The following is a 98,901-nucleotide window of genomic DNA, read 5'->3' on the forward strand; positions in this document are numbered from 1 at the left end:
GTGCTTGTACTACGGTTGAATATGTATAAAAATATGATCTTAAAACTGGTAACACCCAGTAGAGAAAGATGAAGCTGAAAGGGAGTCGTATCCCGCGCTAAGAGAAGTCAGTTTCAGGAGAAAAAGAGAAAAGCCAGTCCTATAGCTCAGTTGGTTAGAGCGCTACACTGATAATGTAGAGGTCGGCAGTTCAACTCTGCCTGGGACTACACGAAACCCCGAAAAGGGAAATCCAGAAGGGGGATTAGCGCAGCTGGCTAGAGCATCTGCCTTGCACGCAGAGGGGCAACGGTTCGAATCGGGTATTCTCCACAAAAACCTGAAAAAGATAAAAAAGATCTTTGACGTATTGGACAACTTCAAAAAAGATAAGTAACGAATAAAAAGAGCAAGCTGAAGATATATCAATCCAAGAGATACGGGCTTTTGAAAAAAAGCCGGTGTCGTTGATAAGGAAAGTAAGCAAGGGCAGACGGTGGATGCCTTGGCTCTCGGAGGCGACGAAGGACGTGATAAGCTGCGATAAGCCCGGTGTAGGTGCAAATAACCTTTGATACCGGGATTTCCGAATGGGGCAACCCGGCAGGTAGAAGGCCTGTCATCCCGTAAGGGAGGCGAACGTGGGGAACTGAAACATCTAAGTACCCATAGGAGAAGAAAACAAAAGTGATTCCGCAAGTAGTGGCGAGCGAACGCGGAACAGCCCAAACCAATGCTGTCTAGGCAGTATTGGGGTAGTAGGACCACGATGTGGCAAGACATCAGTGAAGTAGAACGTTTTGGAAAGAACGGCAATATAAGGTGACAGCCCTGTATACGAAACACTGACGAAGCCTAGTGGTATCCTGAGTAGCGCGGAGCACGAGAAATTCTGCGTGAAACAGCGGGGCCCATCCCGTAAGGCTAAATACTCCCGAGAGACCGATAGCGAACCAGTACCGTGAGGGAAAGGTGAAAAGAACCTCGAACAGAGGAGTGAAATAGACCCTGAACCCGTCTGCCTACAAGCGGTCGGAGCACATAAAAGTGTGACGGCGTGCCTTTTGCATAATGAACCTACGAGTTACTTTCAGTGGCAAGGTTAAATACTTCAGGTATGGAGCCGAAGCGAAAGCGAGTCTTAAAAGGGCGGCTTAGTCACTGTGAGTAGACGCGAAACCAAGTGATCTACCCTTGGTCAGGATGAAGGTTGGGTAACACCACCTGGAGGTCCGAATGGGTATACGTTGAAAAGTGTTCCAATGAACTGAGGGTAGGGGTGAAAGGCTAATCAAACTTGGAGATAGCTCGTACTCCCCGAAATGCATTTAGGTGCAGCCTGCGGCTAGTATAGTATGAGGTAGAGCGACTGATTGGATGCGAGGGCTTCACCGCCTATCAAGTCCAGATAAACTCCGAATGCGTACTATATATTACCGTGGAGTGAGGGCGCGGGTGCTAAGGTCCGCGTCCGAGAGGAGAAGAATCCAGACCATCAGCTAAGGTCCCCAAATAACAGTTAAGTTGAACTAACGAAGTCCGACTGCAAAGACAGCTAGGATGTTGGCTTGGAAGCAGCCATTCATTTAAAGAGTGCGTAACAGCTCACTAGTCGAGGAGTCAGGCGTGGATAATACTCGGGCATAAACTGTTTACCGAAGCTATGGATGTGTAAACACATGGTAGGGGAGCATTCCATAGGCGTCGAAGGTGAGGGATAACCCTTGCTGGAGCGTATGGAAAAGCAAATGTAGGTATAAGTAACGATAAAGGAAGTGAGAAACTTCCTCGCCGAAAGACTAAGGTTTCCTGATCAACGCTAATCGGATCAGGGTAAGTCGGGACCTAAGGCTAAGCCGAACGGCGATGCCGATGGAAGAATGGTTTAATATTCCCATACTACTTTATGGAGCGATGTGGAGACGGAGAAGTGACAGTCCTGCCATCTGACGGAATAGGTGGTTAAAGGGTGTAGGCGTTGATGATTGTAGGCAAATCCGCAATCAGAGCCGAACCTGACAGTATGCCGCGTGCTTGCACAAGGCAAAATGGACGTAAACAGGCTCCCAAGAAAATCCGCTAAGCATATTCATAAAGTACCCGTACCGTAAACGGACACACGTAGTTGGGTTGAAAATACTGAGGCGCTCGAGTGATTCACGGTTAAGGAACTAGGCAAATTGACCCTGTAACTTCGGGATAAAGGGTCCCAGCTGAAAGGCTGGGCGCAGAGAATAGGTCCAGGCAACTGTTTAACAAAAACACATGGCTGTGCGAAATAGAAATATGAAGTATACAGCCTGACACCTGCCCGGTGCTGGAAGGTTAAGAGGAGGACTCATCGCAAGAGAAGGTCTGAATTGAAGCCCCAGTAAACGGCGGCCGTAACTATAACGGTCCTAAGGTAGCGAAATTCCTTGTCGGGTAAGTTCCGACCTGCACGAATGGTGTAATGATCTGGACACTGTCTCAACCGTGAGCTCGGTGAAATTGTAGTATCGGTGAAGATGCCGATTACCCGCGATGGGACGAAAAGACCCCGTGAACCTTTACTATAGCTTTACATTGAATTTGGGCAATTGATGTGTAGGATAGGCCGGAGACCGTGAAGCAGGTACGCCAGTATTTGTGGAGTCACCGTTGAAATACGGCCCTTTGATTGTTTGAGTTCTAACTCGTGGAAATGAGGACACTGTATGGTGGGTAGTTTGACTGGGGTGGTCGCCTCCAAAAGCGTAACGGAGGCTTCTAAAGGTACCCTCAGACCGATTGGTAACCGGTCGTAGAGTGTAATGGCATAAGGGTGCTTGACTGGGAGAGAGACAACTCGATCAGGTAGGAAACTAGAGCATAGTGATCCGGTGGTTCCGCATGGAAGGGCCATCGCTCAAAGGATAAAAGGTACTCCGGGGATAACAGGCTGATCGCTCCCAAGAGCTCATATCGACGGAGCGGTTTGGCACCTCGATGTCGGCTCGTCACATCCTGGGGCTGGAGAAGGTCCCAAGGGTTGGGCTGTTCGCCCATTAAAGTGGCACGCGAGCTGGGTTCAGAACGTCGTGAGACAGTTCGGTCTCTATCTATCGTGGGCGTAGGATATTTGAGGGGCTCTGACACTAGTACGAGAGGACCGTGTTGGACAGACCACTGGTTTACCGGTTGTTCCGCCAGGAGCACCGCCGGGTATCTAAGTCTGGATTGGATAAGTGCTGAAAGCATCTAAGTACGAAGCCAGCCCCAAGATTAGATATCCCTCAAGGGTCGTCGTAGACTACGACGTCGATAGGCTACAGGTGTAAGGGCAGTAATGTCGAAGCCGAGTAGTACTAATAGCCCGAGACTTTCCAATCAAAGGAAGGATTGATACGTCTTAAGGATTGATGGTGCGAGTCATCAATCAGCTCTAAAGAGTCGTTACGAGACGAACTCTGGAGTTGTCCGGTCAAAAATCTTGAAATAAAAAGAAATTCAGGTGGTTATAGCGTTGGGGTTCCACCTCTTCCCATTCCGAACAGAGAAGTTAAGCCCAACCACGTCGATGGTACTGCGTAAAAGTGGGAGAGTAGATAGCCGCCGTCTTAAAAAAGCGAAAGCGAAGACAAGAAAAGAGAGGAGTTGGTCGAAGGGCTGACTCCTTTTCTGATTCTAAAATATATTGTTACTTTTGTAGGATATAAGAAAATGAAGCCATGAGAAAATTTTATTTATTGTTATGTTGTCAGTTCCTATTTATAGCAGCATTTGCTCAGGGAAAACAAAATTATCAAACGATTCAAGATATTTCGTATAGAACGACAGGTGATGAGTATGCTCTACAACGTTGTAAACTTGATATTTATTATCCGGAAAATACGAAGGATTTTGCTACAGTTGTTTGGTTTCATGGAGGTGGACTATCCGGCGGAAGCAAATTTATTCCGGTAGAATTGCAAAATAGCGGACTAGCTGTTGTTGCAGTGAATTATCGTTTACTCCCAAAATGTGATTTTACTGCTTGTATCGATGATGCAGCTGCTGCTGTCGCTTGGACTTTCCGTGAAATAGAAAAATATGGAGGGAGCCGGCATAAGATTTTTGTATCAGGCCATTCTGCAGGAGGATATTTGACTAATATGATAGGATTGGACAAAAAATGGTTACAAGCATATTCTGTAGATGCAGATTCTATCGCAGGGCTTATTCCATTTAGTGGACATGCGATTAGCCATTTTGCTTATCGCCAATCAAAAGGAATGAAAGATACGCAACCCAGCATCGATGAATTTGCACCACTTTATTATGTTCGTCCGGATGCACCGCCTTTAGTTATTGTGTCGGGTGACCGAGAAATGGAAATGCTAGGTCGCTATGAAGAAAATGCTTATTTCTGGAGAATGATGAAAGTGGCTGGTCATTCATATACTTATTTGTATGAATTGGATGGATATGATCATGGGTCAATGGCTGCCCCGGCTTTTCATATATTAAAAAATCATGTAAAAGACATATTGGAAAAGCGTTGAATATAAATAAAAACTACAGGTTCGAACATCCGATACCTGTAGTTTTTTTATTTACATCAAATTGTGAATGGGCTTACTCCTTGATAAGCCTGATGCCATTTGTTTCCAGACTAATCAAATGCTGTTTGTATAAAGCGCCAATAGCTTGTTTAAACGCTTTCTTACTGCATCGAAATAAAGAATAGATAACATCTGGTTCGCTTTTGTCATGAACGGCGATAAAACCACCTTGTGCTTTCAGTGATTCTAAAATGGCCCCGGCTATGCCATCTATTTTTTGATAGCCTAACGGGGTAAGACTGACATCAATTTTATCATCATCCCGAACCTCTTTTATGTATCCCTTTATGCGTTCCCCTTTTTCCAAGCGGCAGAACACTTCATTGTGATAGACTAATCCCCAGTGTCGGTTATTAATAATGACTTTATAGCCAATTTCTGTTTCGTCCGTAACGAGTAAGTCGACTTCTTGGTTAAATGTGTAATCAGGAATCACATTGTCCAGATATTTATCTATTCTGGCAGAAGCAACAATACGGCCGGTTACATGATCTACATGCACGTAGACTAAATACCATTTACCTTCCCGCATAGGCATTTTTTGTTCTTTAAACGGAACAAGTAAATCTTTCATTAATCCCCATTCCAGAAAAGCTCCGGTATTATTTACGGATTTAACTTCCATATACTGGAATTCTTCGGCTTGAGCCAACGGCTTGGCAGTTGTAGCAATCAATCTACCTTCATTATCATGGTAAATAAAGACTTCAATTTCATCCCCCGGCTTTACATTTTTTGGAACGTAACGTGCCGGCAATAATATTTCCAATCCATCTCCACCATCCAAGTAGACTCCGAAATCAAGGTCTTTGACGATTTTCAGTGTATTATATTTCCCAATTTTTATCATAGCACTTTATTTTGTACAAAAGTACAGGAAAATGCTAGAATATCCTATATTTTTTGTTGTCCAAGCAGCAATATCTTAAAAAATGCATCGTTATAACAGTAACAGTTTTTATAAGGTGCTTTTTAGTGGCAGGTTGGTATGAAAATTGTATCTTTGCAATTCTAAATTTTGAAATACTTAATAATAGCATGAAATTGAAATTTTGTTTGTTTGTCCTTTTCTGTGGATTAATGTGTGCTTGTAGAGCACCTAAAGATGTTGTTTACTTTCAGGGCATTGACGAGGTGACACCGGAGAGGCTTGCAGAAATGAGCCAAACTTATACAACTAAAATTACAAATGACGATTTATTATCAATAAATGTGACAGCCTGGGATCCTGCCGCAGTGACTCCTTTTAATCCTCCTGTCTTTGCTTATTCTACTGTTCCACAGGGGGAACAACCTATAACTGCCTCCCAGAATTTATATACCTATTTAGTGGACCAAGAAGGATATATAAATTTCCCGGTTTTGGGTAAAGTACATGCTTCCGGACTGACAAGGCAGGAATTAGCAAACAAAATGGAGGAGATGATATCGAAATACGTTGAAAATCCGTTGGTAAATGTTCAATTGCTTAACTTTAAAATAACCATGATGGGAGAAGTTTCCCGCCCGGGTACATTATCAATAAAAAATGATAGAGTGTCTATCTTAGATGCGATAGGAATGGCCGGAGATTTACAATTGACCGCCAACCGAAAAAACATTTTGGTAATACGTGATAACAATGGAACGAAAGAAACACATCGGCTGGACATAACGGACCCTGCAATATTTGCATCGCCATATTATTATTTGAAGCAGAATGATATTGTTTATGTGGAACCTGTAAAAACCAAGCAACGTACTCGTACAAGCTCAGACCGTTCATTTACAATGTCTGTATTAACATCCTTAATTAGCTCGGTTTCAATTATAACGAGTATGGTAATCACAATTGTTAATTTAAATAGAAAGTAATTGAACATATGGAATCTATTCAACAAGATAACGAAACAATTAGCTTGAAAAAGATTATAATCGACTATATTCTTCATTGGAAGGTTTTTTTGGTTGCCGGTATAATTTCATTAATTCTGGCTATATTATATTTGGTTTTGGTGCCCCGTACCTATGAAATGAAGACAAGAATCCAATTATTGGAAGATAAAGGAACTACCGGTGCGGGACTTAATGTTGGGGATGCCGTTGGATTGATGAAAAGTTTTGGTTTAGGAGGAATAAGCGGTTCAGGTTTAGTGTTGGATGATGAATTAGCCAAATTGATGTCCACAACGACTTTGAAAGAAGTGGTTCTAAAATTAGGAATGAATGTATCCTATTATAAACCGTATGCGTATGATTATAAAATGTATGAGAATGCTCCCTTGTTATTGACAACCGATTCTTCAACGCAAGAAACGTTAGGAAATACCGTCACATTTTATGTTGATATAAATGATGCAGGAGGAGTGAAGGTGAAAACAAAAACAGAAGAAGAAAAACATACTTTTGAATTTAAATCTTTGCCTGCAGAAATAAAAATAAAAGAAGGTTCTTTTGTGTTGTCATATCGAAAAGAAGCGATAAAGCCTTTATCATTTAAACTTGAAATATCTCCAGCTATAGCGGTTGCGGAAGAGTTATCGGAAACATTACTTTTCGATGACTTTTCAAAAGGAGCTAATGTTGTGGATATTTCATGTACTGATTATGAAAGGAAAAGAGGAGTTGATTTATTACGTACCTTAATAGATGTTTATAATAACCAAGAAGATTCTGTAAAGAGAACGGAGAGTGAAAAGAGCATTCGATTCTTGGATGAGCGTTTGGAAACAGTCATATCGGATTTGTCGGAGGTTGAGATGAAAATTGAAAAATACAAGCTTCAGAATAAGATGACTGATATTGAATATGATGTTCAATTCTATGTAGAGCAAATGAAAGATTTGCAAGTGAAGATTATAGAATTGGAAGCCCAAACCCGTTTAATAGATTTGTTGGATGCTTATATTAAAGATCCTCAAAATAAATATAATCTGGTTCCTGCCATGATGGCTTCCGGTGATGGCGAAAGCACATCCAGTCCGGTTGTAACTTATAATGAAGCTTTATTGGAAAGAGCGAAGCTTTTGCAAAGTACAAAAGGAGATAATCCTTTAATTGCACAAATCAATAAGCAGGTAGATCAACTACGTGAAAGTGTTTTCCTGTCAATAGGTAACGCTAAAAAAAGTATGACTTTAACGCTAGATGATTTAAAAGGCAAGGAAAAGATGATTCTTGATAAAATGGGTACAGTTCCGACATTGGAAAGGGAATATATAAATTATAGACGTCAACAGGAAATATATCAAGCGATGTATCTGATTCTTTTACAAAAACGTGAAGATTTGGTGCTTTCTGTCGGTGAAAGTAAAGATAGGGCAAGAGTAATTGAAACAGCTTATGTTAAGAAGAAACCGGTAGGACCCAGAAAGTTATATGCAGTTATTGGAATGCTTCTTTTTATTTTAGTTGTTCCTGTTGTTTGGTTGGAAACTTGTAAAATATATTCAACTTTGTTTGATGAGTATAGAAGAGTGAAAAAACTGAAGAAGTAAGATGGATATATTGATTCTTAATTCAATATTGTATACGGCAGAGAATAATCAAATACCGAGGGTGAATAGTATAAAAGATACGATGATATACAATTTCGCTTTGGGGTTCGTTAAATTAGGGCATAATGTTACATTAGTTGCGGCAGAGGAGTATAAGCCTATAGAAGATGAGACTTATGATTTCGAGCTTATATTTTTGAAATCTTCATGTACTTTGATTTTTAAGGTCGGTCTTTTGCCTCTTCATCTTTCTTTATATGGTTTTTTAAAAAAAAGGAAACTTTGCTACGATTTGGTTATATCAAGTGAAGCATTTTCGATTAATACTTTTATAGCTTCATTGATTATTCCTGAAAAACTTATTATATGGCAAGAGCTGGGAAAACATAATCGGTTATTATGCAAAATCCCATCTTTGTTTTGGTACAATATAATAGTTCCTGTTTTTTATAGGAAGACATGTGTTATTCCACGCTCAAAACAAGCTTTGACTTTTATTTCAAAATATGCAAAGCTTGTTGTCTCTGAATTTGTTGAACATGGTATTAATTTGGATAAGTTTGTAGCATCTGCAAATAAGAAAAAACAATTTGTGGTTGTTGCTCAATTAGTAAAACGAAAGAGAATTGATAGGATAATATTGAATTTTAAATCTTTTATAGCTGATGAACGGTATCAGAGTTATAAATTGTTGATTATAGGTAGAGGGGAACAGGAATGTTTTTTGCAACAGCTTGTAAATAATGAAGGATTGAATGGAAATGTATTGTTTTTGGGCTTTTTATCGCATAGTCAATTGTCTGTTCATGTATCGGAATCTCTTGGATTATTGATTGATACAGAAAGAGATTTGAATATGGTTTCAATACCTGAATCTATCGCTGCCGGTACTCCTGTATTGACAAATACCGTTCCTGCTAGTAGTTTTTATGTGAAAATGAACAAATTAGGGATTGTTAAAGATGGTTGGACTTCTAACGATTTGGAGGATTTGGTTATTAATAATGAATTTTATGTAGCAAATTGTCTGCGATATAAGGATAAGCTATCAAATACCTATGTGGCAAATAGGATGATAGAATTATTTAATGTAAATAAATGATATAACTGTTAATGGAAGTCCAGGTTAAAGGGCTTCCATTTTAATTTCTTTCTTCCTTACCGGTGGTATTCATGATTTTCAGATATAATTCCTTGCAAGTTTTGATAAAACAACGTTCGTGAAGTTTTTCGGCGTATGTGAAATCCAAAGACCGAGGCTCTTCAATTACTCTTTCTATGGTTTTCGCCAAACTTTTAGCATCTTCTTGGTCGAAGCAGATACCTACATTGTAGGATTTTGCGATGGCACCTAAGTTACTTTGCTCCGGTACAATTGATGGAATATGGTTTACGATGGCTTCGGTCATTGGTCCACTGTTGCCTGTCATATTTTTCCGGTAAGGCATGACCAAATAGTCTGAGATACACACGTTTTCCATGAATTCTTCTTCTGATAAGGGGCGGATGGTTAAATGGGAACGGATACCGTGTTTATCGCAGACGGCCCTGATATCACTTTCTTGGAGAAATGTGTCATAGGTTTTTCCTGCAACATTCAGCAATATCTTATTCTTAACGGATAATTTGCAATATCTGAATGCTTCCAATAGAATATCGAGTCCTTTGTCTTGCCGTATGGTTCCGAGGGCAGTCAATACTATATCGTCGGGCTTGATGCCGTATTTTGCCCTAAGTTCATCCTTTGGAGACAATTGGCTATAGTCGTAAAATGACGGATAGTCCACGTATGATACATTGTGGATACCGATAGCATTCATTTGTTTTTGGATATATTCGGAATGGACAATTACCCTTTCAACTCTTTTGCAGAAATTTTTCATCAACCAATTTTTAAGCTTTCCTTTGGGGAAAGAGTGCATCGTAGCAATGGTTTTGTTGCGGTGCAGCAATCTTGAACAGACGAACGGTATTTTATAGTAAATGTCAGCATACAGCAGGTGAGCGACATTCCCCTTTGGGACGGCTTTCAGTTGTTTTCGTAACGCTATGTAATATTTAAAAATCATAAGTTTCTTGTGTCCCGGGATTACTGTTAAATCCACATCCTTGCATAAATGCTGCGTCCCTTTGATTTTAAGTAGGCTGTTCAAATATATAATGGAGTGCCCGGTAGGGTCTTTACAAGGTTCTATCAAGTAAATCATGTTTGATATGTAATTTTATGTTGAAACGCAAAAGTAGTTTATTTTTGACTTTAACAATCTAGTTTTTTAATAAAAATGTATTGGACGGTATCGGAACGGAGGAGGAAAGCTTCTTCCCTGCAACATGGCCGATGTGTGTCTATTGTCTGCCTCCTTTTTTGCGGAATTCACGTCTTAAATGTTTTATGAATAGCACTGACCGGGCAATAATGATGGGAGCTGTGCGATAAAGTAAATATCTTATCTTTTGTTTGATGGTCGGAAATTTGGCCAGTGAGGTATATTCGCGGCTATAATGGTCGTGTATACCTTCCGACCGACTGTCCAAACCGGAGAATTGGGGAGTTTCAAGAAATGCATCCATACATGATGCTAACCCTTTCCGGGAATCTGTAAACTCGAATCCTCCTATGGCTTCCATGATTTTTGAATTATCGAAGCAACGGTCGTACAAACGGTCATAGATTACCTGGTATCGTTCCGTCTCGGTATATAATTGAGGACAGTGGCTGATTATCTTTACTTTGGGGCGGAAACCTTTTTTCTTTTCGAATGCGGAAATGTAAATCTCCAGTACATCCATCCATTTTATTGCTTTATTTGTGGTTATGTGGAATGTATTTCCCATGGCTTTCGAGTTTCCTATCAATCGGGCCATACAGCTTGCTACGTCTGCACCGTAAGTCAGCGTTGTAGTATGTTGCATGATGTCTCGCGGCACAACTATGGATTGCCCGTTTAAAGCGCGTTGGACGAATGTATCTTTGTCCAAAACTCCTAACTGGAGGCGGTATCGGCTGTATGTTATGTACGGGCGGATGATAGTGTAGTTTCTCCTTTCCGATTGGTTGAGAATATTCTCTTGCCTGGCCTTAGCTATGGCATATTCGTCGGTGTTCAGATATTCGATATCATTTACAGTATCAAGTAAACGCGGGGTCGTCTCTTGGATAATGGCAACATCTGCATAGACACGCGATGTACTCAAGAAGAAGTATTGCTCTGTATTGTCGAGGAACATTCGATACCTTTCCCTGAATTCTGATGTTGTGTATATCATGAAGTCAAAGATGGCAGCATAATGTTTATTTCTTAAAATATCTTTTATGAACTCTACATCATGTGCATCTCCTTGGAAGTAACGGATAGACTCCTCGTTTTCGTGTTTTTTACGTGAAGTAACGTCTATGTTGTGACCGGCTTTTGCAAGGGTTGCTATGAGATGGTTTCCTATGGCTCCCGTTCCACCTAAAATTAGAATGTCCATGTTTTATCCCGTTATAGAATTTTGTAAATAAGCGATACAATCTTTTCTGTCACGTTCTACTATATCTGTTATCTCGGTATAATTTATCGGATTATACAGGGATGCTTCTTGTGAGTCGTATAGGCGAGCAGTCAGGTTGTAATGCTCGAGTAAGTCATATATGCGTGAATTTTGTGATTGCCGGTTTTCATCCTTGAATCGTTTAAATTCGATGAAATCCTTTTGCATATTGATGGATATAGTTGTTGCGTGGAAAGAATCAGTACAAACACAAGTTGCATGTGAAAGGATATATACGAACTCGTGCGGCCCTGCGTCCGGATAAATAAAAGTTTCCGGAATGCTAATCTTTTCGTTTTCTTTAGCCGGGATTACGATTACGTTCGATATGCCAAGTTTTTGTTTGATAGTTTCCAATTGCTCTATGGTATAACTTTCGTTGCTCACGAAGTAGCAAAGGATATATTTCTCCGGCAAGTCGAATTCGAGTGTTGCTTTGCAGGCAAAATTCCGCCAATGTTTGTCGTCTAAAAGGAAAGTCGGGTCAGCCACTTGCCTGACGTCTACCTCGCAAATGAGGTCTTTTACTGCTTTTACGGCAGTCTCTTCTCTGACACCGATGTGGCTGAATTTCGAGAGTAAATACTTTATTTGGTCTTTTTTTTCTTCGGGAAAATCAGACGTACCTATGCTGGAGGCATAAGCAATCCGTTTCTTATCTCCGGCAAAAGAGAGGAAATAGAATGGGTTGAATGAATGATAACAATTCCAAATCTGGTCGCTCCCGGCGATAAACACGTCGCTTTCTTTCAATAGCTCTTCATATTGGGCCTGCGTTTTGATGAGCCTTATGTTGTAATTGGAATTGTTGAATTCACGTAGTTTGCGTTGGCTTTTGTTTTCGAAAAACAAGCGTTTCAGAAACAATTTTGCGTAATATTTTGGATAATAACGGACCACTTTCTTGATTTTGGCTGTTAGGGTAAAATCGGAAAGAGCGAAAAAGGGCAAGATACAAACATCGTATCCCATTTCCTGCAATTTTTTATGCAAAGCGTAGGATTGCAGGCCTGTGCCGTAATTTCCTGTACTAAGCCATGTTACTAGAACGATTTTCATTGTTTGGACCTGAATTTATTATTGATTGTTTGTCTTATGGATAAAAATACTTTATTCCGTTCTTGTGACGACATCCCTATAGACAGGACAGCGACGACGATGGAAACAGTACTTACAATTGTGACTAGCAATAACCGCCCAAAGTTCTCTTCCATTTGGAAATGGATGAATAGGGGGAGTGGAAATGAAATGACGGTTACCGGTAAAATGCGTCCGATTACTTGCGATAAAAAGCTTTTGATAGGAAATCCTATTTGCCGGTTCATCAAATACAAGCGCAGGTAAACCAAATAGGTATAAACTGCCACATACGCAATGTATGCAGAATATGGCGGATACCCCATTTCAAACAAAATATAAGATATGGGAAATACTAGACAGCCTAAAAGACCTATATAGATGTAAAATCTTTTTATGTTGCCGGTAGCTTGTGCCAATACGGTTAAAGGTGCTCCCGGCAAATCTACTAATGTTCCGAGCATAGTCAATTGCCAAAACAAGACAGCATGTTCCGGTACTTCTTTCAACCACAGGTGAAGTATAAAATCGGTCTCAATAACAAAAGGAATAAAAAATAGAAGCATTAAGAAATATGAATATTTGGCACCTTGTCGTACTGTGGAAAAACATGCTTCATAATTGTTTTCTGCGTATGTTTTGATAATTTGCGGGTTTATAGCTACCGAGAAATTGTTTACAAACTGTAACACAGCGTTACCTGCTTGTGAAGCCACTCCGCGAGCCGCATTTACGGTAACGTCAAAAAACATATTGGAAAGGATGTTTACTCCATGTGTATTGAACAAGTAAGCACTTGTTCCAAAGAAATTCCATCCGGCGAATTGAGCCATTTTTTTTAGAAGGGGACGCTCTAATACGAAATGATACCTGCATTCCGGAAATTGTCGTTTGCAATATTGACTATATATAAGCCGGATAATCATGGCTACAAGCATTAGTAAAAATCCATAAGTTATAAGCTTATCCATAGGTGAAAGCAATAGCAAAAATACAATACCCAACTTCAGAAAAGCCTCCAACAATCCGATATAAGCGAAAACTTTCATTCGTTCGTGTGCTACAATCGAAGCATTGTATGGCAAGCTAATCAAATTAATGACAAAAGTAATCAAAGAGAATTGCAATATCCAATTTGCTGCATACATACGGTCGGGAGGAATATTCATTTTGTTATTAAGAAACCACACTCCGGCTAGTTCCGCCAAAAAGACAATGGAAAGAGAAATGATGATTTGAATGTTTACACTTGTGGAAAACACCAGGCTCAGCCTCTTTTCATCATTGCTCCCTAACTGAAATGTTATAAAACGGGTAATAGCATTCGACAAGGATGCCGAAAAAACGGAAAACATTGTTATGAAGCCTCCTACGACATCGTAAACGCCATAATCTTTTATGCCCAATACATCCAGTATGACGCGGGATGTATAGAGGTTGACACACATTATGACAATGGTGCGTGTATAAAGAAACAAGGTATTTTTTGCTACTCTTTTATTGTTTGATGAAGTCTCTTCCATTAATAGTAAGCGTTTTAAACCAAGTCTTTTAATATTTTATATATTTTCCCCAGAAGGATTCGTACTCCCATTTTTCAAAAGCATGGCATCCAAAGGGTAATTTCTGACACTTCTCATAAAGAAATGAAGGGTGTACTTCGAATGAGAACTCTGATGCTTCTTCACAAGAAGGAATATTTGTTTTTATATTCCATGCATGTCCGGCCCAGCAACCGAAAATGTAATCTTCATTTATTTTTTCGGAGTCTATCATATATTTTAAAGTATTTCTATAGCCGAAAGTTTTTAGTATAACTTTAAATAGGATGATTAGAAAAGCTGAAATGTAATTGTGCTTTTTATATACTTTGAATTCTTCCGTAAAATACATTTTCCAAAGGAAAGAAGGCCTTAGATAGGGCATATTCCTGTTTATGGCTAATATATTTTTGCAGTATTGAATACTGCGCAAAGAAAAACCTCCATTGCCTACCTCATAGAATATCTTTGTATGTATATCTGCATGGATACGATAAAATTGAGGCGCCCCGATATAATCATATCCTTTATTACACCAATCTTGCAGTTCATCTCTGAAGACCCAAGCATCCAGCTGATAAATCAGCATGTAATCATAATTGGAGAAACAATCGTAGAACGAACGGGAAAGGCAGAGCTTATTATATTTTGCTACGGATGTGAAATAATCCTTGCTAAAGAATTTTAGCTTGTATGCTTTACCTACAGTCTCTGATATTTCTGCATAGACAGACATATCGAGTTCTTCAAATGTCACGATGTAGATGTCGTAATTCTTCAATATAGATAGGCACTGCTTGAAAGATGCTGTTTCCGACGGCTTGGGTACTGCCTTATATATAGGTATGACGACAACACATGTACTCATTTTAATAGTCTTTTTAATGTTGCTACCCCCTTTTCTCCGATGGCATTCTTTACACAGTCCTTTAGTTCTGCTTTTAAATCATTCGCCTTGCCTGTACTGGTAATCAGTTTAAGAGCTTCATTTTCGTCTATATCATGAGTGAATACTTCGAATATACAAGATTTTGTTATCTTGGCATCAATGAACTTATCCAGATGTTTTAGGAACTCTTCTTTCGTGTCGGCTGCCATATAGTCTATGTCCAAGCTTTGAGCATAGTTACGGACTAAGGTATGGGATTGGTTCCCGTTGTGGCCTGCGGCTGCTATATAAGGATTTACATTTTCTTCGAAAATATGACCCGGATTCAGGTGATGGGTAAATTCGCAACCTTTGCCGTTGTTCACAAGTAATATACGCAAATTGTTACCAAAATGTCTGTTTCCTAATACATTCATATCGTAGAAGAATGCAAGGTCACCCACTATACCGAAATATAGTTTCTGCGGGTGAACCAATGAGGCTCCCAATAAGGAAGACAACATACCATCGGTGCCAAAACCTCCCACATTGCAAGCAGAGTTGATGCTCTTGGATATTTCAAAGAAATTCCAGGAACGTAATGATGTGAGAATCCCAAAATGTATCACACTATTTTCAGGAAGGCGATGAGCTAATTGTTTAGCCATCCATATATTTGAAAGTGGAAATTCCGGCAATGAAGCATATAGCTCCTGATATTCTTTCTGACAAGCTAGTAAAAATGAAGTTCCGGGTTGGATGTTCACATGGGTATAGCTTTCGAAGAAATGTAAATCATCCATGTGGAACACATAGGACAATTTTCCATAGCGGTCACGAAGTTGTCCATCTTCGCAAACACGCCAGACTTCTTGTGCACGTGGCCCTACATTAAAATGATTACCGGAAATTTCACCTAAATGAATGAGTAGACGTATATTATGCAAGCATGAGGCATTTTTTGTATTAAGTAATGCATCTACCTGACGGAATTTCCCTTTATATCCACTTGTATGGTCGCAAAATACAACTGCATTGTGATTCTCACAAAACGCGTCGATACACATTGTAAGTTTTTCATTGAATGAATGATGGGAACCTATAAATATGGCAATTTTACCTTGTGGGAGTTCAGGCAATTTGTCGTTATAGTCTATGCGATGGATTGTTTTTACCGGAGGAAGCTCTTTTACAGACAAATCTTTACTATAGATGGTTTCTAGATTAATATGGGAAGGACCTCCGCCATTTAGTGTCAAAGCTGAAATGGCTTGGTTTATTTTCAAAGTTGCGCTTTCTGCATCTTTTTCATCACGTACGGTAGGTATATATGTACTAAAGGTTACAATATCCTTCGCTTGTATTGTGCGATCAATGACTTGGTCGTAAAGGTTTCCCAAACGGCGTATGTCTTGAGTTCCGGTCACCACTAAAATGGGGAGCTTACGGTAATATGCCTCTGTCAATCCCGGCATATAATTTCGTGAAGCAGTAGCACCTGTACATGTTATCATCACCGGTTCACCGGATTCTTCTGCCATACCACAAGCTATATAAGCAGCCGAACGTTCATCTACAGAGGAATATATCTCGAAACTGCCATCATACATTAAACTGGCATTTAGCATCATATTAGTACCCCCCGGAGATGTAATGACTTTTCTAATATTATGCATCTTGAGTAATGCTATGAGAATTTGAATATTTTTTTCACTTGAATAATAAGTACCCATTTTGTTTTTTAATTTGGAATTAATCTATTCATACATCACAGACAGGGATAATTAATTGTCATTTGTTTGTATTTCTTATAGACTTAGCGTGTCAGTTTCTTTAAAGAAGAGTTTGATAGCTTTTTTCTATATGGACTAATCCTAAGATACACTACAAAATTAACGATTTGTTTGAGATAATGAATAATTACTTAGATAAAAAGATGAATCATTTTAATTTTGCTGTTTCACTTGTTTGCAACGGATTGTCAAACAGTGTTTTCATATGAATCCAGTGAAGTCTTTTCCCCTTTTCCATACCATCCTTCTCCGGCTTCGTAAAGGGGGGATAACCTGGCTCCGATATTTATCAGTTTACCTTTTTCCCGAAGTACTTTAAGCCGACGGTTGGCAGTGGAGAGGGTATATCCGCAAAGGCGTTGGAAATCCAAACGTGTTAAATAGGGATGTACGGCAAAATATGAAGTCAGAAGTTCATCAATACGCGTATCTGATATTTCATTCGAATGATTCTTATAAGGGGAGCGTTCGAAACGAGTGTTTTTGAGCCGTTTTTTGAGTCCGGCTTCCGGGCGGAAAGCTACGGATTTGAAATGAATCGATTCTGAACGAATTTCTTTAGGAGATTGTATCGGCGGACATTGCAAAGTAATTTGCAAATATCCCAATCCTTCGATATAGACACGATTTCCTTTACTTAGCTCCTCTACGACTGTATCACATAGTGAACTGAGGACAGCTTTAACATCTGCAGGGGTAACCGTACATCGACTATGTATTAATTCGGCTAATGTTTGTGTGTCGGTTGTCCCATAAGGAACTACCCGCGCATGATAACGTATGCGTCTCTTACTGTTTTTGGGAGATGGATTTTTGTAGAAGTCGTATTGTGCCGGCATATTTGTTCGATTTTAATAGCCACTTATTCGTTAATAGCTATAGTATTTATATGCTCACAGTTGTGAATAGGTTGGCTCACAGTTATTAATCGAATAAATTACAGTTGTGAGCAGTGTTATTCACAGTAGTGATTTGATTATTGTCTACCTGCAAAGATACTTGTTTATTAGGACTTTTCCAATAATATCTTACTCTATTTCAATTAGATGATTATTTCTGCTAAATATTTGGAAATGGGTGGTTTATGGCCTTATCCTCGTCGTTATGGAAGATGAATATATTTTTTTGTATAGAATAATAATAAAAAATAGGTAAGTATGGGAACGGTATTAGAAGTTTGGAATGTTATTAAACATCTGTTATTTGTGTATAAGAAAACAGGAATAGATACTACTTTTATTTCTTCTGCGACAAAAGGAGGGATGAGAGCGCAAATGAAGCGAGGAATCGCTTGTTGGGACCGGGATGTGGCACGGAATTTTGGAGCTAAATTGGGGGAGATGGGAATCGAACGTGTGCATACTCGCTATGGCAACCAATATTTGGTCGTTCCGTTGGTTTAAGTCGGGCAGGGGGCTTACGTTCACAGTATCGTGAACAGAATCAACCTGTTGGAGGTGGTGAACCTTGTTTTGTAAAACAAATCTTGTTGTTTGTCTACTAACAAATATGGAAAGGTCTCTATAAATATAAAATGACGGTATAACAGATAATCCATCCGGCTAAGCATAATTGAATGAAATGGTCTTTCATCAATACTTTTGTCGGACTGCCGCTTTTGATATCTACAATGGTAAGTTGTAAATACCGGAACATACCTAAGAGCACGAACACAGATGTTATATACAAGTAAGGGGTTTTAAATCTGGCAATAACTTCCTCGGATACCGTATACATGAAATAACAAACTATTGTGATTGAGGCTAAGATAGAGATTGCTTGATTTAGAAATTCCAGATTATACCGGTTTACATTTTTCCGGGGCTTTATGCCGGTTTCGTTGTATATTACCACGTCATCCCGTCGTTTGGCAAAAGCCAAAAACAAAGCTAGCAAGAACGTCATTAGTACAATCCAGTGAGACAGTACAATTCCTGTAGCTACACTGCCCACAACGATGCGCAAAACAAATCCGACTGCTAAGATAAAAACATCAACGAGTGCAATTTGCTTAAGCCGTATACAATAAGCTATGTTCATGAATAAATAAAACCCGATAAGAGAAAAAAGAGTAGTCAGATGTTCTTTGTTAATGAATGTCGTTAATAGTGCTGATGCTATGATACAACAGAGCATTAACCAATAGGCTGTAGTTTTGGAAACGGCTCCCGAAGCAATGGGGCGTTTACATTTTTCCGGGTGTAATGAATCCGCTTCCACGTCACAAATATCATTGAAGCAGTATATGCTACTCGCTATCAGGCTGAAAGAAAAAAAGGCGATAATACAAGGTAGAAGACATGTCCAGTCGGTTAAACGTTGGCCAAAAAAGAGGGGAAGAAAAATAAATGTATTTTTCAGCCACTGTTGAGGACGAAGAAGAAATATTATATTTTTCATGATTTATTGATTTTTGAGAGTGAAGTCTCGATTCCATAAGCAGCCCATATGATAATGACAAAAAGAAAAGGATAGTGATAACGAGGACTTACTGAAAATATACAAGTGCTCAATGTCCCTAATAGCAGAATGAGAAGTAGAAATCCTTTCCAGCTTAAAAGTTCTTTTATATGTTTTGCTATTGCATAAACAAAGAAAAATAAGATAACATAATAAACTAAACTTTTTAGCCCCATTGAAAAGATACGACTGATAAAGCTACTTTTACTGACTTTATTATGCGCCGCCTTGTCTATGAATCCGTCGCCACCCAATATAGGACGATCTGGCCATGAATCTTCTATATATAAGCCTCCTAATTTCATTAAGTATAATTTGCCAAATTGTCCGGGATTTTCTTTTATCCATTTTATAGCTCTTTGTCTCCATATGGAATCTTTCTGAGCGAATGTATAAGCTTGGGCATTACGGATATAGCAAGTATTGGTGGTATCTCCCATAAGAGACGTGGCAACACCTCCATAGGCCTTATCATTGGCTGTCATTATAAGGTTAACTCCTGATGTGCTTGATTGAAAGACATAATATCCTATTTTACTTTGTGTCTGAGTCCCAATTAAAATGATTATGCTAAAGAATGGTATTAATAAGACCGGATAACTTTTCCAGTTATATTTCTTAAGGAACATATAAAACAAAGCAACCGGGAGAAAAATAATTGTTAACGGTCGTATCCAGTTGGCCAAAGCAAATAGAATCCCAGCAACAACCAGTTTCCAATATTTATTAGACAGGCACAAACAAAAAGAAGTTAAGGCCAAAAACAGAAAAGGAATTTCTGTTCCTGCCGGAAGAACAATCATACTATTAGAGTAAAGAATACAATAACATAGCACAGAAATATAAGCGGTACGAATGGAGAAAAATCTTTTGGCAAGCCACCAGACTTCATATAAAATAGCTATGTTCATCAATAAGTTGAAAAACATGTTCAGCTTAAGTGTTCCAAATATCTTCAGTTGGCATATAAAGAAGTTTATTAGTCCGGGAGCCCAAATAAACGCATCATAGATATGTTTTCTCATCGGATACCATTCTCCGCAATCGAAACAATCTTGAGCTATTTTTAAGTAAACTCCTTGATCGCTTCTTTGTGGTGTATCATAAAATACATAAATGAGTATCAGTTGTATGAATATCCATAACAAAACACCGATTATTGTAGTCTTCTTTAATAAGCCTGTTGAATTTAGGGTCTCTTTTTGTTTCATAAGTGTATTATATTTTGATAGATGTGTAATGTTTTCTGCGCAATGTTATCCCAGTTATATTCCTTCAAATTGTATTGAGGATGATATTCTGCTGTACTTAGTTTAGAGATTAATTTATCTTTTAAATCCTCCGGCTTATTGATGTCAAAGTAATGGTTTGGAGCTAATTTAACAGAAATATTCGCAGGGATATTGCTCACAAGTACATCTATATTATGACTCATCGCTTCTAGCAGTGTGATGGGTAATCCTTCATGGGAAGAGGGCAGTACAAATAATCTCGCATTTGAGTAAAGTTCCTGTAGTTTCTCTCCTTTTATCATCCCTGTCAGAATAATGCTGTTTTTCATCGCATTTTCTTTAAGCGTTTTGGAGTAATTTGTTTCGAAATCCGCATCACCGGCAATTACCAGTTTGTAATCGTTGTTGTTTAGAGAGATATATGCTTCAATCAATTTATCAAATCTTTTTTCTTGTACGAATCTTCCGACTGCAAGTATATATTTTCCGGGTTGGAGATTCAGGGACGATATATACGTTGTTGAATTACTTTGCGGGAGCATGGTTACTCCGTTATATATTAAATGTACATTTTTTGTCCGGCTATACTTCTTTTTAAGGATATCGGTGATAACCGTTGATATTGCAATTATCCCATCAGCTAATTTTGCAGCAAAATATTCGCCGAGCTTTAAAATAGATTTGGCAAAGAAACCCCATTTTTCCCGATTATAGTCGGGGCCATGATGAGTCATGACGACTTTAAGTCCCAACATTTTTGCAAAAGGAATGGTTATAGCCGGACCTATAGCATGAATGTGGACGATGTCTGCTTTCACTTTATAGGCATAAAATATGCCCAGAAAAGTATGAAAAGCCGCTTCCACCCCTATTATTTTAGGAGAAATGATGTCTTTGAATGAAACATTTTTATAGTTTTTGAGCGGAGGATTTTCCTGAATGTATCCTTTTCTTCGAACCACGATAATTTGACACCCCATCTTTGCTAGTCTGGGGTACAATTCTTCGCAATGAGTTTCAATACCTCCTTGAATATTCGGGAATCCTCTTAGGCCAACAACTACAACTTTCATTTTTATCTCTGTTTTAGATTCCCTTGCTCGGGGGATTGCCCTACGTCATACCACTTCTTTTCCAAACAAAGAGGACGGTTTAATAAGCTGTTCATTTTGTTTTTCAATACCCAACCTAAAGGATATTGAATATATTTTTTCATTACAGGTGAAGCGGTACCTACCATCCAACAGTTTTTAGGGCATGTTCTGACTTTCTCTCTGACTTTGTTTGCCTGTTCGCTTTCCCAGATTTCACTGAAGTTGCTCGCTTGTAAAATATTCCCCATACTTTCTTTCCAGTATCTTTCCTCCAGACCATTGCAAGGATATACTTCACCGTAAGGGTCGACAAAGAAATTAACCAATCCGGCCTCACAAGGTAATATTCTTCTGTTTCCTTCAATATAATTGATAAGTCCGTTATTAAAAAATGCCCTGAACCACGCTTTAGGAGAATGCTCTTTAAATTGGAGACGTATCAATTCTTCAAAGTCTTTGATGACTTTATCTTTATTGGTTATGCAATTGTCATACTTATGAAAGTAGTATGAATTGTGGAATGCAGCTGTTGCAAATTCCATATTTAGATTTTTGGAAAGTCTGTATAAAGAGAGCATATCCTCGGAATTATTGTTTGATACTGTAATACCGAAACCAATGTCTTTTATGCCCATGTCACGTAGCTCCAAGAGGGTCTTCAGCCCTTTGTCGAAACCTCCTTGTTGTCCCCGAAGTTCGTCGTTCTTCATAGAAAGTCCTTCAATGCTTATACGGATACCGATTTTAGGATATTGTTTAGCCAACGCTATAATCCTGTCGCTAAACCATCCGGATGTTGAAATTACTACACGGGGAGATTTTGAAAATAAAACATCTACAATCTCGTTTAAATCTTCTCGAACAAAGGGTTCTCCCCCCGTAATATTGACAAACTTGACATTCGGTAAAATCTCCAGGTCTTTTGCCTTGATTTCTTTACTTTTTTCTGTCGGATGTTGCCAAATATTACACATTTTGCAGCGCATAGGGCAACGATATGTTGTAATAATACACATATCTGTTGGCGCTAATATATTATTTTGTTTATTGTTCATATATTTGAATTAGGTTGTTGTAAAATGTTTCTGCGGAAAATTTGTCTTGTGCATTCTTTGCTATTGTAGCAAATGGATATGTATCGTTGTATAACTTGATACTATCTGTTATTTTTTCTTTCATTTCTTCTTTGCTGAGAGGAGTAAACAAATCACCGTTTTCTCCTGATTCTATTAATTCCGGAATACCTCCGATTCGAGAACCTATCACCGGAGTCCCAACGCATAAAGCTTCGATAATGCTGAAAGGGTTATTCTCATACCAGATGGATGGAACAACAGAAAAACGAGCTTTGCCTACAATCTCTAATACTTTTTCTCTAGGTTGTTGCCCTAAGAAATGAATGTGTTTATGGTTGTATTTTTGTTTTAAGTATCCGGAAAGCTCACCATCTCCTACTATTTTTAGTGTGTAAGGGATGTCTTGGGCTGCTTGTAATAATCGTTCCACTCCTTTTTCCGGAGATAATCTCCCTACATAACAGTAATAGTCCTCTTTTTGAAAGCTGTGAACTGTTGTTGACGGGCTTTCGATAAAATTATGAAGGACTTGTATTTTGTTGCTGTTGTAACCTGCTTTAACCATCATTCCCTTCAAAAAATGGCTGGGGCTAATAAAAGTATCCGTGTATTTTTCCAGGATATTTTTGTTCCACACACATGCCTCCAAGAAAGCGATGAAACTACCGGCAAAGCTGTTTTTCATACATTTATGTTGCAGTACGGCATATTTATTATGCAAGCAGAGCTCACATGTGCTATTATCCCTGAGACAGGTGTATACCGGACAGATAAGCTTGTAGTCATGTAATGTCCAAACAGTCTTTATCCCTTTAGATGCCGCAAGTTTTATTATGTAAGGGGACAGATAGGAATGAATATTATGTGCATGCAATATATCAGGATGAAAGGTTTCCAATAATTGATTAAACTTCTTTTTTACCTCATGTGAAAAGAATATTCTATCTGTCGCTTTGATTTTTGTATATAATCCTCCTTGCGTAAATTTAATTTCTGAAGGGAAATATTGATTCCATTCCCCTTGAATATTAAGCGGATGTTCAGTGCTGAATATGGCGACTTCATGCCCCTTTTGTCTCAGTAAACGCTCTAATGTAAGCGTTGCCGTACAATCTCCACCTCTTGGGTAATAAAATTTATTTACGAGAAGTATCTTAGCCATGAGACTTATTTATTGTGACTTTTGTTTGATAGTTATTTTGTGCTCGTTTGAGGTCTGATAAGATAAGGCCTAAAAGCATCATCATGAATAGTCCTCGATTATGAGTTATCGTTGAATCGGAGGTACACTCGATGAGAAAGAATATAATAATCATGAGTGCAAGTAGCGCATCTTTAGGTGATATGCGATATTTTTTTAGAGTCTGTATACCTAGATTTCCCCAGAATGTAAAAAATAGAATGACACCGACAATACCAAATTGGGCTAAGGCCGGATAGTAAGTGTCAGAAATAAAAGCAGCGTCCCCTTTGGTTAATCCATAGATGTTATCTAATCCATATATATTGTATATATCGGAGTAGTAAATACCGGATGCATACGTGGCGTAGGAAGCGAAACCGGACCCAAATGGGAAAAAATCTATAAATACATCTGTCGAATAAAAATATAAAGCAGCACGTGCTATAGTATCTTGTATTTTTTCATCATAACGTACGAAATCTCCGCCTCCTAGAAAATACAAATTTATTTTTTTATATGTAAATGCTATGACTAATAGGGCTGTTATTGATAACAATGTGATGGTCTTGAAATTAATTTTTATTTTGGACGAATGACTAGTAAATATAAGTAGTGCTACGCTGATAATGAAAAATCCATAGAATTTCGAGCGGGCAGAGAACATTCCTGTTAATAGTAAAAGAACAAAAATGATTTTATCTTTTTCCGTGAAGTTGCTGCAATAGAGATACAAAAGACTGACGATTGAAACTGCCGTAGCCAATCTGGAAGGATGCTTTAATGTGTACTTTATACTATCCGGGTACACTAAATACAGTATGCCGATACCTAATAAGTAGAAACCGAGTACAATACATATCTCACAAATTAGCTTTTTGTAAACGGGTGAAATTCTTGGTTTTATTGCATAGACACAAAAAAAACCGAGATAAGGTTTATATTGTATAACGAAATCAGTGATAATACCGGCCTTGGTGTTGCTGTTTATGTAAAAAGAATAAAACAGATAAAACAAAAAAACAGCAGTTGTTATTATAAACATTTTATTTATTTCCCATTTGGGAGTTGAAAATATATATTTGAGGTATAGAATAAACAGTATAAGTGAGCATATCTCATCTGTATAAGCGAATCCTATTGTGTCATAGAATATTACCCCAAAAATGAGAGTGAAAAGAAGTAATCTGTAAAAGTTTTTATCTATGAATTCTTGTAACATTTACTATTGATAGCTTTTGATGAATAACGTTTCTCCTTATCTTTTATTGTATCACTGAGGCATTGTTTTTCTACCGATGACGGGATTGTCATCTTTTGAGGTGCTTGCAGTATATACAATTGACAAAGATAGTAGTTTCTGTCAGGACCACAAAACGGAGTGATTTTAAAAATGAATTTTAAAGGGCGGAAAATGCAATGAAGTCTGTTAACGAGTTTTTTTCATTTCGTTTTTTAGTGCACATTTGCTACATCCGTGACAACAAGGCATATCCGTATTAGATGATTGAGTTAGAAAAGAATAGATTTTCCAACCGATGTATCCAATAGTGATGACACCTATAATAATGATTGCTATTTCTTGCCACATAATTGCTAACTGAATAAATGAATAAAAAAACTTCCCGTTTGGTAAACCACAAATGATACAATCCAAGCCAGAACACAGGTATAAACAATGACAAAGAAGCCCCATTTCCAAGAACCGGATTCGTTTACAATAGCCGATATCGTTGCAATACACGGAAAATAGATGAGAACGAATAACATCAGACTAAGTGCAACGAGAGGGGTGAAGATAAGTTGACCTTCCGCATTTCTATCTTGTTTCAAGCGTTCGGATAGAATTTGGTTATCATCGGTCTCTCCGGTGTAAAGAACGCTCAAGGTACTGACTACAACCTCTTTGGCGGCCATGCCGGTAAGCAGACTAACGCTCATTTTCCAGTCAAAACCTAAAGGGGCTAATACGGGTTGGATTGCTCGTCCGATGTGTCCGATATATGAATTTTGCTGATGTTCTATCGCCTTTAAGCGTTCCAATTCGGCTATAGTTTCGGATTTTTCTTTCGAATCGATTTCTGCTTGTTCGATTTCTGCAATTTGTTTATCGAAAACTTCTCCTTTTTCCGTATGACGGGGAAAATATCCTAAAAACCAAATAATGATAGAAGCAAATAAGATGACTCCTCCCATTTTGTGAAGGTATTGTTTGGCTTTTTCCCACATGTGTATCATAATGGATTTGCCGGTGGGCATTCTGTAGGGAGGGAGTTCCATGACAAAAGGAACGTCTTCTTCATTAAATAGGAAACGTTTGAATAAACGAGCCATTAAGACTGCCAATAGTATTCCTGTAACATATAAAGTGAGGAGTACAAAACTGGCATTATCCGGGAAAAAAGCTCCTGTCAATAAGACATATACCGGTAATCGCGCACTACAACTCATTAAGGGGTTTACCAACATGGTAATCATTCGGCTGTTCCGGCTCTCTATTGTACGGGAGGCCATGATAGCCGGAACATTACATCCAAAACCCATGACAAGCGGAATGAACGATTTTCCGTGTAATCCCATTTTGTGCATTATCTTATCCATAATGAAAGCGGCACGCGCCATATATCCGGAATCTTCCATGAAAGAGATAAAGGCATATAATATCAAGATGTTAGGCAAGAAAACGATAACGCCTCCTACACCTCCGATGATACCATCTACCAACAGGTCTTTCAAGGGACCTTCACTCATATTGTCTCGAACAAAGCCTCCGATAATTCCAACAAGCGATTCTATCCAAGCCATAGGATATTCTCCCACCCGGAAAGTCGCTTCAAACATAATCCACATGAATAGGATAAAAATCGGAAATCCCAATACTTTGTGGGTTACGAATAAATCGATGATTTGAGTACTGGTAGCTTCTTTTATTTTACTTTGTTCGAACGTTTCTCGTAAAGCTCCGGAAATAAAACCGTAACGTGCATTTGTGAATGCCGTTTCGCAGTCTTCTTTTAGTAGTTCTTCAATTTGAGTAATATTCCGATTACGTTCAAGTAGTATATTTTCAGAATTAGGCAACGCTTTTACAAAAGCCTCGACTTCCGGATCTCCTTCCAGTAATTTAATGGATAAGTATCGCTTAGAAAGACTTTTTGTGACATTCCCATTCAATTTTAATTCATGTCTTACATTATAAATTGCTTTTTCCAGCACATCACCATAGTTTATGTGGATGTGGCGAAGTACAGGATCTTCTTCTTCGTAGACTTTAATTACGCGATTGAATAAATTTTCTATTCCGAAGCCTGTTTTACTGATTGTCGGGATGATAGGTGTTCCAATCATGCGGGAAAGTGAATCATGGTCGAATTTATTCCCATGTCGTTCCAGTTCGTCATACATATTGAGTGCGATGACCATACGGACATCCATGTCAATTAGTTGACAAGTAAGGTATAAATTGCGTTCCAGATTGGAAGCGTCAACCACATTGATGACGACATCCGGCTGTTCCATATTCAGATGTTTCCGGACATAAAGTTCTTCCGGCGTATAAGCTGAAAGAGAATAAGTTCCCGGAAGGTCTACTATTTTGAATGTATATCCATTTTGGTGGAAGGTCCCGGCTTTGGCATCAACGGTAACACCACTGTAATTTCCAACGTGTTCATGTGCTCCGGAAGCAAAATTGAAAAGCGAAGTTTTACCACAATTCGGATTTCCAACCAAGGCGACATTAATTGTTTTTCCTTTATGTATGGCCATGGCCCGAAGGTCTTCACCGGAAGGGAGCGTATATGAAGTAACCGGGCGATTTTCATTGTCTTTGGAAGGGTGGGCATCCGCAAATTCAGTTGTGCTGACAACCTCAATCATGGCTGCATCATTACGTCTGAGGGATACATCATATCCCATTACACGATAATGAATGGGGTCTTTGAGCGGTGCATTTTGAATGACATCAACTTCTTTTCCCCGGATAAATCCCATTTCGATAATGCGCTTGCGAAAAGCTCCGCGTCCCATTACCTTAACAATAACCCCTTTTTCGCCTGTACGAAGTTCTGATAATCTCATTACTTTAAAATCTTGCGCAAAGGTAATATGAATACTTTGCAACATCAATACCAATAAGTAGGTATTTTTTTTTAGTTCAGGTGGGTGTTTCCTGTATTTTACGTATGTTTGTACAATATTTTTGCTATATGGAGGAGCGACAAAATAGAATTATATTGTGTTTGGGTTCTAATCTGGATAAAGAAAAGAATATAGAGTTTGCGGACAGAGAGTTGCGTGCCCGTTTTGATTTTATTATTTTTTCCGAGCCGGTTTATACGGAATCTATCGATTGCCCGATACCCTCTCTTTTCCTAAACCAGGTAGTATTTGCATATAGCCCGGATGGGATAGAAGATATCCAAAAGGATTTGAAAGAAATAGAACGTCTTTTAGGACGTAAATCTCAGGATAAGTTCTCCGGATATGTACCGGTCGATATTGATTTGCTTCAATGGAATGAACAAATCCTGAAACCGGAAGACTTAAATCGGCCGTATGTATTGACGGGTATTCAATCAATCCTTTCCGCCTTACCCCAACTTGGCTTAAAAGAGTAGTTATGATAAAATATCTATTAATTCTTGTATTTATTATATTAAAGTGTTTTACACTCGATAATTGTTTTTTCTGGGATGGAATTGCTGGTTGGTCTATGCCGGCGAATTATTTGTTGCAACATGGCTTTTTTTCATTTGTCTATCCTCCGGAATATGTGGCGGAACCACCTTTGGCGCATCTTTACCTGGCTATGCTTTGGTCGCTATTCGGACGAAATTTATTAGTAGCACATGTTGCCATTGCCGTTTTTTCTGTTGGTGTGATTTGGCAGACCTATAATTTAAGTAAGCGGATTGGTGGAGGTTATACTCCTTTTTTGTTTCTTCTGATTTTGCTGGATCCTACTCTTGTTACACAACTTTTTATTCTTTCACCAGATGTAATTATGCTCTTTTGGGCTTTGTTGAGTATTAATTTGATGTTGGATAATCGACGAAAACTTTTATCCGTATCTCTCCTCTGCTTGGGGCTGGTCAGTATCCGCGGATTTGTGACATGCGCGGGATTGGGCTTAGGATATTTGTTGATTTCCTATTTTTTACATAAAAGAGCATTGAAAGATTCATTTCTTTATGTATTTCTTCCTTTTATCCCTGTTTTGCTGGCTATTGGTGCTTGGTTTGCCTGGCGTAAAATAGTAACTGGTTATTTTCTGTATCAGCCGGGATTTGCTTATATGGATCACCGTCAATGGGTTGACGGAGTAACATTTATAAAAAATACATTTGCTTTTGCTTGGAGAATGATTGATTCCGGTCGATGGATTGTTTTTCTTTTCTTTTTCGTGGCAATTGTTAAAAATGGTTTGGGAAAATCACTGCATATTCTTATGAAATCTCCTTTATGTATGATTTACGTGGGTATTCTTTTGCTTATGATGTGTGTGACTATACCTGTTACGAATCCTTTTGGGAATCGATATTTTATGATTTTGTTTGTTTTATTCGCTTTGATTACCATGCAGTTATTGATAGAAATTTATTCTACTCGTAGAATAACAATGATTACAGTAATCATTGTTATGGTGTTATGTAGTTCTCATTTTTGGGTTTATCCGGAAAAAATGTCTCAAGCATGGGATAGTACATTGGCGCATCTTCCGTATTATTCTTTGCGTAGGGATATGATACATTATTTGGAAGAACAACAGATTGACATACAGGATGTGTCGGCTTCTTTTCCGATGTTACGCTCTTTTGCCGATACGGAGGCTAATCAAGACGAACGTTGTTTTTCTGATGCAGAGATAAAAGACAGCAAATACGTTCTATACTCCAATGTTTTTAATTGGAGCGATGAAGATATCGATGAGATTTATTTGCACTGGAAACCTCAAAAAGAATTTAAAAGAGGAACTGTATTCCTCAGATTGTATGTACCGGTAAATTAGCTTTTCTCATAAATTAACTGATAAAGACGTTCTCCCTGATTTTTATTCGAAAAAGCCGGAAATAGTAAATTCTCCCGTTGTTGGATAGAAGTTTCGTCTATCGGTTGTTTCATCAGTTGATTGCAAGTTCGGATGATTTCATCAGCTGTGTCGGCTATATGGCAGAACTGTTCCAGCCCGCTTCCGGCAGTCATCAGGTGGTTGGCTACAATATGGCGTCCGGCGAAAATGCTGTTTAGCAATTTAAGTTTCAATCCGGTAGCCTGAAAGGTTATCAAGACATGTATTTGAGCTTCTTGTGTCAGCTGGTTCATCCGTTCCTTCGAAGGGTTGGCTTCGAGGTGGATGTTCGGATGATAAGCAATCACTTTCTGCAATTCTGCGGGAGGGTTCATTCCGGCAATCATACATGTATAAGGCAATTGGCTAAATACATGTTTTACCAGAAAAAGTGCAGCCTGCGTATTTTCCGCCACCGACAATTTCCCGTGGTACAGAATAAAATCGGATTGTCCCGGTTGTGCTGTAATTTGGTCATTGGGGTGGAAAGAAGGCATATATTCGATTGATTTATCAGGAAAAGCCTTCTGTAAGTATTCTGTATCACTGGTTGAAACTGTCAACATCAGGTCGGCATGTTTCAGTACCTTTTGATATTTTTCGAATCGAAAAGCTTCGACTAAAAAGAAGGTTTTCTTAATAAGATTTTTTTCTGCTATAGCTAAATGACGGAAATAATCGTGTTCGATGTTTGATTCACGATATATTTTTTTTCTGTTTTTCAAACGTGGGTCATTGATATAGTAGCATGAATGTAATCCTTCAAACAGGATGGGATATTCATTTTTCAGTAAATTGGCAATCAATTCCGGACTTTTTCGGCTATATACGTTGTAAGGAAGTAAGGTCATATTAGCTACAATTCCCGTATGCCGTTTATAATAATAAACTTTTTCACACAAAGCCTCGAGTTCAGGAGCCTGCGGACGTTCGTATTCAAAGCAGTGCAAGATAATTTTTACACCAAGCTGATGCAATGCTTTTATTTTATAAAAAACATCGATAATACCACCGTAATTGGCAGGCCAAGGTATGTTGAATGATATGATATTTAGATATTTATCCATTGTTTTGTGTATTACTTAATTCTGTAAAAAGGTCCATGAATTGTTCTGCTTGTCTTTTGCGGGAGAACTTTTCGACGGCTTGCCTGTCTACTTCAATGGTGGTATATCCTTTTTCTTTCCACTCCGTATAATAATGAAGAAGGAAATCATATACCTCTTCAACTGTGCGAGCAGCAATGCCGGACTGGGTTTGTTTGATTGTTTTTTCCAAACAAGCTTCATCACTGCGTACACAAAGTAAAGGTTTTTCTACAGCCATTGCCTCAAACAATTTGGTCGTCATGAAACCTTTAGGACCTGTTTCTGTTGTTTTGTTCGCCAATTGTAATAATACGGCACTATGATTCAGTATTTTCGGTATTTCGGATGCCGGTACATAATCGAAATAATCAATATAAGACGCGATTTTAAAATCGGCGGCTATCTGTTCGATTAATTCTTTGGATGTTGAATCTATATACCATTGCAGACGGAAGGTTTCCGGTTGAATATGTTTTGCACGATCTAACTTAGCTATTGCTTCAAACAGTAACCGGGGGTCACGTGTTGCCTGGCTAATCAATCGTCCGGTATAAGTAATAATAAAGTGTTCCATCCGGTATCGTTCGGGAAAAAATATTTCCGGGTCATATCCATTGTAGATAAGTGTCGTATGCGGATTATATTTTTTTAAAATCGTTGCATGCCAAGGAGATATGGTGGTTACATAATCGGCCGATTTGAGTGCTTTGTTTCTGTATTTTAGTAGTTTATGGCGGAATATTCTGGTAATCAGCCTGTCTAAATATGAAAAGGAATGAAAAGAATGTGCGATATATTCGTCGGAAGCATATTGCTCCACGATATCCCGTAGGTCGGCTATGAAAGGAAGATGATATTTAGTTGCGACTTTTTGTGCTGCAGGAAGCGGAAATGTCCGGTAGGTACTGCAAAGAATACCGGCATAACCTCCTTTTTCCAATAGGGAGTTAGCCACTTTTTCCATCTTTTTATCTTTATAATGAAAAAAGAAATCAAATAAGAAGAGCAATACCCATTCGATTTTTCGGGTTAATTTGCCTGTTGCCCGGTAATATTTGATATATGTGACAGGAATTTCTCCCGTCAGAAAAGAAAATGTATTGTCGTTGATTTGTTCTGTTACGACAACCGGTTCCCATCCCGCCCGTTTCATGTACTTGCATAGATACCCCATCCTAGGTCCAAATGCCGGCGGAAATAAATCACATAATATGAGTATTTTCATACTTTTTTCAATTCTTCAATGATTGCTGCGAATAATTTATGATGCCAATCGACAGAAGTATTGGTCTTTATGCCGTTTGTAGCGACTATGTCATTATGCCAGAGTAAAATAAGTTCTCCATTGGCTGTCGCGACTCGTTCGCTTAGTTGCAGGACATAAGCTAATGCTTCTTCATATTGCAACCCCATATAATCCGACTCGTTTAAACTACAGTCCATAACCGTCAAGGGATGGAGCCGGAGAGGGGATATCCGTCTGTTTTCCGGATTTATCCATTGGACAGATCTGCAGGTTCCTAATCGAAAACCGGCGATGTCGGCATATCCCATTGTAAAATCATCCGTTATTCCTGTTTTTTCCAGCCAATCCAAATCTTCAGGTTCCCGTGAGGAGAGATAGTGATGGCGGTTATACATGATGGGTGTTCCCGTATGTTTTTCAAGCAATTCTTTTTCATGAGCAATAAGCGAAGGTGTTTTTCCTGCATCATAGCTACTGTGGAGTCCAATCGTTCCATTTTCTGTTTTGCATAAGAGGAATAATTCCTGCATGTCCCTTGAGTTCAGACGGTACTGCGGCTTATCCTTCATCGATGAACCGGATGATTTGAAAAAGAATAATGATTCGCATCGCTTTGAACCAACGCTGTTTATGAGGCTGTTGTCTAATTGCAGTAACTTGGGGAAAGTATAAAAAGGATCATCTGCTAACGGACCGTTATACATTTTCCACGCATTTCTCAATCCTGTGCCTTTTAATGTCTCTCGTAAAAGATTCCTGAATGTCCGGCAATAAAACGGAGCATCCACATCATGCGTAAGCCATATCTTTTGTATTTGGGGCTCAGGTTCTACAGCCGATTGTACGTGTGCCTGACGTAACCATCGACGTAGTAATCTGCCATATTCATCTACTATCGGGCGATGGATAAATCCGGCTTTATAGGGGAGCGATTCTTTTCCGGGAAAACGTCCGTGTTCGTCACGTATATTTCTTTTTCGAATTTCTTCATATCGTGTTAACAGGAAATAGGCACTTGCCAGTATATCAGCATGTACTACCCATATATCATCATACCATTCCATTTTGGGAGAACCGAACAATAGAGGAACGCCTTCTACCTCATTCAGCGGAAGTTGAGGCATGGAACGTTCGGTTCCATACACTTCATCGCGAAAAAAAGGAGAAGGAATAATAACTACCCGGTATCGTGAAAACTTATTTGCGTCATTGGTATATCCGACCAAGCTGCTAAGTTCACCGGCTTTATCTCCTCCAATCAGGAATTTTATCAAATAGGAAATAATGGCTCTCATGATGATTTACGGAATTTATAAAAATAAGCGGATTACTTCAAAAGCCTCTGCATAGGGGCAACCGGCTTGAACTCCTCTTGATTTTGCCAACGAATATAGAAATTCTTCGGATAAATAATCGCGTGCTCCCTGTGATTCATATTCCTTCAGTGCTTCCACTTTTGCTTTTATATGTTGTTTGTCCAATTGTACGAAACATTGTGCATTGAATGTCAGATTGTTCCAGATAAGTTCATAGCCTAATAAAGTCGTGTTTTTGAAAGCCCGTAGACCTTCCTGCGCAATTGTGGTATGATCTTGGTGAATATCATGCAAGCAAGGCATGAAAACCAAATCAAAACTATTGTCTTTCCGCAAACGTATTAATTCTTCCAATATTTCTTGACGTACATATCCTAATTTACGGACCTCATAGTCGTAAATAATAAGATTTTCCGGTAAGATACCCAGTTTGGCTGTCGCTCTTTTTACCTCTGTCTTCAGGATATCTTTCGGAAATCCATCCGGTACAGATTGTTGGGCTGTGGAAAAGGCAACATAAGTAACTTTCTTGCCTAATTCAATTAACTGGCTGATAGTTCCTCCTAATCCTAATTCACCGTCATCTGTATGCGGAGCCAATACGAGAATATTATTATAGTTGTTGATTGTCATAACTAGCGTCCTTTATTTATTATTTTCCCCCATTTTATCCGGGCTCTATCTAATAAACTTAATTTTCCTTTGGTTATTGTAAAGAAAGGTGTTTGAATGGCACTAAATTCTCTAAAAAAACGTTCGACGCCTGGTATCATGGAACCTTCAAAATCGAAAATGTCGGTGAACTGGGATACGTAATGTATACATTCCCAGAGGACAAGACTATGTGCACCTGATTTTCTCAGCTCCGGATTTCCTCCTCCCGCTAAGTACCAAGCGGAATTGTCTTGCCAAACAATAAATACCGCAGCGTGGAGTTGCCCTTTTTCGTCGTAACCGCCCCAAAGGTCTCCTTGGTTACGTTTACGGCAAGCATCAATCAGCTTTCTCAATGTTTCGGAATCTTCTTTCATTCGTATTTGCTGACGTTCGAAAGTTTGTGCTTGTATTTGTAGAAATTCTTCGACAGCAATACCTTTTTTTACTGTGATATGATATTTTTCCTGAGCCTTAATGATGTTCCTTCGGATGTTTGCACTCATATTTGCCCAAATAATATCTCGGTTTTTTATTTCTTTCAGCAGGTAGGTATAGCGGGTCGTTTGTTTGTATCCTTCCCAATAGAAGGGTAACCAATCTGTGATGCTGTAGTGAAAATTTTGCAGAAAGAAGGAATAGGAGTGAAGTTGTTCTATAAACTGTTTGCAAAACTCCTGACGTCTGCCTAAAGTCGTTGTATATTTAATGTCGGAGGCTTCCGGTGCAAACCACGGCCCCATTGTTTGTGTAAAAAAAGGCATTAAGATAATGTCATGTTTCGGGGTATAAAACGGCATGGTAGCCAGAATACGCCCTTTTTCTTCAACCGACAAAACATCCCAGTTCTCTTTTCCGCAAACGATATCCAGCCACCAGTCCCGGGAAAAGATTGGTATAGTCGGTTCGTATGAACAAAGTTGATGGTATTTGTCTTTTGAGGTCATTCTTCTTATGTATAGGGTAAATAATGATAAACCACTATTTACCCTATGTCTATTATTTCAATTTTTCGAATATCAATGTAGCCAATTCGTCGGCTAATTCTGGATTGTCGGCAACACATTGTTTGGCAGCATCGCGTCCTTGTCCCAGCTTGGTGTCGTTGTAGCTGTACCATGCACCGCTTTTTTTGATGATGTTCAGTTCTGCCGCCAAATCGATGATTTCGCCGGAGCGTGAGATACCTTCACCGAACATAATATCGAATTCAGCTTTCCGGAATGGAGGAGCAACTTTGTTTTTAACCACTTTTACGCGAACTTGGTTTCCTTTGATTTCATCGCCATCTTTCAGTTTTCCGATGGAACGGATATCCAGACGAACGGATGCGTAAAACTTCAGCGCATTACCTCCGGTTGTTGTTTCAGGATTACCGAACATAACACCGATTTTATCACGCAGCTGGTTGATAAAAATACAAGTCGTATTCGTTTTATTGATAGCAGCTGTTAGTTTACGAAGTGCTTGCGACATCAAGCGGGCTTGCAATCCCATTTTACTGTCACCCATGTCGCCTTCCAACTCGGCCTTGGGAGTCAGGGCTGCAACAGAGTCGATAACTACAATGTCTACAGCTGACGAACGAATCAACTGATCTGCGATTTCCAATGCCTGTTCGCCGCTGTCCGGCTGTGAAATCCATAAATTTTCAACATCGACTCCCAGTTTTTCAGCATAAAAACGGTCGAAAGCATGTTCCGCATCGATAAAAGCTGCAATACCTCCGGCTTTTTGAGCTTCGGCAATTGCATGGATTGCCAGTGTCGTTTTTCCGGATGATTCCGGACCATAGATTTCCACAATACGTCCTTTCGGATAACCGCCTACACCCAAGGCTGCATCCAGCCCGATGGAGCCGGTTTTGATAACTTCGATGTTCTCGATACTTTCATCGCCCAGTTTCATGATGGAACCTTTACCGAAATCTTTTTCGATTTTATCCATTGCTGCGCGTAGCGCTTTTAGTTTGTCTGCGTTAATCGCAGGTTTGGCAGCAGCCGGCTGCTTGCCTTCTTCAAATAAGTTGTCTTCTTTTGCCATTTCCTTTTATAGATTAAGGATTTGATTTGCATGGTCTTTAGTCTTCACCTCTTTCGGGCCGATGATGTTGGTAACGATACCTTCTTCATTGATTATAAAGGTGGTACGGAGAGTCCCCATGTATGAACGTCCGTACAATTTTTTTTCTGCCCATACCCCGAACTGTTGTTGCAGGGTTGTATCCGTATCAGCGATGAGGCTGAAAGGAAGTTCTTGTTTTGAGATGAAGCCCTGATGAGATTTAGCACTGTCCTTGCTTACTCCAACCACTTCGTAGCCGGCGGCCAGCAAGTCCCGATAACCGTCTCTTAGGCTGCAAGCTTCTGCCGTGCAACCGCTCGTGTTGTCTTTCGGATAGAAATATAAAGCCAGCTTTTTCCCTTTGAAATCGCTCAACTTTATCTCTTTTCCGTTCTGGTCCAGTCCTAATACTTCAGGTGCTTTGTCTCCTATTTGTATTGCCATAAACTTGTTTTACTTAATATTATAGTTCATTTTACGTGTCACGTCTACTTTCTGCCGTTTTGCTTTGCCGAAGGCTTTTCCCAATAATTGCCTCCCCAAATGACGGCGGGCGGCATACGATTCGAATGTCTCCGTCCGGTAATCGAAATCGTCTTTCCAGCATTCCCGTGGAGAAACATAGCAATATGTCGCCTTTTCGAAACTGTTGTCATCCACTTCATTCTCTTCCAGCATGATGATGTTCCGCTTATCCGGCGCTAAACAGATAATGTTTCTGCGGCGGCATTCTTCGATAAGCGGCTGCAGTACAGTATCATAGGAAGCATAAATACGCGTCAAGTCGAAATCATTGTATTCGCTGTCCCCGATTTTCTGTATGGGACGTAATTGCAAAATATCCAACTGGCTCCCGACTATATCCCAGATACAGCTAAGTTCTTCCAGATTGGCATTGTTGATGGTATAGTTAATCCGCAATTTGAATCTCGGATATTTTTTCTTGACATCTGCAACATCCGCCAGCAGCCTTTTAAAAAGGTCGAACTTCCCGTTTGCCATCAGATACTCATACGTTTCACGGGTAAAACCGTGAGCGGAAAGAGTCAGTTCGTCCAACCCGTTTTCCACAGCTGCGCTCAGTTGTTCCTTTGTCAGCAGATTCCCGTTTGTCGTAAGCGAAATATAGGGAACTTTGTATTTTTTTCCCAACCCGATGATTTTTATCAAATCCTTATGTAAAGTCGGTTCGGCTCCGCATCCCACCTGGAGTTTTAGTGCCCGGTGGAACAAACTGGCAGCAATTGCTTCTATCTCCTCATATCTCAGGCTACCTTTTAGTGTTTTCCGTTTTTCTTCATCGCTGAAATAGCACATCTTACAACGGAAATTACAAGCCATTACCGGATCCAGGAAGACTCCGATATATCGCCTGCCCAATACATGAAATAACCAGAGACCCAGCAATTTGAGTCTCCGGCTTTTTATCTGTGTACCGAGGCGTAGTATCCTGTAGATATTACCCATCTTTTTTACAGTTCCAAATCTACGTTAAATAATTCATGCCAAGGTAATCCCTGTTCGTTCAGCTCTTTCATGAAAGGATCCGGATCGAACTCTTCCACATTCCATACGCCCGGTTTTTTCCAAATACTTTTCATAAACAGTTTTGCACCAATCATGGCCGGAACGCCGGTTGTGTAGCTGACACCCTGTGCGCCTGTCTCCAGATAGGCGGCGTGGTGGCTGCAATTATTATATACGTAATATGTTATCTCTTTGCCGTCTTTCAATCCCCGGATACGGCAACCGATGGATGTTTCGCCAGTATAGTTTTCGCCCAAATCACCCGGGTTTGGCAATACGGCTTTCAGAAACTGGATAGGAACAATTTCTTGGCCATTATACAGAATCGGATCGATACGTGCCATACCGATATTTTGGATTACACGCAGATGGGTCAGATATTCTTGTCCGAATGTCATCCAGAAACGGGCACGTTTGATAGTCGGGAAGTTTTTTGTCAGGCTTTCCAACTCTTCGTGGTACATCAGGTATGATTCTTTAGGCCCTATATTCGGGTAATTCAACGGTTTATGAACAGAAAGAGGATCTGTGTCTTTCCATTGTCCGTCTTCGAAATATTTACCACGTTGAGTAATTTCACGAATGTTGATTTCCGGATTAAAGTTTGTTGCAAATGCTTTATGATGATCACCGGCATTACAATCTACAATATCCAGATACTGTATTTCGTCAAAATGGTGTTTAGCAGCATAAGCCGTGTACACCCCCGTTACTCCCGGGTCGAAACCACAACCTAAAATAGCGGTCAGGCCGGCTTTCTCAAAACGGTCTTTGTATGCCCACTGCCAACTGTATTCATATTTGGCTTCATCCAGTGGTTCGTAGTTGGCTGTATCCAGATAACTAACGCCATATGCCAGGCAGGCATCCATAATGGAGAGGTCCTGGTACGGCAAAGCCAAGTTTATAACCAAGTCCGGCTTGAAAGCATTGAACAAGGCCACAAGTTCGTCCACGTTGTCCGCGTCCACTTGTGCCGTCTGTACCTTTACATTTTTGATATCGTCAGCAATCTTGTCGCATTTGCTTTTCGTACGGCTTGCTACCATGATATCAGTAAAGACATCTGCGTTCATTGCGATTTTCTTAACGGCAACGGTACTAACGCCTCCGGCACCAATCACTAATACTCTTCCCATGTACAAATAGAATTAATATTGTTGTTAATATACAGTTTGCAAGGTTATGAACCTTTCGACAAAAATACGATTTATCTTTGAAATATGCTATAAGGCTTTCTGAAAAACCTTCCCGGTATTTAGAATCATTTTTTCGGGGACTTACTTTTTTGTGCTTTATTCCTGATCCTTCCGGGTACTACAGGGTAGGTTTCTAATTTTCCTGATTATCAAAATGTCACTACTATAGCGGCTAAATGGGGTTAATATGGCGGGTAAAATAAATTACCCGCACATGTAACTCTTTTTAACGTATTAATCCGGTTACAAAATACCCAAATAATAAACATTTTGTCATCCGTCGGGAATATGTGGACCGGGAAATTTTGTATGATGTGTTTGGGCTGTATGCTGTGCTGCAAGGCATAAAAAGAGAATCGATGCAGCGTTTCTTTTCGAAATAGCATCTTTGTTCATAGATTTATCCTGATATTTAAGAAGATTCGATGGTTAAAGTATCTATAAATGCTTGTTATCTATTGGGAAACTGCTATATTTGTAAATAAAATGGATAGTTTTATTGTTAAGATAAATCAGGGCGTTTAAACCCTGACGATGTATGGATAGTCTAAGTAGTAGAAATTATAAAGTAGAGGAGAAACGAATATGAAACCCATGAAATTAACATCTTTGATGGTGATGCTTCTGGTAGCTTTTAGCGCTGCCGCTCAAGAGGAGTTCTTTGATGATGTGTATTTCTCTTCCGGTAAAGATAAGAAAAAAGAAAAAAAAGAAGAGAAGGTAATACAGCCGAAAAAAGAAGAGGCAACAAGTACGACATTGTCATCCACTTACACCACGACCAGCAGAACTGCGCCGGCTAAGGCTAAGGGCGAACGTGATGTAGATGAATATAATCGTCGGTATGAATCTGCTGATGTAGAGGAAGCTTATGATGAATCAGCCGATATGGACAGTAGTGGCGAAGTTCTTGCCGAATATAATGATAATATGGCAGCTGATGACCAGAAAGTGACAGTGATAGCTGATAATAAACGCCGTTCGGATTTAGAGTATACCGAACGTATTATTCGTTATCATTCGCCAAGTAAGATAACGATAGCCGGTGCCGACCAGGTTGATTTATACTTGAGCGACGGTTATTACGGTTATGATTATGATACGAACTATTTGGATGGGAATACAAATGTGAGTTTTAATATAAATGTAGGAAATGGCTGGTATGATCCCTGGTATAGTTGGTATAACCCGTGGTATTACAATCCTTGGTGGAGCTATTCTTCCTGGTGGGGACCGAGTTGGGGCTTCAGCTGGGGCTGGGGTGGCTTCTATGGCGGTTGGTCAAGACCGTGGTACGGCGGTTACTGGGGACCGGGATATTATGGCGGCTATTGGGGTGGCGGTTACTGGGGCGGTGGCTATTGGGGCCATAGCCATTGGGCACATGCAACTCCTTACAGACATAGTTATGCCGGCGGGCGTACAACAGGTTCCGGAGGTAGGAGCGCATATCGTTCTTCCGGCTCTCGCAGTTCGGTTAGGAATACTTCATCACAGAGAAGTAGTAATCGTTCTTCCGCATCTTCTTTACGTTCTTCGTCCACTAATAATCGCGTAAGTTCCGATAGAAATAGTAGCGGGCGGGTGAATAGTAACAGCAGTCGTCCCGGATTGAGTACAAGCCGTGCCAATACAACGGAGAGAACGGGTATTAGCAGCGAACGTACTTCGACGAACACGAATAACCGGACACGAATAACCCGTGAAAATAATGTAGGAACATCCTCCTCTTCTTCACGTACATATAATCGTCAGAGTACTCCGTCAAGAAGCAGTAGCAATTCTTATCGCTCTTCTTCGTCCGGAAATAGTCGCAGTAATACTTATACCCCTTCAAGGAGTAGCAACAGTACGACACGTTCCAGTTCGATAGGTACTTCTTCCGGAGGTAGCGTTAGTCGTTCCAGCGGTGGCGGTTATAGTAATGGTGGCGGACGCTCCAGTGGTGGTGGCGGCGGACGTTCCGGCGGCGGTCGAAGCCGGTAATCCGGATAGGTAATAAATCTTAGGAATAGTAGAGATATGAAGAAGGTGATTGGTTTGTTAGTATCGGCATTTGTACTAAGTGCCGGTACCGTATTTGCACAAAGTGAGATTGATGCTTATAAATTCTCTCAGACAGATTTGAGCGGGACAGCCCGGTATATGGGGATGGGAGGCGCTTTCGGTGCTTTAGGTGGTGATATATCTTCAATGGAGACGAATCCTGCAGGGTTGGGTATTTATCGTAGTTCCGAAGTAGTGACAACATTGAGCCTGTCTTCCATTAGAGCGAAAACGGATTGGGTTGGAACGAAAATGAATGAAAATCGTACTAAACTCAATTTTGATAATATTGCTTATGTCGGTTATTTTCCAAGTGGTAATGACGAAGGCCTTGTCAGTTGGAATGTGGGTTTCTCTTATAATAGGGTTAAAAATTATAATCGCACCTACAGAATGGGGCGCGGAGCCGGAGGTAAATCCATCTCGGATTATATTGCGGAGTTGACAAGTCTTAACGGCTCTACTTCCGGCGGACTTTGGGGAACGGATAATTATGACCCTTATTTGAATCATAATTGGCTTTCGGTTTTGGGATATAATGCCGGACTGATAGATGGTGATAAGGGGGCGTTTTTTTCTACAATGGGAGAATGGAAAAATGGAAATCTTGTCCCTTTTAAAGTGCACTCTGCGGATTTGCATGTTACGGAGAAAGGAGCTGTAGATAAATATAATATTTCTCTTGCCACTAATATTTCGAATGTGTTTTTCGTTGGGGCGACAGTATCTGTTACCGATTTGAATTATGACGTACGAACATATTATGATGAGGATTTTGGCTCTAATAAAGCATCCAATAAAAGCGACCATCTCTATTTGGATAATTATTCTTCTTTGGATGGAACCGGATATGGCTTTAATCTTGGTGTAATTGTTCGCCCGGTTGATTTCCTGCGTTTCGGAGTCGCTTACAATTCACCGACTTGGTATAAGATGACAAATTATTATAATGCGGAAGCGGGAGCTTTTGTATATGATTATTATTCCAATAGGGTGAATCCGGAGGGGAATGACAAAAATATGGATAGGAAGGCCTGGACTCCGGACAATGTATATACCGAGTACAAGCTTCGTTCTGCCGATAAGTTTTTGTTTAGTGCCGCAGCTATTATTGGCCAGACGGCATTGATTAGTGTGGATTATGAATTGACGAATTATAAAGGTATGCGCTTAAGCGACCGGGATGGCTATGCACAGGATGATGATAATAGTCTTATTAAAGGGGATTATCGTTGGGCCGGTATGTTAAAAGCCGGTGCGGAAGTAAAGGTTACGCCTCAATTCGCTGTTCGTGTTGGTACTGCATGGCAAAATAGTCCGGTACAAGACCACATGAAGTACACTTCGGATGGTGTGATTTCGGAAGTTGCCGTATCTGGAACACGTACGGTTTATTCGGTAGACCATTCTGTAAATTATTATACGTTAGGTTTAGGGTATCGTTTTACTCCTAATTTCTATGTGGATTTGGCTGCGGTTTACCGGATGCAGAAAGAAGAAGTTTATCCATTCCCTCATCTTATTCAAAAAGGAGAAATTTTGGTAGAATCTGTTCCGTCTATATTAAAAACGAATACTACAAAAGTCGCTCTTACTTTTGGATATAAGTTCTGATTTTTCATAGTTAGTTCAAAAAAGCCCCCTTTTTGTACAAGAAACGTACGAAAAGGGGGCTTTTTTATTTAAAAATGGAAGAATAGTTTGTTTGTTTAAAATTCTTTTTGTTCTTTTGCCTTAAAATATAAATATATTATTGTCTAACATTTAAAACCGCATTGCCTATAGCATAACATTACTCAATAGAAACTAAAAAAATAGAAGTAATGAACACTTTAAGAATGATGACTGACGAAGAGTTGGTTGTTCTTTATGCACAAGGTAATAATGCTGCTTTCGATGTGTTGTTGAATCGTTACAAAAGCAGTATCCATTCCTACATTTACTTTATAGTTCGTAACAAGGATCTTACGGAAGATATTTTCCAAGAGACTTTTGTCAAGGTGATTATGACGATTAAACAAGGCCGTTATACCGAGAACGGTAAGTTTAAGGCTTGGATTACCCGTATTGCTCATAACCTGATTATCGATAATTTCCGTCAGGAACGGAGTGAAAATACGATTTCCAATGATGAAGTGGAAGTTGACTTATTTAACAATATCAAACTTTGTGACGGAACAATAGAAGATAACATTGTTCGTCATCAGGTATTGTCGGATGTGAAGAAGCTGGTTAAGCATCTGCCTGATAGTCAGCGGGAAGTGTTGGAAATGCGTTACTATCAGGACCTTAGTTTTAAAGAAATAGCCGATATTACAGGCGTAAGCATTAATACCGCTTTGGGACGCATGCGCTATGCTATCCTGAATATGCGTCGTATGGCTGAGGAAAACAGTATCGAGTTGTCGATGGTATAAATAAATTCTATTCATCATACAATAAGCAGGCAGCCTGCTCGTTTTATTATCAAACGAAAAATAAAAACAGAGTTGCCTATGAAGAGACTTTCTACTCGATGTATGAATGAATTTGAAAATAGAACCAACAGAAACCGGAATGAGAAGAAAAAGAGTATGCCACGCAGGCAGACATTGGATTTTCTTACTCAGTTTGCAAGAGTTTATCATTCAGAACCAGTTTTGCATCCGGAGCTTTGTGGCGTGGTAATGAACTAAAGTTGAAATAGAGAAACAGGGAAATGAGGAAGATATAACTTCGTTTCCCTGTTTCTCTGTTTTTTTTTCTATATTTGTAAAAAACATAAAGGATATGGAGCATAAAATAGCACCCTCTTTGCTGGCTGCAGATTTTCTGAATTTACAGAAAGAGGTTGAAATGATAAATAAGAGTGATGCGGATTGGTTGCATATGGATGTGATGGACGGAGTATTTGTCCCTAATATTTCATTTGGCTTTCCTGTCCTGGAAGCTGTCAAGCCGATTTGCCGGAAACCATTGGATGTACATTTGATGATTGTGGAGCCTCAGAAGTTTATTCCGGAAGTGGCAGCGGCAGGAGCGTATATGATGAATGTGCATTACGAAGCTTGCATCCATTTGCACCGTACGATTGCAGCCATTAAGGAAGCCGGTATGAAAGCTGCCGTTACTTTAAATCCGCATACCCCTATTTTGTTGTTGGAGGACATTCTTCAGGATGTGGATATGGTGTTGCTGATGTCCGTAAATCCGGGTTATGGAGGGCAAAAGTTTATTGAACATTCGGTGGAGAAAACGGCCCGTTTGAAAGATATGATTTTAGGTAAAGGCTTGAATACTTGGATTGAAGTGGACGGAGGTGTGAATATGGAAACGGGAAAGCGATTGCTGGATGCCGGCGCGGATGTGCTGGTGGCCGGGAGTTTTGTTTTCCGTTCTCCGAATCCGCTAAAGACAATCCGGGAACTGAAAGATTTGTAATAATATACCTGTGTCGATATATTATGATGCCGATTATTAAAGTATGGACGAAGTAATATATTGACACAATTTTTATATATTAAAACCTTGACTTATGATGATAGAAGAATTGCGTATGCGGCCTTTTGTACGGCCTTTATTTATTTGGATAACCGGAATCTTGTTGCAGGTTGTTTTTCCTTGTCGTATGTATGGCCTGTTGTTGATACTCTTCCCTTTATTCATTCTTGTTTGTTCCGGTTTTGTTCATGCAGGGCAGGGGAGTTCCTGTAGCTATGAAACTCGTTGGGTTTGGGGAGCAGTGTTCGCTTTATTGCTTTTGGCTCTTTCCATAGAGAAAACGGCTTATTCCCAGATTGAAATAGAGCATCCGCCTTTTGTATCCGGCCTTCAACGACTGGCGAGTGAAGAGCAGCAACGATTGTTAAAGCCATTTGACAGACTGCATTTGTCCGATTCCGAGAAAGGAATGCTGGCTACTATTACACTTGGGTATCGGGCAGGGATGGATAGAACTGTTCGGAAGCGATTTTCCATGGTAGGTGTCGCACATATTTTGGCTGTAAGCGGCTTTCATGTGGCTATAGTCTGTGGTTTTCTGTCGTTAATCTTTTCAGCGTTTCCCCGTACCCGGTTTTTCAATTGGATAAAGTATTTGCTTACAATTGTTTTGTTGTGGACATTTGTCTTTATAACAGGCTTGGCGCCTTCTGCCGTTCGTGCAGCAATAATGCTCTCCCTGTTTCTGACCGGACGATTGCTGAGGCGAACGACAGACGGTTATAATATTTTGGCTGCCGCAGCTTTTTGTATGTTGGTATATGAACCGCTTTATTTGTTTGATATAGGTTTTCAATTGAGTTATGCAGCTGTTTTTTTTATTCTATATCTTCAACCCCGGTTCATGCATTTGATAGGAGCACGAAACCCGTTTTTAGCTGTGCCTTCCGGTTGGATTAGTGTAACAATGGCGGCGCAGATTGGTACATCCTTTCTTTGTTTATATTATTTCGGACAGTTTTCTCTTGTTTTTCTTTTTACAAATTTGCCTTTGACGGTTTTGGCAATGTTGCTGATACCTGCCGGATTGCTTTGGGCATTGTTGCCTGCCGGTTGTCCGGGCTCCGGAGAATTGCAATTGGCGGTGGAATGGTTGGTGAATAATATGCTCGGAGTTGTGGATACCTTTAGTCGTGTCCCTTTTGCTTCGGTTTCCTTCCGATTCGGATTGGATACAATGCTATTAGCTTATGGGAGCCTCTTGTTTGGACTGCTATATGAAAAAAGTCGTCGTCCGTTTAATCTATTCATTGCATTGTCTTTGTTGTTAATAATGTTGATAACATTGGTGATTGAGAAAGTAAAGATATGGGGAATGTAAAAAAAATCGTACCTTTGTCACTGAAAATTAGAGAATATATGATTACGAAAATCATTCAGGAAGAGAAAATACAAAAAGCTAAAAAGTACGTAGAAAAAGGGGAAAGTTTTGTTATCGTAACGCATGTAGCCCCTGATGGTGATGCAATAGGTTCTTCTTTGGGATTATACCATTTTCTTACGGCTTATGGAAAAGATAACGTATCTGTAATTGTACCGAACGAATTTCCCCAGTTCTATAAATGGATGCCGGGAACAAAAGAAATAGTCATCTATGAGAAATATCCGGATTTTGCCAATCAATTAATCCGTGAAGCCGATGTTATTTTCTGTCTGGATTTCAATGAACCGAAACGTATTGAAAAGATGGCTCCGGCTGTGATTGCGGCAGAAGGACGTAAAGTGATGATTGATCATCATTTGAATCCGGCTGATTTTTGCCGGGTGACAATGTCGTATCCGGAAATATCGTCGGCAAGTGAAATGGTGTTCCGTTTTATTTGTCGTATGGGGATGTTTGACCTGATAAACAGGGAATGTGCCGAATGTATTTATACCGGAATGATGACAGATACAGGTTCTTTTACCTATAATTCCAACAAGCCGGAAATTTATACGATTATAAGTGAATTGATAAAGAAGGGCATAGACAAAGATTTAATTTACCGTAAAGTAAATCAAGTTTATTCGGAAAGCCGTCTGCGGATGATGGGCTATGTGTTGTATGAAAAGATGAAAGTTTATCCGGAGCAACAAGCTGCGCTGATTACGCTTTCACTGGATGAACTGAACCATTTTCGTTATGTCACCGGGGATACGGAAGGTTTTGTGAATTTACCTCTGAGTATCGAAGGAGTGAGTTTTAGCGTATTTATCCGGGAAGATAGAGGGTGTATAAAAATATCTCTTCGCTCAGTCGGTGATTTTCCCTGTAATTTGTTCGCAGGACAATATTTTAACGGGGGAGGACATAAAAATGCTTCCGGTGGAGAATTTTATGGAACTTTAGCGAATGCCGTTGCTGTTTTTGAGAAAGGTTTAAAAGAATTTAATCCTAATAAAACAGAAGAATTAAATAAACATGCCTGAGATTTGGCGTAGATTATATACATTTGCCATTCAATTACAATTAATGCGAAAGAAATGAAGAAAGGTTTTTATATCCTGTTGATTATGTTCACTGCCATGTGGGTGGTGTCGTGTGACAAAACAAAGTCATACACTGATATGTTGAAGGCTGAACGAAAAGCTATTGACCGGCTGATAGCAGAAAATGGATTTGAAATTTTATCTGATTTTCCGAAAGATAGCGTGTTTAAATCTAATCAGTTTGTCGAATTGGATAACGGAGTTTATCTGAATATTATAGATAAAGGGAATAGTGAACGTGCTGTATTATATTCAACCGATGTAATGGCGCGCTTTATTGTTCAGTTGTTTATGGGGGCAGATACCGGAACTGTTGACAACTTGGGGCCTCATTCGAATGGTACTCACCCGGTTGAATTTAAGTACGGATACAATACCGGTCTGAAAGAATATTATTTGAATTCATTCATTACACCGGGGATGGCTTCGGCTTTGGAATATGTGGGTGATAGTGCACGCGTGAAGCTGATAGTTCCTTTCAAACAGTCAAGCTCTGATTTTCAGAGCACAGGGACTCCTCTTTATTATCAAGAAGTGAAATTTGTATTTATCAAATAATCTAGCAAAATGACACTTATTAAATCTATTTCTGGTATTCGTGGAACAATAGGCGGTAGTCCTGATGACGGACTGAACCCGTTAGCTATTGTTAAGTTTGTGGCTGCTTATGCTACATTCATAAGGAAAAACACAAAGGTGACAAGTAACAAGATCGTTGTAGGTCGTGATGCACGTATCTCCGGTCCGATGGTAAAACAGATTGTTCTCGGTACGCTTACCGGAATGGGCTTTGATGTGGTAGATATAGATCTGGCAACTACTCCTACAACAGAGTTGGCTGTGGCAATGGAGGGTGCATGCGGTGGTATTATTCTCACCGCCAGCCATAATCCGAAACAATGGAATGCCTTGAAATTGTTGAATGAGCGTGGTGAGTTCTTGGATGCTGCAGAAGGAGCGGAAGTGCTGGCTATTGCGGCGGATGAAAGTTTCGAATTTGCAGATGTCGATCATTTGGGAAAAGTTATTGTAGACAATTCTTATAAACAAAAACATATAGAGAGTGTTCTGAAACTGAATTTGGTTGATGTTGAGGCTATTAAGGCTGCTAATTTCCGTGTAGCCATTGATTGCGTGAACTCGGTGGGTGGGATTGTCTTACCTGACTTACTCTCTGCTTTAGGAGTGAAAGAAATTTTTAAATTACATTGTGCACCCCATGGGAATTTTTCTCATAATCCGGAACCTCTTCCGGAAAACTTGACGGAAATATCAGAATTGATGCCGCATGCTAAGGCGGATGTCGGTTTTGTTGTAGATCCGGATGTCGACCGTTTAGCTATCATTTGTGAAAATGGCGAAATGTTTGGGGAAGAGTATACTTTAGTGGCTGTCAGCGATTATGTTTTGAGCCATACTCCCGGTAATACGGTAAGTAACTTGAGTTCAAGTCGTGCTTTACGTGATGTCACTCGTGCACATGGTTGCGAATATAATGCAGCAGCTGTAGGTGAAGTGAATGTCGTAGCCAAAATGAAAGCAACTAATGCAGTGATAGGGGGCGAAGGTAATGGCGGTGTTATCTATCCTGCCAGTCATTACGGACGTGATGCTCTTGTTGGTATTGCTTTGTTCCTGACACATTTGGCAAAGAAAAAAATGAAGACAAGCGAACTTCGTGCCAGCTATCCTCCATATTTTATCTCAAAACAAAAAGTTCAGTTGACACCTGAAATAGACGTAGATGCTATCTTGAGGAAAGTGAAAGAAAAATTTACCCAGTATGATATAACGGATATAGATGGTGTAAAGATTGATTTCCCGGATAAATGGGTTCATTTGCGTAAAAGTAATACGGAACCGATTATCCGTATTTATTCGGAAGCTCACACAATGCAGGAAGCGGATGAATTAGGAGGAGAATTAATACAGATTATTCGCGATATGTGTAAATAAAAACAAATATCCTTCTTATATAAAAACCTCCTTTAGAGAAATTTTCTAAAGGAGGTTTTTTGGTATATCTGGTTTTATTTAAAATGCGATGAATATTAATGATGGAACAAGCGTACACCTGTAAATGCCATTGCTATGCCGTATTTATCGCACGTATCAATAACATGATCGTCACGAACAGAACCACCTGCTTGTGCAATATATTCGACACCACTTTTATGGGCACGTTCAATATTGTCACCGAAGGGGAAGAAAGCATCAGAACCCAATGCAACTCCCTTTAAAGTGTTTAACCAGGCACGTTTTTCTTCACGTGTTAAGACTTCCGGTTTTTTTATGAAGAATTGTTGCCAGATACCGTCTGCTAAAACATCCTCATAATCATCGCTGATGTAAACATCGATTGTATTATCACGGTCTGCACGACGGATTTTCTCAATCCAAGGCAGGTTCATAACTTTCGGATGCTGGCGTAAATACCAGATATCAGCCTTATTTCCGGCCAGCCGGGTACAATGGATACGACTTTGCTGCCCGGCTCCGATGCCGATGGCTTGTCCGTCTTTTACATAACAAACAGAGTTGCTTTGTGTATATTTCAATGTAATCAAAGCGATGATTAAATCACGTTTTGCTTCATCCGGGAAATTCTTATTTTTAGTGGGTATGTTAACCAGTAAACTTTCATCCAATTTGATTTCGTTGCGTCCTTGTTCGAAAGTAATGCCGAATACATCTTTATGTTCGATAGGAACAGGACGGTAAGCCGGATCTATTTTGATTACATTATAAGTGCCTTTCCGTTTGTTTTTCAGTATTTCTAAAGCTTCCGGAGTGTAGTCGGGAGCAATTACACCGTCTGAAACTTCGCGGTTGATAAGTCGGGCTGTCGCTTCGTCACATGTATCACTCAGTGCGATAAAGTCTCCATAAGATGACATACGGTCTGCACCACGGGCACGGGCATAGGCTGTCGCCAACGGAGTAAGAGGGAGATCGTCTACAAAATAGATTTTTTTTAACGTGTCACTCATTTCGATACCTACAGCGGCTCCTGCCGGACTTACATGTTTAAAGGATGCTGCGGATGGCAATCCGGTGGCTTCTTTTAATTCTTTTACTAATTGCCAACTGTTGAATGCATCCAGGAAATTAATGTATCCGGGACGTCCGTTCAATACCTCGATGGGTAACTCCCCTTGTTGCATAAAAATACGTGACGGCTTTTGATTGGGGTTACAACCGTACTTAAGTTCTAATTCTTTTGCCATAGTTTTTATTCTTATATATGTGATTTACATGAATAATTGTTTATATTCCTTTTCAAAATTTGGAGTAAAGATACCTTTATCCATATTTTCCAGTATTTCGTTCCTACTCCAGAAACGTCCGGTATCCAGTTCGGAAGGGTCCGGGGTAATCGGGCCGTTATAAGTAGTACGATAAGTATTAACCAGTTCTTTTTCAATTGCAGATTCAAAAATATAGCGTGTAATGAATTGGGGAGTGAAATCCGTGATGTTGAGTTCTTCCCGGACTTCTCTGCGAAGGGCTTCTTCCACCTTTTCGCCATAGTCGATATGTCCTCCTACGGCTGTATCCCATTTTCCCGGTTGAATATCTTTTGTCATTGAGCGTTTTTGAAGATATAATTCACCGGTATCATTGAAAATGTGCAGATGTACGACCGGGTGCAATATTTTTGAACCGCTGTGGCACTCCCGCCGGGTTGCTTTTCCTATCGTTTCTCCCTCTTCATTTACCAAAGGAAACCATTCTTCTTTCATTTTATCTATCTGATTTATGAGAATAAGTTTATTGATTAAGTTGATTGATAGCTTGTATTAATTCATCATCAGTCAAACTATCTCCGTAAGTTGTATAATCCATGCGAAAAGAACAACCATTTTTGTATTCCGAACAGCCGTATGCCGTTTTACCACGTAAGATACTGCCTTTTTTACAAATGGGACAGATTGGTTTTAGGGATGCAGCCTTTGCTTCTTCTGGCTTTTCCTTTTGAGTACGCGGTTTTCGAGGTTTCTTTTCTTTGGAGGCCGGTTTGTTTTGGGGCTTTTCCTGGGGAGATTCTCCAATGGTAATGGTACGGCCGGTTTGATCAGACAAAACGTTAATCACCACCTGATGGACCATTTGTTTCAATTCTTCCAAGAAAGTACGGGTTTCGTATGTCCCCCGCTCAATCTGGCGTAGTTTCTTTTCCCACAACCCTGTTAATTCGGCACTTTTCAATAATTCATCATGTATGGTGCCGATTAGTTCCACACCTGTGGCTGTCGGGAATAGATTCTTACGTTCCTTACGGATATAATTACGTTTGAATAATGTTTCGATAATAGCGGCGCGGGTAGAAGGACGACCAATGCCATTTTCTTTCAAGGCATCACGCAATTCATCATTATCTACTAGTTTACCGGCTGTTTCCATAGCGCGGAGTAATGTTGCTTCCGTATATGGTTTGGGCGGTTGTGTCCATTTCTCACCGAGAGTCGGTTTGTGAGGACCGCTTTCGCCTTTTGTAAAGTCGGGTAATACCCCTTCTTCTTCGTTTTGCTCGGTTTCCGGATCTTTTTGTTCGGCCCCGAATACCACTCGCCAACCAGGTTTGAGTATTTGCTTTCCCGTTACTTTAAAATCCACTTTCCCGACTTTACCCAGTACGGTAGTGGTAGATATTTCGCAGTCGGGATAAAAGACTGCTATAAAGCGGCGGGTTACCAGGTCGTAAACTTTTTTCTCGTTTTCAGTCAGATTACGAGGAGAAATACCTGTCGGAATGATGGCATGGTGGTCTGTCACCTTGGAGTTATCGAAAACTCTTTTGTCTTTTCGTATTTTGGCTTTCAGCAGAGGTACTGTCAATTCTGCATAATCAGCTAAGCCATTTAGTGTTGCCGGAACTTTCGGATAAATGTCATCACTCAGAAATGTGGTATCGACACGTGGGTAGGTGGTAACCTTTTTTTCATATAATGACTGGATTAATTTTAACGTATCATCGGCTGTAAAAGCAAATTTCTTATTACACTCGACTTGCAGGGAAGTCAGGTCGAATAGACGGGGAGCGTACTCTTTTCCTTTTTTCTCGGAAATGTCTGTGACAGTAAAATCTTCTTGCTGAACAATTTCCAGAAAAGCTTCCCCTTCTTCTTTCTTTGTGAATTTTCCTTTTGTTGCTGAAAAGGTCGTGTTCCGATAGACTGTTTTAAGTTCCCAATAGGGTTCCGGCTTAAAATTATCGATTTCAGCTTGTCGGTTTACTATCAGGGCAAGAGTCGGTGTTTGTACCCGGCCAATGGAAAGAACCTGTCGGTTTTGTCCGTACCGGAGGGTGTATAAACGCGTGGCATTCATGCCTAATAGCCAGTCGCCGATAGCTCGTGAAAGACCAGCTTCGTATAATTTATTGAATTCCGTCTGGTCTTTTAATTTCTGAAAACCTTCGCGGATGGCCTCTTCTGTCAGGGATGAAATCCAGAGACGATAGACCGGGCATTTGCAGCCTGCTTTTTGCATGACCCAACGTTGTATCAATTCTCCTTCCTGACCGGCATCTCCGCAGTTGATAACCATTTCGGCTTTTTGCATCAATTCTTCAATAACTTTGAATTGCTGTTCGTAAGTCGGATTTTCAATCAGTTTGATGCCGAAGCGGGGGGGAATCATCGGAAGAGAGCTTAAACTCCAGCGTTTCCAGTTGTCAGTATATTCCTGAGGCTCTTTTAGTGTACAGAGATGTCCGAATGTCCAGGTAACCTGATAACCATTCCCTTCGATGTACCCGTTCATTTTCTTGGTTGCCCCGAGGACTTCTGCAATTTCGCGTGCCACACTGGGCTTTTCAGCAATACATACTTTCATCTGTAAACTAATCCTTTCGTAATAAGTATACAAAAATACGTTTTCCCGATGACTTTAGAAAATCATAAGCATGATTTTCTAAAGTCATCGGGAAAACATGAAGTATGAAAAGATTAAATTATTTAGCTGTTTGCCGGTTTTTTCTTTCCTAAAGGAACACTGATGCCCAGATAAGCATTAGCCGTTTGGAGGGTGTTGAAGCCTTTGGTTATCATGTAATCAGTACCTATAAAAAGCGGACCGAATTTCATCCCAAGTCCGAATGTCTTAAAATTGCTGTGTATGAAAGAATAACTGACCGTTCCTTCAAACCAACGTGCCGGACGGAAATTGGCTGAAACCATGAGTTCCGTGAATGCTTTAGGCAGGATAAAGCGAGTCGTAGAAAGAAGTCCGAAACCTATTTTATTATTGAGTATTGTATATTCAGCTCCGATATTCAATGTCGAACGCAGTGTGGTGGTCCGTTTTTTACTTGCAGTCTCTTTGAACTGGAAAAGATCCATATCGAAAATGTCCACACTTCCGGAGTATTCATTTTTCCATGCCTCCAAATCTTTCTCGTCAACAACTCCGTCCCCATCAATATCTAAATCCGGGAAGTCTCCGTAATCTCCGTATGGGTCGTAAGTATGTTGCTGGTTGGCTATATAAGAGGAAGTGGAAGAACCGTTCCATTTGATGAATCCTAAATCGATAATTGATGCGGAGAGGCATAAATTATCCAATAACTGATAGGTCGCACCCAAATCAGCACCCAGACCGAAGCCGGAAATACCCGGTGAGTCAAAATCTACATCACTGATATACTCTTCTCCGTTTTCATCTTCACCGTTGGTCAGTTCCAATCCTTTCATGGAGAGGTTCATTTCTCCTTTAGTCGTTACATTCCATACATTTCCATTTGCCTGGAGCTGTAATTGTTCGATTTTAGCATTGAAGTTGGCAGCTCCCAACAGTACTTTTAATTTTCCTCCGACTGTCAGCTTTTCTGTGATAGGACGCGAATAACCGACAGCGAGTTCTCCGTAAATGTCCCCATACAGTTGCATGTTTCGGATATTGAAGTTGGGAATATGCTCAAGGTCTATCTTATCGGCATCCCGTGCAAATTCGAACATTGTTTTAGGAATGGAGGTGTTGACCATCACTTTTACTCCCAAATCGACTGTCCAGAAACCTTTGCCGGAATAGAAACCGAAAGACAGGATATCGGTTCCGAGATCCATGTTAAGTGTATTGTCTGTTTTTAGTCTGTTCATAAACTTCGGATTGTCGAGGAATGAGTTTTCATCATCCATAATATCCGTAAAATTATTAACCGAGAGCGCATTGGAAGCTACTGATGCGCCGAATGAACCAAAGACCGGGACATTGAAATACCCCCTGTCCGGACGAAAAGCCGGATTTAATTTGTTTCGTGTTGGCAGGTTTTCCATAAAATAAGTGCTTCGCGGGTAATACTGTGCAAATGTGCTTGTGCTCAGACATAGAAGCATAAACACAGCGAGTAGAGTTTGTTTTTTCAGTCTCATTGTTATTAATATTAAGTATTGAAATTCAGTTGCTATTAGAGAGTGTTCCCTTAAAACTGTATAAAAGTATACAGTTTTGGTTAACGAATAAAATTCATAGGCTGAAAAATAAGATTATTGTGGTATAAAATGGGATTATCACTCTTAAAAATAGGATTATCCGGAAAAGAAAAGGGTCTATATGAATAAAGAGCCGGACAACAGTCGAGTTCTCCGGCTCTTTTTCCTTGATAGGAATATGAGAAATCTATTCAATATTTTTCCGAATCTTAGTCAGGTATTCTTTCATTGCTTCGGAATCTTTGTTTTTTATAATTTCCTGCAAAATATTCAATTCATCCTGGATACGGGCTATTTGATACGGGGTACGGGGATTAAAAAGAATTTCCGTCAATAGATAATCATCTTCCGAAAGAAGCCCGCGGGCAATTTTCATATGACGCTTAAAGGTGGTTCCTGGTGCATCTTGATGTTTCATCGTAGCCGCGAAAACCATAGTGGAGGCAAACGGAATTCCCAAAGAGTAAGCTACCACCTTGTCGTGCTGTTCGAATGTGTATTCGCAGATATGCAGACGCAGATTGGCATAAATATCTTTGAAGAATATTTTGCCGAGATGGTCGCCTTCCGATATGATGATTGTATTTTCTTTTTCCAGTTGTCCCAGATTCGCAAACGTAGGACCGAACATCGGGTGCGTGGATACATACGGGAAACCACAAGTTTCGTAAAATTCTTTCAGATATGTTTTAACAGAAGCAATATCCGAAATTATACAATACGGTTGTAGATAAGGCATAATACTTTTGAATGCCTCAATCGTATAGCTCAAAGTAACACAGTTAATAACCAGTTCAGGATTGAACTCTGCCACCTCTTCCGGTTTTTGCAACCGGAGTGCATTGTAGATAAATCGCATCCGTTTCGGATCATTCTCCAGAACAGCTACCTCATGTTCGAAACTTAGCAAATCAGTGAAGAAAGAACCCATCTTTCCGGCACCTAATATCAGAATTTTCATTTTTCTTTTTGTTTGAAGATTATCAAGGGAATAAAGGTTTATTCTCTTTTATTGTTCATTCATGATAATCATCTGCTGACGTACAGACTCTTCATGGATTTCTTTTAATATTTCTTTTACAAATTCGGTGTTCAACTCCATCTGTTCCCCCATGTTTGAGCGTTTTTCCAGAATCTCGCTGTAACGCGGTGATTGCAGGATAGGCATGTTGTGTTCTTTTTTATAAACACCGATTTCGCGGGAGATACGCATGCGTTTAGCCAACAATTCCAATAATTGTTCGTCGATACCGTCAATCTGCCGGCGTAGTTCAGCCAGATTTTCTGTTGTTTGTGTAGAGTCGCGGATAACCAGCAGGTTTAATACATAATCTAGGACATCCGGTGTAATCTGTTGGGAAGCATCACTCCATGCACAATCCGGATTACAATGTGATTCGATAATCAAGCCGTCAAAACTCAAGTCCATTGCTTGCTGGCAGAGCGGAGCAATCAGTTCGCGTTTGCCTCCGATATGACTCGGATCGCAGAAAATAGGTAATTGAGGCATGCGGCGGCGTAACTCGATAGGAATATGCCAAAGCGGCAGGTTGCGGTATATTTTTTTGTCGTATGAACTGAAACCTCGATGGATAGCTCCGAGTCTGCGGATCCCTGCTCCATACAAGCGTTGGAAAGCTCCAATCCAAAGTTCAAGGTCCGGATTAACCGGGTTTTTGATTAATACAGGAATGTCTACTCCTTTCAATGCATCGGCAATTTCTTGTACAGCGAAAGGGTTAACGGTGGTACGGGCACCAATCCAGAGAAGGTCAACACCGGCTTTCAGTGCTTCGAAAACATGGTCTTTAGTTGCTACTTCAGTAGAAATATACATACCGGTTTCTTTTTTTACCCGTTTCAACCATGGCAACCCTTGCGCACCGATACCTTCGAAGCCTCCCGGTTTTGTACGAGGTTTCCAAATACCTGCACGGAATAACTTAACGCCTCTGTCGGCCAGCCCTTTGGCTGTTTCCAGTACTTGTTCTTCTGTTTCTGCACTACACGGACCGGCTATTACAATAGGACGTTGTGGGTCCACACCCGGTAACAAGATTGATTCTAATTCCATTTCCATGATGATTATCTATTTATTTTATTATTTTCTTAATACGGTTTAATGCTTCTTGTAATGTTTCGTTTTTACAACAAAGAGAGATACGGATGTAACGTTCGCCACGGCTTCCGAAAATAAATCCGGGCGTGAGGAATACGTTTGCTTCATATAATACTTTGTTGGCAACAGCCTCGCTACTTTCAGCGTCGGCCGGAATTTTTCCCCAGAGGAACATACCTACCTGGTTTTCATCAAACTCACAACCTAATGTATGCATGATTTGTCCGGCCAGGTCGCGACGGCTACGATAGGTACGGTTCATATTGTCGTACCATTCTTTAGGAGCGGTCAGAGCCTCTGCGGCAGCATATTGCATCGGTTTGAACTGGCCGGAGTCTACATTGCTTTTAACCTTCAGTATCCATTGGACGAACTGCTCATTAGAGGCTAGCATAGCCATACGCCAACCCGGCATATTGTGTGCTTTACTCATCGAATTCATTTCGATGCAGATGTCCTTCGCTCCCGGAACACTCAGCATACTGATGGGGTGTTCGTTCAGTATAAAACTGTACGGATTATCGTTGCAAATGATGATATTATGTTTTTTTCCGAAAGCAACCAGCTTTTCATAAAGCTCTATGCTGGCATTGGCACCTGTCGGCATGTTCGGATAATTAGTCCACATCAGTTTGACGTTGGATAAATCCATTTTTTCCAGTTCGCCGAAATCCGGTTGCCAGCCTAATTCTTCTTTTAATTCATAAGGAATAAGATTTGCTTCAACCAGTTTACTAACCGAACTATAAGTAGGATAGCCGGGGTTAGGTACCAGTACGCCATCGCCCGGATTAAGGAATGCCAGCGAAATATGCAGGATACCTTCTTTCGAACCGATTAGGGGTTGTATTTCCGTTTTCGGATCCAGCTCCACATCATACCATTTCTTATACCAGTCAGCGAAACCTTTACGTAACTCCGGAATGCCGACATACGGCTGATAACCATGCTCATTGGCTTGGTGGGCATGTTCGCATAATGTTTCGATAGTCCGTTCCGAAGGTGGAAGGTCCGGGCTACCTACACCGAGGTTGATTACATTTTTACCTGCGGCATTCATTTCGGCTACTTCTTTCAATTTCTTGGAGAAGTAGTATTCCTGTACACTACCTACGCGATTAGCGGGGATAATGTTACACACTTTGTTTTCCTTCTGCATATTCGCCTAAAATTTTTAAATCTTTTGTCAACGGTCTGATAGCATCCAATGCCTGTTTGTAGCGCAAGTAATCTGTAAATGTTAAGTTAATATAAAACAGATATTCCCATTCGCGGCCAATGATAGGTAAGGATTGTATTTTAGAGAGATTCATATCGTAAAAAGAGAGAACGGATAGTACTTTGGACAGGCTGCCGGCGGTATGTGGAAGGGCGAAAACCAAAGACGCTTTGTTTTTGTCTTCACCTTTTAGCAGTTCGTCGGCTGTCCAACGGTCTGCGATTGCCAGAAAACGGGTAAAGTTGCGTTTGTTTGTCTCGATACCTTCGGCCAACACCTCCATCTTATAAATCTGGGCAGCCAGTTTTCCGCAGATGGCAGCATGTCCTTTCAGTTGGTTTTCCGAAATCCACCGGGCACTCATCGCTGTATCCCCTTTTTCCACCACTTTTGCATTAGGCAATGTGTCGAGGAAATCGGTACACTGCATCAAGGCTATCGGGTGGGAATTAACTTCTTTGATGTCGTGAATGTTCGTTCCTGGAAGAGCAACCAATGAGTGGGAGATACGTAGCTTATATTCGCCGATGACGTTCAGCCCGCTTTCACGGATAAGCTCGTGGTTTTGCAACAGACTGCCAGCGATGGTATTCTCAATTGCCATCATACCCAGAATGGAAGGATCTTTTTTTATGGTCGAGATAACATCTCTGAATGTTTTACAACCAATAATTTCGATATCTTCACCTTCGAAGTAATTGCGGGCAGCGATGTCGTGATACGAACCGGCTATTCCCTGGATTGCTACTTTCTTTTTCATCTTTATCTTTCTTTTTTTATTTATCTGATGTGGAATGTTTGTAAATAGGTATAAAAAAAGTCCTACCGAACTCGGCAGGACTTTATATTGTTATTGACATACATTCAATCATCAACGCTTTACATACAAACTCCCGCCCTCACTTTGCTAAAGTAAAAGTAATAAAAGTAATATGTAAAGCTAAATCGATTCATTCTATTCTCTTTGTTTTTAAATACGCAGCAAAAGTAACGCTTTTTTGGAAACTACAAGAGAAAAGTGATATTTTTTTTCGTGTAAAGGCAAAAATATTAGAAAAAGTAGGTTTAATATCCTGATATGCACCTGTCCTTATCTTGAATTCAAAGCTTCGGATAAAAAAATCGTCTCATGCTTTTTCTGATTTTTTCCCGTGCGATTATTCTTTCTACATATGTTGAAAGTAAAAACAACAATTGTCTTTCTTACTTTCAATAATTGTTGTTTTTGCATTCAATATATGTAGTAATAGAAAAAACTCAGGTCAAAATTATATTTTACTACTGATTATTTGGGAAAAGGGATAGAAGCTTTTCTTTTAAACAACTCTTAGTCCTGCTTGTAGAGTCAGCATTTCTTTCGGCACGGATTTTTTAATGCTTTCTATCAGGATGCCGGCAACGGTGTGGCGAATAAAATCTTTGCGCGTCACCCAAACGATTTCGCGTGCAGGTTTAGGGATTGCAAACGGGCGAAGCAGTTCTTTTTGTTCATTACTAAGTTGGTGAGTTGCCAGTTCCGGAATAAATGTAATACCATTGCCACTTTCCACCATCCGCATAAATGTTTCCAGACTTCCCAAGCGGTATGCGGCCTGGCGGAGTTTTACTTTTTCCATTTGGCAAAAGCGCATTAATTGATCGCGGAAACAATGACCTTCGTCCAACAGCCATAGACGTTCGTCGCTGATGTCGGCAGAGCGTATCATATCTTTTTTGAAGATACTTTCGTTGCGGGCTACATAAGCGAAAAATTGTTCATAGTACAGCAAATCGCCTTGCAATTGCATTTCTGTCGGCTGATTGGCGATAATGGCCGCATCGATTTCCCCATTCAGCAGTGCAGCCATTGTTGGAGCAGTTTTCATTTCCAGGATACGGATATCCAAATCGGGATGTTTTTCTGAAATTTGTTGAAAGAAACGGGGCAATAAATAAGGTGCGATTGTCGGTAAAACAGCCAAGCGGAATGTTCCTTTCAGCGACTGCTCTTCTTCATTGACAATATCTTTTATTAAAGAGGTCTGATAGAGAACGACACGTGCCTGGTCGATAACCTTGCGACCTGCCGGAGTAGGACATACCGGCTGGATGTTACGGTCGAATAGTTTGACCCCCAGTTCATCTTCCAATTTTTGAATCATCATACTTAATGTGGGTTGGGTCACGCGACAATGCTCGGCGGCTTTTGCAAAATGACGGTATGTATCGACGGCTAAGATATATTCAAGTTGCTGTATGTTCATGATAATTTAGTTTGTCTGTTCTAAAAAGATGTCACGAAGGTAATGAAAAAATGGGGGATAGCAATATTTATATGATTACTTTTGTTATAAGTGTCAAAAATATACTTACATTTGTGGTGTTTGAATTTTGTATAATATAACTTATTAATATGTGATGTTAGAGAGAATACTATTATCATTGACTTTGGGAGCCACACTGGTTGCTTGCGGGCAAGTAGCTCCTGCCGGGGAAATTATGGAAGTACCGTTTACAGGGGTACATCTAACGGATAATTTCTGGGCGCCGCGTATTGAAGTGAACCGTACGGTTTCTATCCCTTCTGCGTTCAGGCAATGTGAAATCAACGGACGTTTTGATAACTTCGCGTTGGCAGGCGGACTGATAAAAGGTGAACATAAAGGGGATTTTCCTTTTGACGACACCGACCCGTATAAGATTATCGAAGGAGCATCCTACTCGTTGGCCGTTAAATATGATGCTAAGCTAGATGCCTATCTGGATAGTGTCATTACTCTGATTGGAGCAGCACAGGAACCGGACGGTTATTTGACGACCTGTGTGACCAATAAATGTACGCGATTGAGTGGCTGGTGGGGAAAACAACGCTGGGAAAAACTGAACAGTCATGAGTTGTATAACTGCGGACATCTTTATGAAGCTGCCGTTGCCCATTATCAGTCTACCGGGAAACGAAATTTGCTGAATATTGCTATTAAGAATGCTGACCTTGTATGCCAGGTATTTGGTCCGGATGAAGGACAAAAACATGTTCCATCCGGGCATCCTATAGTGGAAATGGGACTTGCTAAAATGTATAAAGTGACCGGTGATAAGAAATATCTGGATATGGCTAAATATTTTATAGAGGAGACCGGCCGTGGTACTGACGGACATCATCTGAATGCTTACAGTCAGGACCATATGCCTATCTTGAAACAGGAAGAGATTGTGGGGCATGCTGTCCGGGCCGGATATTTGTATTCGGGGGTGGCCGATGTGGCTGCACTGACAAAGGATACGGCTTATTTTCATGCCATCTGCCGGATTTGGGATAATATGGCGACAAAGAAACTTTATATAACCGGCGGTATCGGTTCCCGTGCACAAGGGGAAGGGTTTGGCCCGGAATACGAATTGCATAATCATAATGCTTACTGCGAAACTTGTGCTTCTATAGCCAATGTGTATTGGAATCAACGTATGTTTCAGGCAACGGGAGATGCAAAGTATGTGGACGTTCTGGAACGTGCTCTTTATAACGGTGTGATTTCCGGTGTGTCGCTGAGTGGAGATAAGTTCTTTTATGATAATCCGTTAGAATCGATGGGGCAGCATGGGCGTGCACCTTGGTTCGGCTGTGCTTGTTGCCCGGGAAATATTACCCGCTTTGTTGCTTCCGTACCTAAATATATGTATGCTATGCAGGATAACAGTCTGTTTGTAAATCTGTATATTGCCAGCAATAGTACAATCGCATTGAATGGTGATACTGTCCAATTGTTACAGGTTACAGATTATCCTTGGGATGGAACAGTCAATCTGACGGTTTCTCCTCAGAAAGAAGATAAGTTTGCCCTTAAACTTCGTATTCCAGGTTGGGCTGGTAATGAGCCGGTTCCGGGAAGCGACCTGTATGCTTTTACAAGAGTACCGGAAAAAACGTATACCGTTTCTGTAAACGGAAAAATGCAGCAAGTAACGGCAGACAAAGGATATGTAACCTTAAACCGCATCTGGAAAACCGGGGATAGAGTAGAATTGTCCTTGCCGATGGAGGTACGTCGTGTAAAAGCTCATGAAAAAGTACGTGCAGATAAAGGCTTGTTGGCTGTTGAACGTGGACCTGTCATGTATTGCCTGGAAGGAGTCGATATGCCGGATAGCCATGTATTTAATAAGTATATCCCTGAAAATACTGTTTTCACCAGTCGATATGAAAAAGATAAACTGAATGGTATTATCGAATTAAGTACAACCGCAAAAGAACTTGACAGGAATACGGATGGAACAATTTCGGAAAAAGATGTTCCTGTCAAACTGATTCCTTATTCAACCTGGAATAACAGGGGAAGTGCGGAAATGACAGTTTGGATACCGGCTTCGGCCGATTATTCGCGTCCGACTCCCGAACCGACCGTTGCTTCCCGTGCCCAATCCTATACGATAGTCAGTGCTCCGATACAGAAAGACGGTATCGCAGTGGAACGTCGTGAATGGTGTTACGGCATAAATGACCAATGGGACCCGCAGAGTTCGGACGATATGTCGAAACCCTATTGGTACTTTTGGTTGAAAAAGGGTTCGGAAGAGAATATCGAATATGTGTTTGATAGTCCTGAAACTGTCAGTCATGCGGAAGTCTACTGGCTTGATTTCGACCATTATGACGGGAATTACCGGGTACCGGCAGGCTGGAAAATACAGTATAAAACCGGTAATACATGGAAGGATGTGGAAGCAAAAGGTGAATACGGTTGTAAAAAAGACTGTTATAACCCGGTTGATTTTACACCGGTTCGTACGACTGGCTTGAAACTGGTTGTACAGTTGCAGGAAGGCGAATCTGGAGGTGTAATAGAATGGAAGGTAGAATAATTTAAATCTCTAATAACATGAAACGACTTTTAGTAATCGTATTGTCCGGCTTTTGTTTAGCAGGAAATACACAGACACACGATGGTGGGTATCCGATAACTCCTGTTCCTTTCACTTCTGTGAAGGTGACCGACAACTTTTGGGGACAACGTCTCAAAGCCAGCCGTGAAGTGACTATCCCGTTGGCATTCAGTAAATGTGAAGAAACCGGGCGTTATGAGAATTTTGTGAAAGCGGCACATCCCAGCCCGGACTATAAAGTAGGTGGTTTTTCGTTCGATGATACAGATGTGTATAAAACCATTGAAGGAGCCAGCTATTCAATGCAAACTTATCCGGATAAGAAATTGGATAAATACATTGATAGCGTATTGACAGTGGTGGCAGCCGCTCAGGAACCGGACGGTTATTTGTATACCGCCCGGACCATGAATCCTCAGCATCCGCACGAATGGGCCGGAAATAATCGATGGGAGAAAGTGGAAGAGTTGAGTCATGAGTTTTATAACCTAGGTCATATGATAGAGGGAGCTGTCGCTCATTATCAGGCAACCGGTAAAAAGAATTTTTTGAATATAGCGATTAAATATGCCGATTGTGTGGAAAGGGCGATAGGTGATAATCCCGGTCAACAGGTTCGTGTACCCGGTCATCAAATAGCTGAAATGGCGCTTTGTAAACTTTATCTGGCTACAGGGGAGCGGAAGTATCTTGATTTGGCTAAATTCTTTCTGGATAAACGTGGATATACCAGTCGGAAAGATGCTTATAGCCAAGCACATAAACCAGTATTGGATCAGGATGAGGCGGTTGGCCATGCTGTTCGTGCCGCTTATATGTATTCGGGAATGGCGGATGTGGCTGCTTTAACCGGGGATACGGGATATGTGCATGCTATCGATAAGATTTGGGAAAATGCGGTGACAAAGAAATTATATATTACCGGAGGTATCGGGGCAACCAGTAATGGAGAGGCTTTCGGTAAAAATTACGAATTACCGAACTTGTCGGCTTATTGTGAAACTTGTGCAGCTATCGGAAATGTTTACTGGAATTATCGTTTGTTCCTGTTGCATGGCGAATCTAAATATTATGATGTGTTGGAACGTACTTTGTATAATGGATTAATATCAGGAGTTTCTTTGGACGGAGGTGGATTCTTTTATCCAAATCCGTTGGAATCGACAGGGCAACACAAACGTCAGCCTTGGTTCGGTTGTGCCTGTTGTCCGTCAAATATCTGTCGTTTTATCCCTTCATTGCCGGGATATATTTATGCTGTACATGATGAGGATGTTTATGTCAATTTATTTATGAGTAATACGTCCGAATTGAAAGTGAATGGAAAAGGCGTTAAATTGGTACAAAATACCGAATATCCCTGGAATGGAGATATTCGTTTGGATGTGACTCCAAAAGGCAAGCAGGAGTTTACCTTGAAAATCCGTATTCCGGGTTGGGTACAGGGAATGGTGCTCCCAAGTGACCTTTATTCGTTTGCCGACCGCAAACAATTGGGCTATTCTGTGAAGGTAAATGGGAATTCGGTTGAAAATGTGCTGAATAAAGGTTATTTATCTATTTCCCGTCAATGGAAAAAAGGAGATGTTGTAGAAATTCATTTCGATATGGAGCCGCGTGTAGTAAAAGCGAATCCGAAAGTGGAAGAAGACCGGGGTAAAGTTTCCGTGGAACGCGGACCGGTGGTATATTGTGCTGAATGGCCGGACAATAATTTTAGTGTGTTAAGTGTATTGATGAACCGTAACCCTCAATTTACGGTTGAACGTAAACCGGAATTACTTTACGGTATCACTGAATTGAGAACACAGGCTCAGTCTTTAAGTTACGATGATACAGGTCGTCTGATTGTCAAGGATGTCACTTTAACTATGATTCCTTATTATGCTTGGGCCCATCGTGGAGCAGGTGAGATGGCTGTTTGGTTCCCGCAGGAGATGAGTGCTACACGTCCGTTGCTACCTCTGACTACAAAATAGAGAGGTGGTAGTCAGAAAAAGTATTTGGATGGCGATAGAATTTGTCTATATGAGTATAGAAATTATCTGTTTGACAGGTACTTATGTTTGTCATATCTTTGTGGTGTAAGAAAAATAAAATGTATAACAATTAAAAACAAAGTAATATGAAAACATTAGATTATCTCCATTTAGACGCTTCAGCAGCAAACAACGTAGTAGCAGCTTTACAACAGTTATTAGCAGATTACCAGGTATTCTATACAAACCTTCGTGGTTTCCATTGGAATATTAAAGGACACGGTTTCTTCGTTCTTCACGGCAAATTCGAAGATATGTATAACGATGCAGCCGAAAAAGTGGATGAATTGGCAGAACGTATCCTGATGCTGGGTGGTGAACCGGTAAATAAATTCAGTGAATATCTGAAAGTGGCCAGCGTAAAAGAAGTTTCGGGTGTATCCTGTGGGGACGAAGCCTTGAAGAATATTCTTGATACGTATGGACAGTTTATCGCTGAAGAGCGTAAATTGCTATCTCTGGCTTCCGAATCCGGTGACGAAGCAACAGTCGCACTGATGAGTGATTATCTGAAGGAACAGGAAAAGCTGGTTTGGATGCTGGTTGCCTATTCTACTTGTGATTGTAAAAAGTAACGATATAAATTATTGAGGTATAAGTAATTAATATTTATTCATTGCGTTTTAAAAAGGTACTTCTCCCGAAGTACCTTTTTCTGTTTAATAATTCTATTTTTCCTCCGTATCCTGCTTATACCAGTTGATTTTCCGTGAAGAATACATGATAATTGCCAAGAAAACAAATAAGCCGATACTTCCTATCAATAAGGCAACATCTTCTAATTGAAGAATTACATATAGGAAGGCATATAGAGTGCAAAGGAATACTGCTAATGCACCGGTTTGTTTTTTATTTTTGAAAATACTGTATGTATAAATCGTGATTAATCCGATGGTTGAAATACTGGCTACCAAATAAGCAATCGCAAAATTGATTTGTTCCGAAATAGAAAGTAACAAACTATAGAAAAGAATAAGAGCAAAACCGACCAATAGATACTGTATCGGATGGATACGTATATGTGTAAGTATCTCAACAAAGAAAAAGATAACGAATGTAAGTGCGATGAACATGATGGCATACTTGGCCGAACGCATGTTTTGCTGATAATGGTCGACAGGATCAATCAGATTTACTCCAAATGAAGCGTCATTGAAAGAAGATACCTGATTGTCCGACCACATTTCAGGAATATTACGGTTAAAACGAAGTATGCTCCATTTTGCTTCAAACTCATTATCCGTAATTGTATGTTCGGGACTAAAATTCCCAATGAAACCGGGCGATTTCCAAGCTCCTGCTACTTTCACTTTACTGGTTCTACCGATAGGAATAAAGTTGATTTCACAGCTTCCGTTCAGTTTTAATTGATAGTCGAATGTTAATGGGGCATCTGTTTGTGTAACAGAATCGGATAGATTGGCTATTAATAGTTTTCCTAAAAGCTCATCGTTACTACCGGCTGTTTCTGCCATATATGACTGGTTATTCAAATGGATATTTATATTGTCAGTAATTCCTCGTAAATCGGAGAGTCCGATGGTAATATAAGCACTATTCCAATGGATGACACTGTTTTCTATTTGTAGTGATTTGATTTTGTTAAATTGTCCCCGGACATTTATTTCACTTCTGTATAAAATGGTTTTATATATTCCGTAATATCGTTCTTCCGGAAATAGCCGGGCGTCGACAATGAATTCTTCCGGTGTGATATTCAACAGATGTTGCCGTTGTATGCTTTTATTGTTATCATCCGTATAAGTCGTGGTATAGGGCACGCATAGGATGGGACCGCAAATACTCTGGGCATTACTCCATTTGGCATTGATTTTTGCTATTGTTTCAATACTTCTGTTTTTCCGTTCCTGTATTAAATTCTGTATCATAAGTCCAGGCATTAGCAGGAATATACTTAATACGGCTATAATCAGTGCTTTAAATGTGATGTTCTGATTGTTCTTTTCCATTTTTTTTAGTGTTGTTTCCATATTGTTTATTATTTATAGTGAAGTGAAAAGTACTTTGTGATTCAAAGTTGATAGACAAAAAAATATTATTTTATTAATTCTTCCAAAGCATCCAGATGTTCTTTGAAACATTTCCTACCATCTTCTGTGAGCATGTAAGATGTATTCGGTTTGCGACCTATAAACTGCTTGAATGATTGGATGTAGCCTAGTCCTTCCAAGGATTTCAGATGACTTGCCAGGTTTCCGTCCGTCAGTTCCATCAGCTGTTTCATTGTATTGAAATCAGCAGAATCATTGACTGACAGTATGGACATGATTCCCAACCGGATACGGCTTTCGAATGCTTTATTTAATTTCGATATGATGTTTTTCATCCTTTTTCAGATCGTATTTAATATACATGGTTATACCATAAGATATATGGAAGAACCCAAAGCCGAATATCCAAAACCATATCCCGTGTTGTGTAAAGATTGCAGCGGCAACACCAAGGATAATTTCTAAAAGCCCCAAATAGTGAATTTCATCGTATGTATATTTGGATACATTCACCAATGCCAATCCGTAGAAGGTAAGCGTCATTGCAATTACCATCGGAATATTACCTTGCAATAGGAAAATAAAGGCAAATATTCCACCTGTCAGAAGAGGAATACTCAGATTGTATAAGGTTTTTCGAATGAGACTGCCGGATATTTTCTGATTGTTCTTTATCGCTTTTCTGCGGGAAAAATAGATGCCGAAAGAAATTGAAATCAACAGAATGACCATCGCATCAACAATAAGAAGGAGCATTTTGTGAAACATCTCTTCGTGTGTAGGTGTGAAATCATTATTAAGAGGTAGTATATAGAAGTCGGCAATAAAAGCTCCAATAATAGCTGTGATTCCCGCTACAATGCCGGATAATCCACTTAAAGATAGGAATTTAGATGAACACTCCATCATTTCCCGTATAACCTTTATGTCTTCTAGTTGTTTGTTCATAATATTTGTGAGAATAAAAAGTACTTTGTGATGCAAAGTTAAGTTGATTTATTTAATTACCAAATATTTTTATCTTTTTTTCTGTGTATAGGAATTTGTATCTTGTCGGTTATTAGTAGAGAAATGTTTACATTTGCATAAATATAGAAATGGATGTAAGAACAAATGGAAAATAAAATTATATTGCCGGCAGAATGGTATCCGCAGAGTGCTGTACAGCTGACCTGGCCACATGAAGGGACTGATTGGGCTCCGATATTGGAAGAGGTGATTCCTTGTTTTGTCTCGATAGCTAAAGAGGTCATAAAGCATGAAAAATTGTTGATTGTCTGTTTGGATGAACAGGTTGTACGGAATCAATTGGGGTTGGTGGATTACAGTCGTATTATTTTCCGGGAAATGGAAACGAATGATACTTGGGCACGCGACCATGGTGGAATATCCGTGTTTGATAATGGAGAACCTGTAGTCTATGATTTTGTTTTTAACGGCTGGGGAATGAAGTTTCCCGCAAATCTGGATAATTTGATTACCCGTAATTTGTTTGCACAAAGCACATTTGCAGATAATGTGTTGCCTGTCAATATGCAACCTTTTGTTTTGGAAGGCGGCAGTATAGAGTCTGATGGCCAAGGAACATTATTGACAACAGTGGAGTGCTTATCGTCTGTTAATCGTAACGAATATCTCCAAAAGGAAGAATTGGAAAGTTATCTGAAAGAGATATTGGGTTTTGACCGTATTCTATGGTTGGAAAACGGTTATTTGGCTGGCGATGATACGGATAGCCATATTGATACGTTGGCTCGTTTTTGCAGTGAAGATACAATTGCGTATGTACAGTGTACGGATCCGGAAGACGAACATTTTGAAGAACTTCAGGCGATGGAGCAAGAATTACAATCTTTTACACAGGCAGACGGTAAACCATATCATCTTATCTCCTTGCCAATGGCCGATAAAGTAGAATGGGAGGGAGAACGTCTTCCTGCTACTTATGCTAATTTTTTGATTATAAATGGTGCAGTATTGCTCCCTTTTTATAATTCACCAAAAGATGAACTTGCAAAAAATGCTTTGCAACGGGCTTTTCCTGACCGCGAAATTATCGGTATTAACTGTTTACCGCTGATTAAGCAACATGGTTCGTTACATTGTGTGACAATGCAGTATCCGGAAGGGTTTATTGAATGAATTTTAATAATGAATAATTGAAAGAAAGGGATGAAAGTAGGATTAGTCCAGCAGGCAAATAGTGCGGAACGTACGGCAAATATCGTGAAGTTGCAGCAGAATATTCGCTTTTGTGCTGCACAAGGTGCAGAACTTGTTGTGTTGCAGGAATTGCACAATGGTTTGTATTTTTGTCAGACAGAGGATACAAATGTATTCAATCAGGCAGAACCTATTCCCGGTCCTTCCACTGAAATATTCGGTGCTTTGGCAAAGGAATTAGGCATCGTGCTTGTTCTCTCCCTTTTTGAGAAGCGCGCTCCCGGTTTGTACCATAACACGGCAGTTGTTATAGAAAAAGACGGAACGATAGCTGGGAAATACCGGAAAATGCATATTCCGGATGATCCGGCTTATTATGAAAAATTTTATTTTACACCGGGTGATTTAGGTTTTGAGCCTATTCAAACATCCGTAGGAAAGTTGGGTGTTTTGGTTTGTTGGGATCAATGGTATCCCGAGGCTGCCCGGCTTATGGCTATGAAAGGGGCGGAATTGTTGATTTATCCGACTGCTATCGGATGGGAAAGTACTGATACCGACGAAGAAAAAGGACGCCAGTTGACTGCTTGGGTCACTGTTCAAGCGGGACATGCAGTTGCTAATGGATTACATGTGATAACCGTGAATCGTGTAGGGCATGAAGCGGATCCTTCCGGACAAACGAATGGTATTCAGTTTTGGGGAAATAGTTTTGTTGCAGGTCCTCAGGGAGAATTATTGGCAGAGTTATCTAATGATAAAGAAGAAATCTGTGTAGTGGAGATAGATAAGGCTCGTAGTGAAAATGTACGTCGTTGGTGGCCTTTTTTCCGTGACCGTCGTATTGATGCTTTTGGTGGCCTGACTGAACGTTTTCTGATATGAATTCTTTTTTCTGTTTTGTGCCCGAAACTTCAGCTTTCTTTGGGTAGGCGGAGGACGAAACGGATAAGAGCTACGAATACTTTTCCGTATTTGTCGAGTTTAAGTTGTCCTACACCACGTATTTCGCTGAATGCATCCAAAGTTGTCGGCTTTTTTTCGACCATATCATCCAAGGCATCATCCGAAAATATAATATAAGCGGGAATATGCTCCCGTTCGGAAATTTGTTTACGGAGTTGCTGTAAAGAATCCAGCAATGTTTCCTCCACGGATGCCGATTGGATAGGGCGGATGGGACGGTATTTGAAACCTCCTTTTTTAGTTGGTAAGGCAAAATCTTTTGTTTCTTTGTAGACTGTCATCATTGCGGTTTGTTCTCCAAAGAGTATTTTTCTTCCCAATTGTGTGACTTTCAGTCGTCCGGCTGAGGCATAATCGATTTCGATATAGCCCAATTGCAGCATTTGATACAGATATTCTTTCCATTCCTTGTAACTCAAATCTTTACCGACTCCAAACGTTTTCAGTTTGTTATATCCTTTTTCTGTCAATTCTGCTCGTTCGGAACCGCGTAAAATATCGATGAGAGTGGACATATTTACAAATTGTCCAGTTCGGAAAATGCCACTTAAAGCCTTTTGAACCAGAATGCTACCGTCAAAACGCTGAGGAGGATTTTTGCATACGTCGCAATTGCCGCAATCTGTTTCCGTTTCTTCTCCGAAATAACTCAACAGGATACGACGACGACAAATATCGGCTTCACAATAACGACGCATACGGTTCAGTTTTTGTAGGTTGACATCCTTCTGACCACTATCTTCGGCGAAACGACGTAGAATAATCAAATCGCCGACCGAATAGAAAAGTAACGTGTCACTTTTCATCCCGTCGCGTCCGGCACGGCCTATTTCCTGATAATAGTTTTCAATACTTCCCGGCATATTGTAGTGAATTACCCAACGTACATTGCTTTTGTCTATACCCATGCCGAAAGCAACGGTTGCGCAAACCACCTGTACCCGGTCGTTGATAAAATCTTCTTGCGCTTTTTCCCGTTTTTCGGGTGGTAAGCCGGCATGGTAAGCGATGGTTCGGATACTGTATTCCGCCAATTCTTCTGCTAATTTTTCCGTATTGCTGCGACTCATGCAATAAATAATACCGCTTTGGCGGTGATGTGCATGGATGAAATGGACAATGGCAGCAGTCTTTTCTTTTTTATTTAATCCGCGACGGATTGTGAGTGAAAGGTTCGGACGGTCGAATGAGGAAATAAATATTTTAGGGTCAACTAATTTTAACTGTTCGACGATATCTGTGCGTGTTATTTTGTCTGCTGTCGCAGTAAGTGCAATTAACGGGACTTTTGGAAAGTTCTCTTTCAGAACGGATAGTTGGGTATATTCCGGTCGGAAATCGTGTCCCCAATGTGAAATACAATGTGCTTCGTCGATGGCAATCAGTGAAATATCGATGCGTTGCAAGAGCCAATGAAGCTCGCTCATTATTCCTTCAGGTGAGATATAAAGCAACTTTACTTTACCTTGTATGCAAAGTTGGCGTATACGGTGGCGTTCTTCTTCGGGCATGAGGCTGTTGAGGGCTGCAGCTGGAATACCGTTGGCTATCAGGGCTTCCACTTGGTCTTTCATTAAAGCGATTAGAGGAGATACGACGATAGCTGTCCCTGGCAAATATATGGCGGGAAGCTGGAAGCAGATAGATTTTCCTCCTCCTGTAGGCATTAATACGAGCGCGTCTTTTTTTTGTAAAATACGTTGTATGATTTCTGCCTGTAGAGGACGAAACGATGTGTATCCGAAAAATCGCTTTAACAGCAATAACAATTCTTTCATGGAGTACTCAAAGAGGGTTCATTTGTCCGTTAGAGCTGCAAATATAAAAAATAATTGTAGAGATACCGGTTTTTTTGTACCTTTGCCGTCAATATTTACTAAAGGAGTCGCGACGGCTCATATTTTATACATGACATTTGAACAATTAGAATTGATAGAGCCGATACATAAGGCTCTCAAACAAGAAGGTTATACAACTCCCACCCCCATACAAGCCGAAGCCATTCCCGTTGTACTGGATGGATATGATTTATTAGGTTGTGCACAGACAGGAACAGGAAAGACTGCTGCTTTTTCCATCCCGATTATTCAGAAAATAGAACAAGAGAGTCGACAAGGTCGTAAGCCGGGTATTAAAGCTTTGATTTTAACTCCGACTCGTGAACTTGCTATTCAGATAGGTGAAAGTTTTGCGGCATACGGACGTTATACGAGAGTGAGGCATACTGTTATTTTCGGAGGTGTAGGGCAGAAGCCCCAGACAGATGCCTTGGAAAAAGGTATTGATGTGTTGATTGCTACGCCGGGACGTTTGCTGGACTTGATAAATCAGGGATTTGTCCGTCTGAATACACTTGAGTATTTTGTACTGGATGAGGCAGACAGAATGCTGGATATGGGTTTTATACATGACATCAAACGTATCTTGCCGTTGCTTCCGAAAAAACGTCAGTCTCTTTTCTTTTCAGCAACGATGCCGCCGGAAATCGAACGTTTGGCGGGAACTATTCTGCATGAACCGGAAAAAGTGGAAGTAACGCCTGCTTCTTCTACGGTAGATAAGATAGAGCAATATGTATATTTTGTTGAAAAAGCGGAGAAGGTTAATCTGCTGAAAAAGCTATTGGAAGACAAGTCGTTGGAATCTGTTCTGGTTTTTACCCGTACTAAATATGGTGCTGATAAAGTGGCACGTGTACTGAATAAATCAGGCATCGGTGCGGAAGCCATCCATGGCGACAAAGGACAAAATGCCCGTCAGCGTGCTTTGGGAAATTTTAAAGACCATACTACACGTGTTTTGATTGCCACAGATATTGCAGCTCGTGGTATCGACGTAGACCATCTTTCACATGTAATCAATTATGAATTACCCAATGTGCCCGAAACCTATGTACACCGTATCGGACGAACCGGACGTGCCGGACGCGAAGGGGTTGCTTTTTCTTTTTGTGATGTGGATGAAGTACCTTATCTGAAAGATATTCAGAAGCTGATAGGAAAAAATATACAAGTAGCCGGAGGACACGAATTTGAAACGGCAGAAGTCAAGGAGGCTGTTGCTGAAAAAAAGAAAGCTATTAAAGAAGAATCCAAGCGTCGGAATATGTTCGGAAGTAAGCGTGATGGTAGTTTCTGGCGGAATAAAAAGAGAACAGAACAACAAGAACCTAAAAAAACGCCTAAAAAGAGATAGATTTAGATTGTTTTGTAGCAATTGGGATTATATTTTTGGTTTTATAAAGATATTGTTATAATTTTGCTCACTTAACATAGAAATACTAAATAGAGCATGGAAAACACTCGTCGTTCATTCCTGAAAAAGGTGACCGCTGCCGGAATTGGTACAGCTGGTCTTGCATTGAGCGGTAACGCCGCCGCTACAGTAGTAACAGAAGCTCCTGCCGACAAAAAAAAGAAACCTGCCGGCAAAGATGATGGCAAACTTCGTTTTGGTTTTATAGGAACAGGTTCGCGTTGCCACGAACATATCAATAATGTTCTTTCTATCCCGGGTAATAAAATCGTAGCTATCTGCGATATCCAGCAAGGACCCATTGACAGGACTTTGAAGCATATCGCTAATTTTAATGTGGAAGCTCCGAAAGTTTACAAAGGTGGCGATTTGGAATTCCTGAAGATGCTGGACAATGAAGAATTTGATTGTATTATTATTGCCAGCCCTTGGGAATGGCATACTCCGATGGCTGTAGCAGCTATGAAAGCCGGTGTTCCTTATGTAGGAGTGGAAGTTTCGGCTGCTAACACGGTGGAAGAATGTTGGGATTTGGTGAACGTTTCGGAAGCAACCGGCAGTCACCTGAATATCATGGAAAATGTTTGCTACCGCCGTGACTGTATGGCTGCTTTGAACATGGCCCGCCAGGGATTGTTCGGAGAATTGCTGCATTGCGAATGTGGGTATGAACATGATTTGCGTGAGGTGAAGTTTAACGATGGCAAGAATTATAATTATGTACCCGGAAGCGGTGATTTACGTATGGGTCCGACAGCTTTTGCCGAAGCTCAGTGGCGTACGAATCACTCCGTACGTCGTAACGGTGATGTTTACCCGACTCACGGTATCGGTCCGGTTGCCAATTGTTTGGATATCAATCGTGGCAATCGTTTCATGTCATTATCTTCTATGGCTACCCAATCTCGTGGATTACATAAGTTTATTGTAGACAATGGTGGGGAAAACCATCCGTTGGCTAAGGTTCGTTTTAATTTGGGTGACATCGTAACTACAATGATTAAATGTGCTAACGGACAAACGATTATTGTGACTCACGATACCAATTCTCCTCGTCCTTATTCCTTAGGTTTCCGTGTACAAGGTACGGAAGGTTTGTGGATGAATGATGGCGATCACATTTATATCCAAGGAAAATCCAAACCTCATCGTTGGGACGATTCAGAAGAATGGCTGAAAAAATATGACCATGAATTGTGGGCTAAACACGAAGCTGAAGCTGCTGAAGCCGGTCATGGCGGTATGGACTATGTCATGATGTTCGACCTAATTAACGCTATTCGTAATAAGAAACCGGCTCCTATGGATTGTTATGATGCGGCTGCGTGGAGTGCAATATCGGGTCTGTCGGAAATGTCTATAGCCCGTGGTGGTGCTTTAGTTGATTTCCCGGACTTTACGCGTGGTCAGTGGATTCACCGTCAGCCGGCTTTTGCATTGTAAAAGATACTTATCTATGAATTAGATACGGTAAACGTTATATAAAAAGGGTTGTCTAACAATGATAGTTAGTCAACCCTTTTTTTGTAAGTTGGTATGATAATAAAAGAACTTACGTTTTTTCCATAAAAGTCTTACGCTTTTTCCCGGAAAAGCCTTAAAGTTTTTGTATTTCCTCAAGCCAAAGAGTAGCCATCGCATCGCTCGGCATACGCCAATCTCCACGGGGGGAGAGGCTGACGGAACCGACTTTCGGACCGTCGGGCAGGCAACTGCGTTTGAATTGTTGTTGGAAAAAGCGGCGGAAGAAAGTACTCAGCCATTTTTTTATTGTGACATTGTCGTAAGTTCCGGCAAAAGCTTTCTGTGCCAGGAAATAAATCTTGGATGGATGCGAACCGAAACGAAGAAAATGGTAAAGGAAGAAATCATGCAATTCGTACGGACCGACCAAATCCTCTGTCTTTTGCTTGATATTGCCGTTTTCGTCGGCCGGAATGAGTTCCGGGCTGATAGGGGTATCAACAATATCCAACAGGGTAAAGCGCGAGGTTTCATCCACTTTATGATTGGCAACCCATTCAACGAGGTATTTGACTAGTGTTTTAGGAATACTTCCGTTTACACCATACATAGACATGTGATCACCATTGTAAGTAGCCCAACCGAGTGCAAGTTCGGAAAGGTCTCCGGTTCCGACGACTAGGCCGTTTTCCTGATTGGCTACGTCCATCAGTATTTGGGTGCGTTCGCGCGCTTGGCTGTTTTCGTATGTAACGTCGTGTACGGACGGGCTGTGATTGATGTCTTTGAAATGCTGTAGACAGGCATCTTTAATGGATATTTCTTTCAGAGTAACACCAAGGGAACGAATGAGGTCGACAGCATTATTATAAGTGCGTCCTGTAGTGCCGAAACCGGGCATTGTAATGCCGATAATCTGCTTACGAGGCATTTTCAGGATGTCAAATGTCATGACGGTAACAAGCAAAGCCAAAGTGGAGTCCAATCCTCCCGAGATACCGACTACAGCTGTTCGGGCATGGGCATGGAGGATACGTTTGGCCAGACCGGCTATCTGTATATGGAAAATTTCATCACAACGTTCCTTTAGCGTATCACCGGATGGGGTAAACGGATGCGGGTCGATAGGACGGGTTAGCTCGAGGTTCTCTGGAGTTTGAACTTTAAATTCTACTGTTTTTGTTTCTTCCGGGAGCAGGGTAGAGGCTCCATACATAAAGCTGTTATTCACCAGACGGTCATTTTGTAATGTCTCGATATCGATTTCGCTGATGATGAGCTGTTCTTCCATCGTGAAGCGGGGAGAGGAGGCAAGCAAATTTCCGTTTTCCGCTATGATACCGTTACCGGCAAAAACGAGGTCGGTACTCGACTCTCCAAACCCTGAAGACGCATATACATATCCTGCTACACAACGGGCAGATTGCTGGCAAATCAATGAACGCAAGTATTTATGCTTGCCGATAAGTTCATTGCTTGCCGATATGTTAAAGAGAATATTGGCCCCTTCCATAGCCAACAGAGAACTAGGGGGGACGGGAACCCAAAGGTCTTCACATATTTCGATGCCGACAGATAGTTGTCCCGACTTAAACAGCAGGTGGCTACCGAGAGGGTATTCCTTTTTGCCGATGAGGATGGTCGATTTCCGCAATTCCGCAGCAGGTGTAAACCATCGTTGCTCCTGAAATTCTTTATAATTGGACAAATATGTCTTGGGGACGACTCCTAGTATTTCTCCCTTTTGGAAAGCTATGGCGGCATTGATAAGTCTATTTTCTGTCCGGAGCGGGGCACCGACAATGGTTAGAATATCTGTTTCGGCGGTATCTTTAACTAATTTGAGTAACGCCTTTTCTGCATTATTCAGTAATGTTTGCTGGGCGAACAGGTCCATACAGGTATAGGCTGTGACCGACAGTTCCGGGAAAGCCATCATCTGAACTCCTTTAGCTGATGCCTGACGCATCAGACCTGCTATCTTTTCTATATTATAAAAACAATCCGCAACCTGCACATGAGGCACTGCGGCAGCAACTTTTACAAATCCGTAGTTCATATTATTGTATTTATAGGCTTCAAAGATAAAGTTTTTGTACGGGATAAAAAAGAAGGAGAGCCGGCTTCACAGCGAACTCCCCTTGCAAACACAAAACAATCAACAAAAAACTACTGTCTGAATAATGAAAACAGGGGCAGATAGATGAACTGCCCCTTGTAAAATTATCTGATAAATAATAGTTCTCTGTATTTCGGTAATGTCCAAATCTGGTCGTCTACCACCAATTCCAATTTATCGATATGATAACGGATAGCTTCCAGCATCGGTACAATCGTATCATGGTAAGCGATAGCCTTTTCGCGTTCGCTTTCAATCTTGTTGGCGACTTTACGGGCTTCTATCATCTCGTCTACCTTTTCTTTGATGAAGTTAGTACGATGAGCGATGTCTTCAATGATTTCCAGGTTACGGGAAGAAAGAGCAGAAGCCTTCTCAGCCGGGAAGAGGTCTTTCATCTTGTAGACATTGTCAATCAAAGAAGTTTGATATTTGGTAGCTATCGGGATGATATGGTTCATTGCGATATCCCCTAATACACGGGCTTCAATCTGGATTTTCTTGGTGTAAGTTTCCCATTTTACCTCATTGCGGGCTTCCAATTCCTTACGGGTCATAATACCGGTCGATTCGAACATTTTCACACTACTATCTTTCAAGTAATTGTCAAAGATGAGCGGGACACTCGTTTCGCAATCCAGACCCCTGCGGAGAGCTTCGGCTTTCCATTCTTCGCTGTAACCGTTTCCGTCGAAATGGATAGCTTTACATTCCTTGATATCCTTGCGGAGGATTTCGAGGATAGCAGCAAATACTTCTTTACCTTCAGCTACTTTTGCGTCGACTTCTGTTTTAAAGAGTTTCAGCTGTTCGGCTACGGCTGCATTCAAAGCAAGCATAGCAGAGGCACAGTTGGCTTCTGAACCTACGGCACGGAACTCAAAGCGGTTTCCGGTGAAGGCGAAAGGAGAGGTACGGTTGCGGTCCGTATTATCGATAAATAACTCAGGAATACGAGCGATATCCAATTTCATTCCCTGTTTACCAGCCAGCATCAAGTCTTCCGGTTCGCTCTTTTCGAGGTGTTCCAATACTTCGGAAATCTGTGTGCCGAGGAAGCTGGAGATGATTGCTGGAGGTGCTTCGTTTGCTCCCAGTCGGTGAGCATTTGTTGCACTGGATATGCTGGCTTTCAACAATCCGTTGTGACGGTAAACAGCCATAAGAACGTTCACTATAAAAGTGATGAAACGTAGGTTGTCTTCCGGAGTTTTGCCCGGAGCCATCAGTAAGATTCCGGTGTCGGTACCCAACGACCAGTTATTGTGTTTACCTGAGCCGTTTACACCTTTGAAAGGCTTTTCGTGCAACAAAACACGGAAACCATGTTTGCGGCTAATCTTACGCATTAATGCCATAACCAGCAGGTTGTGGTCGTTGGCCAGGTTACATTCCTCGAAGATAGGAGCCAGTTCGAACTGGTTTGGGGCAACTTCGTTGTGACGTGTTTTCAATGGGATACCCAGTTTGAGGGATTCCATTTCCAAGTCTTTCATGAATTCCATTACGCGTGTCGGAATAGCTCCGAAATAATGGTCTTCCAACTGTTGGTTCTTGGAACTTTCGTGCCCCATCAGTGTGCGGCCTGTCAGTAACAGGTCGGGACGGGCGGCATACAAGCCTTCATCGATAAGGAAATATTCTTGTTCCCAACCCAGATAAGCATATACTTTCTTCACATCCGGATTGAAATAATGACAAACATCTACAGCAGCTTTGTTGACGGCTTCGAGGGCTTTAAGCAATGGGGCTTTGTAGTCTAAGGATTCGCCGGTATAGGCGATAAAGATAGTCGGGATACACAGTGTGTCACCAACGATAAATGCAGGAGAAGAAGGGTCCCAAGCTGAATATCCGCGTGCTTCGAATGTATTGCGGATACCACCGTTCGGGAAGCTGGACGCATCCGGTTCCTGCTGTATCAGCAACTTACCGGAGAATTCTTCGACCATACCGCCCTTACCATCATGTTCAACGAAAGCATCATGCTTTTCAGCCGTTCCTTCAGTTAGCGGATGGAACCAGTGTGTGTAGTGTGTTGCACCCATTTCAATGGCCCATTTCTTCATACCGGCAGCTACGGCGTCGGCTGTTTCACGGTCTAAGGGAGCCCCGTTGTCGATACAGTCTGTAATCCGTTCGTATGCCTTTTCTGGAAGATATTTGAACATCTTCGCACGGTTGAATACATTTTGTCCGAAATAATCAGACGGACGTTCGGCAGGTGCCGGTACTTCTACAGCCCGTTTCTTGAAGGCTGTTTCTACTACTCTAAATCTTAATTTTGACATAATACCTGATTTTATAGAGAATTAGTAATAATCAATTATAAAAGGATAATCCCATTCTGTTTGCATTCTTCAACCTGCTCTTCCGGCCATATAGAGGCTTGTACCTCACCGATATGGGCCTTGCGAAGGAAGAACATACAGAGACGGCTTTGCCCGATACCTCCACCGATGGAAAGCGGTAGACGGTCCTCCAGCAAAGCTTTGTGGAATTCAAGTTCCTTGCGTTCGGGACAACCGCAGATGTCAAGCTGGCGTGATAGTGCTTCTTTGTCTACCCGGATGCCCATGGATGAGAGTTCAAAAGCACACTTGAGTACATCGTTCCAGAGAATGATGTCCCCATTCAGCCCTTTAAATCCATTAGAGTTGACGGAACTCCAATCGTCGTAATCCGGGGCGCGTCCGTCATGCTTTTCTCCATTGGCAAGTTCGTTACCGATACCGATAATGAAGATAGCTCCGAACTTTTCGGCAGCTTTTGTTTCTCGTTCGCGCGGGGAGAGGCATGGGTACATGCTCAGTAATTCTTCTGAATGGATAAATGTTATCTCATTGGGCAAAAACGGAGTTATGTGAGGATAACAGTCGTATACCATCACTTCAATTTCTTTCAAAAGGGAATAGATGCAGCGAACCGTTTTCTTGAGATAATCCAGATTCCGGTCTGCCGGGTGTATCGTACGTTCCCAATCCCATTGGTCTACATAAAGAGAGTGGAGATTGTCCAGTTCTTCGTCGCCACGGATAGCGTTCATGTCGGTGTAAAGTCCGTATCCGGCAGGAATGCGGTATGAAGCCAGTTTCATCCGTTTCCATTTGGCTAGCGAATGAACAACTTCGGCTGTGCGGTCGCCCATGCAGTGGATAGGAAAACGGACAGGGCGTTCAACACCGTTCAGGTCGTCGTTGATGCCTGTTCCAGAAAGAACAAATAGGGGGGCAGTCACACGACGCAGGTTCAGTGATTTTGACAATTTTTCCTGAAAAGCGGTTTTCAGCATACGGATGGCCTGTTCTGTTGTTTCAGGCGTCAACGTCTGTTTGTAATCTTTTGGAATGATAAGTGACATAATCTTTATAGTTTTAAATGTTGATTGTTATCATGTATTTTCCCCTTCGAGGCAAGTATAACTCGCCCTTTAAGGCAAGGGTGGTGTCCCCCTCAAGGTAAGCCACCCTTTTTTTCTTAGCTGTTGTAAGCCGTTTCACCATGTTCGTAAATATCCAATCCTTCTTCTTCCACACGTGCCGGAACGCGGAGTCCATGTACGATGTCGAGTCCTTTGAATACCACAAATCCCATGAAGGCAGCCCAGCATCCTACCACTACGGCTCCGAATATCTGCGCCAGCAGGAAGTTTGCGCTTCCGCAGTAGAAAAGACCTTCTTCGGTAGCGAATAAACCGGTCAGGATAGTACCGAGACATCCACATACACCGTGTACGGAAGAAGCTCCGACCGGGTCGTCAATCTTCAGTACGTTGTCGATAAATTCTACCGCATATATCATCACTGTCCCGCAAATGGCTCCAATCAAAACTGCTCCTGCCGGAGATACCAAATCGCAACCAGCTGTGATACCGACCAGGCCTGCCAATACACCATTCAGTGTCAGTGAAAGAGACGGTTTCTTATATTTGCACCAGGCAACAACCAGAGAGAAGAAACCTCCGGCACAAGCTGCCAAGTTGGTTGTCAGGAATACATGTGAAATAGCCGTACGGTTACCTTCTCCGGAAGCGGCCAGCTGCGAACCGGGGTTGAAACCGAACCAACCGAACCATAGGATGAATACACCCAGAGCAGCCAGCATCAGGCTGTGGCCGGGGATAGCATGTGATTTCTTGTCTTTACCATATTTACCGATACGCGGGCCGAGAATGGCTGCACCGACTAGGGCAACCCAGCCTCCTACAGAGTGGACGATGGTAGAACCTGCGAAGTCGTGAAACGTGGTTCCGAAAGTATTCATCATAAAACTACCTTCTTCGCCATTCATCAACCATCCGCCTCCCCATGTCCAATGACCGCTTACCGGATAAATCAGTACGCTGATAAGGACCGTATAAGCCAGATACATGGAAAATTTCGTACGTTCGGCCATAGCACCGGAAACGATGGTGGCAGCTGTCGCGCAGAACACTGTCTGGAATACCAGAAACCCTTCGACCGGCAGTTCTGTCTTATAGAAACTGATATTAAACAGGTGAGGTATTCCGCAGAAACCTCCTGTACCGAACATAAGACCGAAACCTATGGCCCAGAAGAGCAGCGAACCCAACATAAAGTCGAGTAAGTTCTTCATCAATATATTTGCCGTATTCTTTGTACGGGTAAAACCGGCTTCCACAAGGGCGAATCCCGGTTGCATGAAAAACACTAACATGGCTGCAAGCAGCATCCACACGGTATCTAGCGATAGGGCTAAATCTGTAATTGTATATGTTGTATCCATAAAGCTTTTGTATTTGTAGTTAGTAGCTGGTAGTTAGTCGTTGATGACTGCTAACTACCTGAACTTCTTCTCTTTCTTTTCTTATTCTTCCTTTTCTGCGTTATAGAGAGCGATGTCGCCACGTTCGCCGGTACGGATGCGGATAGAGTCTTCAACCGGAATGACGAAGATACGTCCGTCTCCGATTTCACCAGTCTGGGCCGCCTTGATGATAGCTTGTATTGTTTTCTCTACATTTTTGTCGCGTACTACGATGGAGATAAGTATCCGTTCGATGTAGCTTGTGTCGTACACAACGCCACGATAGATACGTCCTTGCCGTGCTTTGCCAACTCCTCTTACCTCATAGTAAGAGAACCATTCAATGTTTGCCGCAAGAAGAGCTTCCTTCACTTCCTCGAACTTGGTCTTGCGAATAATAGCTTCAATCTTTTTCATAACTTAAAGAGTTTGGGTGATGTCTCACCCGATTAATACTTTTGGAAAAGGTGTATAGAAGCCCGCCTCTCTTAGTTAGGGGATGGCTATGCGGTATAACATTCTATAAAATCAATAAACAGACGGGCTTTTCTATACGTTCCTTTATCCTATTTTCTGATAACCTGTATTTTTGTTTCTTATAGCATTATAGCTCAGAGTCAGAGACTATATCATAAGCTAATGCCGAATACTAAAAATATATCATCATGCTCAGGAGCCGCAATCACTTGGGTAAATATCGGTAGCGAGAAAGAGTTTGTGATTTTAACCTCTTTACTGGCCTTTAGTGAAATGCTGTTCAGTCCGAAACCGTCGCTATACTGGCTTTTGAAGGGAGAGATACCGAAACTGGGTGTGAAATCGATACCCCAGACGTTGACAGTATAGGCAGCTTCGAAATACGAAGAGTAATACCGGTCGCCATCTTCCGGGTCCTTGTCGCCACCAGCGAACATTGTGCTCCAGGTCAGGCTCAAAGGAAATTTCTCACCAAAATTATATCCGATAGTCCCTTCAAAATAATGGTCTGTCTTGTAGCGTCCGTAACGGGCACCTTGACCGGACCACCAATAATCGGTAACTGCTATACTGAATCCTCCGATTCCGTATCCTAATGTGAGGTCGAATTCCTTTGCCTTATATTCATCCGAAGAACCGGAGAAATCCGATGAACCCCACGCTGTGAGAGATAACCCTGCATACGACATGCTCAGGCTGGGCTGTATGGCAGGTCCTGTTTGGTACATCCCTCTCCATACATAGCTGCTGACGAGGTCGGCAGCCGGCGCAATTTCAAACTTCTTTTCTTCCTGTGCAAAGGCAGAAAAAGACATAAGTAGAGCCGTAGCAGACAGAAATGCCTGCTTAAGAGTAATTGTTTTCATCATGTTTTTTCTGTTTGATAACCGTTAAACACTTTGCCTAATGCTTCCTTGCTATCAGGATAGGTAAGGGGGATATTTGCGCAGTATCCCTCCTTCGCATCGACAGTTAATTCAGAGTATCCACTTCTTCAGCCTGGCCATGGCTTCCAATGTGTCGTCTCTGTCTCCGAAAGCGGTGAGGCGGAGATAGCCCTCACCACTGGGCCCGAACCCCACACCGGGGGTCCCTACTATATAGACTTCATAAAGTAGCTTGTCAAAAAACTTCCAAGAGGAGAGGCCGTCTGGGGTCTTCAACCAGATGTAAGGGGCATTTTCGCCACCATACACTTTGAGGCCGCAACTCTGGAGGCTTTCTCTCATAATTTTGGCATTGGTCATATAATAATTAATTGTATCCTTTACCTGTGCTTTCCCTTCCGGACTATAGATAGCTTCTGCTCCCCGTTGGGTTATATAGCTTGTGCCGTTGAACTTTGTACTCTGGCGGCGATTCCACATCCGGTTCAGCGGAACCTGTTCGCCTGCCAAGGTGAAAGCATTCAATTCTTTCGGGACAACCGTATAACCGCAACGTACGCCTGTGAAACCGGCTGTTTTGGAAAAACTGCGGAATTCGATTGCCACCTTTTTCGCCCCTTTTATCTCATAGATGGAATGGGGTATATTCGGGTCCTGAATGTAGGCTTCGTAAGCCGAGTCGTACATAATCAGGCAATCATTGGCAAGCGCGTAATTTACCCATTTCTTTAATTCCTCTTTTGTAAGGGTTGTTCCGGTCGGGTTATTCGGATAACAGAGGTAAATAATATCTACACGGCGACCGGGTAAATCGGGTATGAAGTTGTTGGCTTCCGTACAAGGAATATAGACCACATCACTCCATTTACCGTCTTCCAGTATACCGGTTCGTCCACTCATCACGTTCGAGTCGATGTAAGCCGGGTAGACCGGGTCTGTTACTCCGATGCTGTTATCGTGACGAAGCAAATCGCCTATATTTCCGCAGTCGCTTTTAGCACCGTCGCTGACAAATACTTCACCGGGTTCGATAAAAATGCCACGGCTGGCGTAATCGTTCTTGATGATGGCGTCTATCAGAAAGGAATAGCCCTGTTCCGGTCCGTATCCATGAAAGGTTTCCTTGCTTGCCATTTCATCAACTGCTTTGTGCATGGCTTCGATAACGGCAGGGGCTAATGGTTGTGTTACATCACCGATACCCATGCGGATAATTTTCTCTTTCGGATGTGTAACCTTGAAACTGTTTACCTTTTTTGCGATGTCTGAGAAAAGGTAATTGTTTTGTAGTTTCAGAAAATGTTCGTTAATCAGTGCCATACTCTTTCAATTGTTTTATGTTGCCGGGACATGATTGTTTGTCCCTTGTTTGTGTTTATACTTCCAATTCCCCCTCGAATACCTTTACCGCTCCTCCGGTCATGTAGACCTTGCCGGAGCTTTCGTCCCACCGGATGGTCAGGGGACCGCCATCCATGACGACTTTTGTTGTTCGTTCTGTTTTTCCACATACCACACCGGCCACGGCTGTGGCGCATGCTCCCGTTCCGCAAGCTTGGGTTATGCCGGAACCCCGTTCCCAAACTCTCATCCGTATTTTATCAGGGCTTAATACCTGAACAAATTCAACGTTGGTTCGGTTCGGAAATAATGGGTGATATTCTATCTGGGGACCAACAACCGGTAAATTTATTTTGTTAATGTCTTCCACAAAGATGACAAAATGCGGATTACCCATTGAAACAATTGTACCTGTGTAGAAAACACCTCCGACTTCTATTTCGAGGGCAACTTCTCCGACAAACGGTTGGCCCATGTCGACTGTCACCTCAGTGACCTCTTCACGTGGACCGGAGGATAAGTTTCCTGTTACTTTAGTTGTCAGTTGTAATTCTTTGATACCGGATAGTGTCTCTAAAGTAATTGTTTTTTTATTAGTCAGTCCTTTATCATATACGTATTTACCGATACAACGGGATGCGTTGCCACACATCATAGCCTCAGAACCATCAGCATTGAAGATACGCATACTGAAATCGGCTATTTGGGAAGTCCCAATCAAAACTAATCCATCCGAACCAATTCCTGTGTGCGGAGCGCTCCACTTAATGGCTAGTTCTTCCGGGTTTTCAATCGGAAAAGCCATTGTGTTCACGTATATGTAGTCGTTTCCGGCTCCGTGCATCTTGGTGAATTTAATTAGTTCTGTCATTTTACTGTTGTTATCTTGTTTATTGTATCTTTTTGTTTTATTACACTGCAAATATAAATCATTTTGTTATATTGTATCAATAAATAATGTCTGAATGTCTATAAAATATGGGGTTTGTGATAATTTGCTCTAAATAGATATATGTAGGTTTTAATTTATAACTTAATACTAGTATTTTGAATTATATTGTAAGTTAGCGTATATGAAAAGTTGTAGAAATAGACCTGAAAAGAGAGAGTGTAGAAGTTACTTCTATTTACTTTATGTCTGTTTTGGACGAAAAAAAGACGCTAATATGTGCAAATAGATAGCTATTCGAGCATATTAGCGTCTTTTTGTTAGGTGATGCCGGTTTGGTTTCTCCGGCATTCCTGGATGTGATTATTTAATCGCTTCAATTCGGAAAGAATATCCGTAATCCTTGTTCTTTTCGATTTCGTAATGAGGACGTGGGCCTGGTCCGCAACTGGCATTACCCAGTCCACGCTGAATACAATCCAGACTCAAGATAACCTCGGCGCGACGAATATTATCCCGGTCATGTCCATAAGTAAGCCCCCATAATTCCGGATCGGTGAAATGAAGAGCACTGAAGTTCAGATGGTCTTTGGAGGTCAGTTTAATGCCTCGGTTTTCTTTGTCCGTCAGTGTCAGCCAACGTACATCGTCACGATTACCCATCGATTGGGCACGGTTATAAGATTCTTCCATTCCTGTTACCGTATTCTTATACAGACCTACATAAGCAGCATTTTTACGATCCCAATAGTTTTCAATCGGTCCGCGACCGTACCATTCTACTTGTTCCAACGTCGGGTTCAGTGCTATCTGTAAACCGAGGCGGGGTAGATTGAAGTCTGTACCTGTATGGAAAGAGCCATCTACATCTATTGTTCCGTTTGCGTAAATCGTGTAGGTGACATTATACGGTTGGACAATGGTTTTAGCTCCTTTGCCGATAAATGCCTGCATTCCGGTAGTGACGGTTACGGACTTTTTGTCGTCAGAGAGTTTCCAATTGAAAACCTGTTTCTTTATATCAGTTGGCAGATAATTCCGTTTGTCGTTGTCGATGGCACGGAACCAATTGAAGCTAAATCCTTCTTTATTATATATCATGTCTGTTCCGGCATAACGGAGTGAAATCATTTTTCCTGTCGTCGTATCGAAAGCGACATAGAAACCGGTAGAACGGAAACCTATCTGTTCATTTTCTTCTTCCACTTTCAATGTGTCGGAGAAGGCTACTTCAACGGGTGCGACTGCTACTTTATCTGTTAGGGCGAACTGTTCCGTAGCCACAGAATGCCCGGCGTCAGCCCATACACAATCTTTTTTCAGGCATGCGGATAGATTGAGGAAATACTCGCTGTTGGCATCCAAAGCTGTTTTATAAGGGATGGAAACTTCCGTATCCTTATTGGGTGCGACATCCGGTAAAGACACTGTACCGTTTTCTACCACCTTGCCGTCTTTCAATAACTGCCATTGCAAATCGAATTGATTTAGGTTGAGGAAGTCATAACGGTTTTGTAGTTTCACTTTACCTGTTTTCAGGTCACCCGGTTTAAATTTAATGTATTGATATACTTTCTTTACTTCAATTAATTTGGGAGTAATTTGACGGTCTGCGGTTACGATACCGTTGCTACAGAAATCAAAGTCGTTCGGTTTGTCGCCGAAACCTCCACCGAAATAATAACGGTTAGGTAATTCTCCGTATTTGTTGATACCCTGGTCTACCCAGTCCCATATACAACCTCCAATCATTCGTTTGGAATGGTTTTCAATGTAATCCCAATATTCATCCAGATTACCGATGGCATTTCCCATGGCATGCGCATATTCACAAAGGAAATAAGGTTTATCCGTATTTTCCTGGTCTTGTTGCTGCATGCTTTCGATAGATGGGTACATGCGGGAATCCATATCGGCTATCCGGTTTTTTCCTTCATAATGAATAGGACGTGAGTCAAGCTTGCGAGCTTCTTCGATGACAGTGTCGAAGTTTTTGCCGCCTCCGGATTCATTTCCCATTGACCAGAAAATAACGGAAGGGTGGTTTTTATCACGTTCAATCATACGAACCATACGGTCTACATAAGCCGGAATCCAACTTTCCTTATCACTGATGGACTGGTTGCCATGACATTCGATGTCCGCTTCATCCATCACATAGATGCCGTAATAATCGTGCAAAGCATACATTTTAGCATCGTTCGGATAGTGACTGGTACGAATTGTATTCAGATTATGACGTTTGAAGAGTAAAATATCTTCAATTATCGATTCAACCGGAACAGCTTTCCCATATTGAGGATGAATATCGTGACGGTTGGCACCTTTAAAGAATACCTGCTCATTGTTGATATAAACACGTTTGTTTTTGATTTCAATCTTACGGAATCCAAATTGGGAAGACATGGCCTCAAGCGTCTTTCCTGTTTTATCTTTCAGTTCTAAAATGGCTGTGTACAAATAAGGAGTTTCTGCCGACCATAGGTTTGGATTCTTTATTTCCACACTGGCCGTATTGACAGCTTCTTGCTTTTTACTGATGTTTTTCACCACATCGGAAATAAAACCGACTTGTTTGCCTTCCTGGTCCAGTAATGTGATGTCAACTACCGCTTCATCTACTGTTTTGTCATAGCTAGCGACATTGGTACGTACGTTGAAGGTCGCTTTACTGAAATCATCACCTTCAAAAGTGGAAGTGAGGTAATAATCGCGCAAGCGTAGTTTAGGAGTTGCGAACAAATAAACGTCGCGGTGGATACCGCTCAGGCGGAACATATCCTGATCTTCCAGATAGCTACCGTCGCTCCAGCGATACACCTCTACCGCCAATACGTTTTTGCCTGTTTTTACATACTTCGTAATATTAAATTCCGCATCATTGTTCGCTCCCTGGCTGTAACCCACTTTTTTCCCGTTTACCCAAAGATACATTGCGCTGTAAACGCCGTCGAAATGGATGAATATTTCATTTCCATTCCAGTCTTGCGGAATTTCAAAATCACGGCGGTACGAGCCTACCGGATTGGGTTCATCCATAATGGTATATCCTTTTTGTCCTTGAATGAAAGGCGGATTGTTTCGGTGTGGGTAAGTAATATTTGTATAGATAGGCGTTCCGTATCCGTACATTTCCCAACTGGATGGTACGGGTATTTCTTTCCAGCCGGATACATCGAAATTCGGTTTGTAGAATTTAACCGGACGTTCGGACGGTTGTTTCACCCAGTTGAATTTCCAGTTCCCGTTCAGCAATTGATAGCGGGGTGAATTGGGGTGTATCCATGCTTTACGATAGCTGGGTGAGTTTTTCAGACTTTCAACGGAAGGGTAGGGTACATAGGTTGTATGTCCCGGTTCTTTATTGATAGCAAAGATTGTCTCGTTTTCCCAATCTTCATCACTGGAGCCACGCAAAGCTTCGAAATCGATTTTGATATTCGACTCGCGTAATGTCCACCTTTGGTTGGGGCTGTCAGGGGCCGGAGGGAGCTGGTGCACAGCTTCACCCGGCAGTCCGGCATCCGGAAAACCGATGTTCAATCCGTTGGCGGCACTAGTGAATGTATATGTGTTTTCACCCACTTTCGTGATTTTCCATGCTTGATTGGGATTACTGGAACTATTATCCCATTGGATGATAGGACCCGGCTCTCTTGTGTTGTTATTGTCAATGCTTTTGTCGGCCACTGGGGTGTTGATTTGATAATACCCATCACCTAAATCTCTGAGTTGCCAGACTTGTGAGGCACGGTTTTTCACCCGGTTGTTGATGAAAATTTGCGTACTGTTATCTTCGCTTCCCTGATTGTCGAGTACCAAATTGTTGCTACTGACAATTTCATAGAAAGCATTCGGCTTGATTTGCTGGGAGTGTCCCAAGCTGGGGAATAATGCTATAAGCATGAATATGGCGAATAGCATCCCATTGGTCTTTCTTTTTTTCATGGATAAATAATTAATTATGTGGCAAAGGTAGAAAAAAACGATTATTTGTTATAATTAAAGATGGAAAAGGATGTATGCCTTGCCGGAAAAGCATATAATCTTTTTATATTTTCCTTCTTTGCAAATATACTTTCAATATATGTTGAAAGTAAAAAAGATAATTGTTCTTTTTGCTTTCAATAATTGTGTTTTTATTGTTCAACATTGTATATAGTAAATTTGCAAGTAAGGAATCCGGTAAAAGGTTACTATGGAACAGGGAAAAACTTACTTGTCTTTTCCAAAACGGAAAGGGGCTACCGGTGTCCGTTGATGCCGGCAGCCCCTTTGTTATTGATTAGTATGCCTTTTCATGCACCCCTTTTACCGCACGGCCGCTTGGGTCGTTCAAGTTTCTGAACGTACTGTCCCAAGCAAGTGCTTCCGCTGTGGAACATGCAACACTCGGTACACTCGGTACGCTTCGGGCGGCACTTTCGCTGGGGAAATGTTCTTCGAAAATAGAACGGTAATAGTATTCTTCTTTATTCTGAGGCGGATTGATGGGGAAGCGTTGGGCGGCATTTGCCATATCTGTATCGCTGACCGCTTCCGACGTTATCTTTTTCAATGTGTCAATCCAGTTGTAGCCGACACCGTCGGAGAATTGCTCTTTTTGACGCCAGGCTATTTCTTCGGGTAGCATGTCGGAAAAGGCTTCACGAAGGATTTTCTTCTCTATCACATTGCCAGGGCACATCTTGGCTTCTGGGTTGAGGCGCATGGCCACATCCAGAAATTCTTTGTCGAGGAAAGGAACACGTCCTTCCACTCCCCAGGCACACAGGCTCTTGTTGGCGCGAAGACAATCGTACATGCAAAGTTTACTTAGCTTGCGGACGGTTTCTTCATGGAACGTTTTCGCGTCGGGGGCTTTGTGGAAGTAAAGGTAACCTCCGAAAACCTCGTCGGCACCTTCGCCGCTCAATACCATTTTAATACCCATCGATTTGATAACGCGTCCCAGCAAATACATGGGGGTGGAAGCGCGAACGGTCGTCACATCATAAGTTTCGATGTTGTAGATTACGTCGTGGATGGCATCCAAGCCTTCCTCTATTGTATAGTTTATCTCGTGGTGGACAGTACCGATATAATCAGCCACCTTCTTGGCTGCCACCAAATCCGGCGCTCCTTTGAGACCGATAGCGAAGGAGTGCAATCTAGGCCACCACGCATCTGCTTTTCCTCCGGTCTCGATGCGTTTGGCTGCGTATTTTTTGGCTATGGCGGAGATGATGGACGAGTCCAGGCCACCGGAAAGAAGTACGCCGTAGGGCACATCGCTCATCAACTGGCGTTGTACGGCGGCTTCGAGGGCATCGTGTAGTTCTTGTACGCTGGCGGAATTGTTTTTGACGTTATCATAGTGTATCCAGTCGCGGACATACCAATGGGTAAAATCCCGGTCGCGGCTATAGAAGTAGTGTCCGGGAGGAAACTGGTCATAGGATGTGGCGAAGCCTTCCAGGCCTTTCAGCTCGGAAGAAACGAGAAGATGGCCTTCATCATCGTGGCCGATATATAGGGGAATCACTCCGATTGGGTCGCGAGCAATCAGATAAGAATCGTTTTCCTCGTCGTAGAGGGCAAAAGCAAAGATACCGCTAAGCTTTTCGACACAATCCACGCCATATTTACGATAGAGGGCGAGGATGACTTCACAGTCGCTTCCGGTTTGGAAGTCGTATTCACCTTTCAGCTGTTCGCGAATTTCGCGATGGTTGTATATTTCGCCGTTGACTGTCAGGATGAGTTTGCCGTCTTTACTTTTCAGCGGTTGGCCACCTGAGGCGGGGTCGACGATAGAAAGACGTTCGTGGGCAAGAATGGCGGTTTGTCCTTGGTAGATGCCGCTCCAATCCGGTCCGCGGTGACGGATACGTTTACTCATTTTCAAGGCTTGCTGTCTCAAGGATGCAGCATCGCCATGGATATTGAAAATTGCTGTTATGCCACACATAATGATATATTGTTTTAAATGTTAATACTTCTTTTTCCGGTTTGCCACCGGGGGGCTTTGCTTGACACTCTCCGGTTTTGGCCGGGGAGAGAGGTGCCGGCTTTTAAAAGTGAGTCGAAACCGATGGTTCGGTTAAACCGACAAATATTTGTCGATTCCTTTTGCCGCTTGACGGCCGGATGCCATTGCACGGACCACTAAACTGGCTCCGCTGACTGCATCGCCACATGCAAAGACATTCGTGTTGCCAACCCGGTTAGTCGCCGGATTGATTGCTATGTTTTTGCGCTCGTCTACAGCGAGGGAGAGTTCTTTGATTAGTCCTTCCTGTTCGGGATGGACGAATCCCATGGCGAGAAAGACAAGGTCTGCTTCAATCACTTCCTTATGACCGGTCTTACGCATTTCCGGACGGCCTCCGGCTTGGGCGGGTAGCCATTCCACTTCTTCCACTTCTACGCCTTTCAGGATATTTTTATCTCCGATGAAGCGGACGGATGCTAAATTCCAACGGCGGATGCAACCTTCTTCGTGGCTACTGCTGGTTTTGAGTACTTGCGGATACATCGGCCACGGCGTTGCGGGGTTGTGTCCTACCGGTGGTTGAGGCATGATTTCGATTTGCGTTATGCTGGCTGCTTTATGCCGGTTCGCTGTTCCGACACAGTCGCTACCGGTATCTCCGCCTCCGATGACAAGCACCTTTTTGCCTTTGCAGTTGATGATGTTTTTGGGCGGAATGTTGATGCCTTCGAGTATGCGGTTCTGTTGCGACAACAATTCGAGGGCAAAGTGCACTCCTTTCAGGTTGCGGCCTTCAATCGGCAGGTCGCGTGGTACTTCCGAGCCGATAGCCACGCAAACGGCATCGAATGTGGAAGCAATCTCTTTGGCGGAAACTTCGTTACCGACCATTGTGTTGACGCGGAATGTGACACCTTCCTGCTCCATCAACCGGATACGGCGGTCGATGATGTTTTTCCCAAGTTTAAAGTTCGGAATGCCAAAACGGAGCAGTCCCCCGGGTAATTCATATTTCTCAAAGACCGTTACATCATACCCTTTGCGGTTTAATTGATTGGCGGCTGTCAGTCCGGCAGGCCCGCTCCCGATGACGGCTACCCGTTTCCCTTTTCGGACCGGTTGTACAGGTTGAATGAAACCTTCCCGGAAAGCTACTTCGATGATGGCTACTTCGTTTTCACGAATGGTAACGGGTTCCTCGCAGCTCAGTTTCAGTACGCAGCTTTTTTCGCAGAGGGCGGGACAGACGCGGCCGGTAAATTCCGGAAAATCGCATGTCTGCTCCAATAAGCGATAAGCTTCACGCCATTTCCCTTTATATAGAAGGTCCTGCCACTCGGGTTGTTTGTTGCCTATCGGACATGCCCAATGGCAAAAAGGTATGCCGCAATCCATGCAGCGGGAGGCCTGTGTGCGGCGGTCGCTGCTGTTAAGCGTTTGTTCAACTTCGCTAAAGTCGTCTATCCGTTCTTCGATAGGCCGGTAACCGGCTTCTTGCCGGTGTATGGTGAGGAATGCTTTTGGATTTCCCATGATTCATGTATGGTTGAAAATGAATAATAAATGTTGAATAAATATAGGGCAAATTCCCGTGTCGTGCGGAAGCCTCCTTCCGTGTGATGCGGATGGAAGCCTCCATGCGGACTCTTAATAGTCTCTTTGCATTTCTTCGATTTTTTGTTGCAACTTCTTCATCTGTTCTTCTTGCAATACCTTTTTGTATTCGATGGGAACAACCTGGATGAATTCGTCCACATACTTTTCCCAGTTGTCCAGCATTTGACCGGCCAGATGGCTTCCTGTGAAATGATAATGCTTACGAACCAGCTCGTGCAACTCCTTGCGCGTGGTGCTGTCTTCAATCAGCGAAAGTTCTACCATTTCCATATTACAGTAGTAATCGAAATCGCCTTCGCGGTTCCATACGTATGCTACACCGCCACTCATACCTGCGGCAAAGTTGCGTCCTGTCTGTCCGAGTACAACTACGCGTCCTCCGGTCATGTACTCACAGCAATGGTCGCCTACTCCCTCTACTACGGCAATTGCACCGGAGTTGCGGACACAGAAACGTTCGCCCACGCATCCGTTGATATACACTTCACCGCTTGTAGCTCCATACATCAGGGTGTTGCCGGCAATCGTGTTGTTTTCGGCAATAAAGGTGGAACGAACCGGAGGCATCACGCTGATACGACCGCCGCTCAAGCCTTTGCCCAGGTAGTCGTTTGCTTCGCCTTCCAACCGGAAGTTGACGCCGTGTGCCAGAAAGGCGCCGAAACTCTGTCCGGCCGAACCTTTGAATTTGATATTGAGTGTATGTTCCGGTAATCCTGCGTTTCCATAACGTTTTGCTATTTCACCGGAAAGCATGGCACCTACTGAACGGTCGGTGTTGGCTATGGCATAATCCAAAGACACCTCCTGTTGGTATTCGATAGCGGGACGGGCATGGAGGATGATGTCGCGGTCCTTAACCTCTTTGATGAGGTGTATTTGTTCCGTTGTATGGCGGATTGCGTTCGTAGATGCCTGTTCCGGTACATATAATAATTTCGAGAAATCGAGCAAATCGTGCTTTGTTACCTTATCGGAAGGTTTGCGTTCAATCAAATCTGTCCGTCCGATAATATCATCCAGTTTCGTATATCCCATCTCGGCCAGATATTCGCGCACTTCTTCGGCCAGGAAGGTGAAGAAATTCACCAAGTATTCATGGCGTCCGTGGAAACGTTTGCGTAATTCCTCATCTTGGGTCGCAACCCCTACCGGGCAAGTGTTCATGTGGCATTTGCGCATCATGACACATCCCAGGACTATCAGGGCGGAGGTGGCGAATCCAAATTCTTCGGCTCCCAGCATGGCCATCAAAATGATGTCACGGCCGGTTTTCAATTGTCCGTCGGTCTGCAGGCGAACTTGTCCCCGGAGGTTATTCATTACCAAAGTCTGTTGTGTCTCGGACAATCCCAGTTCGGGAGGAAGTCCGGCATAGCGGATGGAACTCATCGGTGATGCACCGGTTCCGCCTTCTGCACCGGAAATTACGATACGGTCTGCTTTCGCTTTTGCCACACCGGCGGCAATTGTGCCGACACCGCTTTCCGACACTAGTTTCACACTTATTTCGGCATCAGGGTTGACATTTTTCAAGTCGAAGATTAGTTGTGCCAAGTCCTCGATTGAATAAATATCGTGATGGGGAGGAGGCGATATGAGGGAGATGCCCGGAATGGAGTGACGGGTTTTGGCAATCACGTCGTTTACCTTGAAGCCCGGCAATTGCCCGCCTTCACCCGGTTTTGCACCTTGGGCAACCTTGATTTGTATCTCATCGGCGTTTGTCAGGTATTCGGCTGTTACGCCAAAACGTCCTGAAGCCACCTGCTTGATAGCGGAGCGGAGAGAAAGACCGTCTTTGCGGGGAGTGAAACGGGCAGCATCTTCGCCACCTTCCCCGGTGTTGCTACGGCCATGTATCTTGTTCATCGCGATAGCCATCGTCTCGTGCGCTTCCTTGCTAATCGAACCGAAACTCATGGCTCCTGTTACGAAGCGTTTCATGATTTCGCCGGCCGGTTCCACTTGTTCGATAGGAATGGATTTCTTTTTCTTGAAGGTAAGAAAATCACGGAGGAAGATAGGGGTTTCTTTTTCGTCTACCAACCGTGTGTATTCCTTAAACTTTTTGTAGCTGCCTAAACGGGTTGCCAATTGCAACGTAGAGATGGTTTCCGGGTTCCAGGCGTGTTTTTCGCCGTCTTTGCGAAAACTGTAGATTCCCTTATGTTCCAGCAACTGATTGTCTACAGGATGTCCGAATGCTTCTTGATGCAAGGCGATGGCATCGTTTGCAATCTCCTGCAAACGAATACCTCCTATGCCGCTGGTTGTTTCTCCGAAATAGGCATTAACCAGTTCACTGGAGAGGCCGATTGCTTCGAATAGCTTAGCTCCGCGGTAACTGCGTATAGTGCTGATACCCATTTTGCTTATAACCTTGAACAATCCTTTGCAAAGAGCTTTGATGTAATTTTTGCGCGCCATCTCGTAGTTGAGCTGGATTTCTTTTTTATCCACCATCTCTTGTAGGATGGCAAACGACATATATGGGTTGATGGCGCTTGCTCCGTAACCTAATAATAGGGCGGCGTGCATGACTTCGCGCATTTCACCGGTTTCCACAATCAACGCTGTCTGTACCCGTTTTTGTACCGAAATCAGGTGGTGATGGACGGCACTGACGGCAAGAAGCGAAGGAATAGGCGCATATGCTTCATTTACATTTTTATCACTCAAGATGATGTAGTTGACACCATCGCTCACGGATTGTTCAGCCTGCTTGCAAAGCTGGTCGATAGCTTCTTTTAGCCCTTTACTGCCACGCGAAACTTCGAAAAGCATCGGGAGTTTTACTGATTTGAATCCTTTATAGCGGATGTTACAGAGGATATCCAGTTGTGTGTTGGTCAGTATCGGGTGGTTAAGGCACACCATCTTACAATGTGCTTCGTTAGGAGTCAGGATATTGTTCCCTACAGCACCGATATATTCGGTGAGGCTCATTACAAGTTCTTCACGAAGTGGGTCGATAGGCGGATTTGTTACCTGCGCGAACTGTTGTCGGAAATAGTTGAACAATATCTGTGGGCGGTCGGAAAGGACTGCCAACGGGGTATCGTTACCCATCGAACCGACAGGTTCTGCGCTGCCGGTACACATCGGGGTGATGATACGTTCGATGTCTTCGCGGCTATAACCGAAAGTTCGTAACATTTTGTCATATCCGGCTATAGTGTGGGGGACACGGCGGCCGGATTTCAGTTCATCCAGTTCCACTCGATTGTTGGCCAGCCAAGTGCGGTAAGGTTGGGCGTCGGCAAGTTGCTTTTTGAGTTCGCCGTCGTAGTATATTCTACCTTCTTCCGTATCGACTAATAATATTTTTCCCGGTTGCAGGCGGCCCTTTTCCTGTATTTCTCCCGGTTCGAAGTCCATAACTCCCACTTCGGAGGCTACGACCATCATACCATTTTTGGTAATCAGATAACGTGCCGGACGCAAACCGTTACGGTCGAGCATACCACCGGCATACCGTCCGTCGCTGAAAAGCAAGGCGGCAGGGCCATCCCACGGTTCCATCAAAATAGAATGATATTCATAGAACGCTTTCAGGTCTTCGGATATCGGATTTTTTTCGTTGAAGCTTTCCGGAACCAACATAGCCATTGCATGTGGTAAACTCATCCCGGAAGCAACAAAAAATTCCAGTACATTATCCAGAGAGGCACTGTCGCTCATACCCGGTTGGATAATCGGGCGTATCTCGTCGATATTCGGAATACAGGGAGAGGAGAGAACACTTTCTCTGGCTTCCATCCAACCCCGGTTGCCACGTATCGTATTAATTTCCCCGTTGTGCGCTAACAAGCGGAATGGTTGTGCCAAGCTCCATGTCGGAAAGGTGTTTGTACTGAAACGAGAGTGCACCATTGCCAGTCCGCTTGTCAGATAATTGTTCGTTAAATCCGGAAAATAATGGCGAAGCTGCATCGATTCCAGCATACCTTTATATATGATGCTTTTTGTGGAGAGTGATACGACATAAAAATCTTTCTTGTCGGATATATCGGATGATGCCACCCGTTTTTCAATCCGTTTGCGGATGATGTAAAGTTTCAATTCCAACGCTTGCTGGTCCTCGCATCCGGTGATGAATACTTGTTTTATATTCGGTTCCGTATCCTGCGCATCTTTTCCCAGAATATCCGTATTAACGGGAACTTTCCGGAGATGCATCAGAGTTAACCCCTCCTTCTCGATTTCTTCAATCATAATACTCAGGATAGCGGAGCGTTGTGTCTCATCTTTCGGAAAGAATACTAATCCGGTCCCGTATTTCCCCTTTTCGGGTACGGGAATACCTTGTAATAAAATGAATTCGTGAGGAATTTGCAGTAAAATACCTGCACCGTCACCTGTCTTATTATCTGCGCCTTCTGCACCGCGGTGTCGCATGTTTTCCAATACCTTAAGGGCAGACTCTACAATGTCGTGCGATTTACCACCGTGGATATTCACTACTAGCCCTACACCGCATGCGTCGTGTTCATAGGCGGGTGAGTACAATCCTTGCTTGTTGCTCAAATGGTTCCCTTCTTTCTTCATTTGTTGACCTTATGTTTGTGTAATACTTGTTTTAACTATCAAAATGTTTTGCAAATATACTATATATCTTTCAAAATGTAATAGAGTAAAACGTGAATGGAATGTTTAAATTTCCTTTTTAGAGATGGTTTCTTTTCATTTAGAAGTATATTTCGGTATAATATGATAATTTGTAATCATATTTGATGGTTATATTTGAAAATGAAAGAATGTCTATTTTGTTTTAAGAATAATCAAAATGATAATTATAATTGACCAAGTCTGTCTTTTTGTTAAGGAATAAATTCTTTCGGTATCTCCCCGGCTTTTGGGTTGTTTGTTTTATTTTCGTATATTTGACGTAACAATAAATCAATCTGTATCATGGATATAAATGTATTTCTTACTAACTATCGTGAAGCATTCGGGGATAAAGTTGATTTACCCATTGCATTTTGGTTTTCAGAACAACCGGTAAATCTGATAGACAAAATCGGCGGATGTTTTTTTAAGTGCATGAAGGATGTCAGAGTCGGACAAATTGTTAGTCTTGGTGTTGATACTATCGGTTGTGGTGGTGGAAAGTTTTATACAGGTTTTACGGAGATGCCGGACCGGATACCGGGCTTTGTATCGTTGAAGGAAAAATATAAACAGACGCCGGAGCAGGTTTCTGAGTTTATAGACGAATTGCAAGTTCCCAAAGCAAAGATGGCGTTCCTGAATTTTGCTCGGATGGACAAAGTTGATGGTTTTGACAATTTGGAAGGTATTTTGTTTTTAACAACGCCTGATGTACTATCGGGTTTGGTAAGCTGGGCTTTCTTTGATAATAATGCACCGGATGCTGTGGCTTCTTTGTTTGGGTCCGGTTGTTGTTCCGTAGTCACGCAGGCTGTTATTGAAAATACCAAGAAGGGAAAGCGTACTTTTATCGGATTTTTCGATCCATCCGTGCGTCCTCATTTTGAACCGGATATTTTAAGTTTTATGATACCGATGTCACGGTTTAAGGAAATGTATGACACTATGAGAAGTTGTTGTTTGTTTGATACGCATGCCTGGAAGAAGGTGAAGGATAGGATAATATAATATAATTAAATTTGGTAATTATATACTACTTTACACCAATCTCACTAAACAACAAACAGATACACATTGATATATCCGTTTGTTGTTTAGTTATTTTTACTGTCTGATTTATTCGCGTCCTTTCTCTTTTTGAGAGTTTTTACCAAAAAGAGGATCTCTGGGGTCTGTTTTTGGGTTGTAACCAAAAATGCCTTTCGCTATTTTTCTCATGTCTCCCTTAAAAACACGAGATGGACTAATATTTTTATCCGTTTTTATTTCTATGTATTTTTTTTCATACTATAATTTCTTTTAACTGTGAATATTTTAATTAGTGTCCGATATTCTGCAAAAATACATCTAATCTGTCGGATTCAGAAAGATGCTTCGTGTTATATCTGAAAGATTCACAATCCACATATCTTTGAAGATGTTTTCTTGATACCCAGAAATGGGTTCCAGAAATCATTCTTTTCAAATGACTCCAATATCCTTCGATTGTGTTTGTTGATCTTCTGCCTATTACATACGCGCCTTTTTTATGATATACTTTTTGATGATCAAATTTTTCCTTGTCGATTCCGTTGTATGCATACCATTCATCAGAATATATGATAGAGTTCGGATAATCACCTTGATACCCTCGGAGAACGTAACTCCTATTCCAA

Annotated in this window: 74 protein-coding genes, 1 tRNA gene and 2 rRNA genes; 27 read left to right on the forward strand and 50 right to left on the reverse strand. The window is 41.4% G+C overall.

Translation table 11 applies throughout. The features are described 5' to 3' along the window. Positions 1–135: 135 nt before the first annotated feature. The 4 genes from DW103_RS05880 to DW103_RS05900 all read left to right on the forward strand — a co-directional run bounded on the left by DW103_RS05880 (position 136) and on the right by DW103_RS05900 (position 4,481). Positions 136–209 (forward strand) — tRNA-Ile (locus DW103_RS05880). A 243-nt stretch (positions 210–452) separates the two neighbouring features. Next, positions 453–3,328, forward strand: a 23S ribosomal RNA gene (locus DW103_RS05890). A gap of 119 nt (positions 3,329–3,447) precedes the next feature. Then, positions 3,448–3,558: ribosomal RNA gene (gene rrf / locus DW103_RS05895) — 5S ribosomal RNA — on the forward strand. A 110-nt stretch (positions 3,559–3,668) separates the two neighbouring features. Further along, the gene (locus tag DW103_RS05900; RefSeq protein ID WP_122274735.1) at positions 3,669–4,481 is read left to right on the forward strand and encodes an alpha/beta hydrolase; all 813 of its coding nucleotides are present in this window, start codon (positions 3,669–3,671) and stop codon (positions 4,479–4,481) included. A 73-nt stretch (positions 4,482–4,554) separates the two neighbouring features. Here DW103_RS05900 and DW103_RS05905 read toward each other — a convergent pair whose 3' ends face one another. Further along, on the reverse strand, positions 4,555–5,391 hold the full coding sequence (locus DW103_RS05905; RefSeq protein WP_122274736.1) for a S1 RNA-binding domain-containing protein: 837 nt from the start codon (positions 5,389–5,391) through the stop codon (positions 4,555–4,557). 188 nt (positions 5,392–5,579) lie between these two features. Between DW103_RS05905 and DW103_RS05910 the strand changes: the two genes are divergently transcribed. Genes DW103_RS05910 through DW103_RS05920 form a run of 3 tightly spaced genes read left to right on the forward strand, consistent with a single transcriptional unit; the run spans position 5,580 to position 9,119 of the window. Further along, positions 5,580–6,395 (forward strand): polysaccharide biosynthesis/export family protein, encoded by an 816-nt coding sequence (locus DW103_RS05910; RefSeq protein ID WP_122274737.1) that lies wholly within the window; start codon positions 5,580–5,582, stop codon positions 6,393–6,395. An 8-nt stretch (positions 6,396–6,403) separates the two neighbouring features. After that, complete coding sequence (locus DW103_RS05915; RefSeq protein ID WP_122274738.1) at positions 6,404–8,017, forward strand: tyrosine protein kinase; 1,614 nt, start codon at positions 6,404–6,406, stop codon at positions 8,015–8,017. A 1-nt stretch (position 8,018) separates the two neighbouring features. Continuing rightward, a complete protein-coding gene (locus tag DW103_RS05920; RefSeq protein WP_122274739.1) occupies positions 8,019–9,119 on the forward strand; it encodes a glycosyltransferase in 1,101 nt (366 codons plus the stop codon). Positions 9,120–9,159: 40 nt separating this feature from the next. On the opposite strand, the gene DW103_RS05925 is transcribed toward DW103_RS05920, so the two are convergent. The 7 genes from DW103_RS05925 to DW103_RS05955 form a co-directional block, all read right to left on the reverse strand. Next, positions 9,160–10,224 carry a glycosyltransferase gene (locus DW103_RS05925; protein WP_122274740.1) on the reverse strand — a complete coding sequence of 355 codons (1,065 nt, stop codon included), beginning with the start codon at positions 10,222–10,224 and terminating at the stop codon, positions 9,160–9,162. A gap of 139 nt (positions 10,225–10,363) precedes the next feature. Then, positions 10,364–11,491, reverse strand: a complete 1,128-nt coding sequence (locus DW103_RS05930; protein WP_122274741.1) for an NAD-dependent epimerase/dehydratase family protein — start codon at positions 11,489–11,491, stop codon at positions 10,364–10,366. Positions 11,492–11,494: 3 nt separating this feature from the next. Beyond that, on the reverse strand, positions 11,495–12,610 hold the full coding sequence (locus DW103_RS05935; RefSeq protein WP_122274742.1) for a polysaccharide pyruvyl transferase family protein: 1,116 nt from the start codon (positions 12,608–12,610) through the stop codon (positions 11,495–11,497). Further along, a complete protein-coding gene (locus DW103_RS05940) occupies positions 12,607–14,151 on the reverse strand; it encodes a lipopolysaccharide biosynthesis protein (protein ID WP_122274743.1) in 1,545 nt (514 codons plus the stop codon). Before DW103_RS05940 ends, DW103_RS05935 begins: the two co-directional genes overlap by 4 nt. Positions 14,152–14,179: 28 nt before the next feature. Further along, positions 14,180–15,037: a DUF5672 family protein gene (locus DW103_RS05945; RefSeq protein ID WP_122274744.1), complete on the reverse strand. Its 858-nt coding sequence runs from the start codon at positions 15,035–15,037 to the stop codon at positions 14,180–14,182. Beyond that, positions 15,034–16,770, reverse strand: coding sequence for a thiamine pyrophosphate-binding protein (locus DW103_RS05950; RefSeq protein WP_199652972.1), 1,737 nt, complete (start codon positions 16,768–16,770; stop codon positions 15,034–15,036). Before DW103_RS05950 ends, DW103_RS05945 begins: the two co-directional genes overlap by 4 nt. A 248-nt stretch (positions 16,771–17,018) precedes the next feature. Next, positions 17,019–17,669, reverse strand: coding sequence for an HU family DNA-binding protein (locus DW103_RS05955; protein ID WP_122274746.1), 651 nt, complete (start codon positions 17,667–17,669; stop codon positions 17,019–17,021). A 318-nt stretch (positions 17,670–17,987) separates the two neighbouring features. Between DW103_RS05955 and DW103_RS05960 the strand changes: the two genes are divergently transcribed. Continuing rightward, positions 17,988–18,233: a hypothetical protein gene (locus DW103_RS05960; protein ID WP_122274747.1), complete on the forward strand. Its 246-nt coding sequence runs from the start codon at positions 17,988–17,990 to the stop codon at positions 18,231–18,233. A 118-nt stretch (positions 18,234–18,351) separates the two neighbouring features. On the opposite strand, the gene DW103_RS05965 is transcribed toward DW103_RS05960, so the two are convergent. The 7 genes from DW103_RS05965 to feoB all read right to left on the reverse strand — a co-directional run bounded on the left by DW103_RS05965 (position 18,352) and on the right by feoB (position 27,952). Continuing rightward, on the reverse strand, positions 18,352–19,230 hold the full coding sequence (locus DW103_RS05965) for a UbiA prenyltransferase family protein (protein ID WP_122274748.1): 879 nt from the start codon (positions 19,228–19,230) through the stop codon (positions 18,352–18,354). Next, positions 19,227–20,501 carry a glycosyltransferase family 39 protein gene (locus tag DW103_RS05970; protein WP_122274749.1) on the reverse strand — a complete coding sequence of 425 codons (1,275 nt, stop codon included), beginning with the start codon at positions 20,499–20,501 and terminating at the stop codon, positions 19,227–19,229. The genes DW103_RS05965 and DW103_RS05970 overlap by 4 nt, the downstream gene beginning before the upstream one ends. Next, positions 20,498–21,595, reverse strand: coding sequence for a glycosyltransferase family 4 protein (locus DW103_RS05975; protein ID WP_122274750.1), 1,098 nt, complete (start codon positions 21,593–21,595; stop codon positions 20,498–20,500). The genes DW103_RS05970 and DW103_RS05975 overlap by 4 nt, the downstream gene beginning before the upstream one ends. A 2-nt stretch (positions 21,596–21,597) precedes the next feature. Next, a complete protein-coding gene (locus DW103_RS05980) occupies positions 21,598–22,671 on the reverse strand; it encodes a radical SAM protein (RefSeq protein ID WP_122274751.1) in 1,074 nt (357 codons plus the stop codon). Continuing rightward, positions 22,661–23,854, reverse strand: a complete 1,194-nt coding sequence (locus tag DW103_RS05985) for a glycosyltransferase (protein ID WP_122274752.1) — start codon at positions 23,852–23,854, stop codon at positions 22,661–22,663. The genes DW103_RS05980 and DW103_RS05985 overlap by 11 nt, the downstream gene beginning before the upstream one ends. After that, positions 23,847–24,638: an O-antigen ligase family protein gene (locus tag DW103_RS18405; RefSeq protein WP_233545622.1), complete on the reverse strand. Its 792-nt coding sequence runs from the start codon at positions 24,636–24,638 to the stop codon at positions 23,847–23,849. Before DW103_RS18405 ends, DW103_RS05985 begins: the two co-directional genes overlap by 8 nt. An 830-nt stretch (positions 24,639–25,468) precedes the next feature. Further along, positions 25,469–27,952: a ferrous iron transport protein B gene (gene feoB / locus DW103_RS06000; protein WP_122274755.1), complete on the reverse strand. Its 2,484-nt coding sequence runs from the start codon at positions 27,950–27,952 to the stop codon at positions 25,469–25,471. A gap of 128 nt (positions 27,953–28,080) precedes the next feature. On the opposite strand from feoB, the gene DW103_RS06005 reads away from it, so the two are divergent. Together DW103_RS06005 and DW103_RS06010 are read left to right on the forward strand one after the other, a co-directional pair. Beyond that, a complete protein-coding gene (locus DW103_RS06005) occupies positions 28,081–28,491 on the forward strand; it encodes a 2-amino-4-hydroxy-6-hydroxymethyldihydropteridine diphosphokinase (RefSeq protein ID WP_122274756.1) in 411 nt (136 codons plus the stop codon). A 2-nt stretch (positions 28,492–28,493) separates the two neighbouring features. Beyond that, entirely contained in the window at positions 28,494–29,882 is a 1,389-nt protein-coding gene (locus tag DW103_RS06010) for a glycosyltransferase family 39 protein (RefSeq protein ID WP_122274757.1), read from the forward strand. Here the strand turns inward: DW103_RS06010 and DW103_RS06015 are convergent. From DW103_RS06015 to DW103_RS06055, 9 genes are read right to left on the reverse strand one after another with little or no spacing between them, the layout of a single operon-like run. Beyond that, positions 29,879–31,009 carry a glycosyltransferase gene (locus tag DW103_RS06015; protein WP_122274758.1) on the reverse strand — a complete coding sequence of 377 codons (1,131 nt, stop codon included), beginning with the start codon at positions 31,007–31,009 and terminating at the stop codon, positions 29,879–29,881. The genes DW103_RS06010 and DW103_RS06015 overlap by 4 nt on opposite strands. Continuing rightward, positions 31,002–32,255 carry a hypothetical protein gene (locus DW103_RS06020; RefSeq protein WP_122274759.1) on the reverse strand — a complete coding sequence of 418 codons (1,254 nt, stop codon included), beginning with the start codon at positions 32,253–32,255 and terminating at the stop codon, positions 31,002–31,004. Before DW103_RS06020 ends, DW103_RS06015 begins: the two co-directional genes overlap by 8 nt. Beyond that, a complete protein-coding gene (locus DW103_RS06025) occupies positions 32,252–33,571 on the reverse strand; it encodes a polysaccharide deacetylase family protein (protein ID WP_122274760.1) in 1,320 nt (439 codons plus the stop codon). The genes DW103_RS06020 and DW103_RS06025 overlap by 4 nt, the downstream gene beginning before the upstream one ends. A 15-nt stretch (positions 33,572–33,586) precedes the next feature. After that, on the reverse strand, positions 33,587–34,225 hold the full coding sequence (locus DW103_RS06030) for a PIG-L deacetylase family protein (RefSeq protein WP_122274761.1): 639 nt from the start codon (positions 34,223–34,225) through the stop codon (positions 33,587–33,589). A gap of 2 nt (positions 34,226–34,227) precedes the next feature. Then, positions 34,228–35,193, reverse strand: coding sequence for a GNAT family N-acetyltransferase (locus DW103_RS06035; RefSeq protein ID WP_122274762.1), 966 nt, complete (start codon positions 35,191–35,193; stop codon positions 34,228–34,230). Between the two features lie 52 nt (positions 35,194–35,245). Continuing rightward, positions 35,246–36,289, reverse strand: a complete 1,044-nt coding sequence (recA, locus tag DW103_RS06040) for a recombinase RecA (RefSeq protein WP_122274763.1) — start codon at positions 36,287–36,289, stop codon at positions 35,246–35,248. Positions 36,290–36,295: 6 nt separating this feature from the next. Then, positions 36,296–36,754: a thioredoxin-dependent thiol peroxidase gene (gene bcp / locus DW103_RS06045; RefSeq protein WP_122274764.1), complete on the reverse strand. Its 459-nt coding sequence runs from the start codon at positions 36,752–36,754 to the stop codon at positions 36,296–36,298. A 9-nt stretch (positions 36,755–36,763) separates the two neighbouring features. Then, positions 36,764–37,777 carry a radical SAM protein gene (locus DW103_RS06050; RefSeq protein ID WP_122274765.1) on the reverse strand — a complete coding sequence of 338 codons (1,014 nt, stop codon included), beginning with the start codon at positions 37,775–37,777 and terminating at the stop codon, positions 36,764–36,766. A 5-nt stretch (positions 37,778–37,782) separates the two neighbouring features. After that, the gene (locus DW103_RS06055) at positions 37,783–38,976 is read right to left on the reverse strand and encodes a saccharopine dehydrogenase family protein (RefSeq protein WP_122274766.1); all 1,194 of its coding nucleotides are present in this window, start codon (positions 38,974–38,976) and stop codon (positions 37,783–37,785) included. A gap of 654 nt (positions 38,977–39,630) precedes the next feature. On the opposite strand from DW103_RS06055, the gene DW103_RS06060 reads away from it, so the two are divergent. The 9 genes from DW103_RS06060 (at position 39,631) to glmM (ending at position 48,987) form a co-directional block, all read left to right on the forward strand. Continuing rightward, positions 39,631–41,022, forward strand: coding sequence for a hypothetical protein (locus tag DW103_RS06060; RefSeq protein ID WP_122274807.1), 1,392 nt, complete (start codon positions 39,631–39,633; stop codon positions 41,020–41,022). A 36-nt stretch (positions 41,023–41,058) separates the two neighbouring features. Beyond that, complete coding sequence (locus DW103_RS06065) at positions 41,059–42,696, forward strand: OmpP1/FadL family transporter (RefSeq protein ID WP_122274767.1); 1,638 nt, start codon at positions 41,059–41,061, stop codon at positions 42,694–42,696. 209 nt (positions 42,697–42,905) lie between these two features. Next, positions 42,906–43,499, forward strand: coding sequence for an RNA polymerase sigma factor (locus DW103_RS06070; protein ID WP_122274768.1), 594 nt, complete (start codon positions 42,906–42,908; stop codon positions 43,497–43,499). A gap of 78 nt (positions 43,500–43,577) precedes the next feature. Then, positions 43,578–43,757 (forward strand): hypothetical protein, encoded by a 180-nt coding sequence (locus DW103_RS06075; RefSeq protein WP_122274769.1) that lies wholly within the window; start codon positions 43,578–43,580, stop codon positions 43,755–43,757. A 94-nt stretch (positions 43,758–43,851) separates the two neighbouring features. Then, positions 43,852–44,502 (forward strand): ribulose-phosphate 3-epimerase, encoded by a 651-nt coding sequence (rpe, locus tag DW103_RS06080; protein WP_122274770.1) that lies wholly within the window; start codon positions 43,852–43,854, stop codon positions 44,500–44,502. 94 nt (positions 44,503–44,596) lie between these two features. Then, positions 44,597–45,883: a ComEC/Rec2 family competence protein gene (locus DW103_RS06085; protein WP_233545623.1), complete on the forward strand. Its 1,287-nt coding sequence runs from the start codon at positions 44,597–44,599 to the stop codon at positions 45,881–45,883. A gap of 38 nt (positions 45,884–45,921) precedes the next feature. Further along, entirely contained in the window at positions 45,922–46,971 is a 1,050-nt protein-coding gene (locus tag DW103_RS06090; RefSeq protein WP_122274809.1) for a bifunctional oligoribonuclease/PAP phosphatase NrnA, read from the forward strand. A gap of 54 nt (positions 46,972–47,025) precedes the next feature. Then, complete coding sequence (locus DW103_RS06095; protein WP_122274771.1) at positions 47,026–47,589, forward strand: DUF4827 domain-containing protein; 564 nt, start codon at positions 47,026–47,028, stop codon at positions 47,587–47,589. 9 nt (positions 47,590–47,598) lie between these two features. Next, complete coding sequence (glmM, locus tag DW103_RS06100) at positions 47,599–48,987, forward strand: phosphoglucosamine mutase (RefSeq protein WP_122274772.1); 1,389 nt, start codon at positions 47,599–47,601, stop codon at positions 48,985–48,987. Between the two features lie 95 nt (positions 48,988–49,082). Here the strand turns inward: glmM and DW103_RS06105 are convergent, their stop codons facing one another. From DW103_RS06105 to DW103_RS06145, 9 genes are all read right to left on the reverse strand, one after another. Then, on the reverse strand, positions 49,083–50,258 hold the full coding sequence (locus tag DW103_RS06105; RefSeq protein WP_122274773.1) for a phosphoribosylaminoimidazolecarboxamide formyltransferase: 1,176 nt from the start codon (positions 50,256–50,258) through the stop codon (positions 49,083–49,085). A 24-nt stretch (positions 50,259–50,282) separates the two neighbouring features. Then, the gene (locus DW103_RS06110) at positions 50,283–50,774 is read right to left on the reverse strand and encodes an NUDIX domain-containing protein (RefSeq protein WP_122274774.1); all 492 of its coding nucleotides are present in this window, start codon (positions 50,772–50,774) and stop codon (positions 50,283–50,285) included. Between the two features lie 28 nt (positions 50,775–50,802). Beyond that, on the reverse strand, positions 50,803–52,869 hold the full coding sequence (locus DW103_RS06115; protein ID WP_122274775.1) for a DNA topoisomerase 3: 2,067 nt from the start codon (positions 52,867–52,869) through the stop codon (positions 50,803–50,805). A 122-nt stretch (positions 52,870–52,991) separates the two neighbouring features. Then, a complete protein-coding gene (locus DW103_RS06120) occupies positions 52,992–54,404 on the reverse strand; it encodes a DUF5723 family protein (protein ID WP_147381180.1) in 1,413 nt (470 codons plus the stop codon). A gap of 247 nt (positions 54,405–54,651) precedes the next feature. Continuing rightward, positions 54,652–55,425 (reverse strand): prephenate dehydrogenase/arogenate dehydrogenase family protein, encoded by a 774-nt coding sequence (locus DW103_RS06125; RefSeq protein ID WP_122274777.1) that lies wholly within the window; start codon positions 55,423–55,425, stop codon positions 54,652–54,654. 48 nt (positions 55,426–55,473) lie between these two features. Next, positions 55,474–56,544 carry a bifunctional 3-deoxy-7-phosphoheptulonate synthase/chorismate mutase type II gene (locus DW103_RS06130; protein ID WP_199652976.1) on the reverse strand — a complete coding sequence of 357 codons (1,071 nt, stop codon included), beginning with the start codon at positions 56,542–56,544 and terminating at the stop codon, positions 55,474–55,476. Between the two features lie 13 nt (positions 56,545–56,557). Continuing rightward, complete coding sequence (locus DW103_RS06135) at positions 56,558–57,742, reverse strand: pyridoxal phosphate-dependent aminotransferase (RefSeq protein ID WP_122274778.1); 1,185 nt, start codon at positions 57,740–57,742, stop codon at positions 56,558–56,560. After that, positions 57,717–58,562 carry a prephenate dehydratase gene (locus DW103_RS06140; protein WP_122274779.1) on the reverse strand — a complete coding sequence of 282 codons (846 nt, stop codon included), beginning with the start codon at positions 58,560–58,562 and terminating at the stop codon, positions 57,717–57,719. Before DW103_RS06140 ends, DW103_RS06135 begins: the two co-directional genes overlap by 26 nt. Positions 58,563–59,118: 556 nt before the next feature. Next, entirely contained in the window at positions 59,119–60,045 is a 927-nt protein-coding gene (locus DW103_RS06145) for a hydrogen peroxide-inducible genes activator (RefSeq protein ID WP_122274780.1), read from the reverse strand. 154 nt (positions 60,046–60,199) lie between these two features. On the opposite strand from DW103_RS06145, the gene DW103_RS06150 reads away from it, so the two are divergent. From DW103_RS06150 to DW103_RS06160, 3 genes are all read left to right on the forward strand, one after another. Beyond that, the gene (locus DW103_RS06150; RefSeq protein WP_122274781.1) at positions 60,200–62,641 is read left to right on the forward strand and encodes a glycoside hydrolase family 127 protein; all 2,442 of its coding nucleotides are present in this window, start codon (positions 60,200–60,202) and stop codon (positions 62,639–62,641) included. 17 nt (positions 62,642–62,658) lie between these two features. Beyond that, positions 62,659–64,641, forward strand: a complete 1,983-nt coding sequence (locus tag DW103_RS06155; protein ID WP_122274782.1) for a glycoside hydrolase family 127 protein — start codon at positions 62,659–62,661, stop codon at positions 64,639–64,641. Positions 64,642–64,787: 146 nt separating this feature from the next. Then, on the forward strand, positions 64,788–65,276 hold the full coding sequence (locus DW103_RS06160; protein WP_122274783.1) for a Dps family protein: 489 nt from the start codon (positions 64,788–64,790) through the stop codon (positions 65,274–65,276). A gap of 93 nt (positions 65,277–65,369) precedes the next feature. On the opposite strand, the gene creD is transcribed toward DW103_RS06160, so the two are convergent. The 3 genes from creD to DW103_RS06175 form a co-directional block, all read right to left on the reverse strand. After that, positions 65,370–66,692 carry a cell envelope integrity protein CreD gene (gene creD, locus DW103_RS06165; RefSeq protein WP_122274784.1) on the reverse strand — a complete coding sequence of 441 codons (1,323 nt, stop codon included), beginning with the start codon at positions 66,690–66,692 and terminating at the stop codon, positions 65,370–65,372. 65 nt (positions 66,693–66,757) lie between these two features. Further along, entirely contained in the window at positions 66,758–67,048 is a 291-nt protein-coding gene (locus tag DW103_RS06170; RefSeq protein ID WP_122274785.1) for a transcriptional regulator, read from the reverse strand. Then, positions 67,020–67,661: a hypothetical protein gene (locus DW103_RS06175; RefSeq protein WP_233545624.1), complete on the reverse strand. Its 642-nt coding sequence runs from the start codon at positions 67,659–67,661 to the stop codon at positions 67,020–67,022. The genes DW103_RS06170 and DW103_RS06175 overlap by 29 nt, the downstream gene beginning before the upstream one ends. Before the next feature lie 165 nt (positions 67,662–67,826). Here DW103_RS06175 and DW103_RS06180 point away from each other — a divergent pair, with 165 nt between their 5' ends. Together DW103_RS06180 and DW103_RS06185 are read left to right on the forward strand one after the other, a co-directional pair. Further along, a complete protein-coding gene (locus tag DW103_RS06180) occupies positions 67,827–68,855 on the forward strand; it encodes an agmatine deiminase family protein (RefSeq protein ID WP_122274786.1) in 1,029 nt (342 codons plus the stop codon). Positions 68,856–68,885: 30 nt separating this feature from the next. Then, positions 68,886–69,761, forward strand: a complete 876-nt coding sequence (locus DW103_RS06185) for a carbon-nitrogen hydrolase (RefSeq protein ID WP_122274787.1) — start codon at positions 68,886–68,888, stop codon at positions 69,759–69,761. A gap of 29 nt (positions 69,762–69,790) precedes the next feature. Here DW103_RS06185 and recQ read toward each other — a convergent pair whose 3' ends face one another. Further along, positions 69,791–71,620, reverse strand: coding sequence for a DNA helicase RecQ (gene recQ, locus DW103_RS06190; RefSeq protein ID WP_122274788.1), 1,830 nt, complete (start codon positions 71,618–71,620; stop codon positions 69,791–69,793). A gap of 130 nt (positions 71,621–71,750) precedes the next feature. Between recQ and DW103_RS06195 the strand changes: the two genes are divergently transcribed. Both DW103_RS06195 and DW103_RS06200 read left to right on the forward strand, forming a co-directional pair. Then, complete coding sequence (locus DW103_RS06195) at positions 71,751–73,037, forward strand: DEAD/DEAH box helicase (RefSeq protein WP_122274789.1); 1,287 nt, start codon at positions 71,751–71,753, stop codon at positions 73,035–73,037. A gap of 96 nt (positions 73,038–73,133) precedes the next feature. Continuing rightward, on the forward strand, positions 73,134–74,540 hold the full coding sequence (locus DW103_RS06200) for a Gfo/Idh/MocA family protein (protein ID WP_122274790.1): 1,407 nt from the start codon (positions 73,134–73,136) through the stop codon (positions 74,538–74,540). A gap of 154 nt (positions 74,541–74,694) precedes the next feature. Here the strand turns inward: DW103_RS06200 and DW103_RS06205 are convergent, their stop codons facing one another. The 12 genes from DW103_RS06205 to gltB form a co-directional block, all read right to left on the reverse strand. Next, complete coding sequence (locus DW103_RS06205; RefSeq protein ID WP_122274791.1) at positions 74,695–76,620, reverse strand: NAD(+) synthase; 1,926 nt, start codon at positions 76,618–76,620, stop codon at positions 74,695–74,697. Positions 76,621–76,784: 164 nt separating this feature from the next. Next, positions 76,785–78,971, reverse strand: a complete 2,187-nt coding sequence (locus DW103_RS06210) for a glutamine synthetase III (protein WP_122274792.1) — start codon at positions 78,969–78,971, stop codon at positions 76,785–76,787. A gap of 35 nt (positions 78,972–79,006) precedes the next feature. After that, the gene (gene asnA, locus DW103_RS06215; RefSeq protein ID WP_122274793.1) at positions 79,007–80,041 is read right to left on the reverse strand and encodes an aspartate--ammonia ligase; all 1,035 of its coding nucleotides are present in this window, start codon (positions 80,039–80,041) and stop codon (positions 79,007–79,009) included. Positions 80,042–80,157: 116 nt separating this feature from the next. Continuing rightward, positions 80,158–81,426, reverse strand: a complete 1,269-nt coding sequence (locus tag DW103_RS06220) for an ammonium transporter (RefSeq protein ID WP_122274794.1) — start codon at positions 81,424–81,426, stop codon at positions 80,158–80,160. Between the two features lie 81 nt (positions 81,427–81,507). Further along, positions 81,508–81,864: a P-II family nitrogen regulator gene (locus DW103_RS06225; RefSeq protein ID WP_122274795.1), complete on the reverse strand. Its 357-nt coding sequence runs from the start codon at positions 81,862–81,864 to the stop codon at positions 81,508–81,510. 212 nt (positions 81,865–82,076) lie between these two features. Then, entirely contained in the window at positions 82,077–82,793 is a 717-nt protein-coding gene (locus DW103_RS06230) for a hypothetical protein (protein WP_233545625.1), read from the reverse strand. 108 nt (positions 82,794–82,901) lie between these two features. Then, positions 82,902–84,131, reverse strand: a complete 1,230-nt coding sequence (locus DW103_RS06235; protein WP_122274796.1) for an LL-diaminopimelate aminotransferase — start codon at positions 84,129–84,131, stop codon at positions 82,902–82,904. A gap of 55 nt (positions 84,132–84,186) precedes the next feature. Next, complete coding sequence (gene dapF / locus DW103_RS06240; protein ID WP_122274812.1) at positions 84,187–85,023, reverse strand: diaminopimelate epimerase; 837 nt, start codon at positions 85,021–85,023, stop codon at positions 84,187–84,189. A gap of 381 nt (positions 85,024–85,404) precedes the next feature. Further along, on the reverse strand, positions 85,405–88,989 hold the full coding sequence (locus tag DW103_RS06245) for a glycoside hydrolase family 2 TIM barrel-domain containing protein (RefSeq protein WP_122274797.1): 3,585 nt from the start codon (positions 88,987–88,989) through the stop codon (positions 85,405–85,407). Between the two features lie 337 nt (positions 88,990–89,326). Then, positions 89,327–90,991: an asparagine synthase B gene (gene asnB / locus DW103_RS06250; RefSeq protein WP_122274798.1), complete on the reverse strand. Its 1,665-nt coding sequence runs from the start codon at positions 90,989–90,991 to the stop codon at positions 89,327–89,329. A 132-nt stretch (positions 90,992–91,123) separates the two neighbouring features. Further along, positions 91,124–92,548, reverse strand: a complete 1,425-nt coding sequence (locus DW103_RS06255; RefSeq protein WP_122274799.1) for a glutamate synthase subunit beta — start codon at positions 92,546–92,548, stop codon at positions 91,124–91,126. 114 nt (positions 92,549–92,662) lie between these two features. Next, positions 92,663–97,183, reverse strand: a complete 4,521-nt coding sequence (gene gltB, locus DW103_RS06260) for a glutamate synthase large subunit (RefSeq protein ID WP_122274800.1) — start codon at positions 97,181–97,183, stop codon at positions 92,663–92,665. A 363-nt stretch (positions 97,184–97,546) separates the two neighbouring features. On the opposite strand from gltB, the gene DW103_RS06265 reads away from it, so the two are divergent. Beyond that, positions 97,547–98,254 carry a DUF169 domain-containing protein gene (locus DW103_RS06265; protein WP_122274801.1) on the forward strand — a complete coding sequence of 236 codons (708 nt, stop codon included), beginning with the start codon at positions 97,547–97,549 and terminating at the stop codon, positions 98,252–98,254. 310 nt (positions 98,255–98,564) lie between these two features. Here the strand turns inward: DW103_RS06265 and DW103_RS06270 are convergent. Further along, on the reverse strand, positions 98,565–98,901 hold a 337-nt coding region (locus DW103_RS06270), incomplete at its 5' end, for an IS1595 family transposase (RefSeq protein ID WP_122274802.1).

It is taken from the genome of Parabacteroides sp. AM08-6, assembly GCF_003473295.1.
GTDB lineage: Bacteria > Bacteroidota > Bacteroidia > Bacteroidales > Tannerellaceae > Parabacteroides.

Excerpts from the sequence above, each read along its gene's own strand:
- DW103_RS05900 (WP_122274735.1), top strand. The coding sequence starts at position 3,669 with ATGAGAAAATTTTATTTATTGTTATGTTGTCAGTTCCTATTTATAGCA.
- DW103_RS05905 (WP_122274736.1), bottom strand. The coding sequence starts at position 5,391 with ATGATAAAAATTGGGAAATATAATACACTGAAAATCGTCAAAGACCTT.
- DW103_RS05910 (WP_122274737.1), top strand. The coding sequence starts at position 5,580 with ATGAAATTGAAATTTTGTTTGTTTGTCCTTTTCTGTGGATTAATGTGT.
- DW103_RS05915 (WP_122274738.1), top strand. The coding sequence starts at position 6,404 with ATGGAATCTATTCAACAAGATAACGAAACAATTAGCTTGAAAAAGATT.
- DW103_RS05920 (WP_122274739.1), top strand. The coding sequence starts at position 8,019 with ATGGATATATTGATTCTTAATTCAATATTGTATACGGCAGAGAATAAT.
- DW103_RS05925 (WP_122274740.1), bottom strand. The coding sequence starts at position 10,224 with ATGATTTACTTGATAGAACCTTGTAAAGACCCTACCGGGCACTCCATT.
- DW103_RS05930 (WP_122274741.1), bottom strand. The coding sequence starts at position 11,491 with ATGGACATTCTAATTTTAGGTGGAACGGGAGCCATAGGAAACCATCTC.
- DW103_RS05935 (WP_122274742.1), bottom strand. The coding sequence starts at position 12,610 with ATGAAAATCGTTCTAGTAACATGGCTTAGTACAGGAAATTACGGCACA.
- DW103_RS05940 (WP_122274743.1), bottom strand. The coding sequence starts at position 14,151 with ATGGAAGAGACTTCATCAAACAATAAAAGAGTAGCAAAAAATACCTTG.
- DW103_RS05945 (WP_122274744.1), bottom strand. The coding sequence starts at position 15,037 with ATGAGTACATGTGTTGTCGTCATACCTATATATAAGGCAGTACCCAAG.
- DW103_RS05950 (WP_199652972.1), bottom strand. The coding sequence starts at position 16,770 with ATGGGTACTTATTATTCAAGTGAAAAAAATATTCAAATTCTCATAGCA.
- DW103_RS05955 (WP_122274746.1), bottom strand. The coding sequence starts at position 17,669 with ATGCCGGCACAATACGACTTCTACAAAAATCCATCTCCCAAAAACAGT.
- DW103_RS05960 (WP_122274747.1), top strand. The coding sequence starts at position 17,988 with ATGGGAACGGTATTAGAAGTTTGGAATGTTATTAAACATCTGTTATTT.
- DW103_RS05965 (WP_122274748.1), bottom strand. The coding sequence starts at position 19,230 with ATGAAAAATATAATATTTCTTCTTCGTCCTCAACAGTGGCTGAAAAAT.
- DW103_RS05970 (WP_122274749.1), bottom strand. The coding sequence starts at position 20,501 with ATGAAACAAAAAGAGACCCTAAATTCAACAGGCTTATTAAAGAAGACT.
- DW103_RS05975 (WP_122274750.1), bottom strand. The coding sequence starts at position 21,595 with ATGAAAGTTGTAGTTGTTGGCCTAAGAGGATTCCCGAATATTCAAGGA.
- DW103_RS05980 (WP_122274751.1), bottom strand. The coding sequence starts at position 22,671 with ATGAACAATAAACAAAATAATATATTAGCGCCAACAGATATGTGTATT.
- DW103_RS05985 (WP_122274752.1), bottom strand. The coding sequence starts at position 23,854 with ATGGCTAAGATACTTCTCGTAAATAAATTTTATTACCCAAGAGGTGGA.
- feoB (WP_122274755.1), bottom strand. The coding sequence starts at position 27,952 with ATGAGATTATCAGAACTTCGTACAGGCGAAAAAGGGGTTATTGTTAAG.
- DW103_RS06005 (WP_122274756.1), top strand. The coding sequence starts at position 28,081 with ATGGAGGAGCGACAAAATAGAATTATATTGTGTTTGGGTTCTAATCTG.
- DW103_RS06010 (WP_122274757.1), top strand. The coding sequence starts at position 28,494 with ATGATAAAATATCTATTAATTCTTGTATTTATTATATTAAAGTGTTTT.
- DW103_RS06015 (WP_122274758.1), bottom strand. The coding sequence starts at position 31,009 with ATGGATAAATATCTAAATATCATATCATTCAACATACCTTGGCCTGCC.
- DW103_RS06020 (WP_122274759.1), bottom strand. The coding sequence starts at position 32,255 with ATGAAAATACTCATATTATGTGATTTATTTCCGCCGGCATTTGGACCT.
- DW103_RS06025 (WP_122274760.1), bottom strand. The coding sequence starts at position 33,571 with ATGAGAGCCATTATTTCCTATTTGATAAAATTCCTGATTGGAGGAGAT.
- DW103_RS06030 (WP_122274761.1), bottom strand. The coding sequence starts at position 34,225 with ATGACAATCAACAACTATAATAATATTCTCGTATTGGCTCCGCATACA.
- DW103_RS06035 (WP_122274762.1), bottom strand. The coding sequence starts at position 35,193 with ATGACCTCAAAAGACAAATACCATCAACTTTGTTCATACGAACCGACT.
- recA (WP_122274763.1), bottom strand. The coding sequence starts at position 36,289 with ATGGCAAAAGAAGACAACTTATTTGAAGAAGGCAAGCAGCCGGCTGCT.
- bcp (WP_122274764.1), bottom strand. The coding sequence starts at position 36,754 with ATGGCAATACAAATAGGAGACAAAGCACCTGAAGTATTAGGACTGGAC.
- DW103_RS06050 (WP_122274765.1), bottom strand. The coding sequence starts at position 37,777 with ATGGGTAATATCTACAGGATACTACGCCTCGGTACACAGATAAAAAGC.
- DW103_RS06055 (WP_122274766.1), bottom strand. The coding sequence starts at position 38,976 with ATGGGAAGAGTATTAGTGATTGGTGCCGGAGGCGTTAGTACCGTTGCC.
- DW103_RS06060 (WP_122274807.1), top strand. The coding sequence starts at position 39,631 with ATGAAATTAACATCTTTGATGGTGATGCTTCTGGTAGCTTTTAGCGCT.
- DW103_RS06065 (WP_122274767.1), top strand. The coding sequence starts at position 41,059 with ATGAAGAAGGTGATTGGTTTGTTAGTATCGGCATTTGTACTAAGTGCC.
- DW103_RS06070 (WP_122274768.1), top strand. The coding sequence starts at position 42,906 with ATGAACACTTTAAGAATGATGACTGACGAAGAGTTGGTTGTTCTTTAT.
- DW103_RS06075 (WP_122274769.1), top strand. The coding sequence starts at position 43,578 with ATGAAGAGACTTTCTACTCGATGTATGAATGAATTTGAAAATAGAACC.
- rpe (WP_122274770.1), top strand. The coding sequence starts at position 43,852 with ATGGAGCATAAAATAGCACCCTCTTTGCTGGCTGCAGATTTTCTGAAT.
- DW103_RS06085 (WP_233545623.1), top strand. The coding sequence starts at position 44,597 with ATGATGATAGAAGAATTGCGTATGCGGCCTTTTGTACGGCCTTTATTT.
- DW103_RS06090 (WP_122274809.1), top strand. The coding sequence starts at position 45,922 with ATGATTACGAAAATCATTCAGGAAGAGAAAATACAAAAAGCTAAAAAG.
- DW103_RS06095 (WP_122274771.1), top strand. The coding sequence starts at position 47,026 with ATGAAGAAAGGTTTTTATATCCTGTTGATTATGTTCACTGCCATGTGG.
- glmM (WP_122274772.1), top strand. The coding sequence starts at position 47,599 with ATGACACTTATTAAATCTATTTCTGGTATTCGTGGAACAATAGGCGGT.
- DW103_RS06105 (WP_122274773.1), bottom strand. The coding sequence starts at position 50,258 with ATGGCAAAAGAATTAGAACTTAAGTACGGTTGTAACCCCAATCAAAAG.
- DW103_RS06110 (WP_122274774.1), bottom strand. The coding sequence starts at position 50,774 with ATGAAAGAAGAATGGTTTCCTTTGGTAAATGAAGAGGGAGAAACGATA.
- DW103_RS06115 (WP_122274775.1), bottom strand. The coding sequence starts at position 52,869 with ATGAAAGTATGTATTGCTGAAAAGCCCAGTGTGGCACGCGAAATTGCA.
- DW103_RS06120 (WP_147381180.1), bottom strand. The coding sequence starts at position 54,404 with ATGAGACTGAAAAAACAAACTCTACTCGCTGTGTTTATGCTTCTATGT.
- DW103_RS06125 (WP_122274777.1), bottom strand. The coding sequence starts at position 55,425 with ATGAAAATTCTGATATTAGGTGCCGGAAAGATGGGTTCTTTCTTCACT.
- DW103_RS06130 (WP_199652976.1), bottom strand. The coding sequence starts at position 56,544 with ATGGAAATGGAATTAGAATCAATCTTGTTACCGGGTGTGGACCCACAA.
- DW103_RS06135 (WP_122274778.1), bottom strand. The coding sequence starts at position 57,742 with ATGCAGAAGGAAAACAAAGTGTGTAACATTATCCCCGCTAATCGCGTA.
- DW103_RS06140 (WP_122274779.1), bottom strand. The coding sequence starts at position 58,562 with ATGAAAAAGAAAGTAGCAATCCAGGGAATAGCCGGTTCGTATCACGAC.
- DW103_RS06145 (WP_122274780.1), bottom strand. The coding sequence starts at position 60,045 with ATGAACATACAGCAACTTGAATATATCTTAGCCGTCGATACATACCGT.
- DW103_RS06150 (WP_122274781.1), top strand. The coding sequence starts at position 60,200 with ATGTTAGAGAGAATACTATTATCATTGACTTTGGGAGCCACACTGGTT.
- DW103_RS06155 (WP_122274782.1), top strand. The coding sequence starts at position 62,659 with ATGAAACGACTTTTAGTAATCGTATTGTCCGGCTTTTGTTTAGCAGGA.
- DW103_RS06160 (WP_122274783.1), top strand. The coding sequence starts at position 64,788 with ATGAAAACATTAGATTATCTCCATTTAGACGCTTCAGCAGCAAACAAC.
- creD (WP_122274784.1), bottom strand. The coding sequence starts at position 66,692 with ATGGAAACAACACTAAAAAAAATGGAAAAGAACAATCAGAACATCACA.
- DW103_RS06170 (WP_122274785.1), bottom strand. The coding sequence starts at position 67,048 with ATGAAAAACATCATATCGAAATTAAATAAAGCATTCGAAAGCCGTATC.
- DW103_RS06175 (WP_233545624.1), bottom strand. The coding sequence starts at position 67,661 with ATGAACAAACAACTAGAAGACATAAAGGTTATACGGGAAATGATGGAG.
- DW103_RS06180 (WP_122274786.1), top strand. The coding sequence starts at position 67,827 with ATGGAAAATAAAATTATATTGCCGGCAGAATGGTATCCGCAGAGTGCT.
- DW103_RS06185 (WP_122274787.1), top strand. The coding sequence starts at position 68,886 with ATGAAAGTAGGATTAGTCCAGCAGGCAAATAGTGCGGAACGTACGGCA.
- recQ (WP_122274788.1), bottom strand. The coding sequence starts at position 71,620 with ATGAAAGAATTGTTATTGCTGTTAAAGCGATTTTTCGGATACACATCG.
- DW103_RS06195 (WP_122274789.1), top strand. The coding sequence starts at position 71,751 with ATGACATTTGAACAATTAGAATTGATAGAGCCGATACATAAGGCTCTC.
- DW103_RS06200 (WP_122274790.1), top strand. The coding sequence starts at position 73,134 with ATGGAAAACACTCGTCGTTCATTCCTGAAAAAGGTGACCGCTGCCGGA.
- DW103_RS06205 (WP_122274791.1), bottom strand. The coding sequence starts at position 76,620 with ATGAACTACGGATTTGTAAAAGTTGCTGCCGCAGTGCCTCATGTGCAG.
- DW103_RS06210 (WP_122274792.1), bottom strand. The coding sequence starts at position 78,971 with ATGTCAAAATTAAGATTTAGAGTAGTAGAAACAGCCTTCAAGAAACGG.
- asnA (WP_122274793.1), bottom strand. The coding sequence starts at position 80,041 with ATGTCACTTATCATTCCAAAAGATTACAAACAGACGTTGACGCCTGAA.
- DW103_RS06220 (WP_122274794.1), bottom strand. The coding sequence starts at position 81,426 with ATGGATACAACATATACAATTACAGATTTAGCCCTATCGCTAGATACC.
- DW103_RS06225 (WP_122274795.1), bottom strand. The coding sequence starts at position 81,864 with ATGAAAAAGATTGAAGCTATTATTCGCAAGACCAAGTTCGAGGAAGTG.
- DW103_RS06230 (WP_233545625.1), bottom strand. The coding sequence starts at position 82,793 with ATGATGAAAACAATTACTCTTAAGCAGGCATTTCTGTCTGCTACGGCT.
- DW103_RS06235 (WP_122274796.1), bottom strand. The coding sequence starts at position 84,131 with ATGGCACTGATTAACGAACATTTTCTGAAACTACAAAACAATTACCTT.
- dapF (WP_122274812.1), bottom strand. The coding sequence starts at position 85,023 with ATGACAGAACTAATTAAATTCACCAAGATGCACGGAGCCGGAAACGAC.
- DW103_RS06245 (WP_122274797.1), bottom strand. The coding sequence starts at position 88,989 with ATGAAAAAAAGAAAGACCAATGGGATGCTATTCGCCATATTCATGCTT.
- asnB (WP_122274798.1), bottom strand. The coding sequence starts at position 90,991 with ATGTGTGGCATAACAGCAATTTTCAATATCCATGGCGATGCTGCATCC.
- DW103_RS06255 (WP_122274799.1), bottom strand. The coding sequence starts at position 92,548 with ATGGGAAATCCAAAAGCATTCCTCACCATACACCGGCAAGAAGCCGGT.
- gltB (WP_122274800.1), bottom strand. The coding sequence starts at position 97,183 with ATGAAGAAAGAAGGGAACCATTTGAGCAACAAGCAAGGATTGTACTCA.
- DW103_RS06265 (WP_122274801.1), top strand. The coding sequence starts at position 97,547 with ATGGATATAAATGTATTTCTTACTAACTATCGTGAAGCATTCGGGGAT.